This is a genomic window from uncultured Henriciella sp., from assembly GCF_964005855.1.
Taxonomy (GTDB): Bacteria; Pseudomonadota; Alphaproteobacteria; order Caulobacterales; family Hyphomonadaceae; genus Henriciella.
Genome location: NZ_CAXFSW010000003.1, coordinates 221,462 through 335,556, shown reverse-complemented (window position 1 = coordinate 335,556; position 114,095 = coordinate 221,462). Strand labels below are relative to the sequence as shown.

Annotated in this window: 110 protein-coding genes (2 of these 110 running past the window's edge); 21 read left to right on the top strand and 89 right to left on the bottom strand. The window is 60.1% G+C overall.

Annotated elements, in window-relative coordinates; all coding sequences use genetic code 11:
• The 11 genes from ABNU55_RS07660 to ABNU55_RS07610 form a co-directional block, all read right to left on the bottom strand.
• Window positions 1–1,960, bottom strand: the 5' portion of a protein-coding gene (locus tag ABNU55_RS07660; RefSeq protein ID WP_348764283.1) for a sodium-translocating pyrophosphatase. Its footprint begins 206 nt before the window's first position; only the first 1,960 of its 2,166 coding nucleotides appear in the window; the start codon lies at window positions 1,958–1,960; the stop codon falls past the left edge of the window.
• Between the two features lie 137 nt (window positions 1,961–2,097).
• A complete protein-coding gene (gene thiL / locus ABNU55_RS07655; protein ID WP_290758402.1) occupies window positions 2,098–3,024 on the bottom strand; it encodes a thiamine-phosphate kinase in 927 nt (308 codons plus the stop codon).
• 6 nt (window positions 3,025–3,030) lie between these two features.
• Window positions 3,031–3,507, bottom strand: coding sequence for a transcription antitermination factor NusB (gene nusB / locus ABNU55_RS07650; protein WP_290758404.1), 477 nt, complete (start codon window positions 3,505–3,507; stop codon window positions 3,031–3,033).
• Window positions 3,504–3,932, bottom strand: a complete 429-nt coding sequence (gene ribH, locus ABNU55_RS07645) for a 6,7-dimethyl-8-ribityllumazine synthase (protein WP_290758407.1) — start codon at window positions 3,930–3,932, stop codon at window positions 3,504–3,506. The genes nusB and ribH overlap by 4 nt, the downstream gene beginning before the upstream one ends.
• On the bottom strand, window positions 3,932–5,059 hold the full coding sequence (ribB, locus tag ABNU55_RS07640) for a 3,4-dihydroxy-2-butanone-4-phosphate synthase (protein WP_290758410.1): 1,128 nt from the start codon (window positions 5,057–5,059) through the stop codon (window positions 3,932–3,934). The genes ribH and ribB overlap by 1 nt, the downstream gene beginning before the upstream one ends.
• Window positions 5,056–5,685 carry a riboflavin synthase gene (locus ABNU55_RS07635; RefSeq protein WP_290758413.1) on the bottom strand — a complete coding sequence of 210 codons (630 nt, stop codon included), beginning with the start codon at window positions 5,683–5,685 and terminating at the stop codon, window positions 5,056–5,058. Before ABNU55_RS07635 ends, ribB begins: the two co-directional genes overlap by 4 nt.
• A gap of 92 nt (window positions 5,686–5,777) precedes the next feature.
• Window positions 5,778–6,434: a RibD family protein gene (locus ABNU55_RS07630; RefSeq protein WP_290758416.1), complete on the bottom strand. Its 657-nt coding sequence runs from the start codon at window positions 6,432–6,434 to the stop codon at window positions 5,778–5,780.
• Complete coding sequence (nrdR, locus tag ABNU55_RS07625) at window positions 6,431–6,901, bottom strand: transcriptional regulator NrdR (RefSeq protein ID WP_290758420.1); 471 nt, start codon at window positions 6,899–6,901, stop codon at window positions 6,431–6,433. Before nrdR ends, ABNU55_RS07630 begins: the two co-directional genes overlap by 4 nt.
• Window positions 6,902–6,913: 12 nt before the next feature.
• The gene (gene glyA, locus ABNU55_RS07620) at window positions 6,914–8,212 is read right to left on the bottom strand and encodes a serine hydroxymethyltransferase (protein WP_348764282.1); all 1,299 of its coding nucleotides are present in this window, start codon (window positions 8,210–8,212) and stop codon (window positions 6,914–6,916) included.
• Window positions 8,213–8,354: 142 nt separating this feature from the next.
• On the bottom strand, window positions 8,355–9,575 hold the full coding sequence (gene hemA, locus ABNU55_RS07615) for a 5-aminolevulinate synthase (protein ID WP_348764281.1): 1,221 nt from the start codon (window positions 9,573–9,575) through the stop codon (window positions 8,355–8,357).
• A 114-nt stretch (window positions 9,576–9,689) separates the two neighbouring features.
• A complete protein-coding gene (locus ABNU55_RS07610) occupies window positions 9,690–10,466 on the bottom strand; it encodes a class II aldolase/adducin family protein (RefSeq protein WP_290758428.1) in 777 nt (258 codons plus the stop codon).
• 105 nt (window positions 10,467–10,571) lie between these two features.
• Between ABNU55_RS07610 and ABNU55_RS07605 the strand changes: the two genes are divergently transcribed.
• Window positions 10,572–11,336, top strand: coding sequence for an NAD kinase (locus tag ABNU55_RS07605; protein ID WP_290758431.1), 765 nt, complete (start codon window positions 10,572–10,574; stop codon window positions 11,334–11,336).
• A gap of 31 nt (window positions 11,337–11,367) precedes the next feature.
• Here ABNU55_RS07605 and secF read toward each other — a convergent pair whose 3' ends face one another.
• The 3 genes from secF to yajC are packed head-to-tail and all read right to left on the bottom strand — an operon-like array spanning window position 11,368 to window position 14,428.
• Window positions 11,368–12,294: a protein translocase subunit SecF gene (gene secF, locus ABNU55_RS07600; RefSeq protein WP_290750348.1), complete on the bottom strand. Its 927-nt coding sequence runs from the start codon at window positions 12,292–12,294 to the stop codon at window positions 11,368–11,370.
• Between the two features lie 52 nt (window positions 12,295–12,346).
• The gene (gene secD, locus ABNU55_RS07595; protein WP_290750345.1) at window positions 12,347–14,023 is read right to left on the bottom strand and encodes a protein translocase subunit SecD; all 1,677 of its coding nucleotides are present in this window, start codon (window positions 14,021–14,023) and stop codon (window positions 12,347–12,349) included.
• A 21-nt stretch (window positions 14,024–14,044) separates the two neighbouring features.
• The gene (gene yajC / locus ABNU55_RS07590; protein WP_290750342.1) at window positions 14,045–14,428 is read right to left on the bottom strand and encodes a preprotein translocase subunit YajC; all 384 of its coding nucleotides are present in this window, start codon (window positions 14,426–14,428) and stop codon (window positions 14,045–14,047) included.
• A gap of 203 nt (window positions 14,429–14,631) precedes the next feature.
• On the opposite strand from yajC, the gene ABNU55_RS07585 reads away from it, so the two are divergent.
• The 3 genes from ABNU55_RS07585 to ABNU55_RS07575 all read left to right on the top strand — a co-directional run bounded on the left by ABNU55_RS07585 (window position 14,632) and on the right by ABNU55_RS07575 (window position 16,686).
• Window positions 14,632–15,228 (top strand): TetR/AcrR family transcriptional regulator, encoded by a 597-nt coding sequence (locus ABNU55_RS07585; protein ID WP_290750340.1) that lies wholly within the window; start codon window positions 14,632–14,634, stop codon window positions 15,226–15,228.
• A 14-nt stretch (window positions 15,229–15,242) separates the two neighbouring features.
• Window positions 15,243–16,001 carry a 1-acyl-sn-glycerol-3-phosphate acyltransferase gene (locus tag ABNU55_RS07580; protein WP_290750337.1) on the top strand — a complete coding sequence of 253 codons (759 nt, stop codon included), beginning with the start codon at window positions 15,243–15,245 and terminating at the stop codon, window positions 15,999–16,001.
• 88 nt (window positions 16,002–16,089) lie between these two features.
• The gene (locus ABNU55_RS07575) at window positions 16,090–16,686 is read left to right on the top strand and encodes a hypothetical protein (RefSeq protein ID WP_290750334.1); all 597 of its coding nucleotides are present in this window, start codon (window positions 16,090–16,092) and stop codon (window positions 16,684–16,686) included.
• A 6-nt stretch (window positions 16,687–16,692) separates the two neighbouring features.
• On the opposite strand, the gene ABNU55_RS07570 is transcribed toward ABNU55_RS07575, so the two are convergent.
• From ABNU55_RS07570 to ABNU55_RS07530, 9 genes are all read right to left on the bottom strand, one after another.
• The gene (locus ABNU55_RS07570) at window positions 16,693–17,052 is read right to left on the bottom strand and encodes an iron-sulfur cluster assembly accessory protein (RefSeq protein WP_290750332.1); all 360 of its coding nucleotides are present in this window, start codon (window positions 17,050–17,052) and stop codon (window positions 16,693–16,695) included.
• Between the two features lie 35 nt (window positions 17,053–17,087).
• Entirely contained in the window at window positions 17,088–17,471 is a 384-nt protein-coding gene (locus ABNU55_RS07565; protein ID WP_348764287.1) for a DUF59 domain-containing protein, read from the bottom strand.
• A 21-nt stretch (window positions 17,472–17,492) separates the two neighbouring features.
• A complete protein-coding gene (locus ABNU55_RS07560; RefSeq protein ID WP_290750327.1) occupies window positions 17,493–18,716 on the bottom strand; it encodes a cysteine desulfurase in 1,224 nt (407 codons plus the stop codon).
• A complete protein-coding gene (sufD, locus tag ABNU55_RS07555; RefSeq protein ID WP_290750325.1) occupies window positions 18,713–19,957 on the bottom strand; it encodes a Fe-S cluster assembly protein SufD in 1,245 nt (414 codons plus the stop codon). The genes ABNU55_RS07560 and sufD overlap by 4 nt, the downstream gene beginning before the upstream one ends.
• Window positions 19,954–20,715, bottom strand: coding sequence for a Fe-S cluster assembly ATPase SufC (gene sufC, locus ABNU55_RS07550; protein ID WP_290750323.1), 762 nt, complete (start codon window positions 20,713–20,715; stop codon window positions 19,954–19,956). Before sufC ends, sufD begins: the two co-directional genes overlap by 4 nt.
• Before the next feature lie 64 nt (window positions 20,716–20,779).
• Window positions 20,780–21,469: a hypothetical protein gene (locus ABNU55_RS07545; RefSeq protein WP_290750320.1), complete on the bottom strand. Its 690-nt coding sequence runs from the start codon at window positions 21,467–21,469 to the stop codon at window positions 20,780–20,782.
• A gap of 133 nt (window positions 21,470–21,602) precedes the next feature.
• Window positions 21,603–22,010, bottom strand: a complete 408-nt coding sequence (locus tag ABNU55_RS07540; RefSeq protein WP_290750318.1) for a nuclear transport factor 2 family protein — start codon at window positions 22,008–22,010, stop codon at window positions 21,603–21,605.
• A 17-nt stretch (window positions 22,011–22,027) separates the two neighbouring features.
• A complete protein-coding gene (sufB, locus tag ABNU55_RS07535; protein ID WP_290750316.1) occupies window positions 22,028–23,569 on the bottom strand; it encodes a Fe-S cluster assembly protein SufB in 1,542 nt (513 codons plus the stop codon).
• Window positions 23,570–24,712, bottom strand: a complete 1,143-nt coding sequence (locus ABNU55_RS07530) for a cysteine desulfurase family protein (RefSeq protein WP_290750314.1) — start codon at window positions 24,710–24,712, stop codon at window positions 23,570–23,572.
• Window positions 24,713–24,834: 122 nt separating this feature from the next.
• Between ABNU55_RS07530 and ABNU55_RS07525 the strand changes: the two genes are divergently transcribed.
• Complete coding sequence (locus ABNU55_RS07525) at window positions 24,835–25,587, top strand: alpha/beta hydrolase (RefSeq protein WP_290750312.1); 753 nt, start codon at window positions 24,835–24,837, stop codon at window positions 25,585–25,587.
• Here ABNU55_RS07525 and ABNU55_RS07520 read toward each other — a convergent pair.
• Window positions 25,584–26,714 carry an anhydro-N-acetylmuramic acid kinase gene (locus tag ABNU55_RS07520; RefSeq protein ID WP_290750309.1) on the bottom strand — a complete coding sequence of 377 codons (1,131 nt, stop codon included), beginning with the start codon at window positions 26,712–26,714 and terminating at the stop codon, window positions 25,584–25,586. The genes ABNU55_RS07525 and ABNU55_RS07520 overlap by 4 nt on opposite strands.
• 50 nt (window positions 26,715–26,764) lie before the next feature.
• On the opposite strand from ABNU55_RS07520, the gene tyrS reads away from it, so the two are divergent.
• On the top strand, window positions 26,765–28,018 hold the full coding sequence (gene tyrS / locus ABNU55_RS07515; RefSeq protein WP_290750306.1) for a tyrosine--tRNA ligase: 1,254 nt from the start codon (window positions 26,765–26,767) through the stop codon (window positions 28,016–28,018).
• 3 nt (window positions 28,019–28,021) lie between these two features.
• On the opposite strand, the gene hflX is transcribed toward tyrS, so the two are convergent.
• From hflX to ABNU55_RS07470, 9 genes are all read right to left on the bottom strand, one after another.
• Window positions 28,022–29,356: a GTPase HflX gene (hflX, locus tag ABNU55_RS07510; protein WP_290750304.1), complete on the bottom strand. Its 1,335-nt coding sequence runs from the start codon at window positions 29,354–29,356 to the stop codon at window positions 28,022–28,024.
• Entirely contained in the window at window positions 29,353–29,607 is a 255-nt protein-coding gene (gene hfq / locus ABNU55_RS07505; RefSeq protein WP_290750301.1) for an RNA chaperone Hfq, read from the bottom strand. The genes hflX and hfq overlap by 4 nt, the downstream gene beginning before the upstream one ends.
• A gap of 85 nt (window positions 29,608–29,692) precedes the next feature.
• Window positions 29,693–31,099 (bottom strand): hypothetical protein, encoded by a 1,407-nt coding sequence (locus tag ABNU55_RS07500; RefSeq protein WP_290750298.1) that lies wholly within the window; start codon window positions 31,097–31,099, stop codon window positions 29,693–29,695.
• 35 nt (window positions 31,100–31,134) lie between these two features.
• Window positions 31,135–32,508 carry a Trk system potassium transporter TrkA gene (trkA, locus tag ABNU55_RS07495; protein ID WP_290750295.1) on the bottom strand — a complete coding sequence of 458 codons (1,374 nt, stop codon included), beginning with the start codon at window positions 32,506–32,508 and terminating at the stop codon, window positions 31,135–31,137.
• A gap of 2 nt (window positions 32,509–32,510) precedes the next feature.
• Window positions 32,511–33,899 (bottom strand): sigma-54 dependent transcriptional regulator, encoded by a 1,389-nt coding sequence (locus ABNU55_RS07490; protein ID WP_290750292.1) that lies wholly within the window; start codon window positions 33,897–33,899, stop codon window positions 32,511–32,513.
• Entirely contained in the window at window positions 33,896–36,094 is a 2,199-nt protein-coding gene (locus ABNU55_RS07485; protein WP_290750290.1) for a PAS domain-containing sensor histidine kinase, read from the bottom strand. The genes ABNU55_RS07490 and ABNU55_RS07485 overlap by 4 nt, the downstream gene beginning before the upstream one ends.
• A 74-nt stretch (window positions 36,095–36,168) precedes the next feature.
• Entirely contained in the window at window positions 36,169–37,536 is a 1,368-nt protein-coding gene (locus ABNU55_RS07480) for a sigma 54-interacting transcriptional regulator (RefSeq protein WP_290750287.1), read from the bottom strand.
• Window positions 37,533–38,585: an ATP-binding protein gene (locus ABNU55_RS07475; RefSeq protein ID WP_290750284.1), complete on the bottom strand. Its 1,053-nt coding sequence runs from the start codon at window positions 38,583–38,585 to the stop codon at window positions 37,533–37,535. The genes ABNU55_RS07480 and ABNU55_RS07475 overlap by 4 nt, the downstream gene beginning before the upstream one ends.
• Window positions 38,582–39,571 carry a tRNA-dihydrouridine synthase gene (locus ABNU55_RS07470; protein WP_348764280.1) on the bottom strand — a complete coding sequence of 330 codons (990 nt, stop codon included), beginning with the start codon at window positions 39,569–39,571 and terminating at the stop codon, window positions 38,582–38,584. Before ABNU55_RS07470 ends, ABNU55_RS07475 begins: the two co-directional genes overlap by 4 nt.
• 120 nt (window positions 39,572–39,691) lie before the next feature.
• Between ABNU55_RS07470 and ABNU55_RS07465 the strand changes: the two genes are divergently transcribed.
• Window positions 39,692–40,837, top strand: coding sequence for a bifunctional 2-C-methyl-D-erythritol 4-phosphate cytidylyltransferase/2-C-methyl-D-erythritol 2,4-cyclodiphosphate synthase (locus tag ABNU55_RS07465; protein ID WP_290750279.1), 1,146 nt, complete (start codon window positions 39,692–39,694; stop codon window positions 40,835–40,837).
• Window positions 40,838–40,847: 10 nt separating this feature from the next.
• Window positions 40,848–41,339, top strand: coding sequence for a CinA family protein (locus tag ABNU55_RS07460; protein WP_290750276.1), 492 nt, complete (start codon window positions 40,848–40,850; stop codon window positions 41,337–41,339).
• A gap of 9 nt (window positions 41,340–41,348) precedes the next feature.
• Here the strand turns inward: ABNU55_RS07460 and ABNU55_RS07455 are convergent, their stop codons facing one another.
• Entirely contained in the window at window positions 41,349–41,807 is a 459-nt protein-coding gene (locus ABNU55_RS07455) for an SRPBCC family protein (protein ID WP_290750274.1), read from the bottom strand.
• A gap of 9 nt (window positions 41,808–41,816) precedes the next feature.
• Entirely contained in the window at window positions 41,817–42,764 is a 948-nt protein-coding gene (lipA, locus tag ABNU55_RS07450) for a lipoyl synthase (RefSeq protein ID WP_290750271.1), read from the bottom strand.
• Between the two features lie 144 nt (window positions 42,765–42,908).
• On the opposite strand from lipA, the gene ABNU55_RS07445 reads away from it, so the two are divergent.
• The 4 genes from ABNU55_RS07445 (at window position 42,909) to ABNU55_RS07430 (ending at window position 47,691) form a co-directional block, all read left to right on the top strand.
• Entirely contained in the window at window positions 42,909–44,480 is a 1,572-nt protein-coding gene (locus ABNU55_RS07445) for an AMP-binding protein (protein WP_290750268.1), read from the top strand.
• 96 nt (window positions 44,481–44,576) lie between these two features.
• A complete protein-coding gene (locus ABNU55_RS07440) occupies window positions 44,577–45,089 on the top strand; it encodes a RimK/LysX family protein (protein WP_290750265.1) in 513 nt (170 codons plus the stop codon).
• A gap of 38 nt (window positions 45,090–45,127) precedes the next feature.
• Window positions 45,128–46,699, top strand: a complete 1,572-nt coding sequence (locus ABNU55_RS07435) for a UUP1 family membrane protein (protein ID WP_290750244.1) — start codon at window positions 45,128–45,130, stop codon at window positions 46,697–46,699.
• Window positions 46,696–47,691, top strand: a complete 996-nt coding sequence (locus ABNU55_RS07430; RefSeq protein WP_290750241.1) for an alpha-L-glutamate ligase-like protein — start codon at window positions 46,696–46,698, stop codon at window positions 47,689–47,691. The genes ABNU55_RS07435 and ABNU55_RS07430 overlap by 4 nt, the downstream gene beginning before the upstream one ends.
• Here the strand turns inward: ABNU55_RS07430 and ABNU55_RS07425 are convergent.
• From ABNU55_RS07425 to tpiA, 15 genes are all read right to left on the bottom strand, one after another.
• Window positions 47,688–48,590 carry an SDR family oxidoreductase gene (locus tag ABNU55_RS07425; RefSeq protein ID WP_290750238.1) on the bottom strand — a complete coding sequence of 301 codons (903 nt, stop codon included), beginning with the start codon at window positions 48,588–48,590 and terminating at the stop codon, window positions 47,688–47,690. The two genes, ABNU55_RS07430 and ABNU55_RS07425, sit on opposite strands and share 4 nt — an antisense overlap.
• 42 nt (window positions 48,591–48,632) lie before the next feature.
• The gene (locus ABNU55_RS07420) at window positions 48,633–49,001 is read right to left on the bottom strand and encodes a hypothetical protein (RefSeq protein WP_290750236.1); all 369 of its coding nucleotides are present in this window, start codon (window positions 48,999–49,001) and stop codon (window positions 48,633–48,635) included.
• 32 nt (window positions 49,002–49,033) lie between these two features.
• Window positions 49,034–49,870, bottom strand: a complete 837-nt coding sequence (locus tag ABNU55_RS07415) for a mechanosensitive ion channel domain-containing protein (protein ID WP_290750234.1) — start codon at window positions 49,868–49,870, stop codon at window positions 49,034–49,036.
• Window positions 49,871–49,917: 47 nt separating this feature from the next.
• Window positions 49,918–50,664: a ligase-associated DNA damage response endonuclease PdeM gene (pdeM, locus tag ABNU55_RS07410; protein WP_290750231.1), complete on the bottom strand. Its 747-nt coding sequence runs from the start codon at window positions 50,662–50,664 to the stop codon at window positions 49,918–49,920.
• Between the two features lie 59 nt (window positions 50,665–50,723).
• The gene (gene lpdA, locus ABNU55_RS07405; RefSeq protein WP_290750229.1) at window positions 50,724–52,133 is read right to left on the bottom strand and encodes a dihydrolipoyl dehydrogenase; all 1,410 of its coding nucleotides are present in this window, start codon (window positions 52,131–52,133) and stop codon (window positions 50,724–50,726) included.
• Window positions 52,134–52,148: 15 nt separating this feature from the next.
• Window positions 52,149–53,579, bottom strand: a complete 1,431-nt coding sequence (locus ABNU55_RS07400) for a pyruvate dehydrogenase complex dihydrolipoamide acetyltransferase (protein ID WP_290750228.1) — start codon at window positions 53,577–53,579, stop codon at window positions 52,149–52,151.
• A complete protein-coding gene (locus ABNU55_RS07395) occupies window positions 53,579–53,902 on the bottom strand; it encodes a DUF5076 domain-containing protein (RefSeq protein WP_290750225.1) in 324 nt (107 codons plus the stop codon). The genes ABNU55_RS07400 and ABNU55_RS07395 overlap by 1 nt, the downstream gene beginning before the upstream one ends.
• Window positions 53,892–55,319 carry a pyruvate dehydrogenase complex E1 component subunit beta gene (locus ABNU55_RS07390; protein WP_290750223.1) on the bottom strand — a complete coding sequence of 476 codons (1,428 nt, stop codon included), beginning with the start codon at window positions 55,317–55,319 and terminating at the stop codon, window positions 53,892–53,894. Before ABNU55_RS07390 ends, ABNU55_RS07395 begins: the two co-directional genes overlap by 11 nt.
• Window positions 55,319–56,338: a pyruvate dehydrogenase (acetyl-transferring) E1 component subunit alpha gene (gene pdhA / locus ABNU55_RS07385; RefSeq protein ID WP_290750220.1), complete on the bottom strand. Its 1,020-nt coding sequence runs from the start codon at window positions 56,336–56,338 to the stop codon at window positions 55,319–55,321. The genes ABNU55_RS07390 and pdhA overlap by 1 nt, the downstream gene beginning before the upstream one ends.
• A 68-nt stretch (window positions 56,339–56,406) precedes the next feature.
• Window positions 56,407–56,706 (bottom strand): septum formation initiator family protein, encoded by a 300-nt coding sequence (locus tag ABNU55_RS07380; RefSeq protein ID WP_290750217.1) that lies wholly within the window; start codon window positions 56,704–56,706, stop codon window positions 56,407–56,409.
• 77 nt (window positions 56,707–56,783) lie between these two features.
• Window positions 56,784–58,058 carry a phosphopyruvate hydratase gene (eno, locus tag ABNU55_RS07375; RefSeq protein WP_290750215.1) on the bottom strand — a complete coding sequence of 425 codons (1,275 nt, stop codon included), beginning with the start codon at window positions 58,056–58,058 and terminating at the stop codon, window positions 56,784–56,786.
• Between the two features lie 110 nt (window positions 58,059–58,168).
• Entirely contained in the window at window positions 58,169–58,348 is a 180-nt protein-coding gene (gene rpmF / locus ABNU55_RS07370) for a 50S ribosomal protein L32 (RefSeq protein ID WP_290750211.1), read from the bottom strand.
• A gap of 86 nt (window positions 58,349–58,434) precedes the next feature.
• On the bottom strand, window positions 58,435–60,069 hold the full coding sequence (locus tag ABNU55_RS07365) for a CTP synthase (RefSeq protein ID WP_290750208.1): 1,635 nt from the start codon (window positions 60,067–60,069) through the stop codon (window positions 58,435–58,437).
• Window positions 60,070–60,126: 57 nt separating this feature from the next.
• Complete coding sequence (secG, locus tag ABNU55_RS07360; protein ID WP_290750206.1) at window positions 60,127–60,645, bottom strand: preprotein translocase subunit SecG; 519 nt, start codon at window positions 60,643–60,645, stop codon at window positions 60,127–60,129.
• A gap of 67 nt (window positions 60,646–60,712) precedes the next feature.
• Window positions 60,713–61,468 (bottom strand): triose-phosphate isomerase, encoded by a 756-nt coding sequence (gene tpiA, locus ABNU55_RS07355; protein ID WP_290750203.1) that lies wholly within the window; start codon window positions 61,466–61,468, stop codon window positions 60,713–60,715.
• Between the two features lie 87 nt (window positions 61,469–61,555).
• Between tpiA and ABNU55_RS07350 the strand changes: the two genes are divergently transcribed.
• From ABNU55_RS07350 to lexA, 7 genes are all read left to right on the top strand, one after another.
• On the top strand, window positions 61,556–63,454 hold the full coding sequence (locus tag ABNU55_RS07350) for a SurA N-terminal domain-containing protein (protein WP_290758522.1): 1,899 nt from the start codon (window positions 61,556–61,558) through the stop codon (window positions 63,452–63,454).
• Window positions 63,451–64,881, top strand: a complete 1,431-nt coding sequence (trpE, locus tag ABNU55_RS07345) for an anthranilate synthase component I (protein WP_290750197.1) — start codon at window positions 63,451–63,453, stop codon at window positions 64,879–64,881. The genes ABNU55_RS07350 and trpE overlap by 4 nt, the downstream gene beginning before the upstream one ends.
• Entirely contained in the window at window positions 64,878–65,447 is a 570-nt protein-coding gene (locus tag ABNU55_RS07340; protein WP_290750194.1) for an aminodeoxychorismate/anthranilate synthase component II, read from the top strand. Before trpE ends, ABNU55_RS07340 begins: the two co-directional genes overlap by 4 nt.
• A gap of 9 nt (window positions 65,448–65,456) precedes the next feature.
• A complete protein-coding gene (locus tag ABNU55_RS07335) occupies window positions 65,457–66,218 on the top strand; it encodes an alpha/beta fold hydrolase (protein WP_290750191.1) in 762 nt (253 codons plus the stop codon).
• A 71-nt stretch (window positions 66,219–66,289) separates the two neighbouring features.
• Window positions 66,290–67,318 carry an anthranilate phosphoribosyltransferase gene (trpD, locus tag ABNU55_RS07330; protein WP_290750189.1) on the top strand — a complete coding sequence of 343 codons (1,029 nt, stop codon included), beginning with the start codon at window positions 66,290–66,292 and terminating at the stop codon, window positions 67,316–67,318.
• The gene (gene trpC / locus ABNU55_RS07325) at window positions 67,318–68,118 is read left to right on the top strand and encodes an indole-3-glycerol phosphate synthase TrpC (protein WP_290750187.1); all 801 of its coding nucleotides are present in this window, start codon (window positions 67,318–67,320) and stop codon (window positions 68,116–68,118) included. Before trpD ends, trpC begins: the two co-directional genes overlap by 1 nt.
• A 63-nt stretch (window positions 68,119–68,181) precedes the next feature.
• Complete coding sequence (gene lexA / locus ABNU55_RS07320; RefSeq protein ID WP_290750185.1) at window positions 68,182–68,865, top strand: transcriptional repressor LexA; 684 nt, start codon at window positions 68,182–68,184, stop codon at window positions 68,863–68,865.
• Between the two features lie 19 nt (window positions 68,866–68,884).
• Here lexA and ABNU55_RS07315 read toward each other — a convergent pair whose 3' ends face one another.
• Window positions 68,885–70,918 (bottom strand): ComEC/Rec2 family competence protein, encoded by a 2,034-nt coding sequence (locus ABNU55_RS07315; protein ID WP_290750183.1) that lies wholly within the window; start codon window positions 70,916–70,918, stop codon window positions 68,885–68,887.
• A gap of 96 nt (window positions 70,919–71,014) precedes the next feature.
• On the opposite strand from ABNU55_RS07315, the gene gltX reads away from it, so the two are divergent.
• Together gltX and gltA are read left to right on the top strand one after the other, a co-directional pair.
• On the top strand, window positions 71,015–72,499 hold the full coding sequence (gene gltX / locus ABNU55_RS07310; RefSeq protein WP_290750180.1) for a glutamate--tRNA ligase: 1,485 nt from the start codon (window positions 71,015–71,017) through the stop codon (window positions 72,497–72,499).
• Between the two features lie 24 nt (window positions 72,500–72,523).
• Window positions 72,524–73,831, top strand: a complete 1,308-nt coding sequence (gene gltA / locus ABNU55_RS07305; RefSeq protein WP_290750177.1) for a citrate synthase — start codon at window positions 72,524–72,526, stop codon at window positions 73,829–73,831.
• Here the strand turns inward: gltA and ABNU55_RS07300 are convergent.
• The 38 genes from ABNU55_RS07300 to ABNU55_RS07115 all read right to left on the bottom strand — a co-directional run.
• Window positions 73,828–74,973 carry a lipid-A-disaccharide synthase gene (locus ABNU55_RS07300; protein WP_290750174.1) on the bottom strand — a complete coding sequence of 382 codons (1,146 nt, stop codon included), beginning with the start codon at window positions 74,971–74,973 and terminating at the stop codon, window positions 73,828–73,830. The genes gltA and ABNU55_RS07300 overlap by 4 nt on opposite strands.
• Before the next feature lie 3 nt (window positions 74,974–74,976).
• A complete protein-coding gene (lpxI, locus tag ABNU55_RS07295) occupies window positions 74,977–75,816 on the bottom strand; it encodes a UDP-2,3-diacylglucosamine diphosphatase LpxI (protein WP_290750171.1) in 840 nt (279 codons plus the stop codon).
• 13 nt (window positions 75,817–75,829) lie between these two features.
• The gene (lpxA, locus tag ABNU55_RS07290; RefSeq protein ID WP_290750168.1) at window positions 75,830–76,621 is read right to left on the bottom strand and encodes an acyl-ACP--UDP-N-acetylglucosamine O-acyltransferase; all 792 of its coding nucleotides are present in this window, start codon (window positions 76,619–76,621) and stop codon (window positions 75,830–75,832) included.
• Window positions 76,618–77,634 carry a UDP-3-O-(3-hydroxymyristoyl)glucosamine N-acyltransferase gene (gene lpxD, locus ABNU55_RS07285; protein WP_290750165.1) on the bottom strand — a complete coding sequence of 339 codons (1,017 nt, stop codon included), beginning with the start codon at window positions 77,632–77,634 and terminating at the stop codon, window positions 76,618–76,620. Before lpxD ends, lpxA begins: the two co-directional genes overlap by 4 nt.
• A gap of 10 nt (window positions 77,635–77,644) precedes the next feature.
• The gene (locus ABNU55_RS07280) at window positions 77,645–78,256 is read right to left on the bottom strand and encodes an OmpH family outer membrane protein (protein WP_290750162.1); all 612 of its coding nucleotides are present in this window, start codon (window positions 78,254–78,256) and stop codon (window positions 77,645–77,647) included.
• A gap of 19 nt (window positions 78,257–78,275) precedes the next feature.
• The gene (gene bamA, locus ABNU55_RS07275) at window positions 78,276–80,840 is read right to left on the bottom strand and encodes an outer membrane protein assembly factor BamA (protein WP_290750159.1); all 2,565 of its coding nucleotides are present in this window, start codon (window positions 80,838–80,840) and stop codon (window positions 78,276–78,278) included.
• A gap of 34 nt (window positions 80,841–80,874) precedes the next feature.
• The gene (locus ABNU55_RS07270) at window positions 80,875–82,047 is read right to left on the bottom strand and encodes a M50 family metallopeptidase (RefSeq protein ID WP_290750156.1); all 1,173 of its coding nucleotides are present in this window, start codon (window positions 82,045–82,047) and stop codon (window positions 80,875–80,877) included.
• Window positions 82,047–83,252 (bottom strand): 1-deoxy-D-xylulose-5-phosphate reductoisomerase, encoded by a 1,206-nt coding sequence (dxr, locus tag ABNU55_RS07265; RefSeq protein WP_290750153.1) that lies wholly within the window; start codon window positions 83,250–83,252, stop codon window positions 82,047–82,049. Before dxr ends, ABNU55_RS07270 begins: the two co-directional genes overlap by 1 nt.
• Window positions 83,252–84,025, bottom strand: coding sequence for a phosphatidate cytidylyltransferase (locus ABNU55_RS07260; protein WP_290750150.1), 774 nt, complete (start codon window positions 84,023–84,025; stop codon window positions 83,252–83,254). The genes dxr and ABNU55_RS07260 overlap by 1 nt, the downstream gene beginning before the upstream one ends.
• A gap of 55 nt (window positions 84,026–84,080) precedes the next feature.
• On the bottom strand, window positions 84,081–84,842 hold the full coding sequence (gene uppS, locus ABNU55_RS07255) for a polyprenyl diphosphate synthase (RefSeq protein ID WP_290750147.1): 762 nt from the start codon (window positions 84,840–84,842) through the stop codon (window positions 84,081–84,083).
• A complete protein-coding gene (frr, locus tag ABNU55_RS07250; protein ID WP_290750144.1) occupies window positions 84,839–85,393 on the bottom strand; it encodes a ribosome recycling factor in 555 nt (184 codons plus the stop codon). Before frr ends, uppS begins: the two co-directional genes overlap by 4 nt.
• An 18-nt stretch (window positions 85,394–85,411) precedes the next feature.
• Entirely contained in the window at window positions 85,412–86,149 is a 738-nt protein-coding gene (pyrH, locus tag ABNU55_RS07245) for a UMP kinase (RefSeq protein WP_290750141.1), read from the bottom strand.
• 90 nt (window positions 86,150–86,239) lie between these two features.
• A complete protein-coding gene (tsf, locus tag ABNU55_RS07240) occupies window positions 86,240–87,154 on the bottom strand; it encodes a translation elongation factor Ts (RefSeq protein WP_290758981.1) in 915 nt (304 codons plus the stop codon).
• A 31-nt stretch (window positions 87,155–87,185) separates the two neighbouring features.
• Window positions 87,186–88,043: a 30S ribosomal protein S2 gene (gene rpsB, locus ABNU55_RS07235; protein ID WP_348764279.1), complete on the bottom strand. Its 858-nt coding sequence runs from the start codon at window positions 88,041–88,043 to the stop codon at window positions 87,186–87,188.
• A gap of 138 nt (window positions 88,044–88,181) precedes the next feature.
• Window positions 88,182–91,601 (bottom strand): DNA polymerase III subunit alpha, encoded by a 3,420-nt coding sequence (gene dnaE / locus ABNU55_RS07230; RefSeq protein WP_290748628.1) that lies wholly within the window; start codon window positions 91,599–91,601, stop codon window positions 88,182–88,184.
• Window positions 91,602–91,659: 58 nt separating this feature from the next.
• Window positions 91,660–92,349, bottom strand: a complete 690-nt coding sequence (locus tag ABNU55_RS07225; protein WP_290748630.1) for an ABC transporter ATP-binding protein — start codon at window positions 92,347–92,349, stop codon at window positions 91,660–91,662.
• The gene (locus ABNU55_RS07220; protein WP_290748632.1) at window positions 92,349–93,617 is read right to left on the bottom strand and encodes a lipoprotein-releasing ABC transporter permease subunit; all 1,269 of its coding nucleotides are present in this window, start codon (window positions 93,615–93,617) and stop codon (window positions 92,349–92,351) included. Before ABNU55_RS07220 ends, ABNU55_RS07225 begins: the two co-directional genes overlap by 1 nt.
• The gene (gene proS, locus ABNU55_RS07215; RefSeq protein WP_290748635.1) at window positions 93,617–94,936 is read right to left on the bottom strand and encodes a proline--tRNA ligase; all 1,320 of its coding nucleotides are present in this window, start codon (window positions 94,934–94,936) and stop codon (window positions 93,617–93,619) included. The genes ABNU55_RS07220 and proS overlap by 1 nt, the downstream gene beginning before the upstream one ends.
• A 109-nt stretch (window positions 94,937–95,045) precedes the next feature.
• Window positions 95,046–95,288, bottom strand: coding sequence for a DUF1467 family protein (locus ABNU55_RS07210; RefSeq protein ID WP_290748638.1), 243 nt, complete (start codon window positions 95,286–95,288; stop codon window positions 95,046–95,048).
• A gap of 12 nt (window positions 95,289–95,300) precedes the next feature.
• Window positions 95,301–95,732 (bottom strand): methylmalonyl-CoA epimerase, encoded by a 432-nt coding sequence (mce, locus tag ABNU55_RS07205; protein WP_290748640.1) that lies wholly within the window; start codon window positions 95,730–95,732, stop codon window positions 95,301–95,303.
• Window positions 95,733–95,740: 8 nt separating this feature from the next.
• On the bottom strand, window positions 95,741–97,420 hold the full coding sequence (locus ABNU55_RS07200; RefSeq protein ID WP_290748643.1) for a ribonuclease J: 1,680 nt from the start codon (window positions 97,418–97,420) through the stop codon (window positions 95,741–95,743).
• Entirely contained in the window at window positions 97,410–98,195 is a 786-nt protein-coding gene (locus ABNU55_RS07195) for a type III pantothenate kinase (RefSeq protein ID WP_290748645.1), read from the bottom strand. The genes ABNU55_RS07200 and ABNU55_RS07195 overlap by 11 nt, the downstream gene beginning before the upstream one ends.
• Window positions 98,179–98,940 carry a biotin--[acetyl-CoA-carboxylase] ligase gene (locus ABNU55_RS07190; protein ID WP_290748647.1) on the bottom strand — a complete coding sequence of 254 codons (762 nt, stop codon included), beginning with the start codon at window positions 98,938–98,940 and terminating at the stop codon, window positions 98,179–98,181. The genes ABNU55_RS07195 and ABNU55_RS07190 overlap by 17 nt, the downstream gene beginning before the upstream one ends.
• Window positions 98,937–100,361: an NADH-quinone oxidoreductase subunit N gene (locus ABNU55_RS07185; protein ID WP_290748655.1), complete on the bottom strand. Its 1,425-nt coding sequence runs from the start codon at window positions 100,359–100,361 to the stop codon at window positions 98,937–98,939. Before ABNU55_RS07185 ends, ABNU55_RS07190 begins: the two co-directional genes overlap by 4 nt.
• 6 nt (window positions 100,362–100,367) lie before the next feature.
• A complete protein-coding gene (locus ABNU55_RS07180; protein WP_290748657.1) occupies window positions 100,368–101,858 on the bottom strand; it encodes an NADH-quinone oxidoreductase subunit M in 1,491 nt (496 codons plus the stop codon).
• Complete coding sequence (nuoL, locus tag ABNU55_RS07175; RefSeq protein WP_290748660.1) at window positions 101,858–104,017, bottom strand: NADH-quinone oxidoreductase subunit L; 2,160 nt, start codon at window positions 104,015–104,017, stop codon at window positions 101,858–101,860. The genes ABNU55_RS07180 and nuoL overlap by 1 nt, the downstream gene beginning before the upstream one ends.
• A gap of 7 nt (window positions 104,018–104,024) precedes the next feature.
• Complete coding sequence (gene nuoK / locus ABNU55_RS07170; protein WP_290748662.1) at window positions 104,025–104,333, bottom strand: NADH-quinone oxidoreductase subunit NuoK; 309 nt, start codon at window positions 104,331–104,333, stop codon at window positions 104,025–104,027.
• A gap of 3 nt (window positions 104,334–104,336) precedes the next feature.
• The gene (locus tag ABNU55_RS07165; protein WP_290748664.1) at window positions 104,337–104,957 is read right to left on the bottom strand and encodes an NADH-quinone oxidoreductase subunit J; all 621 of its coding nucleotides are present in this window, start codon (window positions 104,955–104,957) and stop codon (window positions 104,337–104,339) included.
• A 33-nt stretch (window positions 104,958–104,990) separates the two neighbouring features.
• On the bottom strand, window positions 104,991–105,476 hold the full coding sequence (gene nuoI / locus ABNU55_RS07160; RefSeq protein ID WP_290748669.1) for an NADH-quinone oxidoreductase subunit NuoI: 486 nt from the start codon (window positions 105,474–105,476) through the stop codon (window positions 104,991–104,993).
• Window positions 105,473–106,549 carry an NADH-quinone oxidoreductase subunit NuoH gene (gene nuoH / locus ABNU55_RS07155; protein WP_290748672.1) on the bottom strand — a complete coding sequence of 359 codons (1,077 nt, stop codon included), beginning with the start codon at window positions 106,547–106,549 and terminating at the stop codon, window positions 105,473–105,475. The genes nuoI and nuoH overlap by 4 nt, the downstream gene beginning before the upstream one ends.
• 9 nt (window positions 106,550–106,558) lie before the next feature.
• Window positions 106,559–108,661, bottom strand: coding sequence for an NADH-quinone oxidoreductase subunit NuoG (nuoG, locus tag ABNU55_RS07150; protein ID WP_290748681.1), 2,103 nt, complete (start codon window positions 108,659–108,661; stop codon window positions 106,559–106,561).
• Window positions 108,662–108,665: 4 nt separating this feature from the next.
• On the bottom strand, window positions 108,666–109,052 hold the full coding sequence (locus tag ABNU55_RS07145; RefSeq protein ID WP_290748684.1) for a hypothetical protein: 387 nt from the start codon (window positions 109,050–109,052) through the stop codon (window positions 108,666–108,668).
• An 18-nt stretch (window positions 109,053–109,070) separates the two neighbouring features.
• Entirely contained in the window at window positions 109,071–110,375 is a 1,305-nt protein-coding gene (gene nuoF, locus ABNU55_RS07140; protein WP_290748687.1) for an NADH-quinone oxidoreductase subunit NuoF, read from the bottom strand.
• A complete protein-coding gene (gene nuoE, locus ABNU55_RS07135) occupies window positions 110,375–111,400 on the bottom strand; it encodes an NADH-quinone oxidoreductase subunit NuoE (protein WP_290748689.1) in 1,026 nt (341 codons plus the stop codon). Before nuoE ends, nuoF begins: the two co-directional genes overlap by 1 nt.
• Window positions 111,400–112,608, bottom strand: a complete 1,209-nt coding sequence (locus ABNU55_RS07130) for an NADH-quinone oxidoreductase subunit D (RefSeq protein ID WP_290748692.1) — start codon at window positions 112,606–112,608, stop codon at window positions 111,400–111,402. The genes nuoE and ABNU55_RS07130 overlap by 1 nt, the downstream gene beginning before the upstream one ends.
• Window positions 112,601–113,218 carry an NADH-quinone oxidoreductase subunit C gene (locus tag ABNU55_RS07125; RefSeq protein ID WP_290748695.1) on the bottom strand — a complete coding sequence of 206 codons (618 nt, stop codon included), beginning with the start codon at window positions 113,216–113,218 and terminating at the stop codon, window positions 112,601–112,603. Before ABNU55_RS07125 ends, ABNU55_RS07130 begins: the two co-directional genes overlap by 8 nt.
• A 20-nt stretch (window positions 113,219–113,238) precedes the next feature.
• Entirely contained in the window at window positions 113,239–113,808 is a 570-nt protein-coding gene (locus ABNU55_RS07120; RefSeq protein ID WP_290748697.1) for an NADH-quinone oxidoreductase subunit B, read from the bottom strand.
• A gap of 1 nt (window position 113,809) precedes the next feature.
• Window positions 113,810–114,095: the 3' portion of an NADH-quinone oxidoreductase subunit A gene (locus tag ABNU55_RS07115; RefSeq protein ID WP_290748699.1), read on the bottom strand. Its footprint extends 89 nt past the window's final position; the window shows 286 of its 375 coding nt (coding positions 90–375); the start codon falls outside the window, past its right edge; the stop codon is at window positions 113,810–113,812.

Here is a 114,095-nt window from a genome sequence, read left to right as displayed (position 1 = left end):
TCATCGAGATGGCGACAAAGAGACCGGTCACGATGACGCCGAGGAGCATGGCGCCGACAGCTGCCAGAGCCGAGGCGATCCCAGCGATCCACCAGATCACCACCAGAAGGATGATCGGCGAGAGTACCGGCAGGAGCGAGGGCACGATCATTTCCTTGATCGCTGCGCGCGTCAGGATGTCGACGGCACGGCTATAGTCCGGCTTGACCTCCCCTTTCATGATGCCCGGCATCTCGCGGAACTGGCGGCGGACCTCCTCGACAACGGACTGGGCCGCGCGGCCGACGGCCATCATCGACATGCCGCCGAACAGGAAGGGCAGAAGACCACCGAAAAGAAGGCCGACCACGACGTATGGATTGGCGATGGAGAAGTTCACATCGACGCCCAGAAGGACGCTGCCTTCTGCGGCATTGGTCGAGAAGTAGCTCAAATCCTCCGAATAGGCGGCAAAGAGCACAAGCGCGCCGAGGCCCGCAGAACCGATGGCATAGCCCTTGGTTACAGCCTTCGTGGTATTGCCGACCGCGTCGAGTGCGTCCGTGGTCTCACGGACTTCGCCCGGCAGGTCCGACATTTCGGCGATGCCACCGGCATTGTCCGTCACCGGACCGAAGGCGTCGAGCGCGACAATCATTCCGGCGAGGGCCAGCATCGTGGTCGTCGCGATAGCGATGCCGTAAAGGCCGGCAAGATTGAAGGTCAGAATGATGCCGGCAATGATCACGATGGCCGGAAGCGCTGTCGACTCAAGTGAGACGGCAAGGCCCTGGATCACGTTCGTGCCGTGGCCGGACTCAGAGGACTTGGCAACCGAGCGGACCGGGCGATAGCCGGTGCCAGTATAGTATTCCGTGATCACCACGATGAGGGCTGTCACGACCAGACCGGCGACACCGCAGAAAAAGATATCGAGACCGGTGACCGTGGCAGCTTCACCGCCAGGACCTGAGAGAAGGCGAAGCGCGGCCCCCGCCCCTTCAAGTTCGCCAAAGCCGTTCGGCAGGCCGTAATTCACGGCGATGCCGAGACCGATCAGCGAGAAGATACCTGTGGCGATGAGACCTTTATAGAGCGCGCCCATAATGTTGGTCGAGCCTTTGCCGAGGCGGACAAACCAGGTGCCCGCGATGGAGGCAACGATGCAGACCGCGCAGATGGCGAGCGGCAGAAGCATGATCGAATTGAGATAGCCGAGGCCGCTGAAATAGATCGCGCCGAGGACCATGGTTGCCACAATCGTCACCGCAAAGGTCTCGAAGAGATCTGCGGCCATACCGGCGCAATCACCGACATTGTCGCCCACATTGTCAGCGATGGTGGCAGCGTTGCGCGGGTCATCCTCGGGAATGCCGGCCTCCACCTTGCCGACCATGTCCCCTCCGACATCGGCGCCCTTGGTAAAGATACCGCCGCCGAGACGTGCAAAGATCGAGATGAGCGAGGCCCCAAAGCCGAGCGCGACAAGCCCGTCGACGACTTCACGGTCGCTGGCGCCATAACCGACGACGCCGGTGAGGAGGCCGTAATAGGCGACCACGCCGAGAAGCGCGAGGCCGACAACGAGCAGGCCGGTTACCGCGCCAGACTTGAACGCCATGGCCAGACCACCTTGCAGGCTCTTGCTGGCTGCCTGCGTGGTTCGGACATTGGCCTGTACGGAGACTTTCATGCCGATAAAGCCTGCGGCACCGGAGAGAAGCGCGCCAATCACAAAACCGACCGGGACTTCCCAGCTTCTGAAGGCAATGAAGAGGACGACGACGACGCCGACGCCGACCAAGGCGATGGTCGTATATTGACGCTTCAGATAGGCATTGGCGCCTTCCTGAATCGCGCTTGCGATTTCCTTCATTCTCTCGGAGCCGGCATCGGCGCTCATGATCGAGCGCGACTGTAGCCAGCCATACAGCACTGCGGCGATGCCCGCTGCCAGTGCGATCCAGAACCATAGGGTCATGTGTGCCCTTCCTCCCTTGTGTGTGCAGCGCTTGATTCAGTCTGAATCAGCCCTTTCCTTTTTGTGGATTGAGGCTGCCAAACCCAGGCGCGATTAGCAAGAAACTTCGCAAACGGCTGAAAGCCGGTCCAGGAGATTCAGTGCGTATAGCCAGACCTGGAAGGAAGTGGCACCGGCTTGCCCTTGAAGGAGAGCGACACGCTGCTGCCGTTGGTGACCGTGCCAATCACGGAGAGTTGGAGCCCGCTTCGCTGAGCGGCCTCAAGGCACGCCTCTTTCCTCTCCGACGGGACCGTGAAGAGGGTCTGGTAATCATCACCGCTTGTCGCCTGCTGGAGGGCATGTTCAGCCGTATGGGCAGCTTGCGCGAAGGGCACATCCTCCAGGCGAAGCGCGATGCCTGTGCCGCTGGTCCTTGATATGTGGGCAGTATCGCTGAGGAGCCCGTCCGATATGTCGATGGAAGCGGTGGCGAACTGGGCTACCAGGGCCGCGATCTCGCGGCCGGGCAAGACGGGCACGTGGTAGCGGCCAGCTGCAGCGGTTTGGCGCCCGGCTCGGGCGTCTTCAAGGCCGAAGCCGGCATGGCCGATCTCGCCGGTAACGCAGACAATATCACCTCGTTGCGCCCCGCTGCGGGAGACGGGGCCGTCTGCGAGGCAGCGCCCCGTCAGCGTCATGGTGAGGGTGAGCGGGCCCGGCGTCCGGACCATATCCCCGCCGACAAGGCTGGTCTTCAATTGCTTCAGATCCTCTCCAAGGGCGCGGCAGAACTCCGCGAAATCAGATTCGGAAAACTCTGCTGGCCAGGCGCAGGAGAGAAGAGCATCACGTGGAACCGCGCCTTTGCAAAGAATGTCCGAGACATTCACGCGCAACAGTTTTTTGGCGACCGTCTCTATCGGATCGGTGCTCAGGAAATGCACGCCTTCGACAATCGTATCCATTGTCGCAATGACCGGCCCGTCGCTTCGCAGAACGGCAACATCGTTGGTCAGCCCGCTGGCACCCGGCGCACGGACGATGGGACGCAGATAGCGGTCGATCCAGTCAAACTCGCTCATCGTGTCCTACTCTTTGGGGCGAATGTCCCGGCCGATATTATCAAGCACGGCATTGACGAAGTTTGCTTCGGACGCCTCAAAGAAGTCATGGGCGAGCGAAACATACTCGTCGATGATAACCGCGCGGGAAAGCTCCGGGTGGGCGATGAATTCAGCCGTCGCCGCCCGCAGGATAGCGCGGGTGGTAGAATCGAGCCGCGAGAGTTTCCAGCCCTTGTTGAGACGGGCGAGAATCGCCTTGTCGATCTCCGACTGATGATCGACGGTGGCGCGCAGCACATCCTTGAAGAGGTCGGGGTCGGCTTCCTCGACGGGTTCCTCGTCCGGCCCAAAACCGAGCCGGTCTTCCATGAACTCTCGAATCACAGCGCGCGCCCCGCGCCCGGTCTGCTCCATCTGGTAGAGCGCCTGGACAGCCGCCAGCCGGGCGCCAGCCCGCCGCGCGCGGATCACTTCGAAGGGGAGTTTCTGGGCTTCGTTCATCCCACGAACTTCTTGCGCAGTTTCAACATCTCAAGGCAGGCAATGGCCGCGTCACGGCCCTTATTCTTGCGCTTGCGGTCGGCGCGTGCCAGCGCCTGCTCCTCATTCTCTACCGTGAGAATGCCATAGCCAATGGCGAGGCGGCGCTCCACAGCAAGGGTCATCAGACCGCGTGCGCTCTCGCCGCAGACATAATCATAGTGACTGGTCTCGCCGCGAATGACGCAGCCAAGGGCGATATAGCCGTCGAAGCGTCCACTATCGGCCGCCATGGCGATGATCCCTGGGACTTCGAATGCGCCGGGTACTTCGATGGTCTCAAGCGTTACATCTTCCTCCGCGAGAGCTTCGGCGACGCCAGCTTCCAGTTCGCGAGAGATGTGGTCGTAATACCGCGAGGTCGCGATCAGAATGCGGTGGGCCATCAGGAATTGTCCTCTGTAAGCGTGCGCCAGCCCTCGATCTGCATGCCGTAGCCTTCGAGACCGGCCACGCGGGTCGGTTTTGTGTCGGAAAGAAAGACCATCTTGCGAACGCCAAGCTCACGCAGGATCTGCGCGCCGACTCCGTACTCGCGAAGCGGCATCTGAGCATCCTCGCCCTCCGAGGTCTTGAGACCGAGGCGCGAGGCAATCGAATTCGGGCGCATCGTGTTCACGAAGACGACGACGCCTGGCTCCTTTGCGCCCGCGATAATCTTCATGGCCCGTTCAACCAGATCCGCACGGGGGCCCTTCTGACCGAGAATATCCGACAGAATATCTGTGCGGTGAACACGGACAAGCACCGTCTCATCGGCACTGATCGTGCCATGGACGACGGCAATGTGTTCTGAATTATCCAGTGAGTTGCGGAAGACGACCGTCTTGAACCCGTCGCCATATTCGCTGTCGAGCGGGGCTTCGACACGGCGCTCCAGGTAGCGGTCATTCTTGCGCCGCCAGGCGATGAGGTCCGCGATCGTACCGATCTTGAGGCCATGGAGCTGCGCGAAAGAAACCAGTTCAGGAAGCCGGGCCATCGTGCCGTCATCATTCATGATTTCGCAGATCACGCCGGCCGGATAGAGGCCCGCCATACGGGAAATGTCGACGGCTGCTTCGGTGTGACCGGCGCGAACAAGTGTGCCGCCGTCACGTGCGATAAGCGGGAAGACATGGCCCGGCGAAACGATGTCGTGATGATCCTTGGTCGGATCGATGGCGACCGCTACCGTGCGGGCGCGGTCGGCTGCGGAAATCCCGGTTGTGACGCCTTCCCTGGCTTCGATAGAGACGGTGAACGCCGTCTGCATGCTTTCCCGGTTATCCCGCGCCATCATGTCGAGATTAAGCGTGCGGGCCCGCTCCTTCGTCATGGAAAGGCAGATGAGGCCACGGCCAAACTTCGCCATGAAATTGACCGCTTCGGGCGTAGCAAAACTTGCCGGGATGACAAGGTCGCCCTCATTCTCCCGGTCCTCGGCGTCGACGAGAATGAACATGCGCCCATTGCGCGCGTCCTCAATGATTTCATCGATGGAGGAGATGGCGTGATGAAGATCGCTGCTCATGGCGTACCTTTGGTGTCTGGTGCGTCCGCACCGATCATCCGGGCGACGTACCGCGCGAGCATGTCGACCTCAAGATTTACTTTGCTGCCGGGCTGCAACGCGCTGAGCGTTGTCACCTGCCAGGTGTGAGGAATGATAGCGATATCGAACTCTCCATCGTCATGGGCTTCTGCGACCGTGAGCGACACTCCATTGACGGTGACCGAGCCCTTGGTGGCGAAATAGCGCGCAATATTGGCGGGCGGGCGGATCCTGAGGCGGTAACTCTCGCCTTCTTCCGTGATCGAGACGATTTCGCCCAGACCATCGACATGGCCGTAGACGAGATGGCCGCCAAGTTCGTCGCCAAGCTTCAGGGAAAGTTCGAGATTGATGCGGGACCCGGTCTCAAGCTCTCCGAGTATGGTGCGCGACAGGGTTTCGGGGACGGCTTCGACATCGAACCAGCTGCCCTGCCCGGCCGTGCCGAAATCGACAACAGTCAGGCAAACACCGGCATGCATGATGGACGCACCCAGCGTGATGTTATCCGCGGGATAGGCAGAACGGATACGCATGCGGCGAAGGCCGTTTGTATCTTCGATCGCCTCGACGGTTCCGATGTCGGTCACCAGTCCGGTAAACATGGTCTCTCCCCTTCTTTGAGGGCCGATATAGGCATGAGCTGGGCTGGCACCAATCACTCTCGCTGGGTCAATATCAGTCTGAGGTGCAGCTCTTAGACGGGGCGCCAGATTTCCAGCCAGTCGTCATCATAGGACTCGCGCGTCTTCAAATGCCAGCGACTTGTTTGCGGCATCTGTTCGAGGCCAAGCGCGCCAATTGCAGGGATGCCGTCCCCGCCAATGAGAATGGGCGCGCGAAACCAGGCAATTTCGTTGACGAAACCAGCCTTCAGGAAGCTGGCTGCCAGCGTACCTCCGCCCTCAAGAAAGATGCGGGTCAGTCCCTCAGCTTCGCACCGGCGAAGCAGGCCCTTCAGATCCAGTCTGTGTTCCTGGCTGCCGACTGCCCAGGTTTCCGCACCAGTCCTCTCAAACGGGGCGATGTCCGCATGATCCTCATGGGCAAGTATAACGCGCCCCAGTCCAGCGGATTCCACCAGTCTTGAATGCGGCGGCGTGCGCAAACGGCTATCTGCAACGATACGTGCGGGCTGCGTTTCAGGGGCCGGTACGGTGCGTGCCGTCAACATGGGGTCATCGGCAAGCACAGTCCCTATCCCCACCAGGACCGCATCGTGCGCGGCGCGCATTTCATGAACGCGGGCGCGCGACTTGCTGTTCGTGATCCACTGGCTGACGCCATTGGCGAGAGCGATTCTTCCGTCAAGGGAGGTCGCGATCTTCAACGTGACTGAAACGTTGTGGCTCACTCGTCCTTCTCCGGCTCTTCCAGAGCCGACGAATCGATGAATTTCGCGAAGTCAGCAGGATCCCTGAAGTCCTTGTAGACGCTGGCATAGCGGACATAGCCAACAGGATCGACCGTTCTGAGCGCATCCATGACAAGCTCACCAATATCGGCTGAGGTCACTTCGGTCTCGCCACTGCTCTCCAGCTTGCGGACAATGCCGGAGACAAGCTGCTCGACACTTTCATCGCCGACGGCGCGCTTGCGCAGGGCGATAGTGACGGATTTGGCGACTTTCTCACGGTCAAAAAGCGCACGTTTGCCATCGCGCTTGACCACGATGATCTCGCGGAGCTGGACACGCTCAAATGTCGTGAACCGGCCGCCGCAGACCTCGCAGGCTCGGCGGCGACGCACAGCGGTATTGTCCTCGGCCGGCCGGGAATCCTTTACCGCTGTATTGTCGGCTGTGCAGAAGGGGCACTTCACGGGAGCGCTTACCTATGACTGATAGATCGGGAAGCGGGCCGTAAGCGCCTTCACCTCTTCGGCCACGCGATTTTCTGTCTCTGCGGAGTCGCCTGCAGCCACCGCATCGACGATTTCGCCGATCCATTCGCCGATCTGCCTGAACTCGGCCTCACCAAATCCGCGGGTCGTACCAGCGGGGGAGCCGACACGGATGCCACTGGTGATGGCAGGCTTTTCAGGGTCAAACGGCACGCCGTTCTTGTTGCAGGTGATGTAGGCGCGCCCCAGGGCGGCCTCGGCATCCTTGCCCGTCACCTTCTTCGGACGAAGGTCGATCAAGGCGACGTGCGTGTCGGTGCCCCCGGAAACGAGATCCAGGCCGGACTCTTTCGCCGCAGCGGCCATGGCGCGCGCATTCTTCACGACATTGGCCGCATAGGTGCCGAAGTCATCGGTGAGCGCCTCACCGAAAGCGACAGCCTTGGCCGCGATCACATGCATGAGCGGGCCACCCTGAATACCCGGAAAGACGGCCGAGTTCACCTTTTTGGCAATCGTTTCGTCATTGGTCAGCACCATGCCGCCGCGAGGCCCACGAAGGGTCTTGTGCGTGGTCGTTGTGGCGACATGGCAGTGGTCGAGTGGATTTGGGTGCGCACCGCCCGCCACAAGGCCTGCAAAGTGCGCCATGTCGACGAGGAACCATGCGCCAACCTCATCAGCGATTTCCCGGAATTTCGCGAAATCGATCTGGCGTGGATAAGCCGATCCGCCCGCGATGATGAGTTTGGGCTGGTGTTCCTTGGCCAGCTTCCGCACCTCGTCGAAGTCGATAAGGTCATCTTCCTTGCGCACGCCATACTGGACGGCATTGAACCACTTGCCAGACTGGTTTGGCTTTGCGCCATGTGTGAGGTGTCCGCCGGCATCAAGGCTCATGCCAAGAATGGTGTCCCCCGGCTTGATAAGCGCCTGGAATACGGCCTGGTTGGCCTGCGAGCCGGAATTGGGCTGCACATTCGCAAAGTCACAGCCGAAGAGCTTCTTTGCGCGGTCGATTGCGAGATTTTCAGCAAGGTCTACAAACTGGCAGCCGCCATAGTAGCGCTTACCGGGGTAGCCCTCCGCGTACTTGTTAGTGAGGACAGAGCCCTGAGCGTCCAGAACGGCTCTGGAAACGATGTTTTCCGAGGCGATCAGTTCGATTTCGTGCTGCTGACGATCCAGCTCCTTGGCAAGGGCGTCGGCAAGTTCGGGGTCGGAGTCCTGCACGCTCGTCGAGAAGAAACGGTTCAGGTCGAAACTCGCGGCAGCAGACGTATCGGGCATGGACAAATTCCTATTCGGTAGCGCTTGGCTCTCGTTTAAGAGGCATTTCGCCTGCTAGCAAGGCGCGCAAACGCACACCCTGCTCGCAGAAAAACTTCACCGAGGAGCGGTTATTGCCGCACCAGGCCCGGAAGGCCGCAGATCAGGCGGCTTCCTGTTCGAGGCCGAGCTGCTTCCAGACGGCGAGAATGGCGGCGACAAGCTCATCCATCATGACTTCATCATGCACCGGCCCCGGGGTGAAGCGCAGGCGCTCTGTGCCACGGGGAACGGTCGGATAGTTGATCGGCTGCACATAGATGCCGAAATCGAAAAGGAGCGTGTCGGAGAGTGCCTTGCACTTTTCAGGATCGCCCACGAGAAGCGGGACGATGTGCGTGACACTGTCCATGACGGGCAGACCAGCCTTGCGGAACTTGTCCTTGAGCTGGGCAGCCTTGGCCTGGTGATCGGCGCGCAGCGCACGGCCCGCATCGGACCGGAGCTTGCGGACGCTGGCGAGTGCACCGGCTGCCATGACCGGACAGGTCGATGTGGTGAAGATGAAACCAGATGCCATCGAGCGGATGGCATCGATCATCGTGTCGTGGCCGGCGATATAGCCACCCATCACGCCATAAGCCTTGCCGAGCGTGCCTTCGATGATGTCGACACGGTCCATGATGCCGTCGCGCTGGGCAACGCCTGCGCCCTGCTCGCCATACATGCCGACCGCGTGCACCTCGTCGAGATAGGTCAGTGCATCGAATTCATCTGCAAGATCGCAGAAGGCCTCGATCGGGCCGATATCGCCGTCCATCGAATAGACGCTTTCGAAGGCAATCAGTTTTGGACGCGACGGGTCGTCATTTTCCATCAGGGCGCGCAGATGCTCGACATCATTATGACGGAAAATCCGGCGGTCGGCGCCTGAGCGGCGGATACCCTCAATCATCGAGGCGTGGTTGAGTTCATCTGAATAGATGATCAGGCCCGGCAGGATCTTGCCCAGCGTGGACAGCGTTGCCTCATTGGCCACATAGCCAGACGTGAAGAGCAGCGCCCCGGTTTTGCCGTGAAGGTCGGCGAGCTCTTTCTCGAGCTCGACATGATAGCGTGTCGTGCCGGAAATGTTGCGCGTGCCGCCAGAGCCTGCACCAAAGCTGTCGATGGCTTCATGCATGGAGGCCAGGACATCCTCGTCCTGTCCCATGCCGAGATAGTCGTTCGAACACCAGACGGTGATCTCACGCTCTCCCGATTCAAAACGGGCGGTTGCTTTTGGGAACTGGCCACGATGACGCTGCAGATCGACAAAGACGCGGTAGCGGCCCTCATCGCGAATACCTGTCAGCGCATCTTCGAATGCCTTGATATGTTTCATATCATTTGCCTTCCTGAACGCAGGCTTACTGTCTTTGCCGGGCTATATGACAAACTCTTTGTACGCGTTCTATAGGTGTTTTCCGCTATACCGCTTTTGTCGCAGGCTTGCGCCTCAAGCGTCGTAGCCCGGTGCTTCCCGGTCCAGCTTGCGCTTGAGGCCGGGCCAGACGAGCCGCTCTGTGAGCTTTTCCATGCCGTTGGAGCCCTGCCCTGCCACTTTTTCCTGTATGTCGCGGCCGCATTCAAGAACACCGTCCCGCCCGGCCGAAAGGGCCTGAACCTGCATTGAGCAAGCCCGCTCCAGGAAGAACATGCGCGTAAACGCCATGGCCGCCGTTGAGCCACAGGTAAGTGTACCATGATTGCGAAGCAACATGGTCGATTTTTCCGGGCCCAGATCGCGCACCAGCCGCTCGCGCTCATCAAGGTCGAGCGCGACGCCCTCATAGTCATGATAGGCGAGGTCATCGCGCACGATCATGGCGGTCTGCGAAATCGGCAGGAGGCCTTCCTTCTGGGCAGAGACAGCCACACCCTGATCTGTGTGCAGGTGCATGACAACGTTCGCATCCTCGCGATTCGCGTGAACGGCTGAGTGAATGGTGAAGCCTGCAGGATTGATGAAGTAAGGCGTGTCCATGACGATATTGCCGTCGAGATCCACCTTTACCAGCGACGATGCCGTGATCTCGTCAAAGAACATGCCGTAAGGATTGATGAGGAAATGGTGTTCCGGGCCGGGCACGCGGTGAGATATGTGCGTGAAGATCATGTCGTCCCAGCCATGCAGCGCCACCAGCCGATAGAGCATCGCGCAGTCAACACGCGCCTGCCACTCTTCGGCGCTGACTGCATTCTTGACGTCAACTAACTTCATATCGTCCGGCATGTTTTCCTCCTGTTCTGTTTGCGGGCATCATACAGCATTTATCACCTATTGCACCAGCGACCTGCGCGCTTGACCTTGGCTCCGCAGACGGCGACATGACTTTCCATGACGATCAAGATTGCGTTCACCGCCTCTCGCAGGCCCGAAGCCCAGGAAGCCCTGCAAAGGCTGACGCGGCATTATGGACAGTACGATGAGGAAGATGCCGAAGTCGTCGTTGCCCTCGGCGGCGACGGCTCGATGCTGAATGCCATGCGCCGGCGGTTCGACGACAGGAAGCCGGTTTACGGAATGAACCGCGGGACGGTCGGCTTCCTCATGAATGATTTCGCTGAGGACAATCTCATCGAGCGGATCAACAAGGCCGAGAAAGCCACACTGGTGCCGCTGCGCATGACCGCGACAGACGTGAATGGCGAGCATTTCGAACGTCTTGCAATCAATGAAGTCTCACTATTTCGGGAAACCGCCCAGAGCGCAAAGCTGCGGATCCGTGTCGACGGCAACGAGCGGATGAGTGAACTCACCTGTGACGGCATCATGGTCGCGACGCCGGCTGGCTCGACAGCGTATAACCTGTCCGCGCACGGCCCTATCCTGCCCATTGGTGCAAATCTGCTGGCCCTGACGCCGGTCAGCGCTTTCCGACCCCGTCGCTGGCGCGGTGCACTTCTTCGCCACGATGCCAAGGTGGAGTTTGAGATTGTCGAGCCGAACCGGCGCCCCGTGGCTGCAGCGGCCGACAATCAGGAAGTTCGTGACATTGCGAAGGTCTTCGTTACCGAAGACCGCAGCAAGCCGCTGACCATGCTTTTCGATCCCGGCCACGCGCTTGATGAGCGTATCCTGCGCGAACAGTTCTCTTTCTAGAGCCGCAGCGTGAGTCTGAGGGACGTTTCCTTCAGACGCCCTGAAAGCCTTCGACTTCCTTGCGCTGTTTCTCGCCCTGCTCGAGGCCGAGGAGCAACAGGACAGCGGAGGCGACGAAGACCGAAGAGTATGTCCCGATAACGATACCGAAAATCAGCGCGAAACTCATTCCGCTGAGCACGGTGCCGCCGAAGAGGTAGATGCTCAGCAGGGCCAGAAGCGTCGTGCCGGAGGTGAGCAATGTCCGCGACATGGTCTGGTTGACCGCCAGGTTGATGACCTTGTCGGCCTCCATCTTCTTGTACTTGCGTGCTTCCTCTCGAACCCGGTCGAAGACGATCACCGTGTCGTTCATCGAGTAACCGACGATGGTCAGCAGGGCAGCAATTGTCGACAGGTTGAACTCAAACTGGGTCAGCGCGAACATGCCCATGGTGATAATCACGTCATGGAAAAGGGCCGCAACCGCGCCTAGCGCGTACTTCCACTGGAAGCGCACCGAGATATAGGCCATCATCAACAATAGCGCGACGCCCAGCGCCATGAGGCCGCTGCGCAGAAGCTCCCCAGACACTTTGGGGCCGACCGCCGCACTGCTGCGGACATTAACGCCAGAAAATGCTTCGTTGAGAGCGGCGCGGACACGATCATTGGCCTGCTGCTGGGCTGTATCCTGGTCCATGCCCTCTTCGGCCTGCTGGGTCGCAAAGCGGATGACGATAACTTCGACGCCTTCAACACCGGTACCACGTGCGGCGTTTACGCCGACCTCACCAAGGTCGAGACTGCTCATTACCTCGCGTACATCTTCTTCCTGAACGCCCTCCGGCTGCTCAATCTCGATGACGGACCCACCGGCGAAGTCGATGCCAAAATTGAGGCCTTTTGTGAAAATAAGGGCAAAGGACGCCGCGATCAGGATCGCCGAGAACAGGAGCGCCGGCAACCTGTATGACATGAAGGGGACGTTTGTGCTCTTTGGCCAGTACTGAAGCAGCATAGCGGGTCCTCTAGATCGAGAGCTTGCGTGGACGCGCAGCGCGCAGCCACATCGCGGTGAACCAGCGGGTCACGACAAAGGCCGTAAACACGGATGTGACGATACCGATCGCAAGCGTCACGGCGAAGCCCTTAACGGGGCCAGAGCCAAGCAGATACAGGATCGCAGCGGCAATGAAGGTCGTGATGTTTGCGTCGAGGATCGATGAAAGCGCACGCTCATACCCCGCAATCACGGCCGTGGTGGGCGAACGGCCATTTTGCTGCTCTTCGCGGATGCGTTCAAAGACGATCACATTGGCGTCCACCGCCATACCGATTGTCAGCACGATACCCGCAATGCCGGGCAGCGTCAGGGTGGCGCCAAGACCGGAAAGCGCGCCGAGAATGAGCACAATATTGAACAGGAGCGAGCCCACAGCGAAGCCGCCGATCAGACCATAGGCGATGATCATGAATACGCCCACAAGCGCAAGACCGATAAGGCTGGCATTGGTGCCGGCCCTGATCGAATCGGCCCCGAGGCCGGGGCCCACAGTGCGTTCCTCAATGAAGTTCAGCTTGGCAGGAAGCTCGCCCGCTTCAATGATGTCGGCAAGATCCTGAGCTTCCTCCAGCTCGAAATCGCCGGTGATCTGAACATTGCCGCCCCAGATCGGCTCATTGATACGCGGGGCCGACATGACTGTGCCATCAAGTACAATCGCAAAGATGCGTCCGCGATTGCTGGCCGTGGTCTGACCGAACCGTTCGGCACCTGTGCCGTTCAGACGAAAGTCCACGGCAGGTGAGTTGTCGTCGGGGTCCCGCCCCTGACTGGCCGTTGCGATGTCGCTGCCTGTCACCACCGGAGTGCGATTGACCAGGATGAGACGGCCGAGCTGATCTTCCAGAAGTTCGAAACCCGGAGGTGGACGCGTCGCCTGTGCCGCATTGATGGAGGACTGGTCGGTATTCGCCATATTAAAGGTCAGCCGGCCAGCCTGGCTCAATATGTTCTTGATGCGGCGCGGATCGGCTTCGCCCGGCGCCTCAATCACGATCCGGGTGTCACCCTGCGGCGTGATAGAAATTTCACTGACGCCATCGGGGTCGAGGCGACGGCGGATGATGGTGATCATGGTGCTCTGGGCATCGGCTGCGAGCGCCTGCTGGGCGTCTTCGCTCACGCTGACCAGAATTCTCTCCGGTGCGGTCTGCTCGATGGAGAGGACCTTCTGACCGCCTGTCGCGCCGACGGTCGGGTTGATCCGCCGGAGCCGGCGAAGGGCATCATCCATATCTTCGGCGTTGCGAAGCTGGATCGGCAAAGTAGTTCCCTGCTGTTCGGGCACATTACGCTCGATCAGCGGATCGCGGTTCAGCGCCTGAACGATGTCGGTCTGAAGCGTTTCAAGCCGGTTGGCTGCAACCTCTTCCGGGTCGATCTGTGTGAGGAGGTAGACACCGCCCTGAAGGTCGAGACCGAGATTGACCTTGCCGGTGGGCAGGAAGCTCGGCCACCAGGAGTCCTCGGCCGCTCCCAGCTGTTGCTCATAGGCCGCAATATCCTGCGGCGCGTCCGACTGGGGTTCTCTCGGCGCAACGCCCAGAAAGCCGTCGGAAAAAGCGTTTGGAAGCGCCATGAGGGCGCCCCATACGAGCACAATTAGAATCAGGACGACTTTCCAGGCCGGAAAATTCAGCATGGCCCACTCCCCTCAGAGTGCTCAGGACGCTTTGGAATCGTTGGCGGCCGGTGCGGGCTCATTCTTGCCGCGCACATCGGCAATCATCGCCTTGACCACGCGCACCCTCACACCCTCGGCAAGTTCGACGTTCAGTTCCTGCTCCGTCACCTTGATCACCTTGCCGATCAGGCCGCCCGAGGTGATCACCGTGTCACCCTTGGCGACGGCCTCGATCATCTGGCGATGCTTCTTCTGACGCTGGTTTGCGGGACGGATAAGCAGAAAATAGAAAATCAGGATCAGCGGTACGAAAAAGATAAGCTGACCGATGATGCCGCCAGTCGCGCCGCCGGCCTCCTGTGCCATCGCCATCGGGGCAAGGGTCGCTGACAAAAGGCCTGCAGTGGCCAGACGTGAATACATGCTCTGTTTCTCCGCGGATTTCAGGCTCGTGGCTATATCTGTGGAGGGCTTACATTGCAAACAAGACCGATCAATGCGCGATTGCAGTGCATGATGACACAGACGTGTGAGCGATACCGGAACGGATAGGCGTTGACAGACTCAGAAAACACGGTAGTGAGTATGCGCTCACTTATTACTTGCTCTGTTTCAGAGGTGATTGCATGTCAGATATTCCCGCCCCCTCCTCCCCTGGACGGGTTCGCAATGCCCGCCCGAAGATCGAACGGGCTGCGCTGAAGCTGTTTGTCGATGAGGGCATAGACGCGGCCACCACGCGCGAGATCGCCTCCATTGCCGGCGTCTCTGAGGGCGCGCTCTATCGCCACTACAAAGGAAAGGATGAACTCGCGCTGGCCCTTTTCATGGCGACCCACAACCGGCTGGGCGAGATGCTTCAGGCGGCCCTTACGCAGGACGGGTCCTTGGCGCAGAGGGTGGAACGAGCCGTTACAGCCTACTGCGCCCTGGCGGACGAGGACTGGCTGCTCTTTTCTTTCCACCTCGTCTCGCTGAATAAATTCCTGCCGCATGACGTGCGCCGTAAGGACGATCCGGTGTCGATTCTCGAACAGATGATCGGGGCGATGATGGAGTCCGGAGAGATTCCGCAAGGGGATCCGGCGCTGACGACGGCCATGTGTCTGGGCGTCGTGATGCAGGCGGGTCAGAACAAGGTCTACAACCGCTTGCCGGGCCCTTTCTCGGCGCACGCGCCGACCTTCACCCGCACCATCCTGGCGATCCTTCATCAGAAATAGATCTGGAGACAACCATGATCAGAGGTCTTCTGTTCACGGGCGCCTATTATGCGCTCTCCCTGCTATGTATCCTTCTCTCCCTGCCCGCCATGCTGCTGCCGGGAAGCGGCGCTATTCGATGGCTGGTGCGGACCTACACGTGCTCGGTGAGGTTTTGCCTTCGCTGGATTGCGGGAATCCATATTGAGGTGCGGGGCCGCGAGCACCTGCCGCAGGGCGCCTTCATTGTCGCGGCGAAGCATCAGAGCTGGGGCGACGGCTTTCTGGTCTATCCGGAGGTGGAGAATCTGGTCTTCGTCACGGGTGACCATCTGGAGAAGTATCCCTTCGTGGGCGGCATCCTTCGAAAGCTTGGCGCGATTGTCATCGATACGTGTGGCGGGGGGAACCGAAGCGCCGAATCGCTTGCGGAAGGCGTACAGCGTGCGAAAACCGACGGGCGCCGCATCCTGATCTACCCCGAAGGTCACCTCGCTCCGCCAGGATACCACTTTCCGTATAAGCCTGGCGTCTGGCACATGCAGAAGACGATGGATGTACCTGTCGTGCCCGTCGCAACGAATCTCGGCATTTTCTGGCGGCAACAGGACATTCGAAAGACGCCGGGAAAGGCGGTCCTGGAATTCCTGAAACCAATTGAGGCGGGTCTTTCCAAGAGCGAATTCCTGTCGCGTCTGCAAACAGACACTGAGGAAGCATCATCTTCTCTTGCGCGGGAAGCCGGGAAGACCGGTCAGAGTGAACGTCTTCCGGCACCGGTCCGCGCGCACTAAGATCCCGTGGACTGTCGGCCCTTAGGTTGACCGGTCTTGTGGAGTCTGTCTTTTCTCATTTCAAGGTTGAGTAAAGAGGGCCGCCATCATGCGATTTATCTTTGCCGCGGTGATATTGCTTTTTGCGGCTGCTGGTTTGGCTGAGGCCGAAGTTGGTCTCGCGGAGAATTCGGAAGGCGACCGCTGGGAAACACGGGTGTGGGACAGGACAATCACCTTCCGGGGCTCTGGACGCGAAGATATCAATTACAAAATGTACTCGCTGCACACGACATCGGCAGACAAGCCCGGCTTGATGTTCTCTTGCAGTGATGAGTATGGCCTCAACGTGTTGTACAGTTTCGAAGGCGTCGACTTCATAGACCTTTTTCAGAGCCACAGGGCGAGCCACCTTCGCTCAATTCCAGTCCATCTATGGGTGGGAAGCCATGGTTTTGACCTTGCCGGCTACTTTGTGCGCCGGAAGGATCACGTCATTGCAAATCAGACAGAAACGCAGGCCGCGATCGCCATGGGTGCCCTGCTTCAGGACTTGCCGATCCGGATCAAGGCTAGCCGATATTTCGATGAGACTCTGGACCTGCCTCCGCTCGACGAGGAGGTCATGCAGTTCATCAATGTGTGTGACAAAGCTTCGGAGCTCGCCAAAACGGTTCGGGAGGCCGAGGCTGCGAGAGCGGACTAAGCTGGACTACTCAGCGGCAGCAGGTGCGATTGTTACGCTTTCACCACAGCCACAGGCGTCCGTCTCATTCGGATTACGGAACACGAATTTCTCGTGGAGCATCGTGGTTTCATAATCGACGACCGATCCCAGCAGGAACAACACTGCCTTGGCATCGACGACAATCTTGACGCCTTTGTCCTCCACGACCTCATCGAGGTCGGCAGGCGCGTCCACATAATCCATTACGTATTCCATCCCCGCGCATCCGCCATTCTTTACGCCGACCCTCAGGAAACCCGCGCCTTTTTCAGACATGATTTCCTGAACGCGCTCTGCGGCAGCGTCGGTAAGTGTGACGAGTTGGGGGCGTGGTCTTCTGGCCATGACGAATAGGTGTGACTTATCAGACTGATTTTCAACTATAGCATATTCAGGGCGAGCCGCGCTTCATCAGACATGCGCGACGGATCCCAAGGCGGATCGAAGGTGAGACGCACCTCCACATCCTCGACGCCCTCTACAGTACGGGCGGCGTTCTCGACCCAGCCCGGCATGTCACCGGCAACCGGACAGCCCGGCGCCGTAAGCGTCATGTCGATATCGACCTTGCGGTCATCATCGATATCGACCTTGTAGATGAGACCGAGCTCATAGATGTCGACCGGGATTTCCGGATCGAAAACGGTTTTGAACGCCACGATCAGTTCATCGGTCAGCCGGTCGAGTTCATCCTGAGGAATCTTCGAGTCGGTGTTGGCCGCTTCGCTTGTGCTGGCGGCTCCGGACGTTTCGGTAAGGCTCATATCGTCTGGCATCACTAGCCCTTATAACAGCATTCCGCGCGCTTTGTTGAGCGCTTCGATGAAGGTGTCGACTTCCTGCTCTGTATTGTAGAGCGCAAAGCTCGCCCTTGCGGTTGCACTAACCCCTAGGTGGGTCATCAATGGCTGAGCGCAATGGTGTCCTGCACGAATGGCAACACCATAGCGGTCAAGAAGCTGGGCAATATCGTGGGGATGCACGCCTTCCAGGCTGAAGGAGAGCACCGGCCCCTTCCCTTCTGCGGTGCCATGCACCCGCAGGCCGTTGATCCCCGAAAGCTCGGCTGTGGCCTTCTCAAGCAGACGGCTCTCGTGCGCGCGCACCTCGTCCATGTCGAACTGGGACAGCCAGTCGATGGCTTCACCAAATCCGATGGCCTGGAGAATGGGGGGCGTGCCCGCTTCGAATTTATGCGGGGGTGCATTATAGGTCACACGGTCCTGCTCGACGATTTCGATCATCTCGCCGCCGCCTTGATAAGGCCGCAGCTCTTCAAGGGCTTCCTTGCGGCCATAAAGGGCGCCGATGCCGCTTGGACCGTAGATCTTGTGTCCGGTCAGAACGTAGAAGTCGCAACCGATATCCTGGACATCTATGTCCATGTGAACGCCTGCCTGACAGCCATCTATCAGGATATAAGCACCGGCAGCATGCGCGATTTGCGTGGCGCGCTTCACATCCGTTCGTGTGCCTAGAACGTTGGACATGTGGGTGAGGCTGACAAGCCTTGTCTTCGGACCGACAGCCCGCTCCAGCGCTTCCATGTCTAGCGCGCCATCCTCCAGCACGGGCACCCATTTCAGAACGGCCCCATGACGCTCACGCAGGAAATGCCAGGGGACGATATTGGAGTGGTGCTCCATGACCGAAAGCACGATTTCATCGCCGGGTTCGATCATGTCGGTGATGCCGGAGGCGACGAGGTTCATTGCCTCGGTGCCGCCCTTGGTAAATATGATGTTCTCATCACCTTCGGCGTTGAGAAAGGCGCGGACCCGTGAACGTGCGCCCTCATAGGCCTCTGTGGTTTCGTTGGCCAGCGTATGCAGACCGCGGTGGACATTGGCATAGGCCGTACGGGCCTGCCCCGACATGCGATCGAGGACGGCATCCGGTGTCTGCGCACTCGCGGCGTTGTCGAAATAGACCAGCGGCTTTCCATTCACCTCTCGCGCGAGTATGGGAAACTCCCTGCGGACAGATTCAATATCCAGTTTCCGCTTCATGCCTGTTCTCGCTCGCGGCGAAGGAATTTGCGGGTCGCTTCTATCAGCTGCTCGCGGATGCCGTCCTGCGCCTTCTCAAGCGCCTCGACGATGAAGGCTTCGGTCAGAAGCGCGCGTGCCTCAGTCTTGGGAAGACCGCGCTGCTGCATGTAGAAGAGCGCTTCGTCATCCAGTTGACCGGATGTGTTGCCATGTTCGCACTCGACATCGTCGGCATAGATTTCAAGCTCGGGCTTTGCGAAAATTTCCGCACCATTGTCCAGCAGGAGAGCTTGATGCTGCATGTCGGCATCGGTGAATTGTCCAACCGTGCGCGGAACAAGAAACTTGCCCTGAAAGATGCCCCGGCCGCCATCCGCAACGGCGCCCTTGGTCAGCTGCTTGGTTACGCAGGACTCGGCGCCATGTGTGACATGGGTGGTGAAATCCACATGATAGCCCGACGCAGCGAGATAAGCGCCATTCAGGACAGCTTTTGCGTTCTCGCCCTTGTGCTCAAGGTGGGTTTCGATGCGCGTCAGCTTTCCCCCGAAAGCCAGAGTGGTCTGTTCGAAATTTGCCTCAGCCGCGAGGTGCGCTGTTGAGGTTATCGCTGTTACATCCTTTGTGCTGGCTTCCTGAAGAATGGTCCGGCTGACTTGTGCTTTTTCAGCAAGCCCGAACTCGACCAGATAGGAGGCGAGGCCCGCGCCGCCCGAATAATGCTCGAACAGGTCAAGATGGCTCTCTTCACGCAGGATGAAGACAAGCCGTCCAAATGAAGCAGACCGCGCGCCGCCGCGGACAGTAATCGATAGCGGCGCAGCGACTTTACCCGACACCTCAATGATCAGCGTATCGGCGGGCTCATGGCCCGTCATGGCGGCCGTTAGCGCGCCCATGGGCAACCGGTCGGCCTGACCGAAATCATGTCCGCCGGTTCTCGGAAAGATGCCAAGCCCCTCCGGAAGCTCATCCGGAAATGACCAGCTCTGACCGTCAAATTCGATGGATATAGCCTCGTCCGGAGCCGAGATGTCGGAAGGGCGGTTTGCGCTGCCGTCCTGGAGCGAGGTGACGGCCTGGCGGACATCGCTCCATTTCCATTGCTCCATCCGCCTGTGAGGCAGACCTGTCAGGGCAAAAATGTCAAACGAGCGACGCTGGTTCTCATCGCCATTATAGGCGCTGAACAGATCGACAAGCTGGCGCTCGGCCTCGGTCGGGTTCTTCAGGGCGGGCAGAAGGTCGGTGGCGGTCAAGCGGCCTCCCCGAGGATCCCGTCATACCCTTCCTTCTCAAGCTGTTCGGCAAGTTCCGGCCCGCCCGTCTTTATGATCCGGCCCTTGGCGAGAACGTGGACCTTGTCCGGACGAATGTGGTCGAGCAAGCGCTGATAATGGGTAATGACCAGCATGCCGCGCTCAGGGCTGCGTAGCGCATTCACGCCATCAGCCACGGTTTTCAATGCGTCGATATCGAGACCGGAATCGGTCTCGTCGAGAATGGCAAAGCGCGGCTCGATCATCATCATCTGGAATATTTCCAGACGCTTCTTCTCGCCGCCGGAAAAACCGACATTGACGGGGCGTTTCAGCATCTCCGCATCAATGTTGAGTATCTGGCCGATCTCACGTGCCTTCTTGATAAAATCGGGCGCGGAGATTTCGTCTTCACCGCGCGCCTTGCGCTGGGCGTTGATGGCCGCGCGCACAAAGGTCATCACGGGAACGCCGGGGATCTCTACCGGGTACTGGAAGGAAAGGAAAAGGCCGGCAGCGGCGCGCTCATCGGGCTCCATGTCCAGAAGGTCCTTGCCTTCCAGCTTCGCGCTGCCTTCGGTTACCTCATACCCATCGCGGCCGGTAAGAACATAGGAAAGCGTGGATTTACCCGCGCCATTGGGCCCCATGATGGCGTGGACTTCGCCGGCAGGAACCTCCAGCGAAAGCCCTTTCAGGATGGTCTTGCGGCCATCATCCTCGCCGACAGCGGCGGACAGATTATCAAGCATCAACATGCAGCCGATGTAGAGACGACTGACATGTTTTCAAAGCCCGTTTCGCCGCACACCGGAGCAAATGTCAGCGAATGTCGGTTAGGCCGTAGAAATCGTGTCCGGAAACAGCAGCATCAAGATCGATGGGATCAAGAAGAAGCGTGCCGATATAGTGCAGGCTTTCTTCCTTGCCGTTGAGGATGCGTTTCAGCGCCGTATTGATCGGTGTCGCAACGCCCTGCGGGCCGACCAGAACAAAACTGTCCAGGCCGGGGTCGAAACCATAGTGTTCGGTAAAATAGGGGTTTGCTGCCATGAAGCGGTCGAACCGTTCCCAGCGCCAGTCCAACTGTGAATTGGCGCGGATCACTTCGCCGAGATAGAGGCCGGCGAACGAAACGGTGTTGTCGCCCCGGCCGTCCGCAATCAGTGATTCGCCCGCCCTGCCCTCAGATGCCTGAAGGCGGTTCACGGTGTGAACATCCTTCAGCCAGTCATCGATGGTCTTCAGGCTTTCAACGGAAAAATCGAGCTGCGAGCGGTCCAGACGGTTTGGCAGCAGGATGAGGCGGTCACCTTCCGGTGACATGAACCGGTCGAGCGCCGGGCCAATATCGGCAACAGAAAGGCTCGCGGCATAACGGCCGTCGTCACGCCCGATGACTTCTCCGCGTGCAAAGCCGCGATGTGTGGGCGAAGCGCCGTAGCCGTCATATGGAATATAATAGGGCGTTGGCCGCTCAGGCGTCGCACATGCTGCGACCAATAGTGCCAATATGAAACAAAGACGGGCCATCAAGGTCCAATCGGATCGACGTGTACACAATCAGATGTTTCTAGCAGCAATCCGTGTGCCGAGCGTTAATCGGCTGGATTCTCGACGGTCTTGCGATCTTTCCCAGTATCGGTCAGGCGTCGAAATCGCGCATGAGGTCGCCCTGACCGGGCTCCAGGCGGTTCTGCCACTGCTGAAGCTCGGTACATTTCTTTTCCGAGAGCGCGGCCTTCAGAACACCATTGATGCGAACAGGATCATCGGTGCCATCGCGGGTGAACCGGTAGGTCCACTGCGCCCAGCCAGACTCTCCGGAGACACAGATGATTTCAAAGTCAAAAACAGGATCGTCCTGCGGCGGCAGTTCTTTTTCAAGAAAGGTGCGCAAATCTTCCTGCCCCCGCCGGGGCGCATCAAACGGACCTTCGCGATAGTGGGCGTCTTCGGAAAAAAGCCCCAGCACAGTGTCGACGTCACCTTTGCTCAGCGCGTCCCCATAGGCCGAGAGCCATCGTTCGAAATCCTTCGGTGCGAGTGGCATGGCGCGAAGCCCTCTGTTTAGCCGACACTGCCTTCCAGGCTGACCTTGAGAAGGCTCTGGGCTTCGACAGCGAACTCCATGGGCAGATGCTGCATCACCTCACGCACAAACCCGTTGACCAGAAGGGCGACAGCTTCTTCTTCGCCCAGACCGCGCTGGCGGGCGTAGAAGAGCTGGTCTTCCGACAGCTTGGTGGTCGTCGCTTCATGTTCGAGCTGCGCATCTGCGCGGCGGTTCTCGACATAAGGCACAGTGTGGGCCCCGCAGTCCCCGCCAATCAGAAGCGAGTCGCACTGGGTAAAATTGCGCGCGTTCTCAGCCTTCTTGTGCACTGAAACGAGGCCGCGATAGGTGTTGTCCGACCGGCCGGCCGAAATTCCCTTCGAGATGATCCGCGAGCGGGTATTTTTACCGAGATGGATCATCTTGGTGCCGGTATCGGCCATCTGGCGGCCATTGGTAACGGCGATGGAGTAGAACTCACCCTGGCTGTCATCACCGCGCAGGATGCAGGACGGATATTTCCAGGTCACGGCTGAACCGGTTTCAACCTGTGTCCAGCTGATCTTCGAGCGCGGGCCACGGCAGTCGCCCCGTTTGGTCACGAAGTTGAAGATGCCGCCCTTGCCGTTCTCATCGCCCGGCCACCAGTTCTGCACAGTTGAATATTTGATTTCGGCGTCATCCAGCGCGACGAGCTCAACCACTGCCGCATGAAGCTGGTTTTCGTCCCGCATGGGGGCCGTGCAGCCTTCAAGATAGGACACGTAAGCGCCCTTGTCGGCCACGATCAGCGTGCGTTCGAACTGGCCGGTATTTTCCGCATTCATGCGGAAATAGGTGCTAAGCTCCATGGGGCAACGAACGCCCTCAGGGACATAGACGAAGGTCCCGTCCGAAAAGACAGCGCTGTTCAGCGTTGCGAAGAAATTGTCAGACTGTGGTACGACCGAGCCGAGATATTTCTTCACCAGGTCCGGGTGCTCGCGGAGCGCCTCGGAAATCGACATGAAGATCACGCCCGCCTTCTCAAGCTCCTTGCGGAAGGTGGTGGCGACGGACACTGAATCGAAGACGGCATCGACGGCCACACGATTACCGGCCGGCTGCGCGCTGCCACGCGCATCGGCAGCCGTATCGGCGGCGCCTTCGACGCCCAGAAGAACTTCTGCCTCGCGCAGCGGAATACCCAGCTTCTCATAGGTTTCGAGAATTTCCTTGGGCACATCGTCAATCGACTCATACTTCGCGCCCTGCTTCGGCGCGGCGTAATAATAGATGTCCTGGTAATCGACCTTTTCATAGTCGACCTTGGCCCAGTCCGGTTCATCCATGGTCTTCCAGCGCTCAAAGGCCTGAAGGCGCCAGTCCAGCATCCATGACGGCTCGCCCTTCCTATCTGAAATGAAGCGGATAACGTCTTCATTCAGACCCTTGGGGGCATATTCGGTATCGATGTCGGTCTTGAAGCCAGCGGAATAGTTTTCCGACTCAAGGGATTTCGCGGCCGCGACCGTTCCCTTGTCGATACTTTCCTTGACCTTCACATCATCGGCCATTCAAGCCGTCTCCTTCGCTTTGCGCTGAGCCAGTGCCTTCAACCAGGCGTCGGCTGTCAGCTCAAAATCCTGCTGCGTGCTTTTCCATCCAAAGCTGGTGCGTATTGCACTTTCTGCAAGAGCGTCATCTGCGCCCATCGCCGAGAGAACAAGCGATCTTTTCACTTTTCCGCTGGAGCATGCAGAGCCCGAGGAGACCGCAATTCCGGCAAGATCCATGGCCATGACCTGCGTTTCTGCGCGAAAGTCGCAGAGCGCAAAATTGGACGTATTGGCAAGGCGCGGGGCCTCTTCACCAAAAACGGTGACGCCAGCCTCGGACTTCAGCCGCGCCTCCATTGCATCTCTGTAGGCGGCGAGGCTCTCAAATTCTACAAGATCGCCCACGGCGGCTTCGGCCGCCGCGCCAAACCCGGCAATACCGGCAAGATTCTCCGTTCCTGAACGAAGCGAACGCTCCTGGCCACCGCCAAACAGGCTCGCCCGGAGCGGCGCGCCGCTCCTGATCCAGAGGGCGCCCGCGCCCTGCGGCCCACCGGCCTTGTGGGCAGAAAGCGCAACATAATCAGCACCGAGGAGCGAGACATTCAACGAAATCTTGCCCAGGCCCTGAACTCCGTCGCAGATTACCAGCCCCCCAGCCTCACGAACCATAGCAGAGGCCTCAGACACGGGCTGGATAACGCCGGTCTCATTATTCGCGACCATCAGAACCAGGATGGGCGTACCGTGGCGCTCATGGTCCCAGCTGTTCAGGCGGTTGGAGAGGTCATCAAGATCGATCTGGCCAGCTGAGCTGACGTATACGGTCTGAACCGGCGCACCTGAATATCCGGCATTCTGGGCGGCGGCCTCATGCTCGATCGCAGAGACAAGCAAGGTGCAGTTGCCCTCAAGCTGGCGCACAACCCCATGAATGGCGAGTGCAATCGCCTCAGTCCCGCCCGAAGTGAAGACAAGGTCCTGAGGGATACCGGAGATGGCTGACGCGACCTGGCGCCTCGCCGTTTCCAGCACCTTGCGCGCGGCCCTGCCCGGACCGTGCACGCTGGAGGGGTTTGCGCCCACTTCAAGCGCCGCGATCATCGCGTCGCGCGCTTCGGGCCTTAAGGGAGCCGTCGCATTGTAATCAGCATAGATCATGGTCTGGCAGATAGGCTAACACGGCCCGTCCTTACACAAAAACTTGCATTCGGTTGCTGCTTTCGCCTAAAGCGCCCAATTCAGTTCAAGCTCCCAGCGACAAATAGGAGAGGCCGCCCAGCATGGCAGAACTCATCATTCCTGGTCCGGCAGGCCGTATCGAGGCCCGTTATACTGAACCGGCACAGGAAGGCGCCCCGATTGCCCTCATCCTGCACCCTCACCCGCGCGCCGGCGGCACGATGCAGGACCCTATCACGATCCGTCTCTATCAGATGTTCGAACGCCGGGGCTTTGGGGTCCTGCGTTTCAACACGCGCGGCGTCGGCCGTTCGCAGGGCGTCTACGACCAGGGCGTCGGTGAGCTTGAGGACGCTGCCTATGTTCTCGACTATATGGAGAACATGACGGAGAATCCGCGTTATGTCTGGTGTGCTGGATACTCTTTCGGGGCGTGGATTACGCTGCAGCTGCTGATGCGCCGTCCCGAAATCGACGGTTTCCTGGCGATTGCGCCGCCGTGCAACCACTACGACCTGTCCTTCCTCGCCCCTTGCCCCGCGTCCGGGCTGATAATCTCCGGTGAGAATGACAAGATTTCTGGGCCCAAGGATGTGGAACGCGCCTTGACCAAGGTACGTGTCCAGAAAGGCGAAGTCATCGAGAGAGACTCGATTGCGGGCGCGAACCACTTCTTCGTCGATAAGCATGAAGAGCTGCTCGCCAAGTGCGAAGCCTATGTCGATCGCCGCCTGATCGAGGACGAGCAGAAGATGCGCCTGGAATCGGAGAACACGAAGAAGCGCGGAGCCGCCGCCATCACCGATCAGTCAGATGATCTTGATGACGATGGCGATGAAGGCGACGACGACTAACCGGTCAGTCGCCCGCCCGTCATCGGTTGGGCGACATTTGTGGTACCGGGCCAGCTGATTGGCAGACCGCGCATTGTCCGTACGGCGAGAAAGGCGAAAGCCTGCGCCTCGATCGAGTCGCCGAGCCACCCAACATCTTCTGCCGTGCGCACCGTGCAAGGCAGGCGGTTGGAAAGCTCCTGCATCAGCTGGGGATTGCGGCGCCCGCCACCGCAGACAATGACATTGTCCGGCGTATCGTCGAAATGCCTTATGGCGTGCGCAACCGCTTGCGCAGAGAAAGCGGTGAGGGTGGCAGCGCCGTCTTCCAGCGACATGCCGCGGGCCAGTGTGGCGTCAAAATCAAACCGGTCGAGGCTTTTCGGCCCTGTCTGGTCGAACCAGGGCTTGTCCATCCAGAGGTCGATGGACATCTCATCGACACGGCCGGCTGCGGCGATCCTGCCGTCGGTATCGTGCGTGCCTGCGCCATGAGCCTCGATCCACTCATCGATAGGTCCATTGGCCGGGCCGGTGTCGAAAGCGAGAAGGTTTCCGTCCCTCGATCTGTAGGTCACGTTCGCGACGCCGCCGAGATTGAGGACAGCGTTGGACTGCTCCTCGCCAAGGTTGCGCAGCAGCGCCGAATGGAAAGCCGGAGCAAGTGGCGCCCCCTGCCCGCCGGCGGCGACATCCGCAGTCCGAAAGTCATAGGCCACAGGGATGCCCAAAGCCTCGCGCACGCGCGCCGCATCCAGAAGCTGTAGGGTGCGCCCACTTTCTTCTTGCGACGGCGGTCTGTGAAGCACGGTCTGGCCATGGATCCCCGCGATATTGGGCACGGGGCCGTCCCAACCCTGGACTAGCTGCCTCCAGGCGTCGGTATGTGTTCGTGTCAGGACGTCTTCAGCTTCCCGGAATGCGCCCTGCGGCTTTGGACCCGTCCATTTCCACTGCCGCGCCGCATCGGTCGCGGCTTTCAGGGCTGCACGTTCGTCAGGCGTGTACTTGCGCTCGGCGACGGGGCCAAAATCGAGGACGCGCTCACCATCGGTGAGAATCAAGGCCGCATCCACGGCGTCAATCGAGGTGCCGGACATGAAGCCTGCAGCCCATACCGGCTCAAAATGATCTGTCGCCTGTTCCAATTATCCCATGACCCGTGCTAGCAGCGCCCTTCGATAATGGAGAAACCGGCATGAGCCAATACAGGTCCGACTTCCTGAGCGCGCTGGAATCGCGCGGCTTCATCAAGCACGTCACCCATCCCGCCGAGCTGGATGCCTACTGTGCCAGCGGAAATCCTGTGGCCTATATCGGCTATGATGCAACGGCTGACAGCCTCCATGTTGGCCACCTTGTTCAAATCATGATGCTGCGTCATCTGCAGCGCTGCGGCGGCAAACCTATCGTTCTGATCGGCGGTGGCACCACGAAAGTGGGCGATCCCACCGACAAGGAAAAGCAGCGCCCGCTCCTCACCGATGAGCAGATCGCGGCCAATATGGAAGGTATCAAAAAGGCCTTCCAGCCCTTCCTCAAATTCGGAGACGGGCCGTCAGACGCCATCATGGTCAACAATGATGACTGGCTTGGTCAGCTTGGCTACCTGAAGCTCCTGCGCGAGGTGGGCGTTCACTTCACCATCAATACGATGACAAAGCAGGAAACGGTGGCCCGGCGCCTGACCAATGAGCAGCCCTACACCTTCCTCGAATTCAATTATCTGATCATGCAGTCCTACGACTTCCTGGAGCTCTTCCGGCGCCATGGCTGCAGGCTGCAACTCGGTGGCTCTGACCAGTGGGGCAATATCGTCGGCGGTGTCGACCTCATTCACAAGGCCGAGGGCGGTGATGCCTACGGCCTTACGACCAACCTGATCACCACGGCATCCGGCAGCAAGATGGGCAAGACGGCTGGTGGCGCAGTCTGGCTCAATGCTGACCGCAAATCGCCCTACGAGTACTGGCAGTTCTGGCGCAACACAGAAGACGCCGATGTCGGCCGCTTCCTGCGCCTGTTCACCGATCTTTCCATGCCCGAGATTGAGGAGCTGGAAGCTCTGGAGGGCGCGGAGATCAATCAGGCCAAGGTGGCGCTTGCCAATGCGGCGACGACGCTTCTGCATGGCGAGGAAGCCGCTCGGGAGTCGGAACGGGCGGCATCGGCTGTTTTTGGCGAAGGCAGCACCGACGAGGCGTTGCCGACGGCGAATGTGGACGCAAGCGAATTCGATAGCGGCCTGCTTGTCGCGGCCGCGTTCACCCTTGCCGGCCTGACAAAGTCCAACGGCGAGGCCCGGCGCCTCATCAAGCAAGGCGCGGCGCGCATCAATGATGAGAAGGTCAGCGACGAGAATGCGACGTTGACGCGGTCCGATCTCGGCGATGGCGATGCGGTGAAACTGTCGGCAGGCAAGAAACGCCACGCCCTGCTGAAAGTGGGATGAGCCTTAGCTGTTGCCGGTCGCGATGAGATCGCTGTCGGGAAATTGCGAGCGGAAACGGCCTTCATGCTTTTCGCTCAGCCCGACAGTGATGTCCGTGCTGCCATCCTCCTGCACTACCTCGTCATAAACCGCGCCATATTCGTAGAGCCACGCTCGTACGGCGCCTTCGCTCGGGAGGACCCGAACCAGGAAGGTGCTAAGCTCGTCCTGAATCGATAGCTGGACCAGCTTCAGCAGATCATCGATTCCCTCGCCCGTATAGGCTGAGGTCGCCACGGCCGGCGTCTCCTGAAGACCCGAGCGCGCCGAGAGCTTCAGCGTCTCCTGAATATCCTCAGGCAGCAAGTCGATCTTGTTCCAGGCCTCGATGATGGGGGGCAGCTCCTGCCCGGATTCATCCTCGAGCCGTTTGAGGACAGAAAGGACGTCCTGCTTGCGTTCCTCATCCGACTCCTCTGATCGATCCCGCACGTGAATAAGGAGATCGGCTTCCAGCGTTTCCTCTAGGGTCGCACGAAAGCTGTCGATAAGATGGGTCGGCAGATCGGAAATGAAGCCGACCGTATCGACTAGCGCCGCATCGCCGAGGCCTGGTAGCTCCATGCGCCGGATCGTGGGGTCCAGCGTGGCAAAGGGCATGTCACGGGCGAAGACATTGGCCCCCGTCATCCTGTTGAACAGGGTCGACTTACCGGCATTGGTGTAGCCGACGAGGGCTATGACCGGAAAACCTGCCTCGCGCCGGCCAGAGCGTTGCAACCCGCGCGTGCGGCGGACTTCTTCAAGATCAGACTTGAGCGAGGCGAGCTGGCGGTCGAGCATTCGCCGGTCAGCCTCAAGCTGTGTTTCCCCGGGACCGCTCAGGAAGCCCTGACCGCCGCGCTGGCGTTCAAGGTGGGTCCAAGTTCGCACAAGTCGCGAGCGCTCATAGGACAGGCGGGCAAGCTCAACCTGGAGCTTGCCTTCCTTGGTCCGGGCGCGGAGGCCGAAAATTTCAAGTATAAGCCCGGTGCGATCTATCACCTTTGTGCCCAGAGCGCGTTCCAGATTGCGCTGCTGCACAGGTGTCAGGGCGGCATCGATCACGCAAAGGGTGCAGTCGGAGGCCGCTATGTCTTCCTTCAGGCGTTCAAGGATACCGCCGGACAGGAGATGCGATGCACTCGGTTTGCGCACATTCTCAGCGCGCAGGAAAGCAAGGTTGCAGCCCAGCGCTTCAACGAGGCCGGATGTCTCGGCCAGCCGCTCACGGTCTGGCCGGTCGCCCGGTTGCGTCCATGGAATGATAACACCCGCCCTATCCTGGGCCGGTGTGCGGTCAATGAGTTCGGTGCTCAATCCTTGTCCGCGGTGGTTTCTTCATCGAAGAGCTGGACAGGTGCGCCCGGTGCGATCGTCGAGATCGCATGCTTATAGACAAGCTGGGGTGGCCGCCCATCCCCACGAAGGAGGACGCAGAAATTATCGAACCAGGTCACGACGCCCTGAAGCTTCACCCCATTCACAAGGAAAATCGTGAGCGGTGTACGAGACTTCCGGACAGCATTGAGGAACGTGTCCTGCAGGTTTTGTTTTTTATCCGACGACATGGTCTTTATCCGTATGCTGGAGCTGTTCGCTATGCGTTTTCGCTGGCGCTATCCGGATTGGCAGGGCAATGCAAGTCCCAGCTGCCTAGCGACGCCAAAATGATACTGTAAGCAACGGAATCAAGGCCAGTACCTCCAGACGGCCCAGTATCATGCCAAGAACCGTCAGCAACTGGTATAGCGGCGCATCGGATATCTCGGATCGCGGAATAAGGTGTCCGGAGTTGGTCAGACTTCCGAGTGTCGTCGACAGGGCGTCGTCAAAGCCAAGCCCCAGAAAGGCAAAGAGCAGAAGGCCAGCGACCGAGGCAATGATATAGGCCACCAGATAGACCCATATTCCCATCAGCGTTCGATCAGATTGTACGCGGCCGCGAAACTGGAAGTGTACCAGAGACTGGCGGAACCCCATACGCAGGAACTCCTGTCCTACACGTCGGCCAAGAACATAGAGACGCGCAAGCTTCAGGCCCCCTGCCGCCGACAGCGCAGCCCCGCCAACAAGACACGGTGCAAGCTGAAGCAGAAGAGGCAGGCTGTGGGTCGTACTGGAGTCGACCAGCGCAATGCCGCTTGTCGAAAGGCTCGACAGCGTCCAGCCAATCGCATTAAGGCCTGTCAGACCCAACCCTACGCCGATAACGGAAAAGATCAGCAGGGCCATGCCAAAGGTCAGCGTTTCCGCATCGACAAGCGCCTTACGCCACTGCCTGTTTGCCAGCTGGATCATGAAGAAGATGCCGAGCGAGCCAAGGATGAGGCCAAGCGACAATCCAAATGACCTCGCGGCGTGGACGACATCTTCAGATACGCTGGCGGGATCGACCAAGCCAGTCGTGAGGGCGCTGACTGCATCGACAAAGGCGGTATGGACCGGAATGCCGCCCACGACCTCAATCGCAAATACAAGCAGGACGCAGATGCTGCCATAAAGCGCCGTGACCTTCACAACGCGCGGCATGGAGTCGAAAAAGCTCTCATCCGAAAGGCTGAAAAGCGGCGTGCGGTGTATGCCCGGTCCGTCAAGGCTCAGCGCGGCAAGCACGGTTGCCGCAAAGGTAACGGTCGCGGCCGCGCCAACCAGATGAAGCAAGGCTCTCCATAGAAGAACTGAGCCGGGGAGCTCTCCCGTGGCGGGGTCGAGGATCGAGTGACCCGTCGTGGTCAGGCAGGAAACAGCCTCATGGAAAGCCGCCATCGGACTTCCATTGGGCAGCCCCATAAGGAAAGGCGGCGCACAGACGATGCCGGCGAATACCCAGAAAAACACCATGAAAGCGAGGCCATCGGATGGCTGGGCGCGCCGCGCAGGCTGCCCCACAAGCACAATCGTGGCTGAGCTTGCTGTCAGTAGCAGGATGGCCGTCGCGATAAAAACCCGAAACTGCGCGGGCTCCGCAAGCAGAAAGGCCACGATGCCGCTAAAAACCATCGAAGCTGAAAGCCCGAAGCCGCAGACGGCAAGCATCCTGATGATCGCAGCGTAATTCATGGGCCTCGCCTGATGACGCTATCGCGCTTGCCAGCCTAGAAGAAGTCGGCGCTGACGCGGAAGAACTGCTCAACCTTGCTGGTCATGGCCGCCTCATAAAAGAGAAGGACATGGTCGTTGGGCTTAACAGTCACCTCATTGGAGGCAAAGACGACTTCATTGTCCCGAAGGACGGCTGCAGCCGTTACGCCCTTCGGCATGTCGTCATAACCCAGGGATTTTCCGATTAGCGGCGACGTATCGAGCGTGACGCCTTCGGCAATCTCTGCCGCGCCGTCCTCCAGAGATTGCAGCGCAAGGATCCGCCCCCTGCGCATCTTCATCAGGACGCGCGAAACCGTCAGGGCGCGAGGGTCAAGCACAGCATCCAGTTTCATTTCGCGAGCGAGGCTGGCAAGTTCGGGTGCATTGACCAGAGAGAGCGCGCGTTTTGCGCCCATCTGCTTTGCGAGCTTTGAAATGAGGATATTGGTCTTGTCATCATGCGTGGTCGCGATGACGAGGTCGGCTGTCGGGGCGTCGGACTCCTCGAGGATATAGCGTGTCAGACCATCGCCATGGATGACAATGGTGCGCGAGAGTTCAGCGGCTGCCCGTTCGGCGCGCCCGACATCTGCTTCAATGACGCGAACACGAACGCCCGACTGCTTCTCAAGTCCCTTGGCCACATAAAGCCCGACATTCCCGCCGCCGACGATCACGACGCGGCGCATCTCTGGCTCTGGCCGGTTGAAGATGCTGTTAAGCCGGTGGCTATGGGATTTCAGCACGGCGACGTAGGCGGTATCTCCCACCTTCAGGTGGTCATTGCCGCGCGGTGCGAAAACGTGCCCTGCCCTGTTGATCCCGACGATCCGGGCGCTGAGGCTGGGAAAGAGGCCCTGGATCTGGTCCAGCGCCGTGTCGAGGACCGGACTGTCCGCCAGGACCTCGATTGCAACGAGCTGGACGTCGCCGCGTCCGAAACTGACGCTCATCAGTGCGCCCGGCGTACTGAAGCGCTGCAGGATGGCGTCGCCCACTTCGGTTTCGGGCGAAATGACGAGATCGATTCCCAGCCCCTCGCGGGAAAAAAGCTGGCGCCAGCCCGGCGCCAGATATTGCTGAGCGCGCACACGGGCGATCTTGTGCGGAACGTTGAACAGCGTGTCGGCAACCTGGCAAATCACCATGTTGATCTCGTCGGAATAGGTCACGGCGATGATCATATCGCAGTCGTTTGCGCCAGCCGCCTGAAGAACATCGGGATAGCCGGCATGCCCCTCGATCCCACGCACGTCGAGTTCGGTCTGGACAATGTCGATCAGCTTCGTGTCCTGATCGATCATGACAATGTCGTGGTTCTCATTGGCTAGCCGGCGGGCAATCCCCTGCCCGACCCGGCCGGCACCGCAAATGATTACGCGCATGGCTAGACTTCCGATCGCGACGCAGAGGCATTCACGCCCAGCGCCTTGAGTTTCCGGTGCAGGGCCGATCTTTCCATACCGATGAATTCAGCTGTCCGCGAGATGTTTCCATCGAAACGGGTAATCTGGAGCGTCAGATATTCCCGCTCGAACTGTTCCCGGGCGTCCCGGAGCGAAAGGCCGACAAGATCCGCAGACGCCGAGGGGTTGCCGCCACCCGATATACCGCTGCGCTCCTGGGGCAGTTCATCGACGGAAACCGGCCGTCTGGCATCGTGCGGCGACAGGATGAGTATGCGCTCGACCAGATTCTTGAGCTGACGCACATTGCCCGGCCAATCCATTGATTGCAGGACGGCAATTGCTTCGGACGAGAACGAGCGCGCATTAAGCCCCGAGCTGTCGGCGATCTTGCCCGTAAAATGATCGATAAGTGCGGGAATGTCATCGCGCCGTTCCGCCAGCGACGGCACCCGGATAGGGACCACACTCAGCCGATAGAAAAGATCTTCGCGAAAACGCTTGGCGGCGATTTCTTCCTTGAGGTCCTTTGTCGACGCCGACATGACCCGCACATCGACATGCACATCCGACTTTCCGCCCACCCGCTGGAAACGCTGCTCGGTCAGCACCCGCAGGATCTTGTTCTGGGTCCCGAGCGGCATGTCCGCCACTTCGTCCAGCAACAGAGTGCCCGTATGCGCCTTCTCAAAGAGGCCGATGCGTTTCGGGCGGCCATCATGATCCTCTTCGCCAAAGAGCTCCTGCTCCATCAGGTCGGGCGCGATATTCGCCGCGCTGACCACCACAAAAGGACCGTTCTGGCGGTTGGAATGGGCGTGGATGAGCCTTGAGGCGAGCTCCTTGCCCGCCCCCGCCGGACCGGTGACCAGAACCCGGGAATTGGTCGGACCGACCTTGTCGATGGCGGTGCGCAGCGTGGTCGCTGCATGGCTGTTGCCGATCCAGTCATCGCTGCTGATCACAAGGTTGCGGAGCGAGGCATTTTCCCGCTTGAGCGCTGTGGATTCCAGGGCGCGTTCGACCAGGTGGATCAACCGGTCGGACTTGAATGGCTTTTCGATGAAGTCATAAGCGCCGCGGCGGATAGCCGCCACAGCGGTCTCGATATTCCCGTGGCCGCTGATCACAATGACCGGAATCAGCGGATCGATCGATTTCAGGAATTTAAGCAGAGACAAGCCGTCCATGTCACTGCCCTGAAGCCAGACATCGAGGATGACGAGGCCGGGCGCGCGCATCCGAACCTCTTCCAGCGCTTTCTCGGCGGTTGCTGCGCTGCGCACAGCGTAGCCCTCATCTTCCAGGACCCCGGAGATAAGGTCCCGGATATCGGGCTCATCGTCTACGACAAGGATGTCAGTGGTCATGAGAGCACCTCCGTGGACTCAGCATCATCTTCGAGTTCTTCCAGATCGGCCTGCTTGGGCAACATGATTCGCACACGTGCGCCGTTTCTTGAGCCTTCCCGCCCCTGCAACTGGATCGAGCCGCCATGATCGACAATGATCCTGTTGACGATTGCAAGGCCCAAGCCTGTCCCCTTCTCGCGTGTGGTCACATAGGGTTCCAGCAGGCGTTCGCGTGCTTCTTCGGGGAAGCCCGGACCATTGTCTTCTATGACAATCGCGATGGAGTCTTCAGCCTCCTCAGTCCGAATCTCTATAGTGCCCTGTTTTTCTTCGACATCGGTAAGCCGCTCGATGGCTTCGGCCGCGTTTTTCACGATGTTCCCAATTGCCTGCCCGAGCAAGCGTTCGTCCGCAGCGATGATCAGCGGCTTGCGGGCGTGGTGTATGTCAACCTCAATGTCGGGACTCACCACCTGCTGGGCAAAGCCCGTTTCGTCGATGAGCTTGGCAAGGTCGAAACTGTTGAGTGTCGGTTTCGGCATACGCGCAAAGCCAGAAAACTCTTCGACCATGCGGCCGATATCATTGACCTGGCGCAGAATGGTGTCGGTGCATTTTTCGAAGACCTGGTCATCCTCCGGAATATATTTGGTATAGCGCCGTCTCAGGCGCTCAGCGGAGAGCTGGATGGGGGTCAGCGGGTTTCTGATTTCATGGGCGATGCGCCGCGCCACGTCGCGCCAGGCAAGCTGGCGCTGCGCTGTGACGAGCCGGGTCGCATCGTCGAATGTCAGGACGAGCCCGCCAGTTGTGTCGCGCGCCGCCTTCAGTCTGAAGTGGCGAGCCCCACCGGCCGTTCGAAGATCAAGCGAGGCGTCAATCGGCTGTCCGCTCGCCATGGCTTCTTCCACATAGGGCAGAAAAGCAGGCGCAACGACAGAGAGATGGCGTCCTTCCACGGGTGGCTCTGCGTCAAGCAGCTTTTCCGCCGACGGGTTGGCAAGTGTGACGCGGAAGCTCTCGTCGATCCGGATGACGCCGGCACTCACCTCTTCCAGAAGGGTCTCGAGAAACAGCCGCCTGTCCTCTGCATCCTCACGTGCGCTGATCAGGGCCGAACGCTGCGCCCCGAGTTGTTCGGTCATCACATTGAATGACCGGGTCAGGGTCCGCACCTCATCCTTGCTTCGGGGAAGCGGGACGCGGATGTCCAGATTGCCATCGCGCACAGACTGGGCCGCGTTTGCAAGCCGGCCAATTGGGCCTGTGATGCGACTGGCTGCCTCAAGCGCCAGGCGGATAGCCATGAGGAGCACGAGAGCCACAATCTGGCCATACGCGACGACAAACAGCGTCTGGGACCGGGTGCTGAGTTCGCCAGCAATCCTGTACTCTTCGAGAGCCTGCTCGGCCCGGCGCAGCCGCGCAAAGGCGTCGCGATCCAGCGGCTTGGCGAGATAGAGGAATGTGTCCTCACGGCCGTCCAGTGAAATCAGAGAGGTTGCAAAACCGTCTGCCTCCTGCAGCGAGAGGATAACCTCCCCCCTCTCGGCGTCCTGGAACATCTGAGAAGTTGGCCTGCGGAAATAGCCTTCACCGCTCGTATTCTCACCCACGGCCAGCGGATCGCCTTCGCGGTCAATGACATAGGCGGCTGGCATGTTGCGGACATAGGCCTGAATGCCGAGATAGGACGAGAAGCGCTCAGGATCCTCGTTCAGCCCCTCCAGCGCGTTATTGACGTCCGTCGCCATCAGGCGTGTGTCTTCCTCCAGCACATCGCTATACTCCTCGACATTCTGGCGGGCGACGGCAGCTGTCTGCTCCACCAGGGTGACGATTCGCGTCCCGAACCATGTATCGAACCCTCTCGAAATCGCGGCCCACAGAAAGACAGATACCACCAGCGCAGGGATGACGGCGGAGAGGCTAAAGAGGAGCAGAAAACGCCGGGCAAGCCGGTTGCCTTCAGCGCCTTTCTCCAGCGTGCGCGAGGCCCGGTAACGTTGGACGATAATCAGCGCGAGGATACTGATGATAAGTGTATTGGCGATAATCATCGCCTGCACATCGCGGCTGACGGGCTCGATCGGATCGAGTTCCGAGACGGCTACGAACGTCACCATGGCCGCCAGGAAAGCGGCAATCAGGAAGAGCCACTGGAACAGCGTCCAGCCGGTCTGTGATGTTCCTGGCTTCAGAAAGCCGAGCAATCTCTACCTCACAATACGCGTTGTGTTCGGTGCGCAACAGTGAGGCTCTAAAGCAACAGCCTGCCTATGGTCAATCAATCGTCTGCGAGGCCAAGCGTGTTGATCCGTGACCGAAGCGTGTTGCGATTGACCCCCAGCAAGGCCGCCGTGCGGAGCTTGTTTCCTGACGTGACAGACAGGGCGAGCTTGATGAGGGGGCGTTCCACCTGTTCCATGATGGTACGGTGAATGTCACTGTCGTCCGGGTCAGCCTGCAGCAGGTCCGCCATGACGTATTTGTGCAGAAGTGTCTCGACCTCCTTCTCGAAGCTGCCGGAAGACGAAATATCCTTCAGCGCTTCGGCCCTAAGCTCCCGCTCGACATCGCGCTGCGAGATGACCGCATCGGGGCTGAGCGCGGCAAGACGCATGATCAGGTTTTCCAGCTCGCGCACATTCCCCGGCCAGTCATAAGCCATGACGAGGTCCATGGCGGCCTGTTCCAGCTGTTTGTTGGGCAGGCCCTTGCGCTGCGCCCGGATCAGGAAAGCGCGCACCAATTCGGGAATGTCTTCCTTTTTCTGGCGGAGCGGCGGCATAAAGATCCGAACGACATTGATCCGGTAGAACAAATCCTCGCGGAATCGGCCTTCCTCGACCAGCGTTCCGAGAGGTTTGCGCGTCGAGGCGATAATCCGGGCCCCGCCGGCTTCCCTCATCAGCTTGACCAGCTGTGTCTGCGCCTCGGCGGGCAAGTCGCCAATCTCGTCGAGATAGAGCGTTGCTCCCTTGTCGAAGGCCAGACCCGGTTCGTCCGGCGTACCAAAAAGATCGCGGCTGACACGTTCGGTGGACATAGCGGCCAGGTCAAGCGCCTTGAAGGGCCCGTTCTTGTCGCTGCCAAGTTCGTGAATGGCCTGGGCTGCCAATTCCTTGCCGGTGCCCGATTCGCCTTCAATGAGGACAGTGAGATCGGTGTTCATCACCCTTGAAATAATACGATAAACTTCCTGCATCGGCTCAGATCGCCCGATCAGCGGAAGGCTTGTCTCACCCTGCCCCTTGAGCGCTTCGGCCGCGGCTGCATCTTTCCGCAAGGGGCCCTTCAACGCCCGACCGACAAGACCTGTCAGCTGGTCGATATCGAAAGGTTTGGGAAGATAATCATAGACGCCATGGCGGGCGGCTGAGGCCGCTGTAAGGATTGTGTTCTGGCCGCTCATGACAATGACAGGAAGGTCCGGGCGCGCCAGCTTGATTGAGGGCAAGACCTCGAAGATCGCGGTGTCACCCAGATAGACGTCCGTCACGATAACGTCGCCCTCGCCATTTCGCACCCAGCGCTCGAGAGCATCGACCGAACTTGTTGCGCGGACCTGGTAGCCTGCGGTGACAAGGGTCTGATTGACGACGAGACGGATGCTGGCGTCGTCCTCTGCGAGAAGGACAGTCTTCTGACTCATTGAACATTTTCCCGTTTCATGGGCAGGAAGACGGAGAATTTCGTCTGTCCTGGCCTGCTCTCTACTTTTATACGCCCCTCATGGGCCGCCACGACTTCGGAGACGACGCTGAGGCCGAGACCGCGTCCGCCCGCCTTCGTGGATGAAAACATGTCGAACATCTGGTCGCGTGTTTCGGCGCTTATCCCCCGGCCATTGTCTTCGACCGTCACCCGGATGGCGCGCTGGAGACGCCGGGCATTGCGCTTGCTCGAGAAGGCAAAGCCGGTCTCGAACGCAGTCTGAAGCGTGACCTCGCCCTTGCCGCCAGTTTCGCTGGCCGCTTCGGCGGCATTGCGCACAATATTCTGAAAAGCCTCATGCAGATGATCTTCGTCGCCAAGGATTTCTGGAAGGGACGGATCATAGGCGCGCTTCAGGATAATGTTGCCACCATGTGCGGCCTCCTCGGCAATCATGATCTTGTCGAGGAGCTGGTGGATATTGAATCGGTCCCGGCGCGGCGCGGAGAACAGCTCAAAGGCCGATAGCCGGCTCACCAGCCGTTCGATACGGCTCGCTTCACTGCGGATCACATCGAGGAGCGGCGCCTGCTTGTCATCAGCCGTCCGAAGCAGCAGTTGCGCAGCCCCGGAAATACCGGCGAGCGGATTTTTGACCTCATGGCCCAGGATACGCCCGAAGCCGGAAATACCAGCCGCGCTGTCAGACGGATCACGCATGAGTGTTTCTGACACTGCGAGCACAATCGTCGCGTCGGGGCCTGGTCTCAGGCGGACGTCATAGAGCCGGTTCTTCGGCGCGGCCGGACCAGAAACCACGACGCCGTGCGCATTCACGTCGCCCTCTTCGCCGCTCACGCGGTCCAGAAGCTCAAAAATGGGTGAGTCGTGGTAGATAAACTCACTCAGATTACGGCCCTGCAGACTGCTGAGCGAATGGCCAAGCAGGATCTGCGCTTCGGTGTTGGCAGTCAGGATCACCCTGCGCGGATCGAGATGGATGATGGCAAAGGGCGCGAGATCTGAAAGGTTCGCCTTTTCGCTCATGCCGCGACACTCCGGGGACTCTGATAAATACGGGTAAGAAAATCGATGAGAGGACCGGGTTCATTGAAGCGGCAGGCCGCCGCGCGGATCGAGCGGCGCTCGTCCTCTGTCCAGTCATTCGCCAGGCAGTCCACAGAGGCGGAGATGTGTTTGCGCACAATGCGCAGGCCAAGAGTCGTGCCATAAAGGGACATGCTGTCCTCGATCTGCTCAATCAGGCTTTCGAACTTTTCACTCAAGCTCGGTGCCTGCCAGTCATGACGGCCCTGCAAATGCGCGGCCACTTCGCCCAGCAGCCAGGGCTGGCCCATGGCGCTGCGGCCGATCATGACACCGTGCGCGTGCGAATGTTCGAGCGCGCGATCTGCATCCCCTGTCGATCCGATATCACCATTTACAATAACAGGGAGACTGATTGCCTCTACCGTATCGCGGACGCGGGCCCAGTCCGCCTCGCCTTTATAGAACTGGCAGCGGGTACGCCCATGAACCGTCACCATGCAAAGACCGGCACGTTCTGCATATTGCGCCAGATCCGGCGCATTGAGCATGTCTCCATCCCAGCCAAGCCGCATCTTGAGAGAGACGGGCCGACCGCCAGCCCCTTCCAGGGCAGCGTCGATGATGGCCCTTGCGAGATCCGGCTCTCTCATGAGGGCGGAGCCTGACTGCCCGCCCGTTACCTGACGCGACGGGCAGCCCATGTTGATATCTATCTGGTCGACGCCTGCTTCTGCCACCAGTTCGGCACCGCGTTTCATGTCCTCCGGACGCCTGGCGGCAAGCTGGACAATCCAACGCCCCGCGCCTTCGTGACGGCATGTGCGGCGCACAACATCAGGCCGCGCCATGGCAAGCGTCTCTCCCGCAACCATTTCGGAGACAACGGCCTCTGCGCCGAAACGCACCGCCTGCCTACGGAACGCAGCGTCTGTCGAACCCGACATCGGGGCCAGCCACACCCGCTCTGCCAACTGATCGTGCATAGATCTCATATACTCAGTTTGAACATATTTTTGCTCTGCACAATAGTTGCGCATAAGTGCTCGCGCAGGAGAGAGAATAGCTGTGGCCATTCCGCATCAGCGAGGGTATTTGGCTGTCGCATGAGTATTCACGCAATAGTTGTAGCGGCAGGGTCGGGCAGCCGGGCCGGAGGCGCGACCCCAAAACAGTTCGAGTTGCTGGCCGGTAAGCCGGTTTATCGCTGGTCGCTCGACGCGTTCCGTGCAGATACGAAGGTTTCGTCAATCTGTCTCGTTCTGCCAGCTCACACGTTGGATGATATGCGTGAAGCGCTGCCTCACACCGGCAAGATTATTTGCATTGAAGGCGGGCGCGAGCGGGCAGATTCGGTACGCAAAGGTCTGGAAGCGCTCGAAGCGGCAGACGATGACATTGTCCTGGTGCACGACGCAGCGAGGCCGGGTCTTCACCAGGCGACAATTGACCAGCTCCTGGACGCGCTACAGACGCATGAAGCTGCGGCCCCTGCCCTGCCTGTTATCGACGCCCTCAAAAAACGGAACGGAGCGAACCTGACGTCGCTGGACCGCAAGGATGTATACCGCCTCCAGACCCCGCAGGCCTTTCGGGTCAGGGTATTGCGCAATGCGCTCGCGAGCAGCGAGCATGCGTTCGTTGATGATCTCGAAGCCGTTGAACACTCTGGCGCATCGGTCGCGCTGGTTCCCGGTACCGAACGATTGTCAAAGATCACCTTTGCTGAAGACTTTGAAAGGGTCCGGCGGCTGATGTTTCCAGACGCTCCATCTTTCAGGATTGGTTCAGGCTTTGACGTTCACGCGTTCGAGCCTGGCCCCGGTGTAACCCTCTGCGGCGTCTTCATAGAGCATGAAGCGCGCCTGAAGGGCCATTCCGACGCCGATGCGGGCTGGCATGCGCTGACGGACGCCATTCTCGGGGCGGCTGCCCTTGGCGATATCGGTGACCACTTCCCGCCCTCTGACGAGCGCTGGAAAGATGCCGATTCCGAAGTTTTCCTGCGTCATGCAATTGACCTCGTTCACAACCATGGGTGGACGCTGGGAAATTGCGACATCACCCTGATCTGCGAGACGCCAAAAATAAAACCGCACCGTGAAGCGATGCGCGAACGAACCGCAGCCGCAACAGGCCTGGCGCTTGAGGCGGTCAGCATCAAGGCAACAACCACCGAGGGCCTTGGCTTCACAGGCCGTCGTGAAGGTATAGCGGCGCAGGCTGCTGCCACCTTGATTGCCCTTCGATAGGAGAACCAGAATGTTTCCCGAACGCCTTCGAAATCTCTGTCTTCTCACCATGGACGAAGCGCGAGAACGCCGCGTACGCATCGCGACAGCCGAATCGTGTACGGGCGGGCTTATCGCTTCCCTATTCACCGAATTCTCAGGTTCCTCAGACGTGTTCGAGCGAGGCTTTGTCACCTATTCGAACCGATCAAAGGAAGAAGTCCTCGGTGTGCCCGGCGACCTTATCGCAGATTATGGCGCAGTTTCGGAGGCGGTAGCCCGCCTCATGGCAGAGGGCGCGCTGGAGGCTAGCCGTGCAAATCTTGCCGTTGCCGTAACAGGCGTGGCCGGGCCTGGCGGAGGCACGCCGATGAAACCGGTCGGTACGGTCCACATTGCCTGTGCGCGAGAAAATAAGGCTGTCCTGCATGAAGCCTGTTATTTCGGCGATCTCGGGCGTCATGAAGTCCGCATGGCCACGATTGAGGCGGCGCTGAACATGATCCGCCAGCAAATTCCCTAGCGGCCAGCCTCAGGTGCGCCGTTCGCCATAGCGCCGGTCGGCTTCCTGAATGAAAGCGTCCATGATCCGGTTCACCGCGAGCGATGTATTAGCCCGCGCGAGCAGCGACAGCACCGGGTTCCTGAATTCGTAATCGATGAAGAAGTCGATGACCGTGCCCAGCTTTCCGTCGGGAGTCATCTTCCAGCGGTTCTTGAGGCGTTTGAAAGGGCCGTAGGCAAGCCCGACCTCGACAACTTTTTCGTCGCTGTCGGCCATGATGTCAGTCGCGAAGGTTTCGGAAAAGCCCTTGAAACCGACATCGGCCTCACCGCGATAGTGACGGACAGGCCCGTCCTCGCGCTCCCGGCTCACCTTCATTGAGCGGATCCACTTTATGAAGTCAGGATACCGGCGAATGTCCGCGACAAGATCAAAGACCTCATCAGCGCGGTGCTCGATGGTCACCTGCTTGGAAAGGCGCGGCAAGAGCTGCTCCTACTGGTTTGCAGCGACCCGGGCCGCTTTCATTTTCGCGAAGTCCTCATCGGCGTGGTAGCTCGACCGGGTCAGCGGTGAGGCTGACACCATGAGGAAGCCCTTGGAGCGCGCAATCTCTTCATAAGACCTGAATTCATCCGGGTGCACGAAACGATCGACAGCCGCGTGCTTGCGCGTCGGCTGCAGGTATTGGCCAATCGTCAGGAAGTCGATGCCCGCAGAACGCATGTCATCCATGACCTGCATGACCTCTTCCTTGCTCTCGCCCAGACCGACCATCAGGCCGGACTTGGTGAACTGATTGGGGTCACGGGTCTTCACCCGCTCAAGCAGGCGCAGCGAATGATAGTAGCGCGCCCCCGGCCGGATCGAGAAATAGAGACGCGGCACCGTTTCAAGATTGTGGTTGAAGACGTCCGGCGCGGCATCAATGACGAGGTTCTCCCATCCATCCTTGCGAAGGAAATCCGGTGTCAGGATTTCAATCGTTGTGCCGGGCGAAGTCGAGCGGATGGCATTGATGACGTTCACAAAATGCCGGGCGCCGCCATCCTCCAGGTCGTCACGGTCGACCGATGTGATGACGACGTGCTGCAGTCCCATCTCATAGACGGCTTCTGCGACGCGGCGCGGCTCGTCCTCATCGACAGGGGACGGCTTACCTGTGGAAACGTTACAGAACGAGCAGGCGCGTGTGCAGACCTCGCCCAGAATCATCATTGTGGCGTGCTTTTTCTCCCAGCACTCACCGATGTTCGGGCAGCCAGCTTCCTGACAGACAGTGACCAGGCCTTTGGAGCGCACAATTTCGTGCGTCTCATGGAAACCGGGGCTGACCGGTGCCTTGACCCTGATCCAGTCTGGCTTGCGCAAGACAGGCGTATCGGGCCGGTTGCGCTTCTCCGGATGGCGAAATTTCTGTTTGCTCTCAATGAGTGTGACCATGGCGCTTAAATGGACCGACGCGGCGTCATCATCAAGCTGCAATGTCGCATGCCGGGTCTGAGCACGCTGACGAAGGCGAGTTGCTTTCGTCACCTTCTGTGACATTTTGTGACCAAAGATTGATCAACACGAGCCATATCAAGCATGTCGACCACTCCGAGCACGACCCCGTTCAACATCAAACGGACCAGAACCGATATCTTCTCAGCGTTCCTGCGGGCGCGAAAGGAGTTCGGGTCGTCGAAAGTTGCCCTGGTGGACGGTGATGAGCGCGAACTGACCTATAATGAGATTGCGCGGGCGGCCTTTGCCCTGGGCTCGGCCCTAAAGAAGAAGACCAGCAAGAATGAAGTCGTTGGGATCATGTTGCCCACGGGTGCCGGCGCCGTCATCGCGTTTCTTGCTGTTCTGGCCGCCGGTCGCACGCCAGCAATGCTCAACTTCACGGCCGGGTCGGCCAATATCAAATCCTCCATGAAGGCTGCGCAGGTCAGCCGCGTGCTCACAGCCCATAAATTCGTGGAGCTCGGCAGCCTCGAACCGCTCATCGAAAGCCTGAGCGAGGCAGCTGAAATGGTTTATCTGGAAGATGTTCGCGAAAGTCTCAGCCTGAAGGACAAACTTCATGGTGTTATCGGGCCGATTTTTCCTTCCGCAGTCTTCTCGGGACCCGACTACCGTAAGACGGGTGTCATCCTCTTTACCTCCGGCACTGAGGGCGAGCCGAAAGGCGTAGTTCTCAGCCACCAGAATATTGTCGCCAATGTCGAACAGGTCCGGGATCATATCGGCCTCGATCCGGAGACGGATTCTGTCTTCAATCCACTCCCGACCTTTCACTGCTTCGGTCTGACCGTCGGTGCGCTCCTTCCTATCATGGCTGGCGTCAAGGCGATCTTCCATCCCACGCCGCTCCAGCCCCGCGAAATTGCAAAGCGTATCCGTACGACCGGCGCGACCATCCTGCTCGCGACGGACACCTTCATCTCCCAATATGCGCGCGTTGGTGAGGACGGCGACCTCAGCAGCGTGCGCCTGGCCGTCTGCGGCGCCGAGCGCGTACGCGATGAAACCCGCCAGCTTGTGCGACGCAAGTTCCAGATCGAAATCCTTGAAGGATATGGCGCAACTGAAGCTTCGCCCGTTGTTGCCGCCAACAGCATTGAACTGAACAAGCCCGGTACCGTTGGACAACTCATGGCCGACATGGAGTATGAGCTAGTCCCTGTCGATGGCATCGAGGATGGCGGCAAGCTTCGAATTCGCGGCCCCAACGTCATGCAGGGCTATATGCGTCCCGACAATCCCGGCGTCATAGAACCGACCGATGAAGGCTGGCACGACACCGGAGACATTGTTGCGATCGACAAGGATCGCTGCATTCGTATCCGTGGCCGCGTAAAGCGGTTCGCCAAGATTGGCGGCGAGATGGTCTCGCTTTCTGTGGTGGAAAATTGCGCCAGCGCCATCTGGCCAGATGACATGCACGCGGCCGGCGCCATACCGGACCCTCGCAAGGGCGAACAGGTGGTTCTGCTGACGACAGCCAGATCCGCCAACCGCAGCGACATACTTGCCTGGTCGCAATCGCACGGTGTTTCGGAACTTTCCGTGCCCCGCAAAGTCTATCATGTCGATGACATTCCAGTTCTTGGAACAGGAAAAGTCGACTATGGCGCCGTCAACCGGATGGTCCGCGATCTGACCGACACCTGAGTGTCACGGATAGATACGAGTTTCGCCATGCGAAATTCACATTTCTCCTGTTGATGCGCGCCGCAAGACATAAAGCAAAGACAGGCAAGAAATTACATGCTGCTCAAACTCGCTACCTCGCTCCTCGTCTCATCCGGCCTGGCCCTCAGCGCCGCTGCCGAGACGGACAAGAACGTCCTCGGCTGGCTTGAACATGTCCGGATCGCAGATCTTGATATTGAACTCGACGCCAAGCTCGACACGGGGGCCAAGACCTCTTCAATCCACGCGGAAATCATGTCCGCGCCCGATCGCAAGGACTTCGACGATGAGGATGAGAGCCGCGACATCATATTCAAGGTCATCAATGAAGATGGCGACGAACGGACCATTGAAACGGAAATTGTGCGCTGGGCCGCCATCAAGACCAAACGCGGTGGCCTCATCCACCGCCCGGTCGTTGATCTTGAATTCTGCCTCGGTGGACTACTGATCGAAGACGAAGTTACACTCGCAGACCGAGGCAATTTCAATTACGAGACCCTCATCGGGCGTAATATGCTTGAGGCGGCGGATATTGTTGTTGACGCAAGTGAAATCTATACGAAGCGTGCCCGTTGTCCTAAATAGCCCCCCGTTACTGTAACAGGGCGAGTCGGAGTCGGTTTTTGAAACGTACCCAATTGCTTATCATCGTGGGCGCACTCATTGCGGCCGCGCTGGGCATCTTTTCCTACAAGGTCACCCGACTCGGCTTTCCCGTCGTGCCGAACCTCGATTCCAATACGTGGACGATCGAGGCAAAGGTTTCTTTTCGTGGACGCGGTGAACCAGTCACGCTGCGCCTCGCCCTGCCCAATTCAGACGGCGCCTTCACGGTGGTGGATGAGAGTTTTGTCGCGTCCGGTTTCGGCGTTGAAACGGAGAACACCGAAGCAGGACGCCGGGCGATCTTCGAACGGCGCGCCCAGGATGGCAACGCCGTTCTCTTCTACAGCGCGAAGCTGATTTCTGTCGATCAACGCTATTCGGGCGAAAACCGGCCGACGCCGGAAGCCGTTTCGGACTATCGCCGGTCGGAGCGACGCCGCGCGATTCAGGAAAATGCGACGCCGCTTCTTGTGGCGCTGGATTCGGTTCTCACCGAGGCGCTGGAGAAGTCTGCTGGTGAGCGTAGTTTCATAACCCAGCTTGCCCGCCTCAGCGCAGATGAGGGTGATGACCGCATCTCCACCATCATCGAAGGCGGTCCGCCGGAGATCGAGAACGCGTCAGACCGGCTGGTTTTCCTCCTGAACGCCGCGGGCACGCCGGCGCGTCATGTTCAGGGCATCATCCTGGATACCGACACACGGCAAGCACCGCTGACGACGTGGATCGAATACTGGCTGGGCGACCGCTGGGTCAGCGCCAATGGCACCACGGCCGAACCGCTCGACGACGCCCGTGCCCTGCCTATCGTTTATGACCGCGACCCAATCGTGGACGGCGATGGCTTCAATCGTCTTGGGGTCTCCTGGTCTGTAGCGCGGAACTTCGAAAGCCAGCTCTCACGTGCATTGGAGCGCGGCGAGGAGTACGCGCCATGGGTCAACGCGACATCCCTTCTCAGCCTGCCGATCGACCTCCAGCTCGTGTTTCGGGTGCTGCTTCTCATCCCTCTTGGCGCACTGATTATCGTTATCCTCAAACAGGTGATCGGCATGCCTGCCTTCGGCACATTCATGCCGGTCCTTATTGCGCTTGCGTTCCGTGAGACGCAGCTGCTGACCGGGATCACGCTTTTTGTCGGGATCGTCGCGGTCGGCCTTCTGTTGCGTGCCTACTTCAATCAGCTGCAGCTGCTGCTCGTGCCGAGACTTGCCGCCGTGCTGATCATCGTGACCTTCGTCATGATGTTCATCGCGCTGGCCGGTGAGGCAATGGGGATACAGACAGGACTCTCCATCTCACTCTTCCCGCTCGTCATCATCACAATGACCATCGAGCGCATGTCGTTGACCTGGGAAGAAGACGGCGCCGCAGAGGCGCTCAAGAAGGCCGCAGGTTCACTGGCAGGCGCCATTCCCGCCTATTACATCCTGACCAGCGAATACATTGAGCATATCGCCATTGTCTTCCCCGAGCTTCTTCTCATCGTACTCGCCATCGTCCTGCTGCTCGGGCGCTATACCGGTTACAAGGTCACCGAGTTCTTCCGCTTCAAAGTGCTCGCCAATGAGGGGCGGACCAGCTCATGATACGGTTTGGGCCGGTCACCAAGCTCGCCAAGGCGGGGGTTCTCGGCATGAATAGCCGAAACCTCGACTTCATCACCTCCTACAATCCGCGCCGTTTCTATCCACTTGTTGATGACAAGGTGATTACCAAGAAGCTTGCCATTGAGGCCGGCGTGACTGTGCCGGAACTCTACGGCGTTATTCGCTACGGCGGCGAAATGCACATCATCGAAGAAGTGGCCGAAAAGCACCGCTCCTTCGTCGTCAAACCAGCCAACGGCTCAGGCGGCGGCGGTATCATGGTCTTCAATGGGGTTGCCAAGACGGGACTTCGCCGGATGAACGGCCAGATCGTCCCGTGGCCCGATGTGAAATACCACCTCAACAACATGCTCAGCGGCATGTTCTCCATGGGGGATGGTTCAGACGAGGTCATGATCGAAGAACGCCTCGTGCCACATTCAGCGTTTTCGAAACTCGCTTTTGGCGGGGTGCCCGATGTCCGTGTGATCGTCTTTCGCGGTATTCCCGTCATGGCGATGCTTCGCCTGCCGACCGCCGAGTCAGACGGCAAGGCCAATCTCCACCAGGGCGGCATCGGCGCTGGAATCGACCTTGTCACCGGTGTGACCACGCGCGGCGTCCAGCACAATGACGCCGTCGATCTTCATCCGGACTTCGAGACCCCTGTCCGCGATTTTGAGGTCCCCTCCTGGATGGACATCCTTGAGCTGGCGAGCCGGCTTGGGCACCATGTAGGCCTTGGCTATGTCGGCGTCGATATCGTAATCTGCGAGCATAAGGGCCCTACCCTTCTGGAGCTGAATGCCCGCCCCGGTATCGCGATCCAGACAGCTAATCTGAGAGGTCTTCGTCCGCTGCTCATGCCGATTCACAGATTGCCGTCCATCCCGGAGGATGTCCACGAACGCATCGAGATCGCCCACGCCAACTGGAAAGGCGAGTCCCTGGAGCGATTTCTCGCTCCAGGCGAGGATATGAAACGCGGCTAGACCGTCCGCTTCGCCTTGTCCTTGGCGTTCTGTACCTCGATGGCGTCACGCGCGGCCTTCCATTCGGCATCGCCCCACTGCGTCAGCTGGGCAAAGTTCCCGCCCGACGCATTGTACATGGCCCCATCAATGGCAATCGTCTGGCCGTTCACATATTCGGCGCCCGGCGCCATCAGGAAGACGGCGAGGTTGACGAGTTCATGCATTTCACCGACCCGACCCATGGGGTTTCCGGCGCCCGAGTCGCGACGCTCGCTGCCTTCCGTCTCCGGTGAGAGGCGGTTAGACATACCTTCAGTCGGGAATGGTCCCGGGGCAATCGCGTTGAAGCGCAGGCCATAACGGCCCCATTCCACGGCCAGGCTCTGGGTCATTGTATTCACAGCGGCCTTGGACATCGCCGATGGCACGACGAACGGGCCACCATTCCATACCCATGTCGTCAGGATAGAGATGACATTGCCGCGCATCTTCTGATCGATCCAGCGTTTGCCGATATCGTGCGTCATATAGAACGAGCCGCGGAAGACGATGTTGGAAATTGCATCGAACCCGCGAATGGACAGGTCCTCTGTTCGCGAGATAAAATTACCGGCCGCATTATTGACCAGGCCCGTCAGCGCGCCATGCTTGGACCAGATTGCGTCATTCATGTCAGTGATGGCTTCAGCCACTCGGATGTCGCAGGCATGAGGGACGACCTTGCCGCCATGCTTGTCCATCAGTTCCTGCGCCGTCTCCTCGCAGACCTGCCCGCGCCGACCGCATATATGAACTTCGGCGCCGAGCTTGAGAAAGCCCTCCGCCATCTCCTTGCCAAGGCCGGTGCCCCCGCCGGTCACCAGAACGCGTTCTCCGTCCATCAGGCCGGATCTGAACATGAGCTTGTCTGTATCCACGATATGTCTCCCTTGATTTTGAGGAGACCATAATCGCCGTGGCTATTTGCGAAAGGGCAAACTGACCAATCGCCAGAGCAGCCATAGCGGCAAAACGACAGCTGCCCCAGCGAGAAGTGGTTTCCAGAATGTCTTCACGATCCAGAGGAACGCGCTGAACAGGGTCTGCACCAGTTCCCATGCCGCTCCACCCAGATTGATTCCCTGCCGTTCGGGGCTGAAATCCAGCGCCAGAAGAAAGAGGCCGACGACAATGCTGAGCGCTATGAGCTGCAGCACCGTCCAAGGACCAACTGAGAAAAGCCGGGAGGCCAATGAACGCTTTGGCGCCCGGCTGGTCTCCTTCGGCTCGCCTGTCGTTGAATCGACGGGCGTGACAACGGGCTCTTCGACAGAACTGGTATCAGTCATTCAACATCTGCCTTTCGGGTGTCCCTCGACAGCTAGTTCGCCGTCTTCTGAACCAGTGTACGGTGCGGATACGGAATGGAAATACCCTGCGCGTCGAAAGCTTCCTTCACCTGCTTGGTGAGGTCGAACTTGAGATTCCACAGATCGGTCGCCTGGCACCATAGCCGGCATGTAATATCCACCGAGCTGTCGCCCAGATTCGTGACTTTCACGAACGGCTCTGGATCGGGCAAGATGCGATCATCCTGATCGACAATGCCTTTGATGATGCCGAGCGCCTTGTCCATGTCGTCATCATAATCGATACCAAACACAAGATCGCAGCGGCGTGTGTCATAGCCGGAATAGTTCTTGATGATCCCGTCGATTGCCTCGGTGTTCGGAATGATGATCTTCACATTGTCGAGGGTCGCAAGAATGGTCTGGAAGAGGTTGATCTCCTTCACTGTGCCGACCGCATCCGCAATCTCGACGAAATCGCCGTTTTTGTAGGGGCGAAAGAGCATGATCATGACGCCAGATGCGATATTGCCGAGCGCACCCTGCAGCGACAGACCAATTGCCAAGGTCAGCGCACCCAGAACGGCAACAAAGCTTGTAGCCTGCACGCCGAATACCTGAAGCGAGGCGATCAGTACGGCGGCCGTGACAAACCAGCGGACCAGAGAGCCGAAGAAAGCGCCCAGCGTTTCGTCGACACCTGCACGCCTCGATGTCTGCTTGCGCACCACGCCCGCTAGCCAACCTGCGATACGCAGACCGATAACCAGGACGAGGATGGCGCCAAGCACTTTCAGCGCGCCGCTCAGTATGGCCGGCCAGTATTCGGCAATAATTGCGTTCAGATCGATATTTTCTAGCTGTTCCATAAGGACCTCTTGTTTTCCAGCCCATCAGCTAGAACAAAGTCCTATGATTACAAACGCCAATGTGAACTGCTCTGCCCACTTGTGCGGTCCGGCGTGAGCTGTCTGCGGTCAAGCATGTGCACGCGGCTGTCCCCGACCGCAACGACCATCCATCCGTCAGAAAAATGCCGGCTGACCGCATCGTCCAGAATGTTCAGCCCGCCCGTATAAGCCCCGAGCGACGGCATGATCAGCCTGTGTCCGTCGGTAACGAAACATTTGCGGCGTAACGCCCTGCCCCGGCTCTTTACACGCGCGATCGGGTGAAGGTGCCCGGAGAGCTCGCCCGCCTCTCCCGTGGGCTCATGCCTGAAGACGCAGTCGTCGATCCGGAAGGTTTTCGCGCCGCGTCCACCAAGATGTGCGGGCGGATCGGGATCGTGATTACCTTCAACCCAAATCCAGTCGGCCCGCGCTGTCAGGGCACGAATACGCAGCCGCTCTGCTGGAGAAATGCGTGCTTCTGCGCGCGGATCGTGGAAACTATCGCCTAGCGAGATCACGCAGTCGGGGTCAAACTCATCGACCAGCGCCTCCACCAGTTTCAGCGTGGCGCTGGTGTCATAGGGGGGTAGGAACTGGCCGCCCGCCGCATAGCTCGACCCCTTTTCAAGGTGCAGGTCCGAGACGATGAGTGTGCGCTGCGTCGGCCACCAGAGCGCGCCCTGAGCGAGCGGTGTAAACAGCTCGCCGCGAAGGTGCAGCTGCAGTGTATATCCGGTGTTTCTGAGGGGCGCCGACATGAGCTGAATCATGCCGGGCGCCGCTCTGGAGGTCAATTTAACGATGCGGGCAAAGCTGCCTTCTGCGACGGCTAGATGTGGATCACGCGGCCTTGCGAGGCGAGCACACTCTCATGCATCATTTCCGAAAGGGTCGGGTGCGGGAAGACGGTATGGATCAGCGTTTCCTCCGTCAGCTCCCCTTCGCGCGCGATGACATAGCCCTGAATAAGTTCGGTGACTTCGGCGCCGACCATATGCGCACCAAGCAGCTCACCTGTTTCAGCGTCGAAGATTGTTTTCACCAGACCTTCCGCCGCTCCGAGAGCGATGGCTTTGCCATTGCCCATATAGGGAAACTTGCCGACCTTGATCTCGCGGCCCGTTTCCTTTGCCTGGGCCTCTGTCAGACCGACGGAGGCAATCTGCGGATGCGAATAGGTGCAGCCCGGCACATTCCAGGCATCGAATTCGTGTGCTTCATCGGCGCCAGCAATGCCCTCGACGCACATGATGCCTTCATGGCTGGCCTTGTGCGCGAGCCATGGGGCGCCTGTCAGGTCGCCGATCGCATAGAGGCCATCGACACCGGTACGGCCGAAGCCGTCGACCATGACGTGGGTCTTCTCGACTTTCACGCCGAGCTCTTCGAGCCCGAGCCCCTCAACATTGCCCACGATACCAATGGCGAGGATGACCCGGTCGACCTCCAGCTTCTCGGTCTTGTCACCTGCGGAGATGTCGGCGGTGACCTTTCCGTTCGACTTCTTCAGTGATTTGACCTGCGCACCGGTGTGGAACTTGATGCCCTGCTTTTCGAACTGTTTGCGCGCAAGGCCTGAAATCTCCTCATCCTCGACGGGCAGAATGCGGTCGACCGCTTCGACGACGGTCACATCGCTGCCAAGCTCATTATAGAAACTTGCGAATTCGATGCCGATGGCGCCCGAGCCGATGACGAGCAGCTTCTTGGGTGTTTCCTTCGGCACCATCGCTTCGCGATACGTCCAGATGAGATCGCCGTCCGGCTCAAGGCCCGCCTGCGGGATCGCGCGTGCGCGGGCGCCCGTCGCAAGAATCACGTTTTTAGCCTTGTAATCCTTGCTCTTTCCGTCCTTGTCCTTCACAGAGACCGTCGGTGCAGGCTTACCCTTTTTCAGCGTTGCCTCGCCCATGATAACGTCGATCTTGTTTTTCTTCATCAGGTGGCTGACGCCGGAGGACAGCTGTTTGGCGACGCCGCGCGAGCGCTTCACCACGGCTTCAAGGTCGAAATCGGCCTTGTCGATTTTCAGGCCGAAATCCTTGGCATGATTTGCGTAGTGCAGAACCTCGGCAGAGCGCAGGAGCGCCTTGGTCGGGATACAGCCCCAGTTGAGACAGATCCCACCAAGGCTTTCGCGTTCAACAATGGCGGTCTTCATGCCGAGCTGGCTTGCCCGGATTGCAGCAACATAGCCGCCAGGGCCGGAGCCGATGACGATAAGGTCGTAGTCAGCCATCCTTGGCCTCCTGATTTAAAGCAGCATGCTCTGCGGGTGTTCGACATAGCGCTTGAAGGCGGCGAGCCATTTTGCGCCCTCCGCCCCGCCAATGACGCGGTGGTCGCAGGAAAGTGTCACGGTCATCACCGTTGCCGGCACGATCTCACCGGACTCATCCACAACCGGACGCTTCTCCCCTGCCCCGACCGAGAGGATCATGCCTTCCGGCTGGTTGATGATCGACCCGAACGACTTGATGCCAAACATGCCGAGATTGGAGATGGAGAAGGTTCCGCCGGCATATTCCTGTGGCTTGAGCTTGCGCTCACGCGCCCGTGTCGCAAGGTCCTTCATCTCGCGGGAAATCGTCGCGAGACCCTTGGTCTGCGCATCGCGGATGACCGGCGTGATGAGGCCGCCATCGATGGCAACGGCCACGGAGATGTGCGCCGACTTATGATAGGCAATGCCCTTATCGGTGAAGCTGGCATTACAGTCTGGCTCAGACATCAGCGCCAGAGCCGACGCCTTGATCAGCATATCGTTGACCGAGATCTTCACGCCTTCAGGCGCCGCTTCATTGATATCGGCGCGCGAGGCGAGCAGCTTGTCCAGCTTGATGTCCACATTGAGCGGGAAGTGCGGGACCTGCATGAAGCTCTGGGTCAGGCGCTTTGCGACCGTCTTGCGCATGCCATCGAGAGGCTTGAGTTCATAGCTCTCCGGGTCATAGACGCGGTCATCCAGCACCTGCGGCAGGATGAGGCCATCAGGGGCCTGCGGCGCTGCTGCAGGCGTATCGCCCTTGGTTGTGTCCTGTGCTGATTTCTTCTGGCCTGGTTCGGCCGCCTCAACATCCGCTTTGACGATACGGCCGCGCGGGCCGGATCCCTCGAGAGTGGAAAGGTCGATGTCGCGCAAAGCAGCGATGCGGCGCGCAAGCGGGCTTGCCTTGATCCGGTCCTTGCCCGAGCCGACATCGGCGAGCTTTGGCGGCGTGCCTTCAAGCTCCTTCGTCAGGTCTTTGCCTTCGGCCTCGCGTGGCTTCTGGGCGGTTTCCCCTTTGCCGGTCGTGCGGTCCGGGTCGCTCTCTTTGGGTTTCTGCTCTTTGGAGGGAGAGGACTCTGCTGACTCGGACTTCGGCTCATCATCCTTGGCATCCGCTGAGTCATCATCGGCTGCACCCGTATCGGCCGGTGCTTCGATCTCATCAGGGTCTTCGCCCTCTTCAGCGAGGAGCGCGATAACGGAGTTAACCTTTACGCCTTCGGTGCCCGCGTCGACGAGAATTTTTGCGATCGTGCCTTCATCGACAGCTTCGACTTCCATCGTCGCCTTGTCGGTCTCGATCTCGGCAATCACATCACCTGAGGAAATGGTGTCGCCCGGCTTGACCATCCATCTGGCAAGCGTGCCTTCCTCCATGGTCGGAGAGAGGGCCGGCATGGTAATATTAATGGCCATCAGCTTTTGCCTTTGATCGTCGTTCCAGAGAGGTTCGGTGCGTGGCGCAGACGCTCGCCGATGCCGCCGAGAATCTGCTCCATGATCTCCTGCGCCGAGGGCCCGTCCGGGTTCTGTTCGCGCAGCACGCGAGTCACGTGCTTGGCAATGTCAGCCAGCATGAAGCCCCACATTGGCGGCTCCTTTTCAGGGTCGCCCGAGCTACCGATCATCAAGCTGACATGGTCCTGATTGTTCGAAATCCAGAACCGGATCATTTCCTGCGCAACGGCGTCATCCTGGATCGTGCCCGGCTTGGACAATTCCTTGTGTTCACTTGACATAACACACCTGCTTGGCCGCCTTGATAATGTCCGCCGTGCCCGGAAGGCTCATAGCTTCGAGGTTCGCAGCGTACGGCAAGGGCACATCTTTCTGGTGGACACGGGTCGGGGGCGCATCGAGGTAATCGAACGCTTCGTTCACCACTGTCGCGCAGATCTCGGCACCGACACCCATGAAGCGCCAGCCCTCCTCGCACGTCACAATGCGGTTGGTTTTCTTCACGCTCTCGATCACCGTATCGGTGTCGAGCGGACGCAGCGAGCGAAGGTCGATGACTTCGGCCTCGATGCCGTCTTCGGCCAGCTTTTCCGCCGCCTGCAGGGCAAAGCCGACCATGCGTGAATGGGCCACCAACGTCACGTCCGTGCCCGGCCGGCGCACACGGGCCTTGCCAATGGGCAGGACATAATCCTCGATATCCGGGACCGGGAAGCTCTCGCCATAGAGAAGCTCATGCTCAAGGAAGACGACCGGGTTCGGGTCGCGGATCGCGGCCTTGAGAAGACCCTTTGCGTCAGCCGCATCATAGGGTGCCACGACCTTGAGACCCGGCACATGCGAATACCATGCGCTATAGTCCTGGCTGTGCTGGGCACCAACGCGCGCCGCCGCCCCATTCGGGCCACGGAACACAATCGGGCAACCCATCTGTCCGCCGGACATGTAAAGCGTCTTGGCGGCCGAATTGATGATCTGGTCAATCGCCTGCATGGCGAAATTGAAGGTCATGAACTCCACAATGGGCCTCAGGCCACCGAATGCCGCTCCCACGCCGAGACCGGCAAAGCCATGCTCGGTAATCGGTGTATCGACGACGCGTTTGTCGCCAAACTCCTGCAGCAGTTCGCGGGTTACCTTATAGGCGCCCTGATACTCGGCCACTTCTTCGCCCATGACAAAGACCGTCTCGTCCCGGCGCATTTCTTCGGCCATGGCATCGCGGAGCGCATCACGCACGCTGGTGTCCACAAAACTTGTGCCTTCCGGCACATCCGGATCCGTCAGCGTCTCTTCCTCGGGCTCAGGTGGAGCAGAAGCGCCTTCGTCCTCAGAGCCCTGATCGCTGCTGTCACCATCGCCTTCGGTTGCCGGCGCATCCTTGGCTTCAGTCTGTGCCTTTGACTCTTCCGCGCCTTCGTCAGCAGGCGAATCGTCAACGTCATCGACGCTTTCGCCTTCCTCAGCCAGACGCGCGATGACGGCATTCACCTTCACATTCTCGGTCCCTTCAGGGACGAGGATGGCGGCAAGCGTACCTTCATCGACCGCTTCAACTTCCATCGTCGCCTTATCGGTCTCGATCTCGGCAATGACGTCGCCGGACGAAATCTCGTCGCCTTCCTTCTTGAGCCAACGCGCAAGCGTGCCCTCTTCCATTGTCGGCGACAGGGCCGGCATCAGAATATCGATAGCCATCAGGCAGACTCCACTTCACGCAACACATCTGTCCAGAGCTCTTCTGGATCGGGCTCGGGACTATCAAGGGAGAAGTCGGCGGCTTCCTTGACCAGCTCCTTGATCTCCTTGTCGAGATCCTTCAGCTCCTCCTCGGTCGCGATTTCCTGTTCAAGCATACGGCCCTTCAGGCCATCAATCGGGTCGTGATGGGTGCGGATGTCGTCCACCTCTTCGCGCTTGCGGTACTTGGCCGGGTCCGACATGGAGTGACCGCGATAGCGATAGGTCTTCATTTCGAGAATATATGGCCCCTTGCCCGACCGCGCATATTTCGCGGCCTTTTCGCCTGCGGCCTTCACGGCGTAAACGTCCATGCCGTCGACTTCCTCGCCCTCGATTTCGAATGAGATGCCGCGCTTGAACAGTTCGGTCTCTGCCGAGGCGCGGGCGACACTTGTGCCCATCGCGTACTGATTGTTCTCGATCACATACACGACCGGCAGGTCCCACAGAGAGGCCATATTGAAGCTCTCATAGACCTGGCCCTGGTTTGCCGCGCCATCGCCGAAATAGGTAACGCAGATATTGTCGTTTCCGCGATACTTGTTGGAAAAACCGAGGCCCGTCCCGATGGGCACCTGAGCGCCGACAATGCCGTGCCCGCCGAAGAAATTCTTCTCCCGCGAGAACATGTGCATCGAGCCACCCTTGCCCTTGGAATAGCCGTCCTTGCGGCCGGTCAGCTCTGCCATGACACCTTTCGGGTCCATGTCGCAGGCGAGCATATGACCGTGATCGCGGTAGCCGGTAACGATCTGGTCGCCATCCTTCAGACAGGCCTGTATACCGGTCACGACAGCTTCCTGCCCGATATAGAGGTGGCAGAAGCCGGCAATCTTGCCCATGCCGTAAAGCTGGCCGGCGCGTTCCTCGAACCGGCGGATCAGCAGCATGTCACGATAGTATTTCAGCGCTTCGTCGCGCTTGAGCTTGGGTGGGGATTTTGAAGTCTTGCTTCTGGACGGCGTTTTGGCCATGAGGCCTCCCTTTATCGACCCCCTACATGTATCGCTTCAGCCATCATCGTCCAGTTTTAGCACCTATGTCAAAATGCAGCCTCAGTGGGCGCATTTATGACAATAATCTCATCAGGATAGACCAGGTCGAGATCCTCGCGGGCCAGGACTTCCACGAGGTCGGCATCTACGCGGCCGGGTGTAAGACGTGTAATGTCCCGGCGCAGCGCGTCGTTGGCTGCCTGAATGGCTTCGAGCTGGGCCTGTTTCGCCGCAAGCTCCTCCTGAAGATCGCTCCACCGGCCAAGCCCCTGTTCGCCGGCGAATGCATGATAGGCGAAATATGCAATCAGGGCCGAAAGAGCAGCTGCTGCGTATTTGGGAGTCATGAAAAACCTCTGCCGATGAGCGAATCGGCAGAGGAATCGATTTAGGTAAATTTTTCGTTAGGCGTAACCGAACTGCCCTAGGCGTTGATCAGTGTGCGGCCTGCATAAAGCGCGGCGGCACCAAGCTCTTCCTCAATGCGGATCAGCTGATTGTACTTGGCGAGACGGTCCGAACGCGACAGCGACCCCGTCTTGATCTGTCCACAATTTACCGCAACCGCGAGGTCGGCAATCGTGTAATCCTCGGTCTCGCCCGAGCGGTGAGACATCACCGACGTATAGGCATGGCGGTGAGCAAGTTCGACCGCGTCGAGCGTTTCCGACAGCGTGCCGATCTGGTTGACCTTCACCAGGATGGAGTTCGCCGCGCCGCGTTCCAGCCCTTGCGCCAGGCGCTCCGGATTGGTCACGAAGAGATCGTCGCCCACGAGCTGGCACTTATCGCCAACCGTTTCTGTCAGGATGCCCCAGCCTTCCCAGTCATCTTCGGCCATGCCATCTTCGATGGAGATGATTGGATAGCGGTCGACGAGATCCTCAAGATACCGCGACATACCCGCAGCATCGAGCGTCTTGTTCTCGCCGGCGAGCACATACTTGCCGTCCTTGTAGAATTCGGTCGAAGCCGCATCGAGCGCGAGCGCAACTTCATCACCAGGCGTGTAGCCAGCTTTCTCGATCGCCTTCATGATATAGCCGATAGCGGCTTCGGTCGAGGAGATGTCAGGCGCGAAACCGCCCTCGTCGCCAACGGCCGTGTTAAAGCCGTCAGCGTTCAGCAGCTTCTTAAGCGACTGAAAGACTTCCGAACCGACCTGCACGGCATGTGCGATACTGTCGGCGGCCACCGGCATGATCATGAATTCCTGAATATCGATGGGGTTATTGGCGTGCTCCCCGCCATTGATGATGTTCATCATCGGGGTCGGCAGAATACGGGCATTGGAGCCCCCAATATAGCGGTAGAGCGGCAGGCCGCAGCTCTCTGCGGCTGCCTTCGCAACGGCCATGGAGACGCCGAGAATCGCATTGGCGCCGAGGCGCTTCTTGTTGTCGGTCCCATCAAGCTCGATCATCAGGCCATCGATCAGGCGCTGCTCGGTGGCGTCGAGGCCGACAAGCTCATCATTGATCTCACCATTCACAGCATCGACCGCCTGATTGACGCCCTTGCCGCCATAATCCTTGCCCCCGTCGCGTAGCTCATGCGCTTCATAGGCACCGGTTGAGGCGCCTGACGGCACGGCGGCACGGCCCGTAGAGCCATCATCCAGTGTCACATCGACTTCGACGGTGGGGTTGCCACGGCTATCGAGGATCTGGCGGGCGTAGATATCGACGATTTCGCTCATTGGGGCGCACTCTCTTCAAGTCTTCGGTAGATATGACAACGCCCCCGGTCTCCCAGGGGCGTCATGTCGGTTACTTTGTGTCACCTCGCAGCGCAAGACTGCGCGCGATCTTAGTCCTTCGGCTCGAGAACCTGACGGCCGCGATACATACCGGATTTCAGGTCGATATGGTGCGGACGGCGCAGCTCACCGGAGTCTGCGTCTTCGATATAGGCCGGGGCGGACAGACGGTCGTGCGCACGGCGCATGTTGCGCTTGGACGGCGTCGTTTTTCTCTTAGGGACTGCCATGTTCTCGTTCCAATTCTTGGCAGTGCGAAACACTGCATGAAAATCAAACCGCGCGTATATCCGCGCGACTCGCCAAATGCAACCCGTCAGACAAGGCGCGACTGTACTTTCGCAGCTTCGATGAAGCTTGCGAAAAGCGGATGCGGCTCGAAGGGCCGCGACTTGAGTTCCGGGTGAAACTGTACGCCGATGAACCAGGGATGGTTGTCGAGCTCGATGATCTCCGGCAGCAAGCCGTCCGGCGACATGCCAGAAAAGCGCACGCCCTTCTCCTTCATCCGCTCGATATAGTCCCGGTTCACCTCATAGCGGTGACGGTGACGCTCGGAAATCTCTGTCGTGCCATAGATTTCAGCCACCTTGCTGCCGGATTCCAGAATAGCAGGATAGGCCCCGAGGCGCATTGTGCCGCCCTTATCGGTGTTCTCGTCGCGCGTGATCTTCTGGTTGCCCTTGGTCCACTCCTCGATGAGGCCGACGACGGGTTCATCAGTCGGGCCGAACTCAGTGGTCGAGGCATTCTTGATGTCGGCGAGGTGGCGGGCCGCCTCCACGACAGAGAGCTGCATGCCATAGCAGATACCAAAACACGGGATTTTCTTCTCACGCGCGAAACGGGCCGCGCGCATCTTGCCGCGGGCTCCGCGCTCACCGAATCCGCCCGGGAGCAGCACGCCGTGCACGCCGTCCAGGATGTCCAGGGGATGGTGTTCATCGTCAAACTGTTCGGAATCGATCATCCGCACATTGACCCGGACCTTGTTGGCAAGGCCGCCATGGACGAGCGCCTCTGACACCGATTTATAGGCATCCGGCACGTCGGTGTACTTACCGACCAGACCGATACAGACTTCACCGTCCGGATTGTGGATCGTATTGGCGATCCCGTTCCAGCGCGAAAGATCCGGCAAAGGCGCGTCATCGATCCGGAAATGCCACAGCACTTCTGTATCCAGACCTTCGGTGTGATACGCTTCCGGCACGTCATAGATGTGGCCGACATCGCGCGCCTCAATCACGCTCGACGGGCGCACATTACAGAAGCTCGCAATCTTGCCCTTCTCGTTTTCCGGTATAGGGCGATCACAGCGGCAAAGCAGGATCTGCGGCTGGATACCGATCGACCGCAGCTCTTTAACCGAGTGCTGGGTGGGCTTGGTTTTCATCTCGCCCGCAGCCGGGATGTAGGGCAGCAGGGTCAGGTGAATGAAGCAGGTGCGCTCAGGCCCCAGCTCCTGGCCGAGCTGACGGATTGCTTCGAAGAATGGCAGGCCCTCAATGTCGCCCACCGTGCCCCCGATCTCACAGAGAACGAAGTCCACATCCTCACCCGGGTCGGAGAGGATGAAGTCCTTGATGGCGTCAGTGACGTGGGGAATGACCTGGATCGTCGCCCCGAGGAAATCGCCGCGGCGTTCTTTCTCGATGATCGACTGATAGATGCGGCCTGTCGTGATATTGTCGGACTGGCGCGCGGAGACACCGGTAAAGCGCTCATAATGACCGAGATCGAGGTCGGTCTCAGCCCCATCATCGGTAACGAAGACCTCACCATGCTGGCGCGGCGACATCGTACCTGGATCGACATTCAGATAAGGATCAAGCTTGCGAAGCCGGACCTTGTACCCACGGGCCTGCAGCAGCGCGCCCATCGCCGCCGATGCAATGCCTTTTCCCAGCGAGGAAACCACGCCGCCTGTAATGAAAATGTAGCGGATCATGGAAAGTCAGTTTGCCCGATTCGCACGCATGCGCACACGCGTATGTCAGATCATGTGTTATTGTTGGGGCTGGTCTGCCTGCGACGGCTCGCCTGCATCGGAGTCATCCGAATTTTCTTCAGCGCCTTGCGATCCGGCATCCGGCGGGACGTCGGCGGCCAGCGGATCGGTTGTTTCGGTCGGGCCCGCAGCGGGGGCGTCCGATGGCTCCTCCGACGGGATAGTCGCTGTCGCCGGCTCATCGTCCAGCAGCGGCGCATCAAGGTCGTCCACATCGAACCCGCCGGCAGCACCGTCGCCGCCGAATTCTTCGTCAAGCTGGCGCTCGACGCTTGTGCGGTCGTCGCCCAGATGCCGAGTCGTGATCGTGGTCAGGACGAGGCTGGTAATGAAGAAGATCGCCCCGAAGATTATCGTCGTGCGCACAAGCGCTCCAGCCGCACCGCGTCCCGACATCAGGCCACCGCCGCCACCGCCGCCGCCCACACCGAGCGCGCCGCCTTCTGAGCGCTGCATGAGAACGACACCGACCAGCACCAGGCAGGCCAGGATGTGAATGACGAGAATTACGGTCATGGAACGTCCCTAAATATCTCAAGCGCGCCCGATAGGCTTTTCAGGCGTAAAGGCCAAGCCCCGAAGCTCACTTTGCGCTGACACAAGCCGCGTAAATGGCCAGAAAGTCTTCGGCTTTCAAGCTGGCGCCGCCAATCAGCCCCCCATCGACATTCTCCACGGCCAGGAGTTCAGCCGCATTGTCCGGCTTCATCGAGCCGCCATAGAGGATTGGCGTCTGGTCTGCCTGGCCTGGGAACCTTTCACCGAGGATTTCGCGGACCTTGTCATGGACTTCGCCCACCTGTCCGGTTGAGGCGACCTTGCCGGTTCCGATGGCCCAGACCGGTTCATAGGCGACGACAAAAGCCTTGCCGAACGCACTGGCTGGAATGGAGCCGGCGAGTTGCTCGGATACAACTTCAATCGTGCGCCCTGCTTCGCGCTCCTCAAGCGTCTCTCCGATACAGATGATAGGGGTGAGCCCAGCGCGGAAAGCTGCCTCGGTCTTGGCCGCGACGATTTCGCTCGTCTCACCATGATCGGCGCGCCGTTCTGAGTGGCCAATGATGACATAGCTGGCGCCGAGATCGGCGATCATCTCGGCTGACACGTCGCCGGTATGGGCGCCGGAGGCAGCGCTGTGACAATCCTGAGCACCGGTCTTCAGGCGGCTTCCTTTCGCTGTCTCAGTAACCTTGGAAAGGAGTGTCGCAGGCGGGCAGATCAAACAATCGGCCGCGTCGGAATACTGCTCCAGCCCCTTGGCGACCTCTGCAATTGTCTCGCAGGCGCTCGACAGGCCATTCATTTTCCAATTTCCCGCGATCAAGGGTCTGACCATGCCGCTCTCCATGTCTTGCAACTCCCAGCGCGCTCGCCTAGCAAGCAGTTCGGCAGCTTACAAGGCAATTAGCGAGGCCACGCGCACATGCTCACCATGATCCGCAACATGCTCCGCTCCAAACTGGCGGGGCTTCTTTTTCTGCTCATCATCGTGGCGATGGGGGCCTGGGGTGTGACCGACGTCTTTTCGGGCGGCATCGGCGGAAACCTCGCCGCAGCTGGAGACACCGAGCTTACTGAATCGCGCTTTGACCAGGAAGTCGAACGCCAGCTCCGCTCCGCAACGGACGACAGGGGGCGTGCGATCAGCAAGGCGCAGGCGGCCGAACGCGGCTTCATCGACCAGATCTTCCAGCGCGAACTTCTCCAGACCACCCTCTACGCCTATGGCAGCGAACTTGGCGCGGCTGCAACGGACGAGGCCGTCCTTGATACCATTCGCGGCGATTCAGCTTTCCAGACGGAGACCGGAACATTTGATCCTGCCATCTATCGCGGCCTGCTGAGCCAGAACGGATTCTCGCCGTCCAGTTTTGAAGCATTTCTGCGCCGCGATCTGACAATCAATCGCCTCAACCGCGCGGTTTCGGCTGCACTTCAGGTGCCTGGGCCGCTTGCCCAGCTTCAGGCCGCCTATTCCGGCGAAGCGCGCAAAGCACAATGGTTCTTCCTCTCCTATGAAGACCTGCCCGCGCCTGAGCCGGTCACAGATGAGGACCTCACCGCTTTCTACACTGAACGCCAGGCCGCGCTGGAAAACCCGCAGCGCCGGCGCGTCAGCCTGCTGCACCTCACCGTGGACGACTTCCTCAACCAGTCGGAATTCACCGAAGACGAACTGCGTGCCTATTATGAATCGGTGAAAGCGCGTGACTATTCCGCGCCGGATACGCGCACCTGGACGGAGTTCATCTTCGAGAGCGAAGAGGCCGCCCGCAGCCAGCTTGGCCGTATCGCGGGCGGCGCGGACCCGTCGACCATTACCGGACTCGTGAACTCTTCCGAGCGAACCGGTCAGCAGACCTCTCTGTCAAACAGGGCTCTCGCCGACCGCCTCTTCGGTGCGACCGCTTCTCCGGGCGGCATCTTCGGTCCAGTCGAGTCCGGCGCGTACTACACGGTGGCGCGGCTTGAAAGTATCACGCCCGGCGCCGTCGACCCTTTCGAAGATGTGCGGGCCGAAATCGTCGATGTGCTCTCGCGCGAGCAGGCCATCGGGCTTTTCTATGATTCCATCACCCGGCTCGACAATCTGATTGGTACCGGCGCGAGCCTGGAAGAGATCGGCAAGGATATGGGCACGCCTGTTCTCAGTTTTGCCCCCGTAGACCAGTCTGCCACCACCCAGAACGGCCGACGCGTGAGTGCGCTGCTTCAGGACCCTGCAATCATGCAACGCGCCTTCGAATTGACCGAAGGCAGTAAGACTTCCAGATTTGGTCAGGAAGAGAACGCCTTTATTCTGCGCGTTGACGAAGTCATCGAGCCGTTCACGCCCGACCTGGACGATATCCGCGATGAACTTCGCGCCGGGCTTGAGAGCCAGCGCCGCTCCGAAGCTCTCTCGGAGGCCGCGCAGGAGCTCAAACAGCGGATCGAAAGCGGTGACATCACCTTCGAGGCAGCGGCCGCCCAGTATGAGGCACCAGTAAGCGCCCCGGACGCCTTCATCACCCGCAATCCCGGCGAGAACAGTGGTATTCCACCAATGCTGGCGAACGGCATCTTCTCGCTGCGTGAGGAAGGCAATGTCCTGACCGCGCCGCTGCGGACGGGGGATGCCGTTGCGCTCATTCAGCTGACCGGCATCGACCGCTCGGCGCTTTCCGCCGCGCCAGCGACTGGCGTGCAGAGCGAACTCGAAGCTGCGATCGCGACAGATCTTTTCCGCGCCTTTGTGAGCGATATCCAGCGAGAGATCGAGCTCAAGGTCAATCAGGACGCCCTCGCCTCCTACAAAGCCCGGGTTAACCCCGACACATGAGCCGCGACAGGCTTATCGTCAGGCGGCGGATCGGCGATATTGAAACGCCGGTATCGGCCATGCTCAAGCTCGGTCCGGACCAGCCGGGAAGCTTCCTGTTCGAGTCCATCCATGGCGGCGAACGGTTGGGACGCTATTCCTTTATCGGCGTTGATCCTATCGAATGGTTTCGCATAAAGGATGGCAAGCCAGAGCTGTCGAGCACTGCGGATTTCGAGGACGCCACGTCGCTCAAGGCTGATCCCATAGAGGCCCTGCGCCAGTTTGCAGAAATGGCCCGTGCCGAGACCGATGAAGCAGACCTGCCGCCGATGGCATCGGGCGCCTTCGGCTATGTCGGCTATGACATGATCCAGTATGTCGAGCCCGTTGATATTACTGCGCGCGACGATCTGCATGTCGCCGAATGCGTGCTTGTCATTCCCGGCGTGGTGATCGTCTTCGACCACCTCTATCAGGAACTGCTCCTCATTGGCCGGCATGCCGCAGGCGCACGGGAAGACGCAGAGGCACGGCTCGACCGAATTGAGGAAAAGCTTCTCAACGTGGCCCCTTCCTCCCCACGCGATCAGGATGCCGACTCCCTGACCTTCCAGTCAAACACGACCAGAGAGCGCTATTTCGAGATGGTCCGCGAGGCCGTCGATTATGCGCGGGCGGGCGACACATTCCAGATCGTGCCCAGCCAGCGCTTCTCATCCCCTTTCAAACGCCAGTCGATCAGCCTTTACCGTGCACTGCGGCGGCTGAACCCGTCGGCCTTCATGTTTCACATGAATATGGGCGATGTCCGGCTTGTCGGCTCCAGTCCGGAAATCCTTGTGCGCCTGCGTGAGGGCCGTGTTGCGATCCGTCCGATTGCCGGCACGCGCCCGCGCTCAGGTGATCCGGTTGAGGATGCCCGCCGCGCGGCCGACCTGCTCGCCGACGAGAAAGAGTGCGCTGAACACCTCATGCTGCTCGACCTTGGCCGCAATGATGTCGGCCGCGTTGCCGCCTATGGCAGTGTGGAAGTCAGCGAACAGTTCATCGTCGAGCGCTACAGCCACGTGATGCACATTGTCAGCCATGTCGAAGGCGACCTTCGCGAGGGGCTGGACGCGGTGGATGCCCTGCTCGCGGGCCTGCCCGCCGGCACGGTTTCGGGCGCGCCAAAGATCCGCGCCATGCAGATCATCGATCAGCTCGAAACCTCGCGTCGGGGTATATATGGCGGCGCGGTGGGCTATTTTGGCTGGAATGGCGACATGGACACCTGTATCGCGCTGCGCACAGCAATCCTGAAAGATGGACAGATACATGTCCAGGCTGGTGGAGGCGTCGTCCTCGACAGCGACCCGCAATACGAATTTGAGGAAACTATGCACAAGGCCGGCGCCCTGCAGCGCGCCGCCGACCTCGCGGCCATCTATGAGTTCGACCAATGATCCTCGTCATCGACAATTATGACAGCTTCACCTGGAATCTGGTCCACTATGTCGAGGAGGCTGGCGCCCGCACTCGGGTCGTGCGCAATGATGAGCTTTCTGTAGAAGACGCGCTCGCCCTCAAGCCGGACGGTGTGATCCTGTCGCCGGGCCCCTGTACGCCACGGGAGGCGGGCATCTGTGTTGATTTTATCAGACAGGCCCCGGACGATCTGCCCATACTCGGCGTCTGTCTCGGTCACCAGTCCATCGGCGACGCCTACGGCGAACCGGTCGTTCAGGCAGGCGCGATCCTGCATGGAAAGATATCGATGATCCGCACGACCCAGACAGGCCTCTTCAAAGGCTTGCCTGAGACCTATGAGGTCGTGCGCTATCATTCGCTCGCCATCCCCAAGGACCGTCTGCCTGAAACACTCATTGCCGATGCCTGGACCGATGATGGAGAGATCATGGCCGTGCATCATAGGGACAAGCCGGTCTACGGCGTCCAGTTCCACCCAGAATCGATCCGCACCGAATACGGCCACGCGCTTATCGAGAATTTCGTGGCGCTCACCCGATAGGAGGCCGGCATGGACAAGCTGACCGAAGAGGCCAAAGCGCTTCTCGAGGATTTAAAGCCCCGCTCGCCGAGCGCAGCCCCCGGTCAGAATCTCCTCCCGCCCCACACACGCAGCGACGTCACCGGCGAAACCTTCCAAACGCCGGTCTGGAAGGCCGGAGACGGCGCGCCGACCGTTTTTGTACATGGCTGGGATGACACCCATCGCATCTGGCGCCGCTTTGCCATGGACTTTATCCAGAAAGGCCGCCCTGCCCTCCTCATGGATCTCCCGGCCCACGGCGCCTCAACCCTTGAAACCTGCAACTGGCAGATCGCCGGCCAGTCGATCAGCGATGTTTGCGCGGTGCATCAGCCAATCGATGCCATCATCACCCACTCTTTCGGGTCACTCGCCGCAGCTGAAGCCATCTCGTCTGGAACCACCTGCGACTATCTGGTCATGATCGCTCCGCCGCTGGAGCCCTGGACCGAACGTCAGAGACGCAAGGGTGTCCCCGATGCCGTCATCGCTCGCGCAGAGGAACTTTTAGCAGACCAAGGCGGCCGCAGCCCTTCGCCACCCGATCTTCAGGCCGCCCTGCGTAACTTTGAAGGGCGAATTCTCATTATAGGCTCCCGGGCCGATGAGAGCTGCCCCGTGGCGCCCATGGAAACGCTCGCGGCTGGGCTCGACCGGGCCGAAATGCTTGTGGTCGATGATCTCGACCACCGGGAGCTTGCGCTCGACGCTGGCATTCTCGCCCAGATCAATACGTTTCTGGGGTACTAAGCGGCCCGGATGCTTGATCCGGTCCCGGATCACCTCTATCGCGCTCAGCGGAAAAATGTGAAAGCGCACACATGAACACGCAGTCTCTCAACGAAGCCATAAAGGCGCTCGCCCGGTCGGAAGAACTCTCCGTGCCCGTCCTCGAAGCCGCTTTCGATACGCTCCTCTCCGGCGAGGCAGCGCCGGAACAGATCGGCGCTTTTCTCATGGGTCTTGCTGTGCGCGGGGAGACCTCGAACGAGCTCTATGCCGGGGCCAAGGCCATGCGCCAGCATGCCCGGACAGTGAAAGTCGACGGCCCGCTTCTCGATACGTGCGGGACTGGCGGCCTGCCCTGGAAGTCCCTCAATACATCAACCGCCAGCGCACTGGTCATCGCGGCCGCGGGCGGGCGCGTTGCCAAACATGGCAACCGGTCGGTTCCGCCAAAGACCGGCTCTGCCGACGTGCTGGAAGCGCTGGGTGTGGAACTGGATATAACCGCAGAAACGTTCCGGGCCTGTCTCGACGAAGCGCGGGTTGGTTTTCTCTATGCCCGCAGTCATCATTCAGCCATGCGCCATGTCGCGCCGGTCAGGGCCAGCCTCGGCATCCGGACCATCTTCAACCTGCTAGGGCCACTCTCCAATCCGGCGAATGCGACGCACCAGATCCTCGGCGTCTATGATTCGCGCTGGCTCGACCCGATGGCCGAAACGCTTCTCAAGCTTGGCATCAAGAAGGCCTGGGTTGTCCATGGCACAGATGGCATCGACGAGATTTCGATCTCCGGACCGACTGAAATCCGCGAAGTGTCAGACGGAAAGATCAACGCCTTCCAGATCACGCCAGAAGATGCCGGACTGGGCACCAGCCCGCTTGGCGCGCTCGAAGGCGGCGCACCTGAGGACAATGCCGGCGCCATCCGCGACCTTCTCGAAGGGCGTCCCGGCCCCTTCCGGGATGTGGTGCTGCTTAATGCGTCAGCGGGCCTCAACCTCCTCGGACTTGCCGGAGACCTCAAGACGGGGGTGCAGACAGCCGGCGAAGCCATCGATAGCGGCCGCGCCCTCCACACCCTCTCCCGCCTTGCCGAGATCAGTTCCGGAGGACATGCCTGATGACGACCGCGCTTGACCGTATCATCGCCTACAAGCGCGACGAGGTTGCCGCCCTGAAGGGTGAAACATCGATGGGCGCGCTCCTGGCAGACTGCAAGACGGCGCCTGTGCCACGCGGTTTTGCGGCCCGCCTCACGGATATTGCAGAGGCAGGGCAAGCCGCCCTTATCTGCGAGCTCAAACGAAAGTCGCCTTCTGCTGGCGATATTCTTCCCGGGGCCGACCCCATAGCGATTGCCCAGGAATACGAAGCGGCCGGCGCCGCCTGTCTCTCCATTCTCACCGATTATCCAAGTTTCGGCGGCTCGCTGGAAGACCTTCGCGCCATTCGCAATGAGGTCCGCCTGCCGCTGCTTCGCAAGGAATTCATGATCGACCCCATTCAGGTCGCCGAGGCCCGCGCCGGCGGTGCTGACGCCATTCTGGTCATCCTTTCGGCAGTCGATGATACGCTCGCAGGCGAACTGCTCGCAGCCAGCGCCGAACTTGGGATGGATGCGATTGTTGAGGTGCACGACGAAGCTGAGCTTGATCGTGCCAATGCCTTGCCGGGCACACTGGTGGGCATCAATAATCGTGATCTGAAACGCATGGTAACCGACCTTTCCACAACGGAGCGCCTTGCGCCCAGGCTCGATGAAAGCAAGACCCTGATCTCGGAGAGCGGGATTTCGGAGCCGGCGCATATTCAGCGACTGGCAGGCAGCGGCGCCCGGCGTTTTCTCATCGGCGAGAGCCTGATGAAGGCCTCTGACCGTAAACGGGCGTGTGAAAATCTGCGAAAGGCTCTTGACGATTGACCTGAAACGGGAACGCATGTAGAACAAGTGTGAACGTACAGGGTTTTGATCGGAGGCCGAACCGTGCTGACCAGTAAACAGAAAGAGCTGCTGCTCTTCATCAATGAGCGCATCAATCGCGACGGCGTTTCGCCTTCCTTCGATGAAATGAAGGAAGCGCTGAACCTTGCTTCAAAGTCAGGTATTCACCGTCTTATCACCGCCCTTGAAGAGCGCGGCTTCATCAAGCGGCTCGCCAATCGCGCACGCGCGCTGGAGGTACTGAAGCTTCCTGAATCTGCGGCTCCCGCTGCACCTCCGCGTGGCCGCCAGGTTTTCCGGCCGAGCGTGGTTGGAAAGGAAATGCCCGCGCCAGCAATGTCCGGTCAGACCATACCGGTACTGGGCCGTATCGCGGCCGGTGTGCCGATTGAGGCGATCCAGCATGAGACCAACCGGATCCGCCCGCCTGCCGACCTTCCTGAGGGCGATGAGCATTTCGCGCTCGAAGTGAAAGGCGATTCGATGATTGATGCCGGCATTCATGACGGCGACCTCGTCATCCTCAAACGAACGGAAGACGCTCATAGCGGGGACATCGTCGTGGCACTCATAGACGAAGAAGAGGCCACGCTGAAACGCCTTCGCAAGAAGGGTGCGTCGATTGCGCTGGAAGCCGCTAATCCAGCCTATGAGACCCGCATCTTCGGGCCGGACAGGGTGCGCATACAGGGACGCCTGGTCGCCCTCGTACGTCGGTACGATTAGGTTTTTCAATCGCTTAGCGCTATTCCTGCAAGCAGGGCTGCCATTTGCGCTGACCGCACTTGGGCGTGCTTCTCCTGTACGGGCCTATGAACGGCTTCACCAGGCTTATGCCACCGGCCGCCACGTTGTCGCTCCATGAGATGAGGCCTGCGCCTTGCGCGCAGGGCGGAGCTGTCACGCCCGTGTAAAGGATGACAGACGCTCGCCCGGGACAACCTGCCTCTCCGTCCATATCGGAGATGGCAACGCGCCCGATTGCCGTCTCAAAGATACAGTCTTTGCCCTTGCAAACATCGCTGGCACTGAGGTCTGCCAGGGTAAGGGGTGAGAGACCGTCGCCATCGGCCACGTCCAGCTTTTGCCAGCCTTGTGCATTTGTCCGAATGAGCACCTCGCCGGAAGGCGACCAGTGCAGGATCGTTCTCGGCGCGCTGAACCAGGCAAGAGCGGCGAGGCTTGTCGTAATGGCCAGGGCGGAGACCCGCCGGCGCAGGCCAGTTACGAGACAGACCGCCACCAGACCGACACTCATCACGACCAGGACGAGCGCTGGCATGGGGTCACTTATAGTAAGGCCGCTGCCGGGGCGTGCCGAAACCCAGTGGGCGATGTTCAGCACCTGCTCCAGCGACCAGCCAAAAAGGCGCAGGAAGGGCTCGTCCAGTCCGATGGGGGCCGTCGCCATGGCAAGGCCCGCCATTGGCGCGCTGATAAATGTGATGATCGGCATGGCCATCAGGTTTGCCCAGATTCCGCCGGGGGCCACCCTGTCGAAATGGTAAAGCGCGAACGGGGCCGTCGCGGCCGCCCCGATGATCGAGGTGACGACCAGTGACTGGAGCGAGAAAACATAGCGATTTCGCTTTCCCGCTTGCCTGGTCTCGTCATGCTCACGCCAGACCAGATAGGTCGCGATAAGTGCGCCCGTTGCCGCGAATGACATCTGGAAACCGGGGGTCATGACGCTGTGTGGCTGGATAAGGATGACAGCGATCATCGCTACAGCAAAGGACCGGAAGCTGAGCGGCGAGCGGTCGAGCAGAATCGCACCGAAAAACACCGCGGCCATGATGAAGGCGCGTTGTGTGGATATGCTCGCACCAGAGAGCAGAAGATAGGCACCCGACATGATGAGGGCGATGGCAGCCGCAGGCTTCTGGACCGGAATGCGAAGCGCCAGCCATTCCCACAAGGCCAGCAGCCGTCGGGTGCTGACATAGACCAGCCCGCCGACAATACCGAGATGGAGCCCGGATATAGCCAGAAGATGCGCCAGTCCGGATCGGCGTAACGCCTCCATATCCTCTTGCGACATGAAACTGCGGTCGCCCGAAGCGAGAGCCGCCGCAAACCCGCCCGCGCGCTCTCCTGCAGCGTCTTTCACATGAACGGCAAGCGCACGCCGGGTCACGGCCAGCAGGGTCTTGGCATGATCCCAGAGCCCGGCACGGGTGCCGAGCGGGCCGCCCCTGCACCGGCCCTGCACGTAACCTACAGCATCGAGCCCTTCAAAGAAGGCCTGCCGGTTGAATGCATAATCACCCGGCATGCTCGGCTGCGGCGGTGGGCGCAGGACTGACCAGCACCTCACGAACCGTCCCGGCGCGACGTTGAGCGACAGCGAATGCGTGAGGCGGATATGAGCCGGCATATCCGTACTAGCCACGCCGCTAATGGCATGGACATCTATTCGAAGCCTGACGCCTTTCGTGCCCGGCTCAATGGCTGTGACCCACCCTTCCACCATGGCAGGCCCGATGACCGACTGGACCGGAGGGGCTGCTCTTATTTGGGTGTGAAGTTTGGAGATCGTGGCGCCGCAGACAGCGCCCACCAACAGCATCGCGGCAAGACGGATGACAAAGCTGCCAGTTCGCTGAAGCGCTAGAATGCCACCCCCCAGAATGCAGGCTCCAGCGGCAACGCCGCCTCCCCATCCCGGTTCGACCGGAGAGGCAAAATACACCATTGCGCCAAGGCACAAGCCAAGGGCAAAATATAGAGGCCCATTGAGGACAAGGTGCAGAACGCCGCCGGCGCCGCCTTCCGACATAATGAAATCAGCGCGGCTCTTGCCTGATCCTCCGTCAGGGTGTTCATGGCGCCCAGACCACAGATCAGAAGCAGAACCGGACGCCTTGTCAGACTTATGACGACGATTACGCGATTTGCCCCCTCCCCGACTGGCATGCTCCACATTGGTGGCGCTCGCACAGCCCTTTTCAACTACTTGTATGCCCGCCGCAACCAGGGAAAATTCCTGCTGCGGATCGAGGATACCGACAAGGCGCGTTCCACCCAGGAAGCCGTCGATGCGATTCTCGATGGCATGAGCTGGCTCGGCCTTGATGCCGACGAACCGCCGGTCTTCCAGAGCCAGCAGGCGCCCCGCCATGTTGAATGCGCCGAAGAGATGGTGTCGCGCGGCCAGGCCTTCCGCTGCTATGCCACCACCGAAGAACTTCAAGCCCGCCGTGAGGAAGGCGAAGCTGCCCGGGCCGCCGCAAAGCAGGACGGTGTGAGCGAGAGTGAGAAGCAGGCCCTGCTGCGCAAGGCAGAGGAGCTCCTGGCGCCTTTCCGCTCCCCCTGGCGCGACGGCGGAGAGCCACCGGCCCAGGATTCGGCCTATACAATCCGCCTGCGTGCGCCCGATGAGGGACATATTATTGTCCAGGACGGTGTTCAGGGAGAGGTAAAGGTCGCTGCCCGCGAGATTGACGACCTCATCCTCCTGCGCGCTGATGGATCGCCGACCTATATGCTGGCTGTGGTTGTCGACGACCATGATATGGGTGTCACCCATGTTATTCGCGGCGACGACCATTTACGCAACACGTTCCGCCAGGTCCCTATCTATAAGGCCATGGGCTGGAATGTGCCGCATTTCTCCCACGTCCCGATGATCCATGGCGATGACGGTGCCAAACTCTCCAAGCGCCATGGCGCACTCAGCACGACCGCCTATCGCGATATGGGCTATCTGCCCGAGGCTCTGAACTCCTATCTTCTGCGTCTCGGCTGGAGCCATGGCGATGAGGAAATCTTTACGCTGGACGATGCTTCGAAAATCTTCTCCATCGAAGCCATCAACCGCTCGCCGGCCCGGCTCGACCTTGCCAAGCTCAACGATGTGAATGCCCACTTCATCCGGGCCTGCGACAATGTCCGGCTGATGGCCCTGCTCGAACCCTGGCTTGAAGAGGCGGCCGGTGGGAAGCTGGACCAGATCACGCGCACAAGAGTAGCTGCGGCCCTCCCCGCGATGAAGGACCGGGGCTCGACCCTGCCTGAACTCGCCGAAGCTTTCCGGTTTCTCTGGACCGCAAATACCGACAATCTGAACAAAAAAGCCCGCAAAGCTCTGTCGGGTGAGAGCCTGAATCGGCTCGCGGATTTACGAGAAGCCATTGCCAAGGTTGAGGAATGGAGCGATACCGCACTGCAACAGGCGTTGCAGTCTTACTGCGCTGAAAACGAACTGTCCTTTGGTCAGGTTGGCCCGCCAATTCGCGCGGCCCTGACCGGAGGGCTTCCAGCTCCGGACCTTGCGCCGGTAATGGAATGGCTCGGCCGAGACGAAACCCTGTCACGCATTGATTTTCACCTCGCTCGCACTGACATGCAGAGTGAATAGACCGACACGTATGAGAGAGCTGACATGATCAACAACACCAAACCTGCCGGGACGGCCAAAATCGAAATCGACGGCAAGGCACACGAGCTGCCTATCCTGAGCGGCACCCTGGGGCCAAATGTCGTCGACGTGAAGAAGCTTTACGGCGAGGCTGGTGTTTTCACACTCGACCCCGGTTTTACCTCTACAGCCAGCTGCGAGTCGCAGATCACCTTCATCGATGGCGAAGAAGGCGTGCTTCTGCACCGCGGCTACCCTATCGACCAGCTCGCTGAACAGTCAGGTTATCTCGAGGTCTGCTACCTCCTGCTCAACGGCGAACTGCCCACTGGCAGCCAGTTCAAGACCTTCGCGCGTGAGATCAATCAGCACACACTGCTCCACACACAGATGGACCGGTTCTTTGACGGCTTCCGCCGTGACAGCCATCCCATGGCCATGCTGACGGGCACGGTCGGTGCGATGTCCGCCTTCTACCCAAGCTCGATGGACAGCGCCGATCCTGAAGAGCGCCGCCTGGCTTCCATCCGCCTCATCGCGAAAATGCCGACGCTCGCCGCCCGCGTCTATAAATACTCGATCGGCCAGCCTTTCGTGAATCCGCGCAACGATCTCTCCTATGCGGAGAACTTCCTGCGTATGTGCTTCTCGGTGCCGGCAGAGGACTACAAGATCACGCCGACACTCGCCAAGGCGATGGACCGTTTCTTCATTCTCCACGCCGACCACGAACAGAACGCCTCGACCTCGACCGTCCGGCTTGCCGGTTCTTCCGGCGCGCATCCTTACGCGGCTGTGGCCGCAGGCGTTGCCTGCCTCTGGGGCCCGTCGCACGGCGGCGCCAATGAGGCCTGCCTCAACATGCTCCACCAGATTGGTTCTGTGGACCGTATCCCGGAATTCATCGCCCGCGCGAAGGACCGTGACGACCCGTTCCGCCTCATGGGCTTCGGCCACCGCGTCTACAAGAACTACGACCCGCGCGCGAAAGTCATGCAGCAAACCGCGCATGAAGTCCTCGACGAACTGGGGGTTCGCGATACGCCGGTTCTCAAAGTCGCAATGGAACTTGAAAAGATCGCGCTTGAGGACGAGTATTTCGTCGAGAAGAAACTTTATCCGAACGTCGACTTCTATTCCGGCATCATCCTCGACGCCATGGGCTTCCCGACGGAGATGTTCACCGTTCTCTTCGCCCTTGCCCGGACCGTCGGCTGGGTGTCGCAGCTCAATGAAATGATCGACGACCCGACCCAGCGTATCGGTCGTCCGCGCCAGATCTACACCGGCGCACCCAAGCGTGACTTCAAACCGGTTTCGGAACGCGACTAGTCGGTTGAAAGAAGGATATCTGCTGCAATTTCGGCAGATTTAAGATTGCCCTCGCCCATCCTGGCGAGGGCTTTTTTCTGTGCCTCGATCTGTGCGGCTCTCGCTTCCTCATCCCCCAGCATACGCAGCGCTTCTTCCGCCATGCTTTGCGGCCTGAATTTGGTCTGGACAAATTCAGGCACAATCTCCGTGTCATCGGCCGCGATGTTGAGAAGAGTGATGTGCGTCGGCTTGAACAGGAAAAAGCGCGCCAGCGCCCAGGTCACCCATCCTGTCTCATAGCCGACCAGAAAAGGCGTCTCCTGAAAGGCGAGTTCGCTTGTCACCGTCCCTGAACAGGCAAGCGCATAGGTCGCCGCCGCCATGATGTCCGCGCGTTTGGCCGACACCGGCGCCAGCTGCGCCCAGCTCTCAATCTCTCCAGACTTTTCAATGAAGTACTGACGTATGTTCGACGCCGGCTGAACCACGATCCTTACGTCTGGGCGCGCGGCATGGATCGCTTCGGCGGCCTTGAGCAAGACCGGCGCGACATTGTCGACCTCACTGCGCCGGCTCCCCGGCAGGACAAGCAGGATAGGCGCGTCAGAAATACCGAGCGCCTCCCGTCCCGCTGCACCCTTGCCCCGTTCGCCGCGGGACAGGGCCGGGTTGCCCATCACGGTTACCGGCAGGCCAAAGGGCTCATAGAAGGGAGCTTCCATGCCGTGGATGCAAACGAGATGGTCAACTGTCTCAGCGAGCGTCTTTGCCCGACCGGGCCGGGTGGCCCAGACCTGCGGGCCGACAATCTTGACCAGCCGGATTTCAGGCGCACGTGCGCGTACACGTTGGGCGACGCGCAGCGTGAATCCCCAAGAATCGACCAGCGCCACGGTGTGCGGCGAGGCCTCAATAATGGCATCGGCTGCCGCGTCGGCCAGCTCGATAACCTGGCGGTAGATCTTAACCCCCTCAAGGAGGCCCACCACGGACAGGGGCGTGATGTCGATGGGGGAGACGAGCCCTCGCTCAGCCAGATGGTCGCCGCCAATCGCATGAAGCTCGATTTCCGGCGCGCGCTTCCGGATCTCATCGACAATTTCGGCGGCGAGAAGGTCGCCAGACGGCTCCGCCGCGACCAGAAAGATGCCTGAGGCCATGGTTCAGCTCCAGTTCTTCGGGAAGCCGAAGAGGAAAACGCCTTTCTCCTCGCACAGGGCACCGATCTTGTCGCGGTTCAACAGAAGTGCACCTTCTGCCTCAAGGCCAATCCCGCACAGCCCCGCCTGCGCGGCGCCTTCAATCGTCGCCGGTCCGATGGTCGGCAGATCGATGCGCCTTTCCTGAATGGGTTTGGGGCGTTTCACGAGGACGCCTTTACGGTCGCCGGCGCCGCCGCGAATCTCTTCATCGAGGCTCGCCACACGCTCAAGCATGCGGTCAGTGCCTTCCTGCGCCTCCACCGCCAACACCAGCCCATCGCAGACCACACAGCCCTGCCCTATATCCAGCCGCCCCATTTCGGCGGCGATGCGCGCAGCCTTGCGAAGGTCCGTCATCTCACTCTCATCCGGTGCCCGGCCGAACACGACGCCCTCTTCAATTGTGAGCTCACTGGCGGCCGTCTCGGCTGCAATCACCTCAAACCCCTCCGCCTCAAGCTCTGCGATCACGACGCGGAGCAGCGCATCATCCCCGTTACGGGCAGCCCTCAAAACGCGGGGCAACAGCTTCGCCCCGCGAAGGTCCAGCTTGATATCGGTGAAATTCGGCCGCTTGACGATCCCGGCCATGACGACCTGCTCGCAACCCAGCTTCCGCAGTCGTTTGACGAGGTGACCGATCTGTCCGAGCCCGATGGTCTCGTGATCGAAGGCTTCGAGCTGCTTTTCCTCAAACCCGGAAAGACGGAAGACATGTACCGCCTGACCACGCGCCGTGGCCGCCGACGCAATACTGACAGGCAGGTCGCCCAGACCGGCTATGATGGCCAGTTTTTTCATGACATGTCCCGTCCTAGTCGGGCAGGCAGAGCGACCGGCTCTTGCTGGCGCGGATGAAATCGATGATCTCCATCAACTCCTTGCAGTCGCCATACGTTTCTTCTGCGTCCTTCACCCGTTCGCTGAACGTCCCTTCCTTTGCAAACAGCATCCGATAGGCCGCGCGAAGGTCGTGGATGGATTGCCGGCTGAAACCGCGGCGCTTCATGCCGACAATATTGAGCCCGGCAAGATGGGCGTGGTTTCCTATGACGGAGCCATAGGGAATGACATCAGCAACAACGATGGCGCCGCCACCCACAAAAGCATGCTGACCGATCCTGCAGAACTGGTGCACAGCCGCAAGTCCGCCCATCCAGACCTGGTCGGCGATGACGATATGGCCGCCCAGCGCCACATTGTTCGCGAATACACACTTGTCGCCGACATGGCAGTCATGGGCGATGTGGACGCCGACCATGAGCAGGCAGTGACTGCCCACACTCGTCAGCCCGCCATGCGCGGGCGATCCACCATGAACCGTCACATGCTCACGGATAACTGTTCCCTCGCCAATCGTCAGACGGGAGGTGCCATCATCCTTGAAGTTCAGGATCTGCGGCGCCGTGCCAATGACGGCGCCAGGAAAGATCTCCACATCGGCGCCGATATCCGTCTGGCCCGTGACGGTCGCTCTCTGGTGGATGTGGCAATTGTCGCCCAGCTTCACCTTGCCGCCGATATAGGCAAAGGCACCAATGCTGACACCTTCTCCAAGCTCGGCGCCGTCTTCGACGATTGCGGTGGGGTGGATTTCAATGCTCACGTCTTGCGTCTTTCTCTTGAGGTCTGCTTCTGCAGCCAGGCGATCTCGCGCATCCATTCCCTTACAGGCCGCGCCGGAACACCGCCCCACGTCTCACCGGACGGGATCTCACGAAAGACGCCTGCAGAGGCCGCAATCTGGGCATTGTCGCCAATGACGACATGATCGGCGATGCCAACCCGCCCGCCCAGATGAACCCCGTCGCCTATGGTCACAGAGCCGGAAATCCCCGCAAAGGAGGCCATGAGGACATTGCGTCCGGCGACCACATTATGGGCGATCTGGCAGAGATTATCGATCTTTGTATTCTCGCCAAGGATCGTGTCGTCGAACGCACCGCGATCCACGCAGGAATTGGCGCCGATCGTGACCCCGTCCTGCAGGATCACGCGTCCATATTGCGGCGCATCCTCTGCCCCGCCCGGCCCCGGCATCACACCGAAGCCGGCTTCGCCGATCCGCGCACCCGAATAGATTTTGACGCTATTCCCGATCAGGGCGGACTGGATGCTGGTATTCGCGCCAATGACGCAATCGCGCCCGATCTGGACGCCAGGCCCAATTACCGCATTCGGCGCAACGATTGTCCGTTCCCCGATGGCGGCCCCTGCCCCGATATGGGCGGTCGGCGCAATCCGGGCCGTCGCGTGAATACTGGTGGGCGTGTGGGGACGGCTTTCGTCACCCCAGTCCCGAAAGCGGATAAGTCTTCGCGCGGCAAGCGCATGGGCGAGGCGCGGAAACGGACAGACCAGCGCCGCCACCCCCTCGGGGAGACGATCTGCAAAGTCGGCACGAATAAAGCAGGCGCCGGCATTGGAGCTGACAGCCCCCTCTTCCGGCGGCTTTTTCGCGTCATAATAGCAGATCTCGTCGGATCCCGCGTTTGCCGCGGACCCGACGCTCTTGATCAGCCGGCCTGTATCTCCGCGGCAGTCGGCGCCTGTCTCCCGGGCAAGTTCGCCCAGCGAGACGGGCCCCAGGGCCTCAAAGAACCGAGGATCGACCGCCATGGGAGTTCAACTACTGCTGTTGCTGCTGGATCTGCTGACGCGCCTGGGCCGGAAGAGTCTGACGGGTGACCTCAACTGTCGGCATCGCCGCGTTCATTTTCGTGATGACCGACTGGGTCACATCGATGGCTTCTGCGGACCAGACCACCTGCGAGCTGTCGAGCATGACATCGGCGCCCGTCTCGGTGACGACCTCTTCGAGCACCGGCTGAAGGGCCTGGAAGAATTTCATCCAGGCGGCCCGTTCGGTGGCCTGAAGCTCGGCAGCGGCGATCTGGCGCTTGCGATTGAACTGCTGGGCACGCTGGGCATAGGCCTCGACTTCGGTGCGCAGTGCTTCATCGGCAGCGATGGCTTCCATGGACATATTGGCGGTGCGCGTTTCAAGCGACTGGCCTTGTTCCTGGATCGCGGTGGCTTCCGGGGTGAGTTCCGACTGGATAGTCGTCCCGATCTGCTCGACCTTGGCGGCAATATCCTGCCCGCCCTGGCTTTGCGTCATGATGCGTTCCTGGTCGATCACGACGACGGATGTGCCCTGTGCGGCAGCAACCGGCGCTGCGACGAACGCGCCGGCGATAAGCGTTGCGAAAGATGCCATGGCGGCATTGAAGAGTTTCATGAGTTCCTCCTGAGAACTTCTAGAAGCGGGTTGAGGTACTGAACCGGAAGGTTTCCGTCCGGTCGTACTCTTCTTTTCTGATGATTTGCGAGAAATCGAACCGGATCGGCCCGAACGGCGAGTCCCAGCCCACCGAGAGACCGGCCGAGGCACGAAGCCCCATACCCGTCTTGGACAATTCCACTGCAGCCACGTCCGGGCTGAGAAGGGCTTCCTGCACAGGTTCGATGTCGATATCATCAAGCATGCCAACGGAGCCAGCTTCCACGAACAGCGCGGTATCGATTCCGTACTCGTCTGGCAGGAAGTTGGGGAAGGTCAGCTCTGCTGTCCCCTGATAATAGGCCTTGCCGCCAAGGGCGCGGCCGCGGCGAGTGCGCAGGACATTGCCGTCCGCATCAACCTCGCGAACAATACGGCGCGGGCCGAGACCGGCGACATCAAAGCCGCGGAAATTGCTGCCGCCCCGGAAGAAGCGGTTGTTGATCCGGATGCCGTCATCCTCGTTCCACGAAGTGATAAAGCCGCCGGAAAGCCGAACACTGGCGCGCACGCCCTTGAAGATACCGCGATAGGTGGCCGCGGATGTCTCGGTACGGATATACTGAACATCGCCCCCGAGGCCTGCCACATCCTGACTGAACGAGAAGTCGAAGCCGCCGGTCGGCTGGATCGGATCGTTCCGGCGGTCCCAATTGAAGGTGTAGCCAACGATTGACGAAATTTCAGCGCGCTCATTTCGGCAATTCGTGAAGCTACGTTGATTGTAAATAGGCGAACACGCATCGACAACTAGCGCCGAGTCCGGAAGATCATCTCCTGGCACAGCCGGCCTATCAAATGTGGTATCGTCACTTGGGTCGTCCGGCGTACCATTATCAAAGGTATCGGTTACAAACAGGCGATCACCGGTCGAATCCACTACAACATTTCCAAGTTCTATGTCGAGCTCGTCACGCTGGAGTCGATAGCGCAAACCTAGGTTGGTGTTTTCTGTTAGCGGGAAGCCCACATTTACGCCCGCGCCAATTGTATCCGACGTAAAGCCTCCCTGCCCGATATTCGAGAAGTCAGAACGCGAGGAAAAAAGATCGATCCCCGCCGCAAGATTGCGGTCAAGGAAACGCGGCTCGCGGAAGCGCAGATCGACATATTGCTGGCGCTGGGACGCCGATACACGCGCAATGGCGGTCTGCCCGCGGCCACGCAAGTTGCGTTCGGAAACGCTGACATCGAACAGGAAGGCATCGACCGAGGAATAACCAGCAGCAAAGGAGAGCTCGCCCGTCGGCTGTTCTTCCACGCTGATGTCGACCACGGTGCGATCAGGCTCAGAGCCCGGGTTTTCAGTGATCTCGACATTCTTGAAGTAGCCGAGCGCGCGAACCCGGTTGCGCGACCGGTCCAGGAGAACGCGGTTGAAGGCGTCGCCCTCTGCCACACGAAGTTCGCGCCGGATCACCTTGTCCAGCGTGCGTGTATTGCCGACGATATTGATCCGCTCGATATAGACACGAGGGCCCTCATCAATCTGGAAGGTCACATCAACCGTGTTGGTTTCCGGATTGGGGCGCAGGTCAGGGGTGATGTCGACGAATGCATAGCCAGCGATACCGGCCGCATAGGTCAGCGTATCGATCGCATTCTCGATCTGGTTGCCACGGAACAGGTCGCCTTCGGTCAGATTCAACGCATTGCGCAGCGACTCGCCATTGAGCTTGTCGAGTTCCGTCTCAACCGCGACTGTCCCGAAATTGTACTGGTCACCTTCATCCACCGTGTAGGTGATATAGAAATCTTCCTGGTCCGGGGTGAGGTCGGCCACAGCGGAGACGACGCGGAAGTCGTAATAGCCATTATTCTGGTAGAACTGGCGCAGCAGTTCGCGGTCATATTCCAGACGACCCGGATCGTAATTGTCGTTCGAGCTGAAGAAACGCCACCAGCGCGACTGACGCGTGGCGATTTCGCTGCGCAGGCGCCGGTCGGCATATTCTTCATTGCCGATGAAGTTGATGGCCCTCACGCCGGTGACCGGACCTTCATTGATCACGAAAACCAGATCGACCCGGTTCTGTTCAAGCGGCTTGTATTGCGGTTCCACCGTCGCGGCAAATCGCCCGGACTGGCGATAGAGTTCGAGGATGCGCTGGACGTCAGACTGGACGCGGGCTGCGGTGAAGATACCGCGCGGCGCCACCTGGATTTCTTCACGCATCTTGTCGTCGTCGATGGCGCTGTTACCCTCAAAGATAACGCGGTTGATGATCGGGTTCTCGACCACGCGCACGATGAGGTCCTGGCCGGACTTCTCGAAAGACGCATCCGCGAACAGGCCTGTCGCGAAAAGTGTTTTCAGGGAGAGATCGATTCGCTCCGCATCGAACGGGTCGCCCGGCTCAACCAGAAGATAGGACTGGATCGTCCGGTCTTCGATCCGCTCATTGCCTTCGACCTGGATGGCCCGGATCCTTTCTGCGGATTCAGGGGCCTGGGCCTTCGCCGTCAGTAGTGAACCCGATAGGGCGGAAGCACCGAGAGCGGTGGCAACACTAATCATCGAGGCGGCGAACACTGATCGCATGGCAAGACTCTCAATTTACTTCGACGTTCGGCTATCAGCCCCGCGTGCCGTTGAACAGCCCTGTTTCCAGTACGTCGCCCCATGTGATGAAGACAAACATCCCAAGCAGCAAAGCCATACCAGCCATCAGGGCGCCCTCCTGCACCCGGGCCGGCATCGGCTTGCCGGCAATTGCTTCATAGCAATTGAAAACGATGTGACCACCGTCCAGCACAGGAAATGGAAGTAAATTAAAGAATCCAATTCCTACAGAGACTGCCGCGCAGATGCTCATCATGCTCCAGAACAGGGCCGTGAGACGGTCTGCCAGCGGCACGGAATCGTTTTCCATCGTACGGTTGACGACCCGGCGGCTGACATCGCCGATCGCCACCGGACCGCTGAGCGTGCTCAACGCCTCCTTGCCCGTGATCATGTGGCCGATAAGGTCCGTGGTCTTTGCAACCGTATCCCAGGTTTGCACGCCGCCCATGGCGAGCGCTTCGACCGGATTATAGTCCACCCGGGTCGCCGTATCGCGCATCTCCTGAAGCATGACCCCCATCGTCCCGAGCGGCTGGACCTGGCCCACCGCATTCTCGCGCATCTGGCGCTTGGGCGTGACGATGAGCTCAACGGTCTCACCGCCACGTTCCACAACCGTCCGAAGCGGCGTATTGCTCGACATGGTCACGATGGTCTGCAGGTCACCCGCATTCTCGATCATGTCGCCATCTATGGACACGAAGACATCACCTTCTTCGATACCGGCTTCGGCAGCGGCGCTATTCTCCAGCACCTCCACGACACCGACACGGGCCTGGTAAGAGCCGTTGAAATAGAAGAAGAGTCCGAAGATCAGGGCGGCCAGCACAAAGTTCGCAGCCGGCCCGGCAGCAGCAACGACCGTGCGCGGCCAGACACCGATCTCATGGAATGGCTTGCCAGAGGGGCCCTCCTCCACCTTGCCGACATCGCCTGGCAGCTGGCCTTCACCGACAAATTTCACAAAGCCCCCCAGAGGGATCCAGTTGACGCGCCAGCGCGTCCCGCGCTTGTCCATAAATTCCATGATCGGCTTGCCAAAACCGACGGAAAAGGACTCTACCGCAGCACCAAAGGCCCGGCCGGCGGCATAGTGCCCAAGCTCGTGAATGACGACGACGACGCCAAGTAAAAAGACGAGGCAGACAATAAAAATCGGGCCCTGGGTAACTATTCCGCTCATCAGATTTCGCTCTTTGTCTCGATCCGCCCAGTTTCTACGAGGTCCCCGCCAAAGGCTCTCGCCTTCTCATCCATCGCCACAATATCCTCAAGACCCGGCTCGCCGTCATGGCCGGACAAGAGCTGTCCGGCGGCCGAGACGGCTGTTTCGACGATCTGGTTGATATCCGTAAAGCGGCACCTGCCGTCCAGAAACGCATCCACCGCGATCTCATTGGCAGCATTCATGGCAATCAACGCGGCATTCGAGTCACGCAGCGCTTCACGCGCCAGCCGGATCGCAGGAAAGCGCGCGTCATCGACCTCTTCGAAATCGAGCCGCGCAATAGCGGCAAGGTCTAGCCGCTCGACCGACGTCGTCACCCGGCGGTCCGGCCAGGTCAAAGCGTGTGCGATAGGCGTCTGCATGTCTGGCGTCCCAAGCTGTGCAAGGAATGAGCCGTCAACATAGCTGACCATTGAATGGATCACAGACTGCGGATGCACCAGAACATCGATGCGCGATTCCGGAACGTCAAACAGGAAGGACGCCTCGATCAGCTCAAGCGCCTTGTTTATGAAACTCGCACTGTCGACAGAGATCTTGCGCCCCATCGACCAGCGAGGATGCGCGCAGGCTTCATCGGGCGTCACAGTCTTCAGACGGTTCAGCGGCGTGCGCAGGAATGGCCCACCCGAGGCCGTCAGGATGAGCCGGTCGACATCCAGCGGGTTCTCCATCACCTGGAACATCGCATTGTGTTCTGAGTCGGTCGGCACGATCGCCGCGCCGGTCCTGGCCGCCGTCTTCCTCAGGAGCGGCCCGGCGCAGACCATGCTCTCCTTGTTGGCGAGCGCCACCGAATTTCCGGCTGCGAGCGCGGCATAGGTGGACCTCAATCCGGCGATCCCGACAATTGCGGCGACGACACGGTCGACGGGGATAGACGCTGCGGCAACGATCTCGGCGCTGCCAGCCGCGGGCTCAACACCGGAGCCGGCCAGCCTCTCCTTGAGCTCGCCATATAGTGTCTCATCCCCGATGACCGCACGCTTCGCTCCGAAACGGCAGGCCTGTCTGGCGAGGGAGTCGACACTGGACTGCGCCGTCAGCGCCTCGATTTCGAAGCGGGGGCCCTCACCCATCGTGTTAGCGTACGCCACAACCGATAGCGCAGACTGTCCGATAGAGCCGGTCGACCCAATAATACTGATACGCTTGGTCATCAGCCTGCCGATAGTCCGAGCGCGGCATGAATGCCTTCTGCAAGCGCGAGGAGTCCGGCGCAGAACACAGCGGCCATACCAAGGCCGTCGACCCTGTCCATGACCCCGCCATGGCCCGGCAGGAAACCACTCGTATCCTTGACGCCGTAACGCCGCTTGAGAGAGGATTCGAACAGGTCACCCCACTGGGCAACAACCGAAATCATGACCCCTGCTGCCAGCCAAGCGATGCGCGAGGCATCGAGCAGACCGGCGGCGATCAGACCGCAAAGCGCGCTGCAGACGACAGCGCCGATGGCACCGCTCCAGGTCTTGGACGGCGAATCGCGGGGCGACAAAGGCGGGCCGCCAAAACCTCGTCCGGCAAAATACGCCCCGGTATCTGAAGCCCAGACCGTCCCCATAAGTATTAGAGCCGCCGCCTGGCCGTACCACACGCCATCGCGCAGGAAGAACAGCCCAAGCGGCAGGCCGGCACTATAGAAAACCCCAAAGGCGGCGACCGCGCGCTCGCCTGGCCTGGAAGGATGGATGAGTCCGATGATCGCTGCAGAGACAAGAAGCGCAATGAAGGCGACGCTCCAGTCGCCAAGATAGGCGCCAATGACACAGGCCGCCGAGAGGACCGCCGTTGCCGGCATGATCGGCGAGGCGGTCATGCGCGCCCATTCATAGCCCATGATGGCGGCGAAGACCGCGCAGGCAATGGCGAGGATCAGGCCGCCCGTCGCAACGACAAAAAGGGCAAACGGGATAAGGACCAGTGCTGACACAACCCGTAGCGCCAGCTCCTTCGATTTATGACTGCCCGGCCTTGAGGCTACCATATCAGGCGGCCCCCGAACTCAGACCGCCAAACCTGCGTTCGCGTGCCGAAAAGGTTTCCAGCGCGGCCTTGAGATGAGGCTCGCCGAAGTCTGGCCAGAGAACATCCATGAAAACGAGCTCCGAATAGGCCGACTGCCAGACGAGAAAATTGCTGAGACGATGTTCCTGACCCGTGCGGATAATGACGTCCGGGTCGGGAAACTCGGATGTGTCCAGATGGGCCGAGATCGCATCCTGATCCAGCTCCTCGAGCGACAGCTCCCCCTCCATCACCTTGCGAGCGACTCGGCGGGCCGCCCGCGCAATTTCCTCGCGTCCGCCATAGTTGAAAGCAATCCCCAGATTGAAGCGCGTATTTTCAGATGTTTCCGATACCGCATAGTCCAGAAGATCGCAGATATCCTGCGGCAGGCCCGACCGGGTGCCAAAGACGCTGATCCGCACATCCTCGGATTTGAGACGTTTCAGGTCCTTCTTGATAAAAGCGCGAAGCAGGGAAAAAAGCGCACCCACCTCGGAGGCCGGCCGGCGCCAGTTCTCTGTGGAGAAGGAATAGACGGTCAGGTAGGACAGGCCCAGTTTCTGGCCCGCCGTCACCGTCTTGCGCAGCGCATCCACACCCCGCTCGTGCCCTACGGAGCGCGGCAGACCACTGCGTGTCGCCCAGCGGCCATTCCCGTCCATGATGACGCCAATATGTGTTGGCAGGTCAGCGGGCGCAGCAAGTTTCGGGTCACCGGTGGATGCTGGCTGGGCACTCAAACCTGCATGATCTCCGCTTCTTTGGCTTTCACGATGTCCTCAATACGCGCGATGTGCGTATCGGTCATCTTCTGAACGTCATCAGACAGGCCGTGGGCCTCGTCCTTGCTGATCTCGCCATCCTTTTCAGCCTTCTTGAGCTGGTCCATGCCGTCGCGGCGCACATTGCGCACGGCGACACGGGCCTGCTCTGCATATTTGCCAGCGATCTTCGAAAGCTCGGCGCGGCGTTCCTCATTCAGCACCGGAATGGGAATCCGCAGCGTGGTGCCATCGGTCACCGGATTAAGGCCGAGCCCCGATTCCCGGATCGCCTTGTCAGCTGCGCCGACAACCGACTTGTCCCAGATATTCACCGACAGGGTGCGCGCATCGAGCACAGAGACGGAGCCGACCTGGTTCAGCGGCACGGTCGAGCCATAAGCCGGCACATTCACCGTATCGAGCAGGTTCGGGGATGCGCGGCCCGTTCTCAGCCCCGCCAGGTCCGACTGAAGCGATGAAATCGCGCCATCCATCCGGCGCTCAAGGTCTTTCTTGTTTATACTCATGAGACTGGTTCTCGCACATTAAGAGATGAGCGTCGATGTTCCGACACCACGCAGCACGTCAAGCAACGCGCCCTTCTTGTGGAGCGAAAAAACGACGATTGGAATGCTTGTATCGCGCATCAGGCTGACGGCGGAGGCATCCATGACGCGAAGATCGCGCGCCAGCACTTCCTGATAGCCGAGCTTTTCATAACGTTCTGCATCGGCATGGGTCTTGGGGTCTGCCGAATAGACGCCATCGACCTGCGTGCCCTTGAACATGGCGCCGCAATTCATCTCGGCGGCCCGAAGCGCGGCGCCGGTGTCGGTTGTGAAATACGGATTGCCCGTCCCCGCCGCGAAGATCACCACGCGGCCCTTCTCCATATGACGGATCGCACGGCGGCGAATATAGGGCTCACACACCGTATCCATCGGAATGGCGGACTGAACCCGGGTGGGTGTGCCGATCTGCTCCAGCGCGCTCTGCATGGCCAGCGCATTCATGACGGTCGCGAGCATGCCCATGGAGTCGGCCTGCGAGCGGTCCATGCCATTGGCGGCCCCGGCAAGACCACGGAAGATGTTTCCGCCGCCGATAACCAGGCAAAGCTCAACACCGGTCTGTTTGATTGCCCCGGCGATCTCTTCAGCAAACTTCAGACAGGTTGGCATGTGGATGCCAAACTCGGAAGGCCCCATCAGGGCTTCGCCGGAAAGTTTCAGGAGAACGCGTTTATAGACGAGCTCGCCGCTATGATCGTCTTCTGGTGTCATGAACGTCTCCCAAGGCCGATTAGCTCGTAAAGGATTCCCGGCTGCCTGTCATGGGCAGCCGGGAGACTTTTAGAAGCCGATTCTGTGGCCTTAGGAGCCGGACGTCATCGAAGCAACTTCTGCAGCGAAGTCGTCTTCTTCCTTCTCGACACCTTCACCGAGACCAAAGCGCACAAAGCCTTTCAGCGTGGCGCCCTGCTCTTCGAGGAATTCGCCAACCGTCTGGTCCGGGTTCATCACGAAAGGCTGCTCGACGAGCACGACTTCCTTGTAGAACTTCTTCAGGCGGCCTTCGATCATCTTCTCGATGACATTGTCCGGCTTGCCGCTTTCGCGAGCCTGGTCGGTCAGGACCTGGCGCTCACGGTTGACCAGCTCCGGATCGAGATCTTCTGTCGTTGCCGAAGCGGGGTTGGTTGCAGCAACGTGCATGGCGACCTTGCGGCCCGCATCGGCGAGCTTGTCCGTGTCGCTGCCTTCGACAGCCACGAGAACGCCGATCTTGCCCATATTCTCAGCTTCCGGGCTGTGAACATAAGCAGCCACCTGACCGCCTTCGGCCGTCAGCTTGGTCACGCGGCGAAGCGTCATGTTCTCACCGATCGTCGCAACGAGGCCGGTGATCATGTCATTGACCGTGCCATCGCCCTGCGGGGCCGGCGCATTCTGGACAGCTTCCAGCGACCCGTCGGTTTCCAGCGCCGTCTTGGCGATACCGGCAAGCGCGGCCTGGAATTTCTCGTTACGGGCAACGAAGTCGGTTTCGGCGTTCAGCTCTACCAGCGTGCCGGACTTGCCGTCGGAGGACAGCAGTGCAGCCACAAGGCCGTCAGCCGCAGCGCGGCCAGCTTTCTTGGCGGCCTTGGACAGGCCCTTGGCGCGCAGCCAGTCAACGGCGGCTTCTGCGTCGCCATCATTCTCAACAAGCGCTTTCTTTGCGTCCATCATGCCTGCGCCCGTACGGTCGCGCAGGTCCTTGACCAGAGCGGCGGTGATCTGTGCCATCTCTAAGATCCTTCCAGATTAAGGTTTGAAATCAGCTTTCGGCTTTGGCTTCTTCGCCGCCCTTGCTTTCTTCAGCGCCAGCTTCAGCCTCGCTTGTCGCGCTGGCTTCGGCAGCAGCCGCATCAGCAGCGGCGACATCGGCGCTCGCCATGGCTTCCACATCTTCCGATTCGCCGAGATCCAGATCGAGACCGGCAGAAGATTCGGCCAGGCCGTCGAGGACCGCGTCAGCGATCAGGTTACAATAGAGCGAGATCGAGCGGGCGGCGTCGTCATTGCCCGGGAACGGGAAGTCGACATCGTCCGGATCGCAATTGGTGTCGATGACAGCAATGACCGGAATGCCAAGCTTCTTGGCTTCCTTGATGGCGATCTGCTCCTTGTTCGTGTCGATCACGAACATGAGGCTCGGCAGGCCGCCCATATTGGCGATACCGCCCAGCGCACGCTCGAGCTTGTCGCGCTCACGCTCGACAACCAGAAGCTCCTTCTTGGTGAGGCCGGAGGCGTCACGGTCGGAAAGCACTTCGTCGAGTTCGCGAAGACGCTTGATCGATTTGGAAACGGTCGCCCAGTTGGTGAGCGTGCCGCCCAGCCAGCGATGGTTCATGAAGTATTGTGCAGAGCGCTCTGCCGCCTCTGCGATCGGCTGGGCTGCCTGGCGCTTGGTGCCGACGAACAGCACGCGGCCGCCCTGCGCGACCGTGTCGCGAACCTGGACGAGTGCCTGGTGAAGCAGCGGGACCGTCTTGGACAGGTCCATGATGTGAATACCCGCGCGATCCCCATAGATGTACGGTTTCATCTTGGGATTCCAGCGGTGGGTCTGGTGGCCGAAGTGAACGCCGGCTTCGAGCAGCTGACGCATCGTGAATTCAGGCAGTGCCATATCAATTTTCCTCTTCCGGTTGACCGGCACGGACACTATCGGGCTCAAACCACTGAGCCCGACACCGGATAGTCCGCGCATCGGGGGTTTAGACCGCTGCCATATACGTAAATCGGGCCTGATTGCAACCGGGCTTTGTCAGGCTGCCATCGTGTCGACGCGGGAGACTCCGGACGCCATCTTGAGGGCGCGAAGGGCCTCAAGTCCTGTCGAATAGACATCCGGCAGTTTCATCGAGACGATCCGTCCATCCGCGAGCGGCAGCTCCAGATAGATTTCGCCCCTGTCCGCGCCCGGCGCATGGACCAGACGTTCAGCAACGGCGGCCAGCTCGGCAAAATTCGCCCCGCGCGAGAGTCGCACGACGAGCGCCTTGGCCTTCTTGCCGATGCGCGCCTTCTCAATCGGCTTCACATTTTTCACCGACAGGCGGATTTCCTCATCCTGGCGGCGCACATTGACCATAACGCAGATACTGTTGCCTGGGGCCATGAGATCGCGGAAATTGTCGAGAACTTCCGGCATGACCATCAGCTCGACCTCGCCGGTCGGGTCTGACAGGGTCAGGAAGGCAAACTTGCCGCCATTTCGGGCCGGCTTCTCGACGCGCCGGCGCACCACCCCGATCAGCTCGAGCGGCCGCCCGTCCATGGCGACATCGGCAATCTCATTCGACAGCGTGATGCGCCCTTCCTCAAGGCTATCGAGGACATCGTCCAGCGGGTGGCCGGAGAGGTAGAAGCCTACGGCTGCAAACTCCTCATCCAGCGTCTGCTGCCCATTCCATGAGGGCATGTCCTGTATCGTGGCGCGCACCGCAGGCTCTGCATCACCGAACAGACCACCCTGCCCGCCGGCCCGGTCCTCTGCCGCCGACACCGCCATGGCCGCCAGCAGGTGCGCAGACCCCAGCACCGTCGCCCGGTTCGGCTCCAGCGCGTCAAAAGCCCCGGCGCGCGAAAGCTGCTCGAAGCACTTCTTGTTGACCGATTTGGGATCCACGCGTTCTGCAAAGTCGTGGAGCGACTGGAACCGCCCGCGGACTGCCCGCTCAGCCTCGACATGGCGCATCGCTTCAAGCCCGACGCCCTTTAACGCGCCAAGCGCATAGACAAGTGCGCCCTCCTCCACGTCAAAATCGGCTGTCGACCGATTGACGTCCGGATTGATGATCGGAATTTCCAGACGCTTTGCTTCCTGCACGAAGGCCGCGAGCTTGTCAGTGTTGTGGATATCGAGGCTCATCGAAGCGGCGAGGAATTCGACCGGGAAGTGCCGCTTCAGATACGCTGTCTGATAGCCGATCAGCGCATAGGCGGCGGCGTGGGACTTGTTGAAGCCATAGCCCGCGAACTTCTCCATCGTATCGAAGATCTCATTGGCGAGCTTCTCCTCGATCCCTTTCAGTTCCTTCGCGCCCTTAAGGAAGCGGGCCCGCTGGGCAACCATTTCCTCAACCTTCTTCTTACCCATGGCGCGGCGCAGAAGGTCAGCTTCGCCGAGCGAATAGCCGGCGATTTCCTGCGCCATCCGCATGACCTGCTCCTGATAGACAGGCACGCCATAGGTCGCGTCCAGAATGGGCTCCAGATCCGGATGCTGGTAGCTTACATTCTTCGGGTCTTCCTTGCCGGCCACATAGACCGGAATGTTATCCATCGGGCCCGGGCGGTAAAGCGAGATGATGGCAATCACGTCCTCGAGATCATTCGGGCGTACCTTGCGCAGCGTATCGCGCATGCCCTGGCCTTCCAGCTGGAAGACACCCAGCGTCTGGCCGCTCGCCATCAGCTCATAGGTGTCCTTGTCATCCAGCGAAGCCCATTCCGGCCCTACATCGCGGCCGTCGCGGCGGATGAATTTCAGCGCGCGGTCGATCACCGTCAGCGTCTTCAGGCCAAGGAAGTCGAATTTCACGAGGCCGCCAGCTTCAGCCCATTTCATGTTGAACTGCGTGGCCGGCAGATCCGAACGCGGATCATTGTAGAGCGGAACAATCTCGGTCAGAGGCCGGTCGCCGATGACCACACCGGCGGCGTGCGTGCCGGCATTCCGGTAAAGCCCTTCCAGCGCCAGGGCCGTCTCCAGCAACTCGCCAACGCGGGGGTCCTGCGCAATCTCGTCGTCGAATTTCGGCTCGTCGTCGATGGCGTCCTGAAGCTTTGGCGGATTGGCCGGATTGAACGGGATGAGCTTGGCCAGCCGGTCCACCTGCCCGTAAGGCATCTGCATCACCCGGCCGACATCGCGCACCACAGCCTTGGCTTGCAGCGTACCGAAGGTGATGATCGCCGCGACGCTTTCGGCGCCATACTTGTCGCGGACATAGCGGATAACCTCACCGCGCCGCTCCTGACAGAAGTCGACGTCGAAGTCCGGCATCGACACGCGTTCCGGGTTGAGGAAGCGCTCAAAGAGAAGGTCGAACCGCAGCGGATCGAGGTCGGTGATCGTCAGCACCCAGGCAACGACCGAGCCCGCGCCAGACCCCCGGCCCGGCCCCACCGGAATCCCCTGCTCCTTCGCCCATTTGATAAAGTCGGCAACGATCAGGAAGTAACCCGGAAAGCCCATCTTCTTGATGATGCCGAGCTCATAGTTCAGCCGCTCGATATAGGTTTCCTTTGGCGCATAGAGCTGCGGCGCTTCAGCGAGACGTTTCTCCAGCCCTTCTTCAGCCTGCACCCGCAGCTCATCGAACTCGGAACGCGAGCCGTCGCCGAAATTCGGCAGGATAGGTTCATGGGTCCGTGCCCGCACAGCGCACCGTTTGGCAATCTCCACCGTGGACCCGATTGCTTCGGGCAGATCGGAGAAAAGCTCGATCATCTCCGCCGAGCTTTTGAGATACTGCTCTGGCGCCACCCGCTTGCGGTCATCCTGGCCGAGATATTCGCCATTCGCGATACACATCATCGCGTCATGCGCGTCAGCATCGTCGGGTTTGAGGAAACGCGCATCATGTGTTGCCACCAGCGGCAGGCCCAGCTTGTAGGCCGCCTCCAGCAGGCCCGGTTCGGCGGAGGCTTCCTCCGGCAGGCCATGACGCGTGATCTCGACATAGCAGCGGCCGGGATAGGCTTTCGCAAACTCCGAAAGCGTCGCCTCGGCCTCGGCCTGCTTGCCTTTCAGGATGTATTGCGCCGCTTCACCGCGCGAGCCGCCGGTCAGAAGGATCAGCCCGTCTGTCTTCTCGAAAAGGTGCTCACGCCTGAGGCGCGGAACGCCATCGGCCGCTTCCAGATAGGCAAAGGAAGACAGCTCCATCAGCCTTTTGTAGCCCGCTTCATTCTGGGCATAGACCGACACCTGCGTCAGCCATTCCTGATGCCCCCCATCGGTGACATCGAAGCAGCACGCCATGATCGGCTGCACGCCAGCGCCCGCCAGCGTCTCTGAAATCTCCAGCGCCCCAAAAAGATTGTTGCGGTCTGTCACGGCAACGGCCGGCACGGCATTGTCGACAGCCCATGCCTTCAATGCCTTCGGCGTGATCATGCTTTCCAGAAGCGAAAAGCTGGTGCGCACGGCAAGATGGATGAAGAGCTGGTCTGACAAGGCGGGCGACTCCTATCGGCTGTCGAGTATGCCTGTTTGGTGCCCTGAGTCGAAGACCCTAGCCTGCAAAGTCTGTGAGTTTTCCGTCCTGCAGCGTCAGCACCCGGTCCATATGCTGGTTGAGCGCCATATTATGGGTCGCCACCAGCACGGCAGCGCCTTCCATGCGCGCAATCTTGATCAGGCTCGCAAAAACCCGTTCGGTCGTCGCCGGATCCAGATTGCCCGTCGGCTCATCGGCAATCACCAGCTTGGGATCATTGACCAGCGCCCGGGCAATCGCGACGCGCTGCTGTTCACCGCCGGACAGCGCGCCCGGCTGGTGGTCCATCCGCTCTGCCAGGCCCATTTCCGCCAGCAGCTCGCGCGCCTTTTCGCGCGCTTCCCGGCGCCGCACACCATTCACCATCAGCGGCATGGCGACATTGTCGAGCGCGTTGAACTCGGGAAGGAGGTGGTGGAACTGATAGACAAAGCCGAGCTTCTCGCGGCGAAGACGCGTGCGTGCAGCATCGGAGAGGGACAGGACCCCTTCCCCATCCAGCAGCACCTCACCCCCTTCGGCCCGTTCAAGCAGCCCCGCAGTATGGAGCAGGGTCGACTTGCCGGAGCCCGACGGGCCGACCAGACCGACCAGTTCACCCTTGTTGAGAACAAGGTCGGCCTTGTCCAGCACCTGCAGGACGCTCGGCCCGGACCGGTACTCGCGGACGATACCGCGCAGCTCAAGAACTGGGACGCCTGCCATTATTCGAACCTCAATGCGTCAACCGGGTCCAGCCGCGCGGCATTCCAGGCCGGCCAGATCGTCACCAGGATCGACATGCCCATCGCCCAGAGCGTCGTAAATACCGCCTCGCCCCAGTCGAGCTCTGCCGGAAGACCATCAAGGCCATAGACCTCGGCATCAAAAACATCCCGGCCGAGTACAGTGCTGAGGAAGCCTTCGACGAGACCGATATTCAGGACGATCAGAACCCCGAAGGCGAGACCGATCAAGGCGCCGGTCAGACCGAGAATGGCGCCGATCATGATGAAGATGCGCATGATGGCCCCGCGCGGCGTGCCGATTGTACGCAGAATGGCAATGTCGCGTGTCTTGTTCTTCACCAGCATGACGACGCCGGTAATGATGTTGAGCGCGGTGATTGTGATGAGGATCAGCATGATGACCCGCATCATCCCGCGCTCGACGTTCAGCGCGTTGAAATAGGAGGCACGCCGCTGCTTCCAGTCCTGCACAGGCAGATTGCCCGTCATAGACCTGATCTCGGCCATGACCGGCTCTGTCCGCATCGGATTGAAAAGGCGCGCATCGATGGCCTGATACTCGCCGCGTTTGTTGAAGAAGAGCTGCGCCTGCTGCATCGGCATCAGGACATAGAGCTTGTCGAGCTCGACGCTGCCGGTCGTGAACGTATCGCCAATCGTATACGCCTTCGACCGCGGCGTGACCCCGAACGGCCCCGACACCCCCTCTGGCGCGATCAACGTGATCTTGTCGCCAATCTCCAGTCCGAGATCCTGCGCCAGAAAGGCCCCGACCAGCACCACGTCTCCGCCATTGCGTCCCTCGCCGAACCCGGCCGCATCCGCCGTGGACTGACCGCCCTCCAGATAGGGTAGCGCCCCGATGTCTTCGGTACGAACGCCCCGGACCATCGCGCCGGTCCGGGCATATTCCGACGTCGCCAGCACTTGCTGCTCAATGAACGGAAAAGCGTGCTCGACCGCTTCAAGCTCCAATATATCGCCGGTCAGCACATCCACATCGCTTTCGGGAAGGCCCTGCACGGAGACAAAGACATGTCCCTGCCCGCCAAGCAGCGCATTGAGAAGCGTCGAGCGAAAGCCCGCCATGACGGACATGATGACAATCAGTGCCATCACCGCCAGCATGATGCCGAAAAAGGAAATGATCGAGATCAGCGACACGCCGCCATGCTGGCGCCGCGCCCGCAAATAGCGCCAGGCCAGCGCGCGCTCGACCTGTCCAAATGGCGCCGCTTTCGCCATCAGCCGGCCTTCACCTTCGCAATGGCTTCCTCGAGCGGCATGTCAGACTTCTCGCCGGTTTTGCGGTTCTTCACCTCGACGACACCAGCCTCCACACCGCGCGGTCCGATGACGATCTGCCAGGGCAGACCGATCAGGTCCATGCGGTTGAACTTGGAGCCTGGCCGCTCATCGGTCTCATCATAAAGAACGTCGAGGCCAGCGTTCTGCAGCGCTTCATAGGCACCATCGGCAACACCCGATACCGTCTCGTCCTTTGGCTTCATCGAGATCAGGCCCACATCGAACGGCGCGACCGCCTGCGGCCATACAATCCCGTTCTCGTCATGGCAGGCTTCGATGATACCGCCAACAAGGCGGGAAACGCCGATACCATAGCTGCCCATCTGAACGGGCACGTTTTCGCCGTCGGCGGTCTGCACGGTCGCATTCATCGCCTTGGAATATTTCGTGCCGAAGAAGAAGATATGGCCGACTTCGATGCCGCGCGCCGAGACCTGACGGTCTTCCGGTATCTTCGCGAATTCGGCCTCGTCATGCTTTTCCTCGGTCGCCGCATAATATTGCGTGCGCCGCTCCATGACCTCTGACAGATCGCCATCGAAGTCGAGATCCAGTCCAGGTGCCGGTACGTCCAGCAGCGCCTTGTCGCAGAAGACAGCGCTTTCGCCGGTGTCGGCCAGAATGATGAATTCATGGCTGAGATCGCCGCCAATCGGCCCGGTATCTGCCTGCATCGGAATGGCCGTCAGCCCCATCCGGTCAAACGCATTGAGATAGGCGCAGAACATTTTCTCATAGCTCTTGCGCGCGCCTTCCTCTGTCAGGTCGAAGGAATAGGCGTCCTTCATCAGGAATTCGCGGCCGCGCATCACACCGAAACGCGGACGGATCTCGTCGCGGAATTTCCACTGCGTGTGATAAAGGTTCAGCGGCAGCGACTTGTAGCTCTTCACATAGGCGCGGAAGACATCCGTAATCAGTTCTTCATTGGTCGGCCCGAACAGCATTTCGCGCTCATGGCGGTCGGTGATGCGCAGCATCTCCTTGCCATAGGCCTCATACCGGCCGCTTTCCTGCCAGAGCTCGGCTTGCTGGATCGTTGGCATGAGAAGCTCGATGGCCCCTGCCCGATCCATCTCCTCACGCACGATCTTCTCGATCTTCTGGAGCACGCGAAACCCGAGCGGCAGCCAGGTATAGATACCCGCGCCGTTCTGACGGACCATGCCGGTGCGCAGCATGAGCTGGTGGGAAACGATGGCCGCATCCGCGGGCACATCCTTGGAAACTGGCAGGAAATATCGGGAAAGGCGCATTGAGACAGGCTCACTCCTTACAAGGCGGATCGCAGCTTCCACCTGTTATTGGCAGTCGTATCGATTGGCTAGAGTGCGCCTGCAAGCGCGCAGCTTTTTGGCGCCGGTTTCAGGCCCCGTAATAGCGCAGCATCGGCACGACGATAATCCCCGCAATCGCCGTACAGATCGCCGCGCCAATGGTGGCCCAGAGCGCTTTCTTCGCAAGCATGGGATGAGCAGGCGCGCCCTCTTCGGTCCCGTCGGTGACCTCACCATCCTCAAACTGGCCACGCACCCCGATGGGCAGGACCACAAACAGGCAGACCCACCAGGAAATGAGGAAGATAACGACGCCGCCGACAGGACTCATGGCTCAAACCTCCTAGTGATCGCCCTTCGGCGTCTCCATCAGTTCGACAAGGACGCCATTGGTGTTCCTTGGGTGAACGAAAACGATGGGCGTGCCATGTGCGCCGATGCGCGGCTCGCCCAGCACGGTTGCGCCGCGCGATTTCATGACCTCGACCGCCTCGTGGATATCGGCGACCTCAAAGCAGACATGGTGCTGGCCGCCCTTCGGGTTCTTCTCGATGAAATTGTGGATCGGGCTCTCTTCATTGAGCGGCTCGATCAGCTCGATCTGGCTGTTGGGCAGGTTCACGAAACAGACCTTCACACCCTGGGCCGGCATGTCGAACGGCTCGGTAATATCGGTCGCCCCGTACAGTGTCTTATAGGTCTCGATTGCGTCGGGGAGCGACGGGACCGCAACGCCAACATGGTTGAGCGGTCCAAGTTTGAAATCATCAGCCATTGTCTGCCTCACACTCTCATCACGATTACATCGACCAGGGGCTTGCGCCCGAAGGTCCGTTCACACGCCTTGCGGATCGCGCGGACAAGCGCTGTCTCCACGGCATCATCATCTAGGCGTTTCCTGCGCGAGAGACCATCGAGCGCGTCGTCGCAGGCCGCTTCGATCTCGTCGATGGACTCGTCGGCGATACTCCCGTCCTTCTCCGACATGCCCCGCACCGCCAGATAAGGGCCGTCGGCAATCGCGCCGTTCTCATCAAGCGAGACACTGGCCGAAACATAGCCGAATTTGGAAATGGCGATCCGTTCGCGAAGCCCCTCGGACCCGGCCGGCACCAGACGGTTCCCATCCAGATGAAGCCGCCCATTCGGGACTGTGTCGATCACTTCCGCCTTGCCGGGCGCCAGCCTGATCAGGTCACCATTGCGGGGCGTGACGGCTTCGGGCACCTGCATGCTGCGCGCAAAGGCGGCATGCTCGACGATATGCCGGCGCTCACCATGTACCGGCACCGATATGCGCGGGCGCACCCACTGATACATGCGCTGCAGCTCATCGCGCGCCGGGTGGCCGGAGACATGGATCGGCTCCTTGGTCATCTTGTCGGTGATGATGCGCACGCCCTTCTCGGCCAGCGCGTTCTGCATCTCGAAGATGCCCTTCTCATTGCCCGGGATAACGCGTGAGGAGAAGATCGCCGTATCCCCCTCGCCAAGCGTAATATGCCGGTGCGTCCCGTGCGCGATCCGCCCCAGCGCCGCGCGCTCCTCGCCCTGGCTGCCCGTACACAGGATCAGGATATTCTCCGGCGGAAAGCTGCCCACATCGGCCTCGTCGACCAGGTCCGGCAGGTCTTTCAGGACGCCCGTCTGCACGGCGGCATCGACAATCTTGTGCATGCTGCGTCCGGCAAGGCAGACGCTCCGCCCGGCCTTGCGCGCCGCCTCGATCACGGTGGCAACGCGTGCCACGTTGGACGCGAACGTCGCGACCGCGATGCGCCCTTTCAGGCTGCCAACCAGTTCGATCAGATTCTTGCGGACCGTCGCTTCCGAGCCGCTCTCGCCTTCGACAAAGACGTTCGTACTGTCGCAGATCATGGCCAGCACGCCATCATCGCCAAGACGCTTCAGCCCCTCGACATCCACCCCCTCGCCCAGCAGCGGATCGGGGTCGATCTTCCAGTCACCCGTATGCAGGATCGTTCCGGACGGGGTCTCGATCGCCAGCGCATTCGGCTCCGGAATAGAATGGGTCAGCGTGATATAGCGGACCTTGAAGGGCCCGGTTTCCACTTCTCCGCCCATGGGCACGACATTCACATCGACTTTGCCGAGGCCGCGCTCGGCCAGCTTTCCGGCCACGAGGTGCGCGGTAAAGGGCGTTGCATAAAGCGGCGCACGCAGGCGCGGCCACAACAGACCCACCGCCCCGATATGATCCTCATGCGCGTGGGTCAGGAAGATCGCGTCGATCTGGTCCGCATGTTCGGCAATAAATTCCGGATCAGGGGTGATGAGATCAATGCCCGGCGTGGTATCATCGCCGAATGTCACGCCCAGATCGACCAGGATCCATCGCCTGTCATCGGGCGGACCATAGCCATAGGCGTTCAGGTTCATGCCGATTTCGCCGCAGCCGCCAAGCGGCAGGAAGACGAGTTCAGGCGTGTCCTTATTGGGCATCGGGTCCTTTCCGGTTCCGGCGGTAGATTTCCAGAAGACCGGACTCCATCAGGGTCTGGTCATAATGGTCGATCGTCGCGCTCGCGCCTTCAAAAAGCGAGGCGACGCCGCCGGTCGCAATTACAGTCATCGGCTGGCCGTATTCGGCCTTCACCCGTTTTACAAGGCCATCGATGAGGTCGATATAGCCCCAGAACACACCCGTCTGCATCGCAGCCACAGTCGAGTCGCCGATAATCTTCTCCGGCTTCTGGATGGCGATACGCGGCAGCTGCGCGGCCGCATCGTGAAGGGCGCGCATGGAAAGGTTGATGCCGGGGCTGATAATGCCGCCCTCGAACCCGCCATCCGGGCCGACAATATCCAGTGTCGTGGCCGTCCCGCTATCGATGACGATAAGCGCGCCCGGATATTTGATATGCGCGCCGATGGCCGCCACCAGACGGTCGGCGCCCACCTGTTCGGGCCGTGGAATACGGATCGGCGCACCAAGCTCGACGCCCGGCTCGCCCACGACCAGTGGCTCGGTGGCAAAATAGCGCCGCGCCAGATTACGGAAATTGAACAGGGCCTGCGGCACCACGCAGGAAATGACGCAGGCATCAATGTCATAGACCGACACCTTGCGCATATGCATCAACGGCTCCAGCCAGACGATATAATCGTCCGCGGTGCGCCGCGCATCGGTGGCGCTGCGCCACATCGCGACCCAGTCTTCGCCATCGTGAAGCGCGAAAACTGTATTCGTATTGCCGACATCAATTGCGAGCAGCATCGCCGTCAATCTCCTTTACCAGCTCTACATCCCCTGCCCGGATCGTCTGCGTCGCCCCGTCCGGCATTTCAAGCAGGAGGGCGCCATCAGGGCCAAGCCCCTTGAAAATGCCCATCTGGGCGTCATCGGCCTTGCCGACCGTTACCTGCTTGCCGAGGCCTTCAGCATGCCGCTCCCAGTCAGTAAGAAGGCTGTTGAAATCCTCGGCCGCCTGACGGCAACGCAGCACAAAGGCGGGCCGCAGCGCATCAAGGAAGATCTCGGGGGTTATTGCCTCATTCGCACCCAGTTTCAGAAGACTCGTCGCCGCCTGTCCGGCGCGCTCTGGCGCGGTGCGCACATTGATACCCATGCCGCACGCGACCCAGGTCGACTTTGACCTCGTCGTGCCGGCTTCAACAAGGATACCGCAAAGCTTTTCGCCGTCCGCGCGCACATCATTGGGCCATTTCAGCTGAAGCTGACCGCCCTCAATGAAGGCCGCGCAAGCGTCGAGTACGGCAAGACCGGACGCGAAGGGATAGCGGGTCGCGTTCGCAAGCCCGCCGGGCGCTTCGAACAAGGCCGTCACGAACAGATTGCCGGTCGGCGAATCCCAGACGCGCCCAAGACGCCCGCGCCCCGCAGTCTGCATCCGGCCCGCCAGCCAGACTGCACCGGTCTCTTCGGCCTGCGCGCGGCGCCTGGCCTCTTCATTCGTACTGTCGATCTCGTCGAACCAGAGGACCGGCGCGTCTGCGATCACTGCATGAACCCGGCAGACGCGCGCGTCGCCCAGTCGATAAAGGGCGAAATGAAGACGAAGAGCGCAAGACACGCCGCCGCCGACAGGTAGACCGCCGAAGACACCGCCGTATCGACCGGCTGGAAGCTTTCGGCCGGCTCCTTCACCCACATGATGAGGATGATCCGCAGATAATAGCCAAAGGCCAGGACCGAGCTCAGCACCAGGATGATGAGCAGCGGCAGAAGCCCGGCATTCCAGCCCGCCTCAAACAGAACCAGCTTGCCGAGGAAGCCCACCGCCAGCGGGAAGCCCGCGACCGAGATAAGGAGAACGGTCAAAGCGAGCGCCATGCCTGTGCGCCGGCGCACAAGACCGGACAGCTCATCGATATTCTCCACCATGCCGCCCTCACGGCGCATCGACATGACGCCGCCGAACAGACCGATGGACGCGATGACATAGGTCGTCATGAAGACGAGCAAGGCCGCCGCGCCAAATTCCGCGCCAGAGGCCACAGCCACCAGCGCATAGCCCATATTGGCGATGGAGGAGTAACCGAGCAGGCGTTTGAGGTTCGTCTGGTTCAGCGCACCGAAGGCGCCGATGACCATGGAGAGGGTCGCGATGATCGCGATGATCAGCTGCCAGTCCGCAAACACGCCCGGGAAGGCCGAGAAGAGCAGGTTCGCAAAGACGACCATGCTAGCCATTTTCGGCGCCGTCGCAAAGAAAGCGACCACCGGGCTCGGCGCGCCTTCATAGACGTCCGGCGTCCAGACATGCATCGGCGCTGCCGACACCTTGAACGCCATGCCGGAAATCATCAGCACCATGCCGAAGAGAAGACCGATGCCCCGCTCTGCACCAGCGATGTCGGCATAGGCGGTCGACCCGGTGAAGCCATACACCAGCGAAATCCCGTAAAGCAGAAGGCCAGAGGCCAGCGCACCCAGGACGAAATACTTCAGACCCGCTTCAGACGAGCGGATCGAGTCGCGGTGGAAGGAGGCCAGCACATAGGAAGAGAGGCTCAGCGTCTCGATCCCCATATAGAGCGTCATGAGGTTCGACGCCGAGAGGATGATCCCCATGCCCAGCGAGGCAAAGATCACCAGAAGCGGATACTCATAGCGGATCGTTTCATGGCGCTTGAGAAAATTCTCGCCCATCAGAAGCGTCGCCGCACCAGCGAGGAAGCTCACCACCTTGGCGAAATTCACGAACGGCCCCGTCGTGACGAGCCCGCCAAAGGCCGTGCCGCCATCCCAGTTCATGAGAACGACAAGCGCAGCCAGAACCAGTGTGGCTGCACCCAGCTTGAAGGAGATTGCGTTGAAACGATCGCCCATGACAGCGCCGGCCAGCACGCCGAGCAGGCCTGCGAGCGCGAGCAATAGCTCAGGCCCAATGGCAGAGATCATCGCCTGAAAATCGAGCATGTGCCTCTAGCCTCCGGTGATCATCTGAAGCGCGCGCAGGCTGGTTTCGCGCGTCACATCGAAAATTATATTTGGCATGATGCCGAGCAGGACCGTGCCGATCAGCAGCGGGACCAGGGTGATGAGTTCCTTGAGGGTCACATCCTGAATGGTCTCCAGTGCCGGATTGGTCACCTCGCCAAACACGGTGCGCCGGTAAAGCGTCAGCATATAGACGGCCGAGAAGATAACACCGAGCGCGGCGCCGGCAGCGGCCCAGGTCGAGGCCTGGAACGTGCCCGTCATGGTCAGGATCTCCCCGACAAACCCGCTGGTCCCCGGCAGGCCGACATTGGCCATAGAGAACAGCATGAAGATCGCCGCATAGACCGGCATCTTGTTCACCAGGCCGCCATAGGCCGCGATTTCCCGCGTATGGGTGCGGTCATAGACAACACCGACGATGAGGAAGAGCGCGCCGGAGATCAGGCCGTGCGAGATCATCTGGAAGATCGCGCCCTGTACGCCGACCTCGGTGAAGGAGAAGATACCGAGCGTCACGAAACCCATATGGGCGACGGACGAATAGGCGATCAGCTTCTTCATGTCGGTCTGGCGGAAAGCCACAAGAGACGCATAGACGATGGCGATCACCGACAGGGCGAACATCATCGGCTGGAAGAACTGGCTCGCATCCGGGAACATGGGCAGCGAGAAGCGCAGGAAGCCATAGCCGCCCATCTTCAGAAGGATACCCGCCAGGATGACGGAGCCGGCCGTCGGGGCCTGCACGTGCGCATCCGGCAGCCAGGTATGGACCGGCCACATGGGCAGCTTCACCGCGAAGGATGCAAAGAAGGCGAGCCACAGCCAGGTCTGCACCTCAGGTGCGAAGGCGTAATTCGCAAGCTGCGTGATGTCCGATGTGCCCGCCTGCATATACATGAAGACAATGGCAGCCAGCATGAAGAGCGAGCCAAGCAGCGTGTAGAGGAAGAATTTGAACGAGGCATAGATACGCTCTGCCCCGCCCCAGACACCGATGATGATGAACATCGGGATGAGGCCAGCCTCGAAGAAGACATAGAAGAGCACCATGTCCAGCGCGCAGAAGACGCCGATCATGAAGGTCTCAAGCACGAGGAAGGCAATCGTGTACTCGGTGACGCGCTCTTTCACAGAGCCGAAAGAGGCGATGAGGCTGATCGGGGTCAGCAGCGTCGTCAGCAGGATGAGCAGCAGCGACATGCCGTCGATGCCCAGCTTGTACTGCACCCCGGCAAACCAGCTGACTTCCTCGACAAGCTGATAGCCGGGCGCATCCACCTCAAAGCTGACCAGCATGACCAGCGAAGCCAGGAAGGTGGCCGCCGAGAAGATCAGCCCCGCCATGAGAGACTGGCGTCCACGCTCGGCATCGTCACCGCTTTTGCCGGTGGCCGTCTGCACCAGCATGATCAGCAAGGCACCAGCCAGCGGCAGAAATGTCACCGCCGTCAGAATCGGGAAATTACCCATTAGCCTGCCCCTCCGACACGCCAGAAGATCACCGCGCCAAAGACCAGCGCTGCGCCGATGATCACGAATGCATAATGATAGAGATAGCCGGTGTGCATCGCGGACAGGCGCCGCGAGCCCCAGCGAACGAGCGACGTCACGCCATCGGGCCCAAGCCCGTCAATGATGCGCTTGTCGCCGGTCTTCCAGAAGAAACCGCCCAGCCAGTAAGTGGCCTTCACAAAGGTCGCATTATAGATCTCGTCGAAATACCACTTGTTCGCGAACAGGCTGTGGAGCGGGCCGCCTGATGCGGCGATTTTCGCCCCGAAACCGCGATTGAACAGATAGGTAAAGGTTGCGATCAGGAAGCCGGTCACCGTCACGAAGAGCGGCGCCCAGAACACCCAGCCCGGCACATTGTACTTGTCGGCCAGCAGCGTGTTGTCGGTGGCGGTATAGATTGCGCCTGCCCAGAACGCGCCCTGATCATGGCCGACCATCGGATCGTAGAACAGGAAGCCGGCAAAGATCGCGCCCAGCGAGAGAAGGCCGAGCGGGATCAGCATGACGAGCGGGCTCTCATGCGGATCCTCATCATGGTGATGATGGCCGTGCTCGTCGACCGAGAGATGCTCATCAGCATGGCTGTCGAATTCCGGCGTCTCCGGTGGGATCGAATCCTCGCGCGGCCCATGGAACGTCATGTAGATGAGGCGCCAGGAATAGAAGCTTGTCAGCAGCGCCGCCACGATACCGAAGATGAAGGCCATCATGCCGAAGGTGACGCCTGCTTCGCCCGCCGCAAAGGCCGTTTCCAGGATCGCATCCTTGGAGAAGAAGCCGGCAAAGCCGAGCGATGTGTGCGGGATCCCAAGACCGATGATCGCAATCGTGCCGATCATCATCGCCGCATAGGTGAGCGGCATGAACTTCGCGACACCGCCCATGCGGCGCATATCCTGTTCATGGTGCATGCCATGGATGACAGACCCGGCGCCGAGGAAGAGCAGCGCCTTGAAGAAAGCGTGGGTGAACAGGTGGAACATGGCCGCCTGATAGGCGCCGACACCGGCGGCAAAGAACATGTAGCCGAGCTGCGAACAGGTCGAATAGGCGATGACGCGCTTGATGTCGTTCTGGGCCATGCCGACGGTCGCCGCATAGAGCGCGGTGACCGCGCCGATCAGTGTCACCATGCCGGCCGCGAACGGCGCGTACTCATAGATGGGAGAGACGAGGCAGACGAGATAGACGCCCGCCGTCACCATCGTCGCGGCGTGGATGAGCGCGGACACAGGCGTCGGGCCTTCCATCGCGTCCGGCAGCCAGACATGCAGGAAGAACTGCGCCGACTTGCCCATCGCCCCGATGAAGAGCAGCACGCCCATCACTTCGAGCGCAGGCACATTCCAGGCAAGGAACGGAATGACGAGATCATGGATCGGTGCCGCCTCGGCCAGTGCAAGCGGGGTCACGGTCGCATTCTCACGGATCGCGGTCAGCACAGGCTCGAATTCAACCGAGCCGAACACCACAAAGACCGCCATGATACCGAGCGCGAGACCAAAGTCGCCGACCCGGTTGGTCACGAACGCCTTGATGGCCGCCGCATTGGGCGCATCCCTGGTGTACCAGAAACCGATCAGAAGATACGAGGCGAGGCCCACGCCTTCCCAGCCAAAGAAGAGCTGGATGAAATTGTCCGCCGTCACCAGCATCAGCATCATGAAGGTGAAGAGCGACAGATAGGCAAAGAAGCGCGCCCGGTGCGGGTCTTCGCTCATATAGCCCCAGGAATAGAGGTGGACGAGGCCGGAGACGCCTGTGATCACGGCCATCATGACGATGGACATGGCATCGACGCGGATGGCCCAGTCCGCCTGGAACTGGCCGACATCCATCCAGGTCATCAGCGTGATGATATGCTGGATCGGCGCGACCATTGCGGCGCCATGTTCACCGGCTGCCGGCGCTGCCGTGTGAACGGCTTCGGCTACGCCGCCGCCAAAGGCGTACATGAAGAGCTGTATGACCGAGAGGATACCGGCCAGCCCGACCGTCCCGGTCGTGATCACCATGGCGCCGGTGTCGGTCACATACTTCTGGAACAGTCCGGCGATCAGGGCCGCGAGGCCCGGCGCCAGGACAATGAAGAGAAGTGCGATATCAGGAAGCATATCCAGCCTATCCCTTCATCAGGTCGACGCTCTCGACGGCGATGTCGCCGCGATTGCGGAAGAAAACAACGAGAATGGCGAGCCCGACAGCCGCTTCAGCGGCCGCAACGGTGAGCACCAGCATGGCGAAAATCTGTCCGGCAATCGTGCCCGAGAAGACGGAAAAGGCGACCAGATTGATATTGACCGACAGCAGGATGAGTTCGATCGCCATCAGGATGACGATGACGTTCTTGCGGTTCACGAAGATGCCGACGACACCGGTCGTGAACAGCATCGCCGAAACGGCGAGGAAATGGTTGATGGTAATATCCATGACCTAGAGCCCCTTCCCGGATTCGACATCAATACGGCGGGTCGCATCCTTGCGGGTCCGCGCGGTCTGCTTGGCGATGTTCTGCCGCTTCACATGCGGCTTGTGGCGCAGCGTCAGCACGATGGCGCCGATCATGGCGACCAGAAGCACGATGCCCGACAGCTGGAACAGCAGGAGGTATTCAGTGTACATCACCTGCCCGATGGCTTCGGCATTGGTTTCGGCGCCGGGGCTCGGGTTCAGCTCCGCCATATCGCTGCCGCGCGCAAAGGTGGCGAGCGCGATTTCCGCGATAAAGGCAATGCCGACCAGCGCGCCGAAAGGCAGATAGCTCAGAAAGCCCTGCTTCAGCTCAACGAAGTCGACGTCCAGCATCATCACCACGAACAGGAAGAGCACCGCGACGGCACCGACATAGACGACCACCAGAAGCATGGCGAGGAATTCCGCGCCGATCAGGACTAGCAGGCCTGCCGATGTGAAGAAGGCCGTGATGAGCCACAGCACGGAATGGACCGGGTTCTTGGCCGCGATCACGGCGATCGCCGAGAACGTCACGATCGCTGCCAGAATGTAGAAGGCGATGAGTTCCACCGGTACAGCCCCAATGTTGCCAGCAGCCATCAGGGCCGCTGCAGGAAAAGTGAAGGCGCCGCCCTAACGGTACGGCGCGTCGAGTTCAAGATTGCGCGCGATCAGCCGTTCCCAGCGGTCGCCATTCGCAAGCAGTCGGTCCTTGTCATAGTAGAGTTCTTCGCGCGTCTCCGTCGCGAATTCGAAATTCGGCCCTTCGACAATGGCATCCACCGGGCAGGCTTCCTGACAGAAGCCACAATAGATGCATTTCACCATGTCGATGTCATAGCGCGTCGTGCGGCGTGACCCGTCGGCGCGCGGCTCTGCCTCGATCGTGATCGCCTGTGCCGGACAGATCGCCTCGCACAGCTTGCACGCGATGCAGCGCTCTTCGCCATTGGGATAACGGCGCAGCGCATGTTCCCCGCGGAAACGCGGAGACAGAGGGTTTTTCTCGAACGGGTAGTTCACGGTCGCCTTGCGGGTGAACATCTCCTGGATGCCGATTTTGAAGGCATGCAGGAAGTCCGTCATCATGGCGCCGCGGAGGGACTGAACGATGTTCATGCCTGGACTCCTGTGTAAACGACATAGCCCGCGACGATGAAGACGGCGCCGAGCGAGGTCGGAAGGAAGATCTTCCAGCCAAGGCGCATCAGCTGGTCATAGCGATAGCGCGGAACCACGGCCTTCACGAGCGCAAACAGGAAGAAGAAGAAAACGGTCTTGGCCATGAACCAGGCGAGATGACCGAGGTTCACCATCCAGTCGGGGAAGTTCGACACGAAGGCCTCCCCAAACGGGATCGGGCCATGCCAGCCACCAAGGAAGAGCAGCGTCATCATCGCACACATGAGAACGATGTTGAGATACTCCCCGATCATGAAGAGCAGGTACGGCGTGGACGAATATTCCACCTGATAACCGGCCACCAGCTCCGATTCGGCCTCCGGCAGGTCGAAGGGCGGACGGTTCGTCTCGGCCAGTGCAGAGATGAAGAACATCACGAAAACGACCACCATCACCGGGAACAGGATGATGTTGTTGAAGCTGAACAGGTGCCAGGTCCAGAAGCCGCCCGACTGGTTCTCGGCAATGGCGCTGAGGTTCATTGAGCCGACAAGCAGGATCACGGTGATGATGATGAAGCCGATGGAGACTTCATAGGACACCATCTGCGCAGCCGAGCGTAGCGAGCCGAGAAACGGGTATTTCGAGTTCGATGCCCAGCCACCCATGATGATGCCATAGACACCGAGCGAGGACACCGCGAACAGGTAGAGGATGCCGACATTGAGGTCAGCAACCACCCAGCCCGGCGCCACGGGGATCACGGCCCAGGCTGCGAAGGCGAGCGTCAGCGACATGATCGGCGCCAGCAGGAAGACCGTCTTGTTCGCGCCCGCCGGAATGATGATTTCCTTCAGCAGGAATTTGCCGAAGTCGGCAAAACTCTGAAGCAGGCCGAACGGCCCGACCACGTTCGGGCCCTTGCGCATCATCACAGCCGCCCAGACCTTGCGGTCCATGAGCAGGAGGAAAGCAAGAGAGAGCAGCAGGACGACAGTGAACAGCAGGATCTGACCAATGACGGTCAGCCAGCCGAAAAGCAGTCCATGTTCCTGGATGAATGCACTCATGGCGCTCGCCTACTCCGCTGCTACCGGCGTTTCAAGGCCACGCTTCATGAGCGAGCATTCCGCCATAGTCTTTGATGCCCGTGCGATCGGGTTGGTCAGATAGAAATCCTCGAAAGGCGCTTCAAAAGGACGCGCTCCGGCGAGGTTTTTGGTGCCGCCTGCCGCTTTCGACAGAGCCTCATGGCCGCCTTTGCCCGGCGCGAAGCCAAGTCCGGCAAAGACCGGATTATGTTCGCGAATCTGCTCACGCAGCTCGTCCGCCGAATCATAGGAGAGCGGCTTCTCCAGAATTTCAGAGAGCGCCCGGAAGATCGCCCAGCCTTCGCGCGCCTCGCCCTTCGGCTGAACCGCCTTGCCGGTCATCTGGACACGGCCTTCCGTATTCACATAGGTCGCTTCCATTTCCGTATAGGCCGCGCAGGGCAGGACAATATCCGCCCTTGAGGCGCCCCGGTCGCCGTGAGAGCCGACATAGATCACCGTGGTCTCCTGGCTGACGCGCGAGAGGTCGACCTCATCGGCGCCGAGCAGGACCAGCGTGTCGACGCCGCCCTCCAGCATGCCTTTGGTGTCGAGACCGTTTTCGCCCGGCACAAACCCTGTATCGAGGGCGCCGACGCGGCCGGCGGCATTGTGGAGCACGCCGAACCCCGCCCAGTCTTCACTGATGGCGCCCGCATCCTGCGCGATCTTGAGCGCCGCGTTCAGCACATCCTCGCCCTGCTCACCGACCAGCGCCTGCTCGCCGACAACGACCATCGGACGCTTGGCATTCTTGAACGCCTTCACAAAGGCGCTGTCGCCATCGAGCAGACCATCGAGATCGGCCGGGCCGGTCCCGAGATGATCATAGCCATAGGTGAGGTCGACGGGTTCGCCGACGAGGCCCACCTGAAGGTCATTCCACAGCCAGGCCTTGCGGATACGCGCATTCCAGACAGCCGCCTCGACACGCGGATTGGTGCCGATCAGTAGAAGCGCATCGGCTTCCTCGGCGCCCATCAGCGTCGGGTTCAGGATATATTTCTCACGGACGCCATCGGCGCCATAGCCTGCCCCTTCAGGCCGGCAATCGGTCGAGACCATGTCCAGGCTGCGCGCCAGATCCAGCGCGGCGCGGGCCTGTTCGACTTCGATCAGGTCACCCGCAATAAAGCCCGTCTTGGCGCCGGAGGCCTTCAGGGCTTCGGCCGTCTTCTTCAGCGCTTCCGGCCAGCTAGCCGGCTTCAGCTTGCCGCCCTCTCGTACATAAGGACGATCAAGGCGCTGACGGGCAAGGCCGTCCCAGATGAAGCGCGACTTGTCCGACAGCCACTCCTCATTCACCTCTTCATTCACGACAGGCATGATCCGCATGACGCCCGCGCCCTTCGCATCCACCCGGATGGCTGCGCCCATCGCGTCCATGATGTCGATGGATTCGGTCTTGCGCAGCTCCCACGGGCGCGCATTGTAGGCATAGGGCTTGGAGGTCAGCGCGCCGACCGGGCAGAGATCGATGACATTGCCGGAAAGCTCTGAGGACAGCGACTCTTCCAGATAGGTCGTGATCTCCGCATCCTCGCCGCGCGAGATCATGCCGAGTTCTTCAACGCCCGCAACCTCGGCCGCAAAGCGCACGCAGCGTGTGCACTGGATGCAGCGGGTCATGATCGTCTTGACCAGCGGGCCCATATTCTTGTTCTCGACCGCGCGCTTGTTCAGCGAATAGCGTGAGCCCGACCGGCCATAGGCCATGGCCTGGTCCTGAAGGTCGCACTCACCGCCCTGGTCGCAGATCGGGCAATCCAGCGGGTGATTGATCAGCAGGAATTCCATGACGCCATTGCGCGCCTTCTCGACATAGTCGCCGGAGGTCAGAATGTTCGGCGGCGTGCCGTCAGGGTTCATCCGCATGTCGCCAACGGTCTGCGCACAGGACGCGATCGGCTTTGGCGCGCCCTTCCACTGAACCAGGCACATGCGGCAATTACCGGCTACCGACAGGCGCTCATGATAGCAGAAGCGCGGGATCTCGGCGCCAGCCTCCTCACACGCCTGCATCAGCGTGTAGTGCCTGGGGACCTCAATGTCCTTGCCGTCGATATTCAGTTTGAAAAGGTCGTCAGCCATGGCTTTAGAACTCTTGTACGGGATTGAAATCAGGCTCGCGCGACAGCGTATTCCAGCGCGCCAGCAGATAGGTTGGAATGATCAGGGCAAGGCTGCCCAGCAAGGAAGACGGGCGTGCGACCCGTGCACCCTGACCGAACAGGTCATAGCCCACGCTCATCAGGAGTGAGATGACGGCAACCGCAAGGATCGCCCAGAGATATTTGGTCGACACCAGCGACATGACCCCCAGAACCGCCAGGGCCACCATCTGGAAAATCGGCAGCGACAGCGATCCAAAGGACAGCATATCCAGGCCGAAATGCTGCACCGTCACGATCAGGGCGAACGTGTTCGTCCCGATGATGATGGCGCACCAGACGGCTGTCAGGATATTGCGGAACATGGTCATGACGTCTCGCCGGCTCCCCTACTCTGCTGCGACCGTTGCACCGCGCACGACCGTCTTGGGCGCCCGGTACTCATTGATGCGGTCTTCGATCTCATGGCGGAAGTGACGGATGAGGCCCTGAACCGGCCAGGCCGCTGCATCGCCGAGGGCGCAGATCGTGTGACCTTCGACCTGTCCGGCCACATCCAGCAGCATGTCGATATCGGCCATTTCGGCCTGCCCCTTGGCCATGCGCTCCAGCACGCGCCACATCCAGCCCGTACCTTCACGGCACGGCGTACACTGGCCGCAGCTTTCATGCTTGTAGAAGTAGGAAATCCGCGCAATCGCTTGGATGAGGTCGGTCGACTTGTCCATCACGATAACGGCCGCCGTGCCGAGACCCGAGCGCAGGTCGCGCAGCGTGTCGAAATCCATATAGGCGTCCATGATCTGCTCGGCTGGCACCATCGGCACCGATGAGCCACCCGGGATGACCGCCTTCAGATTGTCCCAGCCGCCACGGATGCCACCGCAATGGGTCTCGATGAGATCACGGAAGGTGATCGACATCTCTTCCTCGACATTGCACGGCTTGTTCACATGGCCGGACACGCAGAAGAGCTTGGTGCCCGTATTGTTCGGACGGCCAAAGCCCGCAAACCACTCGGCCCCGCGGCGCAGGATCGTTGGCGCGACAGCAATCGATTCGACATTGTTCACCGTGGTCGGGCAGCCATAGAGGCCGGCATTGGCCGGGAATGGCGGCTTCAGGCGCGGCTGGCCTTTCTTGCCTTCGAGGCTTTCCAGAAGGGCCGTTTCCTCGCCGCAGATATAGGCCCCTGCGCCATGGTGGACATAGAGATCGAAATCCCAGCCATTCTTGTTGTTCTTGCCGATCAGGCCGGCCTCATAGGCTTCCTTGACGGCCGCCTCCAGCGCCTCGCGCTCGGCGATATACTCACCGCGCAGATAGACGTAGCAGGCATGCGCGCGCATCGCATAGGAGGCCACCATGCAGCCTTCGATCAGAAGGTGCGGATCGTGACGCATGATCTCGCGGTCCTTGCAGGTGCCCGGCTCGGACTCGTCTGCATTGACGACAAGATAGTGCGGACGGTCACGAACCTCTTTCGGCATGAAGGTCCATTTGAGGCCGGTCGGAAAGCCTGCCCCGCCCCGGCCGCGAAGACCTGAAGCCTTGATCTGGTCGCAGATCCATTCCGGTGTCTGCTGCAGCATTTCGCGCGTCAGGTGCCAGGCACCGCGCTTCTTTGCTTCCTCGAGGCCCGGCGAATGCGCGCCATAGAGATTGGTGAAGATGCGATCCTTGTCCTGCAGCATTAGCTCTTGTCCTCAGATGCAAGTGTCTTGGCCTGCGAAATCCATTCCTCGCGCTGGATACGCCCCCGGAAGGACAGATACCCGTCGACCCATTTCACATTGTCGTCGCTCCAGGCAGCGATCTGCGCAAAGCGATGGACGCCCAGCTCATTGAGCTGCGTCTCAATTTTCGGCCCGATCCCCTTGATTTTCTTCAGGTCATCGGACTCTTCGGCGTCGATGTCCGCAGCTTCCGGGCGCTCACCCTCCAGCTCAAGCTCATCGTCGGCTTTCTCGACCGCAGCCTTGGAGGTTTCCTCGCGGTCGACATTGGTCGGCTTGGACCGGGCGGGCTCGCCCTTGGCTTCGGCTTCCGGCTTGTCGCCATTGGTTGCTTCGGGAAGATTCGGCAGACCGGCGACGCCATTGCGCGAGCCATCATAGAGCCCGCCTTCCTTCAGCGTCGTGGCTCCGCCTTCCGGCGCGCTGTTCAGCCGGTCAACGAAATTGCCGGGCTCAACGGCCACACCGCCCGCCAGTTTCGACAGGATCTCGTCCAGCGTCTCCGGCGTCAGATCCTCATAATAATAGTCATTGATCTGCACCATGGGCGCATTCACGCAGGCACCAAGGCACTCGACCTCTTCCCAGGAAAGCCGGCCGTCATCGGTCACAGCCATCTTCTTGCCGATGCGCTTCTCGCAGACCTTTTTGAGGTCATTGGCCCCGCGCAGCATGCAGGGCGTCGTGCCGCACAGCTGGACGTGGTTCTTGCCGACCGGCTGGAGGCGGAACATCGTATAGAAGGTCGCGACCTCATAGACGCGGATATACGGCATCTCCAGACGGTCAGCGACGGTGCGCATGGCCGGCTCGGACAGCCAGCCGCCATTATCCTTCTGCGCCAGCCAGAGCAGCGGGATCACCGCCGAACGCTTCTTGTCAGCCGGATACTTGCCCAGCCAGAACTCAATCGTCGGCTCTGTTTCGGCGTTGAAGGCGAATGTTTCGCCGCCCGCCTCAAGATCAAAACGGCGTAGGGCCATTAGCGGTCGATCTCCCCAAACACGATATCGAGCGAACCCAGAATGGCAGACACGTCTGCCAGCATGTGGCCCTTGCAAAGATGGTCCATGGCCGCGAGGTGCGGATAGCCCGGTGCCCGGATCTTTGCGCGGTAAGGCCGGTTCGTCCCGTCAGAAACCAGATAGACACCGAACTCGCCCTTCGGCGCCTCGACGCAGGCATAGACCTCGCCCTCAGGCACGTGGAAGCCTTCGGTGTAGAGCTTGAAGTGGTGGATGAGCGCTTCCATGGAGCGCTTCATGTCGCCACGGCGCGGCGGCGAGACCTTGGAGCCCGCCAGCAGAACCTCGCCTTCCGGCATGTTCTCGATGCACCATTTCATGATGTCATTCGACACCAGCATCTCTTCCATGCGGCAGACATAGCGGTCGTAATTGTCGCCATTATTGCCGACGACGACCTTGAAGACCTCGCCCGGAATCTCGTCATAGATTTCGTAAGGCTGCGAGCGGCGAAGGTCCCAGGCAAGGCCGGACCCGCGCACCATCACGCCGGAAAAGCCCCACTCCATGATCATCTTCTCATCGACAACGCCGATATCGACATTGCGCTGCTTGAAGATACGGTTCTCGGTAATGAGACCCTCAATATGCGCAATCGCGTCCGGGAAGCGGCTGCAGAAATAGGAAATATCGTCCAGCAGGTCTGGCGGAAGATCCTGGTGGACCCCGCCCGGACGGAAATAGGCAGAGTGCATGCGCGAGCCGGAGGCGCGCTCATAAAAGCCCATCAGGACTTCGCGCTCTTCAAAGCCCCAAGTAATAGGCGCCAGCGCGCCGCAGTCCATCGCCTGCGTCGTGATATTCAGCATGTGCGACAGGATGCGGCCGATTTCCGAATAGAGCACCCGGATGAACTTCGCGCGGCGCGGCACCTCGATGCCCAGCAGACGCTCGATCGCCAGACACCAGGCATGTTCCTGGTTCATCGGTGCGACATAATCCAGCCGGTCGAAATAAGGCAGGCCCTGTAGATAGGTCTTGTACTCGAGCAGCTTCTCGGTGCCGCGATGCAGCAGGCCGACATGGCTGTCGATCCGCTCGACGACTTCGCCATCGAGGTCCATGATCATGCGAAGCACGCCGTGCGCGGCCGGGTGCTGCGGGCCGAAGTTCAGCGTGAACTTGCGGTCGTCGTCGCTCGCGGAAATATAAGCGCTATCAGCCATTATCAGCCTCGCTCTCAGCCTTCTCGTCGCCCGGCAGCTCTTTGGTCATGCCTTCCCATGGCGAGAGGAAATCGAAATTCCGGTATTCCTGCACGAGGGTCACCGGCTCGTTCACGACGCGCTTTTCAAGGTCATCATAGCGCACTTCAGTGTAACCGGTCAGCGGGAAGTCCTTGCGCAGCGGATAGCCTTCGAAGCCATAATCCGTCAGCAGGCGGCGCATGTCCGGATGGCCGGCAAAGCGGATGCCATACATGTCGAAGGCTTCGCGCTCGAACCAGTCGGCGCTGGGGTGAAGGCCGGTCAGGCTCGGTACAGCCGCAGCCTCATCGGTAAAGACCTTGATGCGGATGCGCTGGTTCAGCCGCATCGACAGGAAGTGATAGACGACCTCAAAGCGCTGGCTGCGCTCCGGATAGTCGACCCCGCAGATATCGATCAGCGTCTCGAAAACGCACTGATTGTCATCCTTGAGGAATTTCGACAGCCGCAGGATCGAATCGCGCTCGGCAACCAGCGTCAGCTCACCATGGCTGACATGGAAGCTTTTCACCATGTCGGCGCACGAGTCGCTGATATGTTCGCCAAGTTCTTTCAGGGCTTCAATCATGACCAGTCAATCCTTCTCGCCTAGCGCTCGATCGAGCCTTCGCGGCGGATTTTCTTCTGAAGTTGCAGCATGCCATAGACCAGCGCCTCGGCGGTCGGCGGACAGCCTGGCACATAGATATCGACCGGCACGATCCGGTCACAGCCACGCACCACGGAATAGGAATAGTGATAATAGCCGCCGCCATTGGCGCAGGAGCCCATGGACACGACATAGCGCGGCTCCGGCATCTGGTCATAGACCTTGCGGAGCGCGGGCGCCATCTTGTTGGTGAGCGTCCCGGCCACGATCATCACGTCGGACTGGCGCGGGGAGCCGCGCGGCGCCATGCCAAAGCGCTCAAGGTCATAGCGGGGGTTGCCCGCCTGCATCATCTCGACCGCGCAACAGGCCAGACCGAACGTCATCCACATGAGCGAGCCCGAGCGCGCCCAGCCGATCAGGTCATCGGCCCGCGCGGTGAAATAGCCCTTGTCGGCAAGATGATCGGAGAGGCCCGCAAAGAACGGGTCGTCAGGGCGCACATCATGTCCGCCTTCGACACCGGCGCGTCCGGCGCCCAGTGCATATGGCTTGTAATCGTCGGCCATTCTATTCCCACTCCAGCGCCCCACGGCGCCATTCGTATATGAAACCCACCGTCAGCACGCCGAGGAACACCACCATGGACCAGAAGCCAAAAACGCCGATGGCGCCGAGGCTGACAGCCCATGGAAACAGGAAGGCGACTTCAAGGTCGAAGATGATGAAGAGGATGGCGACAAGATAGAAGCGCACATCGAACTTCATCCGCGCGTCGTCAAACGCGTTGAAACCACACTCATAGGCCGAGTTCTTTTCCGGGTCCGGATTGGACGGCGCCAGGATGGCCGCGCCA

What these genes read in the sequence shown, in the direction of transcription:
- gltA (WP_290750177.1), top strand. Translation starts at nt 72,524, where the DNA reads ATGATCAACAACACCAAACCTGCCGGGACGGCCAAAATCGAAATCGAC.
- ABNU55_RS07130 (WP_290748692.1), bottom strand. Translation starts at nt 112,608, where the DNA reads ATGGCTGATAGCGCTTATATTTCCGCGAGCGACGACGACCGCAAGTTC.
- nuoK (WP_290748662.1), bottom strand. Translation starts at nt 104,333, where the DNA reads ATGGATATTACCATCAACCATTTCCTCGCCGTTTCGGCGATGCTGTTC.
- ABNU55_RS07380 (WP_290750217.1), bottom strand. Translation starts at nt 56,706, where the DNA reads ATGACTCCCAAATACGCAGCAGCTGCTCTTTCGGCCCTGATTGCATAT.
- ABNU55_RS07480 (WP_290750287.1), bottom strand. Translation starts at nt 37,536, where the DNA reads ATGAGTCAGAAGACTGTCCTTCTCGCAGAGGACGACGCCAGCATCCGT.
- ABNU55_RS07575 (WP_290750334.1), top strand. Translation starts at nt 16,090, where the DNA reads ATGCGATTTATCTTTGCCGCGGTGATATTGCTTTTTGCGGCTGCTGGT.
- nuoL (WP_290748660.1), bottom strand. Translation starts at nt 104,017, where the DNA reads ATGCTTCCTGATATCGCACTTCTCTTCATTGTCCTGGCGCCGGGCCTC.
- ABNU55_RS07585 (WP_290750340.1), top strand. Translation starts at nt 14,632, where the DNA reads ATGTCAGATATTCCCGCCCCCTCCTCCCCTGGACGGGTTCGCAATGCC.
- ABNU55_RS07470 (WP_348764280.1), bottom strand. Translation starts at nt 39,571, where the DNA reads ATGCACGATCAGTTGGCAGAGCGGGTGTGGCTGGCCCCGATGTCGGGT.
- ABNU55_RS07635 (WP_290758413.1), bottom strand. Translation starts at nt 5,685, where the DNA reads ATGTTTACCGGACTGGTGACCGACATCGGAACCGTCGAGGCGATCGAA.
- ABNU55_RS07210 (WP_290748638.1), bottom strand. Translation starts at nt 95,288, where the DNA reads ATGAGTCCTGTCGGCGGCGTCGTTATCTTCCTCATTTCCTGGTGGGTC.
- nusB (WP_290758404.1), bottom strand. Translation starts at nt 3,507, where the DNA reads ATGAACGAAGCCCAGAAACTCCCCTTCGAAGTGATCCGCGCGCGGCGG.
- ABNU55_RS07300 (WP_290750174.1), bottom strand. Translation starts at nt 74,973, where the DNA reads ATGGCCTCAGGCATCTTTCTGGTCGCGGCGGAGCCGTCTGGCGACCTT.
- ABNU55_RS07500 (WP_290750298.1), bottom strand. Translation starts at nt 31,099, where the DNA reads ATGAATTACGCTGCGATCATCAGGATGCTTGCCGTCTGCGGCTTCGGG.
- hfq (WP_290750301.1), bottom strand. Translation starts at nt 29,607, where the DNA reads ATGTCGTCGGATAAAAAACAAAACCTGCAGGACACGTTCCTCAATGCT.
- nuoF (WP_290748687.1), bottom strand. Translation starts at nt 110,375, where the DNA reads ATGCTGCAGGACAAGGATCGCATCTTCACCAATCTCTATGGCGCGCAT.
- ABNU55_RS07145 (WP_290748684.1), bottom strand. Translation starts at nt 109,052, where the DNA reads ATGACCATGTTCCGCAATATCCTGACAGCCGTCTGGTGCGCCATCATC.
- ABNU55_RS07270 (WP_290750156.1), bottom strand. Translation starts at nt 82,047, where the DNA reads ATGAGCGGAATAGTTACCCAGGGCCCGATTTTTATTGTCTGCCTCGTC.
- ABNU55_RS07165 (WP_290748664.1), bottom strand. Translation starts at nt 104,957, where the DNA reads ATGGCTGCTGGCAACATTGGGGCTGTACCGGTGGAACTCATCGCCTTC.
- ABNU55_RS07395 (WP_290750225.1), bottom strand. Translation starts at nt 53,902, where the DNA reads ATGTCAAGTGAACACAAGGAATTGTCCAAGCCGGGCACGATCCAGGAT.
- tyrS (WP_290750306.1), top strand. Translation starts at nt 26,765, where the DNA reads ATGAGCCAATACAGGTCCGACTTCCTGAGCGCGCTGGAATCGCGCGGC.
- ABNU55_RS07440 (WP_290750265.1), top strand. Translation starts at nt 44,577, where the DNA reads ATGCTGCTCAAACTCGCTACCTCGCTCCTCGTCTCATCCGGCCTGGCC.
- secG (WP_290750206.1), bottom strand. Translation starts at nt 60,645, where the DNA reads ATGACCGTAATTCTCGTCATTCACATCCTGGCCTGCCTGGTGCTGGTC.
- ABNU55_RS07220 (WP_290748632.1), bottom strand. Translation starts at nt 93,617, where the DNA reads ATGGCGAAAGCGGCGCCATTTGGACAGGTCGAGCGCGCGCTGGCCTGG.
- ABNU55_RS07195 (WP_290748645.1), bottom strand. Translation starts at nt 98,195, where the DNA reads ATGCTGCTCGCAATTGATGTCGGCAATACGAATACAGTTTTCGCGCTT.
- glyA (WP_348764282.1), bottom strand. Translation starts at nt 8,212, where the DNA reads ATGCCCGATACGTCTGCTGCCGCGAGTTTCGACCTGAACCGTTTCTTC.
- ABNU55_RS07400 (WP_290750228.1), bottom strand. Translation starts at nt 53,579, where the DNA reads ATGGCCATTAATATTACCATGCCGGCCCTCTCTCCGACCATGGAGGAA.
- tpiA (WP_290750203.1), bottom strand. Translation starts at nt 61,468, where the DNA reads ATGGTCAGACCCTTGATCGCGGGAAATTGGAAAATGAATGGCCTGTCG.
- ABNU55_RS07445 (WP_290750268.1), top strand. Translation starts at nt 42,909, where the DNA reads ATGTCGACCACTCCGAGCACGACCCCGTTCAACATCAAACGGACCAGA.
- ABNU55_RS07335 (WP_290750191.1), top strand. Translation starts at nt 65,457, where the DNA reads ATGGACAAGCTGACCGAAGAGGCCAAAGCGCTTCTCGAGGATTTAAAG.
- lpxI (WP_290750171.1), bottom strand. Translation starts at nt 75,816, where the DNA reads ATGAAAAAACTGGCCATCATAGCCGGTCTGGGCGACCTGCCTGTCAGT.
- yajC (WP_290750342.1), bottom strand. Translation starts at nt 14,428, where the DNA reads ATGTATTCACGTCTGGCCACTGCAGGCCTTTTGTCAGCGACCCTTGCC.
- nuoI (WP_290748669.1), bottom strand. Translation starts at nt 105,476, where the DNA reads ATGAACATCGTTCAGTCCCTCCGCGGCGCCATGATGACGGACTTCCTG.
- nuoH (WP_290748672.1), bottom strand. Translation starts at nt 106,549, where the DNA reads ATGAGTGCATTCATCCAGGAACATGGACTGCTTTTCGGCTGGCTGACC.
- secD (WP_290750345.1), bottom strand. Translation starts at nt 14,023, where the DNA reads ATGCTGAATTTTCCGGCCTGGAAAGTCGTCCTGATTCTAATTGTGCTC.
- rpsB (WP_348764279.1), bottom strand. Translation starts at nt 88,043, where the DNA reads ATGGCACTGCCTGAATTCACGATGCGTCAGCTGCTCGAAGCCGGCGTT.
- ribB (WP_290758410.1), bottom strand. Translation starts at nt 5,059, where the DNA reads ATGAGCAGCGATCTTCATCACGCCATCTCCTCCATCGATGAAATCATT.
- lpxD (WP_290750165.1), bottom strand. Translation starts at nt 77,634, where the DNA reads ATGGCGGTCGATCCTCGGTTCTTTGAGGCCCTGGGGCCCGTCTCGCTG.
- eno (WP_290750215.1), bottom strand. Translation starts at nt 58,058, where the DNA reads ATGAGCGAAATCGTCGATATCTACGCCCGCCAGATCCTCGATAGCCGT.
- ABNU55_RS07390 (WP_290750223.1), bottom strand. Translation starts at nt 55,319, where the DNA reads ATGGCTATCGATATTCTGATGCCGGCCCTGTCGCCGACAATGGAAGAG.
- trpE (WP_290750197.1), top strand. Translation starts at nt 63,451, where the DNA reads ATGAGCCGCGACAGGCTTATCGTCAGGCGGCGGATCGGCGATATTGAA.
- nuoE (WP_290748689.1), bottom strand. Translation starts at nt 111,400, where the DNA reads ATGGCCCTACGCCGTTTTGATCTTGAGGCGGGCGGCGAAACATTCGCC.
- ABNU55_RS07365 (WP_290750208.1), bottom strand. Translation starts at nt 60,069, where the DNA reads ATGATCCGCTACATTTTCATTACAGGCGGCGTGGTTTCCTCGCTGGGA.
- hemA (WP_348764281.1), bottom strand. Translation starts at nt 9,575, where the DNA reads ATGAAACATATCAAGGCATTCGAAGATGCGCTGACAGGTATTCGCGAT.
- mce (WP_290748640.1), bottom strand. Translation starts at nt 95,732, where the DNA reads ATGGCTGATGATTTCAAACTTGGACCGCTCAACCATGTTGGCGTTGCG.
- ABNU55_RS07185 (WP_290748655.1), bottom strand. Translation starts at nt 100,361, where the DNA reads ATGCTCGATTTTCAGGCGATGATCTCTGCCATTGGGCCTGAGCTATTG.
- pdeM (WP_290750231.1), bottom strand. Translation starts at nt 50,664, where the DNA reads ATGATTCAGCTCATGTCGGCGCCCCTCAGAAACACCGGATATACACTG.
- bamA (WP_290750159.1), bottom strand. Translation starts at nt 80,840, where the DNA reads ATGCGATCAGTGTTCGCCGCCTCGATGATTAGTGTTGCCACCGCTCTC.
- sufB (WP_290750316.1), bottom strand. Translation starts at nt 23,569, where the DNA reads ATGGCCGATGATGTGAAGGTCAAGGAAAGTATCGACAAGGGAACGGTC.
- ABNU55_RS07525 (WP_290750312.1), top strand. Translation starts at nt 24,835, where the DNA reads ATGGCAGAACTCATCATTCCTGGTCCGGCAGGCCGTATCGAGGCCCGT.
- secF (WP_290750348.1), bottom strand. Translation starts at nt 12,294, where the DNA reads ATGTCATACAGGTTGCCGGCGCTCCTGTTCTCGGCGATCCTGATCGCG.
- rpmF (WP_290750211.1), bottom strand. Translation starts at nt 58,348, where the DNA reads ATGGCAGTCCCTAAGAGAAAAACGACGCCGTCCAAGCGCAACATGCGC.
- nuoG (WP_290748681.1), bottom strand. Translation starts at nt 108,661, where the DNA reads ATGGCTGACGACCTTTTCAAACTGAATATCGACGGCAAGGACATTGAG.
- ABNU55_RS07490 (WP_290750292.1), bottom strand. Translation starts at nt 33,899, where the DNA reads ATGACCACTGACATCCTTGTCGTAGACGATGAGCCCGATATCCGGGAC.
- ABNU55_RS07415 (WP_290750234.1), bottom strand. Translation starts at nt 49,870, where the DNA reads ATGGAACAGCTAGAAAATATCGATCTGAACGCAATTATTGCCGAATAC.
- ABNU55_RS07540 (WP_290750318.1), bottom strand. Translation starts at nt 22,010, where the DNA reads ATGCCACTCGCACCGAAGGATTTCGAACGATGGCTCTCGGCCTATGGG.
- ABNU55_RS07200 (WP_290748643.1), bottom strand. Translation starts at nt 97,420, where the DNA reads ATGCCCAATAAGGACACGCCTGAACTCGTCTTCCTGCCGCTTGGCGGC.
- dxr (WP_290750153.1), bottom strand. Translation starts at nt 83,252, where the DNA reads ATGACCAAGCGTATCAGTATTATTGGGTCGACCGGCTCTATCGGACAG.
- pdhA (WP_290750220.1), bottom strand. Translation starts at nt 56,338, where the DNA reads ATGGCCAAAACGCCGTCCAGAAGCAAGACTTCAAAATCCCCACCCAAG.
- lipA (WP_290750271.1), bottom strand. Translation starts at nt 42,764, where the DNA reads ATGGTCACACTCATTGAGAGCAAACAGAAATTTCGCCATCCGGAGAAG.
- ABNU55_RS07460 (WP_290750276.1), top strand. Translation starts at nt 40,848, where the DNA reads ATGTTTCCCGAACGCCTTCGAAATCTCTGTCTTCTCACCATGGACGAA.
- ribH (WP_290758407.1), bottom strand. Translation starts at nt 3,932, where the DNA reads ATGGCCCACCGCATTCTGATCGCGACCTCGCGGTATTACGACCACATC.
- ABNU55_RS07315 (WP_290750183.1), bottom strand. Translation starts at nt 70,918, where the DNA reads ATGTCGGAAGGCGGCGCCGGCGGCGTTCTGCACCTTGTCCTCAATGGG.
- frr (WP_290750144.1), bottom strand. Translation starts at nt 85,393, where the DNA reads ATGAGTATAAACAAGAAAGACCTTGAGCGCCGGATGGATGGCGCGATT.
- ABNU55_RS07125 (WP_290748695.1), bottom strand. Translation starts at nt 113,218, where the DNA reads ATGATTGAAGCCCTGAAAGAACTTGGCGAACATATCAGCGACTCGTGC.
- ABNU55_RS07340 (WP_290750194.1), top strand. Translation starts at nt 64,878, where the DNA reads ATGATCCTCGTCATCGACAATTATGACAGCTTCACCTGGAATCTGGTC.
- ABNU55_RS07350 (WP_290758522.1), top strand. Translation starts at nt 61,556, where the DNA reads ATGCTCACCATGATCCGCAACATGCTCCGCTCCAAACTGGCGGGGCTT.
- ABNU55_RS07530 (WP_290750314.1), bottom strand. Translation starts at nt 24,712, where the DNA reads ATGATCTATGCTGATTACAATGCGACGGCTCCCTTAAGGCCCGAAGCG.
- pyrH (WP_290750141.1), bottom strand. Translation starts at nt 86,149, where the DNA reads ATGACACCAGAAGACGATCATAGCGGCGAGCTCGTCTATAAACGCGTT.
- sufC (WP_290750323.1), bottom strand. Translation starts at nt 20,715, where the DNA reads ATGTTGATGCTTGATAATCTGTCCGCCGCTGTCGGCGAGGATGATGGC.
- ABNU55_RS07225 (WP_290748630.1), bottom strand. Translation starts at nt 92,349, where the DNA reads ATGGCAGGCGTCCCAGTTCTTGAGCTGCGCGGTATCGTCCGCGAGTAC.
- ABNU55_RS07420 (WP_290750236.1), bottom strand. Translation starts at nt 49,001, where the DNA reads ATGACTGATACCAGTTCTGTCGAAGAGCCCGTTGTCACGCCCGTCGAT.
- ABNU55_RS07610 (WP_290758428.1), bottom strand. Translation starts at nt 10,466, where the DNA reads ATGCCGGACGATATGAAGTTAGTTGACGTCAAGAATGCAGTCAGCGCC.
- ABNU55_RS07475 (WP_290750284.1), bottom strand. Translation starts at nt 38,585, where the DNA reads ATGAGCGAAAAGGCGAACCTTTCAGATCTCGCGCCCTTTGCCATCATC.
- ABNU55_RS07180 (WP_290748657.1), bottom strand. Translation starts at nt 101,858, where the DNA reads ATGGGTAATTTCCCGATTCTGACGGCGGTGACATTTCTGCCGCTGGCT.
- trpD (WP_290750189.1), top strand. Translation starts at nt 66,290, where the DNA reads ATGAACACGCAGTCTCTCAACGAAGCCATAAAGGCGCTCGCCCGGTCG.
- ABNU55_RS07565 (WP_348764287.1), bottom strand. Translation starts at nt 17,471, where the DNA reads ATGAGCCTTACCGAAACGTCCGGAGCCGCCAGCACAAGCGAAGCGGCC.
- trkA (WP_290750295.1), bottom strand. Translation starts at nt 32,508, where the DNA reads ATGCGCGTAATCATTTGCGGTGCCGGCCGGGTCGGGCAGGGGATTGCC.
- ABNU55_RS07580 (WP_290750337.1), top strand. Translation starts at nt 15,243, where the DNA reads ATGATCAGAGGTCTTCTGTTCACGGGCGCCTATTATGCGCTCTCCCTG.
- lpdA (WP_290750229.1), bottom strand. Translation starts at nt 52,133, where the DNA reads ATGGCTGACTACGACCTTATCGTCATCGGCTCCGGCCCTGGCGGCTAT.
- ABNU55_RS07605 (WP_290758431.1), top strand. Translation starts at nt 10,572, where the DNA reads ATGACGATCAAGATTGCGTTCACCGCCTCTCGCAGGCCCGAAGCCCAG.
- gltX (WP_290750180.1), top strand. Translation starts at nt 71,015, where the DNA reads ATGACGACGATTACGCGATTTGCCCCCTCCCCGACTGGCATGCTCCAC.
- proS (WP_290748635.1), bottom strand. Translation starts at nt 94,936, where the DNA reads ATGCGCCTTTCCCGATATTTCCTGCCAGTTTCCAAGGATGTGCCCGCG.
- ABNU55_RS07560 (WP_290750327.1), bottom strand. Translation starts at nt 18,716, where the DNA reads ATGAAGCGGAAACTGGATATTGAATCTGTCCGCAGGGAGTTTCCCATA.
- tsf (WP_290758981.1), bottom strand. Translation starts at nt 87,154, where the DNA reads ATGGCACAGATCACCGCCGCTCTGGTCAAGGACCTGCGCGACCGTACG.
- ABNU55_RS07120 (WP_290748697.1), bottom strand. Translation starts at nt 113,808, where the DNA reads ATGGCCGACGATTACAAGCCATATGCACTGGGCGCCGGACGCGCCGGT.
- ABNU55_RS07465 (WP_290750279.1), top strand. Translation starts at nt 39,692, where the DNA reads ATGAGTATTCACGCAATAGTTGTAGCGGCAGGGTCGGGCAGCCGGGCC.
- ABNU55_RS07430 (WP_290750241.1), top strand. Translation starts at nt 46,696, where the DNA reads ATGATACGGTTTGGGCCGGTCACCAAGCTCGCCAAGGCGGGGGTTCTC.
- trpC (WP_290750187.1), top strand. Translation starts at nt 67,318, where the DNA reads ATGACGACCGCGCTTGACCGTATCATCGCCTACAAGCGCGACGAGGTT.
- ABNU55_RS07280 (WP_290750162.1), bottom strand. Translation starts at nt 78,256, where the DNA reads ATGAAACTCTTCAATGCCGCCATGGCATCTTTCGCAACGCTTATCGCC.
- ABNU55_RS07570 (WP_290750332.1), bottom strand. Translation starts at nt 17,052, where the DNA reads ATGGCCAGAAGACCACGCCCCCAACTCGTCACACTTACCGACGCTGCC.
- thiL (WP_290758402.1), bottom strand. Translation starts at nt 3,024, where the DNA reads ATGAGCGAGTTTGACTGGATCGACCGCTATCTGCGTCCCATCGTCCGT.